The organism is Xanthomonas sp. WHRI 8393 (genome assembly GCF_040203315.1).
GTDB classification, from domain to species: Bacteria; Pseudomonadota; Gammaproteobacteria; order Xanthomonadales; family Xanthomonadaceae; genus Xanthomonas; species Xanthomonas arboricola.
Genome location: NZ_JBEGGL010000002.1, coordinates 910,361 through 1,025,703 on the forward strand (window position 1 = coordinate 910,361; position 115,343 = coordinate 1,025,703).

Below are 115,343 nucleotides of genomic sequence, written 5' to 3' on the forward strand. Positions count from 1 at the left end.
TCAGCATCACCGCAGGCAACCTGCTCAACCAGGGCCAGATCCAGGGCCGCGACGTTGCACTGGTGGCCGGCAACAATCTGGTCAGCGAAGCGACCAAGGCCATCAACGGCGTTGGCATCCTGTCCGGTATCACCGCCAGGAACACCCTGCAACTATTCTCCGGCAATGACATGACGCTGAACGGTACCCGCGCGCAGGCCGATGGCAGCGCAGCGTTGATTGCGGGCAAAAACCTCCAAGGACCGAACGCTGACCAAGGACTTCGTCCCACATGTGACGACTGCGGATCTTGGCCACAAACTGGCGTATGCGATGGCGGGTGATTGCAGCAACCAAGCGCTGGTTTCGGTAGCATGGAACGGTAGCATCCCGCTATCAGTTGCAACCGCTGATTCTGCGCTGCGCGGCGCTGGGCATGGGAGCAGGTACGGTCGGTGCTACCGGCCGGGTCTGGGAAATGGTTGCCGGTATGGCAGAGCTGGCCAAAGGTATGAGTCCTGCAGGCCAGGTCGGACAAACGATTGATCAACTAGCCTATCTGTGGGGGAATGGTTACGCAGCTACTGCCGAGAAGAACTTTAACGACGCAAAGGGCGCGTTAAATGCAATAAAAGCTGGTATTAGCGGCTATGCAGAGGATCTTGCATTTGCGGCCTACACGAACACGCACGGCTCTTGGGATATCTATGACATAGCCAAGGCGGGTGCAATTGGTGGCAAGGTCAGCGTTGACGTATTGTCACTCGTTGCTCCAGAACTCTATGTGGGGAAGGGTGGTGTCGCTGCAAGGGCAGCCACAAGCGTGGGCGACGCGTTTAAGGCTGATGACATTGTTACCTACCTAAATTCGAGTAGGCCAGTCGATGTAGTTCCTGGTTCGCTGAATTTTATGGGGAAATCTGATCAATTTTTCTTGAATGCTTCTAAGTGGAGAGATGTTGATTCTGATTGTTTTTTTGAAGTTATCGCTCACGGAAATAAGAATGAGGTCGAAGTCTTCATGCCAAATGGTCCAGTAGCAGCCGATCAGAGGGTGCTGGCCAAGCTTATAAAAGGCGATCCAAGTTATAGCGGTCAACCTATTCGCTTGCTCTCTCGCGAAACTGGATCTTGTGATCTAGGCTTTGCGCAAAACCTGGCTAGCAAAATGGGTGTTCCGGTTAAAGCGCCCACTGATCTTGTCTGGGCTTATGGCGATGGTAAAATTGTTGTTGCTCCTCGGCGCTCACTGGACAGAAATTCTCCGCTGTTTAATCAGCCTGATTTGTCGCGGCAAGGTGAGTTCAAGATATTTCAACCAAAGGTCAAATAATGAATGATATTTTGGGGGCGAGGTTTGTGGGGGGCATTTAGATATTTGCATGGATGGCAGAACTCAGGGTCTTATTTGTAAAAATTGTGGATGGTCGCTTGTAACTACAGTTATTCCTGAGATAGATAGTGACAATAACGAATACAGTATTAGGTGTAGTGGTGACTTTAGTAACTCTGAGCATGTGCGAATGGTTGCATCTGTAGTTGGTTCGAATTTCATTGAGGCCAGAAAATTTCTCAAGCAGGGTTCATTTGTTATTTTTACTGGAAAAGCTCCGGAGGTTTATGATGTTATAAAGAATTTGGAGGTAGCAGGGTTGGAGTTTCAAGTTGATCCTCAATTCAAGTGGATATGACTACGACGTCCCTCCTCTCCCAATTTTGAGTAGCGCCTCAGTTTGGAGTCCAATTCCCTACCCAGAGGAGATTGGACATGAAGACGCGCTTCACCTAGGAACAGATCATCGAATAACGAGGTCAGGTTAACTTATCAGTCGACGGTGTTCGGTTCGCGTGGCCGATGATCGCGCATGACGCCCGCGAAAGGGGGGGCGGAGTGCCTGCGCTGGCTAGGTTAGCTAAGCATCTGGCCCAGCGATACTCTGCCGGGTTGTCGGTCAGGCGACCACGCACAGAATTGAGTGCAATGTGGCGATAGCAGCGAAGGACGTAGTCCGCACTCTCCACAAGAGATGCTTTGTGCTGCTCTTCCCATAGCGTACCAGTGGGCCAACGGCGGCCATTGCACAATGCTACGTAGTTTTCCCCAAGTCGTTGCATCAGTTGCCCAATTGGTCCCGCTGCAGAGCGTGACTAGCGAGTGCACATGGTTGTCCATCAATACGTAAGCATCCAGCTGGCAGCCTGTGGCGTGCAGGGCTCCTCATGCATCAGGTGCAGATAGCGTAGTCGATCGCCATCATCAAGAAAGCATGGCAAGCGTTGTTCCCGGGCTGCACGATGTGCTGCGGGACACAGGCAAGTTCAATGCGTGCAAAGCCGGCCGTCGCACAAGACTTGCAACCAGACATCGGTGCTAATGTGCAGGGAGCCTCGCAAGAGCTGACGCCGTAGACTGCTATTTGCGGAGGAAGTGAATCTGACCCCCGTTAGCGGACATCGGTGCCGGCAAGAACGTTACGCTTGCGGCCAAGGACATCGCCCTGCTGGCGCGCCAGGACACGGTCGATCACCAGGCCAGCCAGCGAGCAAGTCGAGCGGCTTCTCGATGTGCGTGACCTACGACCCGGGTGCGTCGTACCTCAGCGCACGCGGTTCGACCACCAAGAAGATGGTCGATACCGGCTCAACCATGAGCAAGATCAGCCGCGATGCCCACGGCGCAGCGGCTGGCACCATGGCGGCCATTACCCCGGTGGTGATCCAGGTCAGCAGTCATCGCTCCAACGCTTCTTAGAACGAAAGCACCAGCGACGCGCGCGTCTCAGTTTAAAGGAATTGACAGTTATTGACCCTGATGGTGCTTTATTGATTAGGTCTTAATATGAAATTTTATCTTGACAATCGAGTTGGATCTCATATGTGGACGATGAGTTGTATGGTTTGGATCAAAGTGGTGTGGTTAATTTGCTTGGGAAATTGAATGGCGAACGGCATACGTTGCTTTGTGTGAAGAGAGAGGATGGTTGGGGAAGAAGGTAGAGCAGTTCAAGAACTGGCTGGGCGAAGACAATGCAGAGACTGCTGCGCTGGTCTTGATGGCGGCGGCAGGTGGCCCGGTGAAGACGTTGGGCAGTACACTGTGGGCGGCAACGCCGATAGCGGGGTATTTTTCGGAAAAGAAAGAGGAGTATCTAGTCAATCCGTTGACACCGTTCATCGGCACCAACGCATTTGGTGCTTTGACCGATCGCGATCAGCAAGCGGTGCAGCCTGCGAGTCATGCGACTAGCTCGATGCTTGTGGATACATTGCTGTCGTCACTTGGTGTGGTGGGCACCAAAGCTGGTGCGATCGGCATTATCAAAAATAGCGGCGGATTTTTGGCGAAAGTTGAAGGTGCAGATAATGCATTTACCTTCTCTGGAGGAAAACCAGCAGTAGCTGGTGACAGCTACCATCCTTCATCTGTAGTGGAACGTTCTAAATCTAATAGAGATTACTATGGTGAAGCAAATGCCTCTAATGAATTTCCAGCGGGAACAGTAAATTATGAAAGCCACTCGACAGCCAGGCTTGAGCAATCTAAAGTTCCGCGGGATCTGAATGAACAAGTGCTCTGGAATAGAGTAAAAGATGATCCGTCGAAGGGTGAACCCTTAAAGCTTAATAATGACCCAAATTTCCCCCGCGAGGACGGCTGGCAAAAAATGCAAGTAACGCATTGGCTTCCAAACGGAAATAATATAACTATTAATCGTCAATATAATGAGCGCACTGGAAAGGCATATGACATGAAAGTTCTTACGCCTCAGTATGATTTAAATCCTTCGGGAGATAAATAGTCACATGCATATAAAGTTGAATGATAGCGAAAATTCAATAGAAGTTCTTGGAATTTATTGGGTTAATGGAAAAAAATACTATTGGATTACACCGCATGAGGGGTATCAAGGATTTTTGGCCGTAAGTGAAGATAATTGCGTAGTAACCGATTCATTTCTTTCTAGTGATATGATTATTTGTAAGGGTGATGATGGTACGGACGAAATCATACATTGGGCAGCACATGATCTGTTAGAAGATTTGGTTGAACATGATGCCCGAGCAATGATGGAATTTATCAAGAGAAGGAAATAGTGAAAGTACTGCCTGGTTGGCAACAACGGCGCCAGCGTCAACACGCTTGGGAAGAAGGTAGAGCAGTTCAAGAACTGGCTGGGCGAAGACAATGCAGAGACTGCCGCGCTGGTCTTGATGGCTGCGGTAGGTGGCCCGGTGAAGACTTTGGGCATTAAACTGTGGGCGGCGACGCCGATAGCGGGGTTTTTTCGGAAAAGAAAGAGCAGTATCTGGTCAATCCGTTGACACCGTTCATCGGCACCAACGTATTTGGTGCTTTGACCGATCGCGATCAGCAAGCAATGCAGCCTGCGAGCCATGCGACTAGCTTGATGCTTGTGGATACATCGCTGTCGTCGCTTGGTGTAATGGGTACCAAAGCCGGTGCGATCGGTATTATCAAAAGCAGCGATGGATTATCGGGGGAAGTAAAAAGCGCGCCGAGAATGCCTTGCAAGATCTGACCCGCTTTATTAATGGTACTAAAGTCGTTGAGAAAAACAGGTCAGTTGTTCGAAGGAACGGTTGACTTGGCTCCGGCTTTGAGCCGTATAAAATCACGAATGACGGGGTCCACGAATAAGGGGGTCAGGTTGAGCTACCCCCGATTTCTCGGACAGATTAATTAGGGGGCAATAACCATCTTTTCGAACTCGGCCGGCAGCGGTAGCCCAGCGCACTGTGCAACCGCTGCCGGTTGTAGAACACTTCGATGTACTCGAACACCTTCCCGCGCGCTTCGTCGAGACTGGCGAAGCGCTCGTGGTGCGTCAGTTCCTGCTTGAGCGAGTTGAAGAAGCTTTCCATCAATGCATTGTCTTAAGGCATGCCCTTGCAACTCATGCTCGCGACTAGCCCAGCTTCCTGCAATTGCCGCTGATACGCACCGCTGGTGTATTGCGTGCCCTGGTCGCTATGGTGGATTGCGCCCTTCACTGGCCGTCGGCGTTGGAATGCCATTGTCGAATCCCCGTAATTCAATTCCAGCGAAAATTAGAGGTCTGTGGTTGATGTTAATCGCCAAACTCGGCGGGAGTTAGCCCGCCCACGCTGTCGCGCGGTATCTGTTGGTTGTAGTCGGCCAGCCACTGCTCGGTCTGCTCACGGACCTCGCTCAGCGTGCGGAAGAGATGCATGCCCAGCACGCCGCGCCTTTAGCTGCCGTTGAGGCGTTCGATGAAACCGGTTTGCATCGGCCTTCCCGACTCAACGAAATCCAATACGATGCCAACGCGCTCGCGACATCCCCCCGATTTTGAGTGGCGCATTGCTTTGGAGTCCAATTACCTATCCCGAGGAGATTGGACATGACGGCACGAATCCGTACGGCGTTAGCTGAGCGCGGACTCGCTTATGCGCGTAGTCACGGCTTGCACAGAAGCTCTGCCACGCTGACGAGCGCGGATCACAGGCCAAAGCAGTCATGACCCAAGGACGTTCAAAAAAATCGCAATGGTTCGGCCTTCTGGGTTGGCCGGTGCTTTGCTATGCCGTCGCTGGGCTTGGTGCGATGGCATCCATCCAGGCGGCCGGCTTCTATGCAGAACTTGCGCGGCCGGAGTGGGCGCCGCCGGGCTGGTTGTTCGGACCGGTGTGGACAGTGTTGTACGGAATGATGGCGGTGTCGGTCTGGTTGGTGTGGCGGCGCGGCAGCCGGGCGGGGACGCGTCCGGCGCTGGGCCTGTTCGTGCTGCAGTTGACGCTCAATGGTTTGTGGAGCTGGCTGTTCTTTGCGTGGCAGTTGGGAGCCTGGGCGTTTGCCGACATCGTGGCGCTGTGGCTGGTGTTGGCCGGAACGATCGCCGTGTTCGCGAAGCGGCAGGCACTGGCGGCGTGGTTATTGGTGCCGTATCTGGCGTGGGTGAGCTTCGCGGCTGGGCTCAACTTTTCGGTCTGGCAGCTCAATCCTCAGGTGCTTGGCTGATCTTTCTGCTGCGCTTGCTGACTTGCACCGTGCGTCGCGGCGATGGCGATCATCTACCGTTGATCCGAAGTGATATGTTGCTTGGCGTAGTGACACCGGCAGCGATGTGATGCACTCGCGCACAAGCGATCCTTCAGCCGCATCGCATTAGCCAAGTCGCACGACTGCACCAATCCATGCTCGAAACCTGCGCAGCGCCACCCACTGAGGTGGCTTCAAAAGTTTCCATAGCAATCAATTGCTTGCGAGGGCGCCGCTTAAATCCCTGAACAGCAAGGTTTTCTGTTCTGTCTGCCGAGCGCGTGCGGCCGCCCCGTCACGCAACGCTTGACAGGCCTCGGCCCGGTGATGTCTTTTGCGTACATGCATAACGCCTGCGCCACCGCTTCGCTTACCTGTCAGCCGCAGCTGCGGCCGGGTGCGGGCGCGGCCGGCATTAGCACCACCATTACCACCGTCACCATTCGCCCGGTGCGGCCCGTCGTCTTCGCGTAACTTCCGAAAACAACGGCCCCGCACCCGGATCAGGATGCGGGGGCTTTCCTCCCTCATCTGATGCGGACGGGGCCTCCCTAACGAGGTCTGTCGATGTCATCGCCTGTTGTTTTGCTCGAACCCGCCGCTGTTGCCGCATCTTCCGCACGCACCGTCGTGCACAAATTCGGCGGCACGTCGGTGGCCGATGCCGAGCGCTACCGGCATGTGGCGCAGCTGTTGCTGGCACGCGACGAGTCGGTGCAGGTCACCGTGGTGTCGGCGATGAAGGGGGTGACCGATGCCTTGATCGCGCTGGCCGAACTGGCCGCGCAGAACCGCCCCGAATGGCGCGAGCGCTGGCATGAGACGCGGGCGCGCCATCGCGGTGCGGCGGTGGCCCTGCTGGGCGAGCATTCCGGGCCGACCGTCGAATGGCTGGACGAGCGCTTCGAGCATCTGTCGCAGATTCTCGGCGCCTTGGCGGTGATCGGCGAGCTGCCGCGCGAGGTGCTCGACCGCGTGCAAGGTCTGGGCGAGGTGTATTCGGCGCAATTGCTGGGCGACCATTTCCGTGCGCTTGGCGAGGATTGCGCGGTGCTGGATGCGCGCGATGTGCTGGTGGTCAACCGTGGCGAACTGGGTGTCGATGTGGACTGGGACACCAGCGCGCAGCGCCTTGCCACCTGGCGCCAGGCGCATCCGCAGACGCGCGTGGTGGTCACCGGGTTTGTGGCGCGCGACCGCGCCGACCGCATCACCACGTTGGGGCGCAACGGCAGCGATTATTCCGGTGCAATTTTCGCGGCCTTGTTCGATGCCGATGAGCTGCATATCTGGACCGACGTGGACGGCGTACTGTCGGCCGACCCGCGCGTGGTGCCCGAAGCGGTGCAACTGGAAACGCTGAGCTACGACGAGGCCTGCGAGCTGGCCTATTTCGGCGCCAAGGTGGTGCACCCGCAGACCATGTCGCCGGCCATCGAGCGCGGCTTGCCGATCATCATCCGCAACACGTTCCAGCCCGAACATCCGGGTACGCGCATCACCGCCAGCAGCGCGGTGAGCGGGCCGATCAAGGGGCTGACGCTCAGCCCCGACCTGGCCGTGCTGAATCTGGAAGGCACTGGATTGATCGGCGTGCCCGGCACCGCCGAGCGCGTGTTCGCGGCGCTGCGCACGGCGCAGGTGTCGGTGGTGATGATCTCGCAGGGCTCGTCCGAGCATTCGATCTGTTGCGTGGTCAAGCAGCACGAGTCCGAGCGCGCGCGCAATGCCTTGCTGCAGGCGTTTGCGCATGAACTCACGGTCGGTCAGGTGCAGCGTGTGCAGCTGACCACCGGCATCAGTGTGCTCGCCGCAGTGGGCGATGGCATGGCCGGACAGCCGGGCGTGGCGGCGCGGCTGTTCGAGTCACTGGGGCGTGCGCAGGTCAATATCCTGGCGATCGCACAGGGTTCGTCGGAGCGCAACATCTCGGTGGCCATCGACGCAGCGCATGCGACCAAGGCCTTGCGCGCTGCGCATGCCGGCTTCTGGCTGTCGCCGCAGACGTTCTCGGTGGGCGTGATTGGCCCGGGTAACGTGGGCGCGGCGTTGCTGGACCAGTTGCGCATTGCGCAGCCGCAGTTGCTGGGCAAGGCCAACCTGGATCTGCGCCTGCGCGCGGTGGTATCGCGTGGCCGCATGCTGCTGGACGAGCGCGGCCTGGTCGGCAACTGGCGCGATGCCTTCGCCTCCGCAGCCACCGCGACCGATCTGGAGCGTTTCACCACGCACCTGTTGTCCGCGCATCTGCCGCATACGGTGATCATCGATTGCAGCGGCAGCGCGGAAGTGGCCGATCGCTATGCGGAGTGGTTGGCTGCCGGCATCCATGTGGTGACGCCGAACAAGCAGGCCGGCTCCGGTCCGTTGCAGCGGTATCAGGCGATCCGTGCGGCGGCCGATGCCAGCGGCGCGCGCTTCCGTTACGAAGCCACCGTGGGCGCCGGCTTGCCGGTGATCACCACGCTGCGCGATCTGGTGGACACCGGCGATGCGGTGACCTCGATCGAAGGCATCTTCTCCGGCACGTTGGCCTGGCTGTTCAACAAGTACGACGGCAGCGTGCCGTTCGCCGAACTGGTGACGCAGGCGCGCGGCATGGGCTATACCGAACCGGATCCGCGCGACGATCTGTCGGGTGTGGATGTGGCGCGCAAGCTGGTGATCCTGGCGCGCGAAGCCGGGCGCGAGATCAGCCTGGAAGATGTGCAGGTCGAGAGCCTGGTGCCCGAAGCACTGCGTCAGGCCAGCGTGGACGATTTCATGGCGCGCCTGCATGAGGTGGATGCGACGTTCGCGCAGCGCCTGGCCGACGCACGTGCACGCGGCAATGTGCTGCGCTATGTCGCGCAGCTGCCGCCGGATCGCGCACCTAGCGTCGGCCTGGTCGAACTGCCGGCCGATCACGCGTTCGCCAACTTGCGCCTGACCGACAACGTGGTGCAGTTCACCACGCGTCGCTACTGCGAAAACCCGTTGGTGGTGCAAGGCCCGGGCGCTGGCCCGGAAGTCACCGCGGCCGGCGTGTTTGCCGATCTGCTGCGGGTGGCGGCGGGCGAGGGGGCACGCTTGTGAATCAGGCGGTTGCAGACCAGTCCGCGGAGATGCAACAGGTGGCGATTGCAGCGCGCGAGCTTGGCCAGGCACGCGCCTTCGCACCGGCCTCGGTGGCGAATGTGGCGGTGGGATTCGATCTGCTCGGCTATCCCATCGACGGCGTCGGCGACACCGTCACGGTGCGGCGCATCGATGCGCCCGTGGTGCGAATCGCCGCCATCCGCGGCACCACCGTGGCCCTGCCGCTGGATGCCGAACGCAACACGGCGGGTGCGGCCTTGATGTCGTTGCGCGCGGCGTTGTCGCTGCCGTTCGGCTTTGAAATCGAAATCGACAAAGGCATCGCCTTGAGTTCGGGCATGGGCGGCTCGGCAGCGTCATGCGTGGCGGCGTTGGTTGCCGCCAACGCGCTGCTGGACGCGCCGCTGCGCAACGAGCAGCTCTACCAGCACGCACTCGATGGCGAGGCGGTGGCCAGTGGTAGCCGCCATGGCGACAACCTGGGGCCGCTGTTTCTAGGCGGCTTGGTGTTGTGCACGTTGGAGCGGCTGGTGCCGATCAACGTGCCGGCTGCATGGCATAGCCTGCTGGTGCATCCGGATGCGGTGCTGGAAACGCGCCGCGCGCGCGAAGCCCTGGCCGGCGACTATCAGCTGCGCGAGTTCGTCGCGCAGAGCACCAATCTGGCCTTGGTGCTGGCCGGCTGCCATGCCGGCGATGCGGGGTTGGTGCGTGCGGGCCTGCGCGATGTGCTGGTCGAACCACGCCGTGCGCCCTTGATCGCCGGCTTTGCCGCTGCCAAGCAGGCCGCGCTGGATCACGACGCCTTGGGCGCCAGCATCTCCGGCGCCGGCCCCAGTGTGTTCGCCTGGTTCGCATCGCGCGCGGCCGCCGACGCGGCCGCCGCATCGGTCAAGGCCGCCTTCGCAGGTGTTGGCCTGGACAGCCAGCACTGGGTGTCCCCGATCGCCAGCCCGGCCGCGCGGTTGCTCGCATGAGCCATCGCGCGGATGTCGTCGTCGATCGATCGCCCGCGCACGGCAGGCAGGCCGTGCAGCGCGCAAGGCACGCTTTAACCGACCACCACCTCGCTGATCTGCATCACTGGCGCAAGATCGGTGTAGTTGGCGATATCGGCGAGAATCTCCTCGGCGTGCGGCCCGAAGCTGGCGCCGAAGGCCTCCACCGACTCGCAGAAGATATGGCACATGCCGATGAAGGCCGGGGGGCTGCCCGGCTCGCCGCCGCTGATGCCCTTGTCCACCGTATAGCGCAGGCAGGCCGCGCCCATCCGCGCGCTCACCAGCGGCATGTGCGCGTCGCGATAGTAGGCGTGGTCGAAGCGGGCGCCTTCGCGGTACGGGTACATCACGCTGACCTTGATCATCTGCCGGCTCCACTGGAAGGTGCGCGCAGCATAGCGCTGCGCCGCCCTTGCCGGGCGCCGCCGCAACGCGGCGCTGCCATGCCGCAGTGTCCGGCCTTCTCATTCACGGGCCACGCCCCGTCTTCGTCTTGTCTGGAGTCGTCACCATGAACTTCCTCTCCACCCGTGGCGGCGCGCCCGCCGCAAGCCTGAGCCAGGCGATTGCCGCCGGCCTGGCGCCCGATGGCGGCCTGTACGTGCCGCAGACCCTGCCACCGGCACGCACGCTGACGGCCGGCACCACCTTGGCCGACACCGCCGCCACGTTGCTGCAGCCGTTCTTCGACGGCGATGCGCTGGCGGCCGAGCTGCCGGCCATCTGTGCCGAAGCCTTCGACTTCCCGGCGCCGCTGGTGGCCCTGGGCACGCCCGGCGACTACGCGCTGGAGCTGTTCCATGGCCCGACCGCCGCGTTCAAGGATTTCGGCGCGCGCTTTCTTGCCGCCTGCCTGACCCGCCTGCGCCGTGCCGAAGACCGCCCGCTCACCATCCTGGTCGCCACCTCCGGCGACACCGGCGCTGCGGTGGCCGCGGCATTCCACCGCCAGCCGGGTCTGCGCGTGGTGGTGCTGTATCCGGATGGGCGCGTGTCGCCGCGCCAGGCGCATCAGCTGGGCTGCTTCGGCGACAACATCCACGCCCTGCGCGTGGCCGGCTCGTTCGACGATTGCCAGGCGATGGTCAAGCAGGCCTTGAACGATGCCGCGCTGCAGGCGCAGCTGCCGCTGAGTTCGGCCAACAGCATCAGCTTGGGCCGCTTGCTGCCGCAGATGAGCTATTACGCGCACGCCGCCCTGCAGCACCATGCCGGCGCGGGGGCGGCGCTGAATCTGGTGGTGCCCACCGGCAACCTGGGCAACGGGCTGGCGGCGATCCTGGCGCGCGCGCTCGGTGTGCCGCTGGGCCGTATCGCGTTGGCGTCCAATGCCAATCATGTGTTGCCGGATTATTTTGCCGGCGACGATTACGCGCCGCAGCCCAGCATCGCCACGCTGGCCAATGCGATGGATGTGGGTGCGCCGAGCAACTTCGAACGGCTGCGCTGGCTCTACCAGGGCGACGATGCGGCGCTGCGCGAGGCCTTCCGTGCGCTCTCGGTGGACGATGCTGCGATCCGCCACACCGTGCAGCAGCGCTTTGCGCACTACGGCGAAGTGCATTGCCCGCATACCGCCACCGCCGTGCATGTGCTGGAGCAGCTGCGCGCAGAAGGGGCCGAGGGGGGCACCGGCGACTGGGCGGTGGCGGCCACCGCACATCCGGCCAAGTTCGAAGGCGTGGTCGAGCCGCTGATCGGGCGTGAGGTGGAGGCGCCGCCGGCACTGGCCGCGCTGCTGCAGCGTCCTGCATATGCCGAAACCCTGGCGCCGGACTATGCGGCGTTCCGGCAGCGCCTGCTTGCGGATGCCGCCTGACCGAACGCGTTCAGCCTGCCGGGGTTGGAAAGTGCCGCACATGCGGCTATTTGTAGGGGGTGCGGTTCCGCCATGGCGCCGCGTCCGATGTGGGTCGTTGCATGTCTTATCGAGTGATCGCCGTTGCCGCCGCGTTGTGCGGGTGGGCAGCGGCTGGAATGGCCAGTGCGGCCGATGCCATCTCCGCCGCGCCGTTGCCGGGACTGGGCGCACCGCGTATCGGTCTGGTCGATGCATTGGCGCGGCAGGCGCCGTCGCTGGATCGCCAGGTGCTGGCCCTGGCGGCCGAGGCGCTGCAATGCGCGCGGCAGCGCCAGCAGGTGGGCGCCGAACGCGTGCTCAGCGTCATCGACTACAGCCGGCCGTCGACCGAGCGCCGGCTGTGGGTGTTCGATCTGGAGCGGCAGCGGCTGCTGTTCCAGGAATGGGTGGCGCATGGGCGCAATACCGGCAACAACCTAGCGGCCAAGTTTTCCAACGACGACGGCAGTTTCCAGTCCAGCCTGGGCGCGTTCACCGCGCAGGAGTCATATACCGGCCACAACGGTTATTCGTTACGGCTGAAGGGCCTGGAGCCCGGCTTCAACGACCATGCGCGCGACCGCGCGATCGTGATCCACGGCGCGCCCTATGTCAGCGAGGCGGTGATCCGCACGCAGGGCCGGCTTGGCCGCAGCCTGGGCTGCCCGGCGGTGCGTCCGGCGGTGGCCAGACAGTTGATCGATACCTTGCGTGAAGGCGCCTTCGTATTCGCCTACTACCCGGACCGGGCCTGGCTGCGGCAATCGCGGCTACTGGGTGGCGGCTGCGGTGCGGCGGTGGCGAGTGCGACTGTGGGCGGTCGCTGAGTCGTTGTAGGCGGCGCGGGCTGTGAAGATCGCCCGATCAGCCTGAAGTGCTGGCATCGCGTTCGAATCTGCGGGTCAGTCATGCGGCGACGCTTGCTGTCTGCGCGACGCGCAAAGCGCGGCCGGTGGTCTGGTGCAGACTGGCGCGCAAGGAATCCCGCGTTTGGTGATGCCAACGGTCGCACCGCTTGCGCCTATGGATGCGTGCGCTCGCTGGTCGCATCGGTCCTGCTGGCCGTCGCGTCTCAGACGGTATCGCCCGCCAGGCTGCGCAGCGCCGCGTAATCCAGGATCTGCACCAGATGCAGCTGCGGCAGCGCGATCAGTTGCTGTTGCCGCAGCTTGGTGAAGGTGCGGCTCACCGTTTCCACGGTCAGCCCCAGGTGGTCGGCGATATCGCTGCGGCTCATCGGCAGGGCGACGGTGTCGCCGCTGGCGCCGGGCTGGGTGGAGCGGGCGGCCAGTCGCAGCAGGAAGTGCGCCAGCCGTTCGCCCGGTTGCAGGCGCGCCAGCAGCAGGCCGGTGTCCTGCGCGGCGGCCAGCTCCATGCTGGCACGCTGCAGCAGCTTGCGTTCCAGCTGCGGGTAGCGCTCGCGCAACTGGCGCATCTGCGCCAGCGGCGTGCGGCAGACCCGGCTGTCGATGATGGCTTCGATATCGTGGCGGTGCTGCGGGGTTTCGGTCAGCCCCACGTAATCGCCCGGCAGCACGAAGCCGGTGACCTGGCGGCGGCCGTCGGCCAGCGTGCGCACCATGCGCAGCGCACCGGAGGTCAGCGTATAGACGTGGTGGCGGGTGTCGCCGGCGCGCACCAGGGTGCTGCCGGGCGCGTAGGACTGGGCGCTGGTGGCCTGGTCGAGTGCGTCCATTTCCTGCGGCGACAGCGCCGCGCAGATGGCCCGGCCGCGGACCGCACACTGTGCGCAGTCGGAGCCGCGCGCATCGGTGCGCGTGGCCGCGCCGGGCGCCGGGCAGGTCGTGCTGGGGTCTGGAAGCTGCCGGTACATGAGTCACGCACTGCTGGAATGCGTGTGAATGATACGCCATGCGGTCAGCGCGGCCGGCAGCCGGTAGAATTGCGCGTTCGCCACATTGCCCTGCAGGAGTTTCGCTCGTGATCAAGCCCCGTACGCCGCCCGGCATCATGGAATTGCTGCCGCGCGAGCAGATCGCGTTCCAGCGCATGCTGGACGTCATCCGCCGCAACTACGAGCGGTTCGGGTTCCTGCCGGTCGAAACCCCGGTGTTCGAGCTGTCCGATGTGTTGCTGACCAAGTCCGGCGGCGAGACCGAGCGCCAGGTCTACTTCGTGCAGTCCACCGGCGCGCTGGCCAATGCCGCCGCGGCGGCAGACGAGGGCGGCGAGGGCGGCCTGCCGGAGCTGGCGCTGCGTTTCGACCTGACCGTGCCGCTGGCCCGCTACGTGGCCGAGCACGAGCACGACTTGAGCTTCCCGTTCCGCCGCTACCAGATGCAGCGCGTGTATCGCGGCGAGCGTGCCCAGCGCGGGCGGTTCCGCGAGTTCTACCAGTGCGACATCGACGTGATCGGCAAGGATGCGTTGAGCATCCGCTACGACGCCGAAGTGCTGGCGGTGATCCACGCGGTGTTCGCCGAGCTGGGCATCGGCGCGTTCAAGGTGCAGTTGAACAACCGCAAGCTGCTGCGCGGCTTCTTCGAAAGCCTGGGCGTGGCCGAGGGCGAGCTGCAGCTGGCGGTGTTGCGCGAGGTCGACAAGATCGACAAGCGCGGCGCCGATTACGTGCGCGACACGCTGGTGGGCGAAGGCTTCGGCATCGCCGCCGCGCAGGTCGACAAGATCCTGGCCTTCGTGGCGGTGCGCTCGAACGGGCATGCCGATGCGCTGGCGCAGCTGCAGGCGCTGGAGGCCTCGGTCGCTGCGAGCGCGACGCTGGGCGAGGGCATCGCCGAGTTGCGCGAGGTGCTGGAACTGGTCAAGGCACTGGGTGTGCCCGAGAGCGCGTACTGCCTGAATTTCTCGATCGCGCGCGGGCTGGACTACTACACCGGCACGGTCTACGAGACCACGCTGACCGACCACCCGCAGATCGGCTCGATCTGCTCGGGCGGCCGTTACGAAAGCCTGGCCAGCCACTACACCAAGTCCAAGTTGCCCGGCGTTGGCATTTCGATCGGCCTGACCCGGCTGTTCTGGCAGCTGCGCGAGGCCGGCCTGATCCAGGGCATCGCCGAGAGCAGCGTGCACGCAATGGTGGCGCTGATGGACGAGTCGCGCCTGGACGATGCGCTGGATATCGCGCGCCGGCTGCGCATCGGCGGCATCAATACCGAAGTGCAGATGGAGCCGAAGAAGATCGGCAAGCAGTTCCAGTACGCCGCACGCGCGGGCATCCGCTTCGTGGTGCTGGCCGGCGACGACGAGCTGGCGCGCGGGGTGGTGGCGGTCAAGGACCTGGTGCGCGAGCAGCAGTTCGATGTGGCCCGCGACGAGCTGGCCAGCACCTTGCTGGTGGAGCTGGAGCAGGCCAGGGCGATGCTGGTGGCCGGTAACGTCAACGGCGATTGACGCCTCCGGAAGCAGCGCGATGGCGCCGCCAGGGTGGTAAAGACGGGTAGCGGCGCTCACGCCTGCCAAAGCGTGCACAGGCCCACTGGCACCTTGGTGTCGGTGGGTCTGTCGTTTCTGGTCCGCCGCCACGGTCCGGGACTTCTCTGAACGCTTCGCCCATCGGGCTTGTCTCAGGGACTGCCTCTGCGTTAATGTGCTAACACGCTATTACATTAACGCAATGAAACAACGACCTGCCCCCCGTGAAAGTGCCGATGCCGCCGCCTCCCTCAAGATGCTGGCCGATGCGCTGGCGTGCCTGAAGGAACCCGGCGCGGTCGAGGCCTTTCTGCGCGACCTGTGCACGCCCGCCGAGCTGGAGGCCATGTCCGACCGCTGGCGGGTGGTGCCCTTGTTGATCAAGGGCGTGCCGTATCGCGAAATCCACGAGCTGACCCAGGTCAGCGTGACCACCATCGGGCGCGTTGCGCGCACCCTGGAACATGGCGCCGGCGGCTATGCCGAGGCCCTGCGCGAGCAATCGTCGCGCCCTGTCGAATCCCACTGAGAGAACAAGATGAGTGCTTCCACGGCAGCGCCGGCACGTGACCGGTTGCGTATCGCCATCCAGAAGAGCGGCCGTCTGGCCGAACCGGCGCGCAGCCTGCTGGCGGCCTGCGGGCTGAGCTGGCGGCAGAGCCGCGACAAGCTGTTCTGCTACGGCGAATCGCTGCCGGTGGACCTGCTGCTGGTGCGCGACGACGACATCCCCGGCCTGATCGCCGATGGCGTCTGCGATCTGGGCATCGTTGGCCAGAACGAACTCGAAGAGCAGGCATCCGAGCGCCGCCGCAACGGCCTGCCGGCCGCGTATCACGCGGTGCGCGGAGTCGGTTTCGGCCAGTGCCGGTTGATGCTCGCGGTGCCGGAAGAGTGGGATTGGCAGGGCGTGGCGCAACTGGCCGGCAAGCGCATCGCCACCAGCTATCCTGCGATCCTGGCCGACTGGCTGGAGCGCCAGGGCATCGACGCGGCGGTGGTGGAGCTGTCCGGCTCGGTGGAGATCGCCCCGCGCCTGGGCACCGCCGATCTGATCTGCGATCTGGTTTCCAGCGGCGCCACCCTGGCCGCCAACCAGCTCAAGCCGGTCGAGCTGGTGATGGAGAGCGAAGCAGTGCTGGCCGGTGCGGTGCGCGAGCCGGCCGACGCACGCGCCGCGCTGCTGGCGATGCTGCTGCGGCGCATGGACGGCGTGCTCAAGCTGCGCGACAGCAAGCTGCTGATGTTCCGCGCTGAACACGGCAACGTGGATGCGCTGCGCCGTCTGCTGCCCGATGCAGAGCCGCTGGTGCAACTGCCCGACGATGGCAACGGCGCGTTGCGCCTGCAGACCATGTGTCATGGCGCGGTGACCTGGCAACGCTTGGAAGAACTCGAACGCGCAGGTGCGCAAGGTCTGATGGTGTTGACGGTGGAGCGCTCGCTGGCATGAATATTCTCGATTGGTCGCAACTGGATGCCGCTGCGCGGACGCAGGCATTGACCCGCCCGGTGCAGACCGTGGCCACGCAGACGCGCGACGCGGTGGCTGCATTGATTGCCGATGTGCGCGCGCGCGGCGATGCCGCCTTGCGCGAGATCACCGCGCGTTTCGATGGCGTGGCGCTGGACAGCTTTGCCGTGAGCGAGGCCGAATTCGCCGCCGCCGAAGCGGCCGTGGCGCCGGAACTGCGTCAGGCCATGCAGGATGCGGTGGCGCGCATCGACACCTTCCACCGCGCCGGCATGAGCGAGGGGTATGCGGTGGAGACCGCGCCGGGCGTGGTGTGCGAAAAGATCGTGCGGCCGATCGGCCGGGTCGGCCTGTACGTGCCGGCCGGCAGTGCGCCGTTGCCGTCGACTGCGTTGATGCTGGGCGTGCCGGCACGTCTGGCCGGGTGCCGCGAGGTGGTGTTGTGCACGCCGCCGCGCAAGGACGGCAGCGTGGATCCGGCAGTGCTGGTCGCCGCGCAGCTGACCGGCGTGCGCCGGGTGTTCAAGCTCGGCGGTGCGCAGGCGATTGCGGCAATGGCGTATGGCAGCGAATCGGTTCCGAGTTGCGACAAGCTGTTCGGCCCGGGCAACAGCTTCGTCACCGAGGCCAAGCAGCAGGTAGCGCAGTCCGGCGCGGCGGCCATCGACATGCCGGCCGGCCCGTCCGAAGTGCTGGTGATCGCCGATGCCGGTGCGCAGCCGGCCTTCGTTGCCGCCGATCTGCTGTCGCAGGCCGAACACGGCCCGGACTCGCAGGTGCTGCTGCTGTCCGACAGCGATGCGCTGATCGCGGCGGTGCAGGTGGAACTGGACACCCAGTTGGCGCAACTGTCGCGCGCCGGGATCGCAGGCCAGGCGCTGGCGCAATCGCGCCTGATCAAGGTGCAGACACTGGACGAGGCATTTGCGATCAGCAACCGCTATGCACCTGAGCATTTGATTCTCGCGCTGCGCGAGCCGCGTGCGTGGCTGAGCCAGGTCGAAGCGGCTGGCTCGGTGTTTCTCGGCGATTACACGCCCGAAGCATTGGGCGATTACTGCAGCGGCACCAACCATGTGTTGCCGACCAGCGGCGCGGCGCGCGCCTATAGCGGCGTAAGCGTGGCCAGCTTCCAGAACATGGTCAGCGTGCAGGCCGCCAGCAAGGCCGGCATCGACGGCATCGGCGCATGCGCGCTGATTCTGGCGCGCGCCGAAGGCCTGGATGCGCACGCCAATGCAGTGGCATTGCGCATGGGAGTGGCAGCATGAGCACGTCATCGATTCTGGACCTGGTGCGCGAGGACCTGCGTGCGTTCGCCGGCTATTCGTCGGCACGCACCAGCGCTTTGCAGGGCGATGTGTGGCTCAACGCCAACGAGTCGGCTTGGGGCAATCCGGCCGACCCGGGCGCGAGCACGCGGCGGTATCCGGATCCGCAACCCAAGGGCTTGCGCAGCGCACTGGCGACGCTGTACGGCTGCGCGCCCGAGCAGCTGTTGATCGGCCGCGGCAGCGACGAGGCGATCGATCTGCTGGTGCGCGGCCTGTGCGCCCCCGGGCGCGATGCGGTGGTGGTGACGCCGCCGGTGTTCGGCATGTACGCGGTGTGCGCACGCCTGCAGAACGCACCCCTGGTCGAGGTGCCGCTGGTGGACGGGCCTGCGGGTTTTCACGCGGATATCCCGGCGATCGTCGCGGCAGCGCTGGCCTCGCAGGCCAAGCTGGTGTTCCTGTGTTCGCCGTCCAACCCGGCCGGCTCGGCGATTGCCCTGGACGAGATCGAAACCGCCGTGCAGGCCCTGCAGGGCAAGGCGCTGGTGGTGGTCGACGAGGCCTACGGCGAATTCTCCGATGTGCCATCGGCTGTGAGCCTGCTTGCGCGCTACGACAATCTGGCGATGTTGCGCACGCTGTCCAAGGCGCATGCGCTGGCAGCGGCGCGCATCGGCAGCCTGATCGCCAACGCCGAGCTGATCGCCCTGCTGCGGCGCTGCCAGGCGCCGTACCCGGTGCCGACGCCGTGCGCGGCAATGGCCGAGCAGGCCTTGTCGGCGCCTGCGCTGGAGGTCACGCGTCGGCGCATCGCCGAGGTGCGCAGCGAGCGCACGCGCGTGCACCAGGCGCTCGAGCAACTGGCCGGGGTGCGTCAGGTGTATCCCTCGCAGGGCAACTTCTTGCTGGTGCGCTTCGACGATGCCGAGGCGGCATTCCAGGCATTGCTGGAGGCCGGTGTGGTGGTACGCGACCAACGCGCGGTTGCGCAGCTGTCCGACGCGCTGCGCATCACCCTGGGCACGCCCGAACAGAACGAGCGCGTGCTGAGCGCGCTGCAACGCAAGCAGGAGGCCGCCGCATGACCCCGATTCTTTTCGTCGACCGCGACGGCACGCTGATCACCGAGCCGGCCGATTACCAGATCGACGCCTACGAAAAACTGCGCCTGGTCGACAACGTGATTCCGGCGATGCTCAAGTTGCGCGATGCCGGCTATCAGTTCGTCATCGTCAGCAACCAGGACGGGCTGGGCAGCGACAGCTATCCGCGCGCGTCCTTCGATGGCCCCAACAACCTGATGCTGCAGATCTTCGCCAGCCAGGGCATCGTGTTCCGCGAGGTGTTGATTGATTGCAGCTGGCCGGCCGACAACGCGCCCACGCGCAAACCCGGTGTCGGCCTGATGGTGCCTTACCTGCAGGACCGCACGATCGACTGGGCACGCTCGGCAATGGTGGGCGACCGCATCACCGACATCCAGTTCGCGCAGAACCTCAATATCCGTGGCTTCCAGTTGCGCACCGACGAGTTCGGTGGCGAGTGGGACTGGCCCGGCATCGCGCACGAGCTGGCCGATGCGCCAAGGCGTGCGGTGGTTCAACGCAACACCAAGGAAACCAAGATCCGCGTCGAACTGGATCTGGACCGCGTGGCCGAGCCGAAGACCGCCACCGGCCTGCCGTTTTTCGATCACATGCTGGAACAGATCGGCAAGCACGGCGGTTTTGCGCTGGACATCCGCGCTGAAGGCGACCTGCACATCGACGAGCACCACACCATCGAAGACACCGGTCTGGCGCTGGGCCAAGCCTTGCGCGAAGCGCTGGGCGACAAGCGCGGCATCGGCCGTTACGGCTTCGATCCCGATGACAGCCCGTGGCGCGTGGCCGGCGCCACCGCGCAGCATGGCTTCACGCTGCCGATGGACGAAACCATCGCCAGTGCCGCGCTGGATTTCAGTGGCCGGCCGTACTTCGTGTTCGAAGGCGAGTTCAAACGCGAGCGCGTGGGCGACATGCCGACCGAACTGGTGCCGCATTTCTTCCGCTCGATCTGCGACGCCTCCGGTTTGAACCTGCACCTTAGCGTGCGCGGTGAGAACGATCACCACAAGGTCGAAGCCTGCTTCAAGGCCCTGGCGCGTGCGTTGCGCCAGGCGATCCGTCGCGAAGGCACCGCGTTGCCCACCACCAAGGGTGCGCTATGACCGATGTCGCGTTGATCGATGCCGGCGGCGCCAATCTGGGCTCGGTGCGCTACGCGTTGGAGCGGCTGGGCGTGGAAGCGCGCCTGGTACGTGATGCAGCCGGGTTGCAGGGCGCGCAGCGGGTGATCCTGCCTGGCGTCGGCGCTGCGCCCGAAGCGATGTCGCGCCTGCGCGCACAGGGCCTGGTCGAGCCGTTGCGACAACTGCAGGTGCCGCTGATCGGCATCTGCTTAGGGATGCAGTTGCTGTTCGAGCATTCCGAAGAAGGCGATGTCGACTGCCTGGGTCTGCTGCCGGGCATCGTGCGTCACATGACGCCGGCGCTCGGCATTCGCGTACCGCATATGGGTTGGAATCAGCTGGTGCCGATGCGCGCGTCCGCGCTGCTGGACGGACTGCCAGAGCGTGCCAGTGCGTATTTCGTGCATGGTTATGCCGCGCCGGTGACGGCCGACACCGTGGCCGCCTGCGATCACGGTGGCCTGTTCACAGCGGTGGTGCAGCAAGGCCTGCGCTGCGGCGCGCAGTTCCACCCCGAGCGTTCGGCCGAAACCGGTGCACGCATCCTGCGCAATTTTCTTGAGATGAGCTTCCCATGAGTTTCACCGTTTACCCGGCCCTGGATATCCGCAACGGCCGCGTGGTGCGCCTGCTGCAAGGCGATTACGCACGCGAGACGCAGTACGGCGACGATGTGCTGCCGCGCGCGCAGGCGTTTGCCGATGCCGGCGCGCAGTGGATGCATCTGGTCGATCTGGATGCGGCAAAGGCCGGTGGTTACACGCTGGCCACCACACTGGGCGAGATCGCACGTGCCACCGGCTTGCGGGTGCAGACGGGTGGTGGCGTGCGCTCACGCGAGGACGTGGCGCGTATCCTCGATGCCGGCGCCGCACGCGTGGTGATCGGCTCGTTGGCGGTGCGCCAGCCCGACAGCGTTATCGAATGGCTGCAGGAATTTGGCGCCGATCGGTTGACCATCGCGCTGGACACGCGCCAGGACGCCGACGGCATATGGCAGTTGCCGGTGCACGGCTGGACCGAGCCCGCCGAGGCCACGCTGGATCAGTTGGCCGTACGTTACGCGCAGGCCGGCCTGCAGCATCTGCTGTGCACCGACATCGCGCGCGACGGCATGCTGTCCGGCCCGAACATGGATTTGTACGCGCACCTGCGCACGCTGGCGCCGCAGTTGCAGGTGCAGGTGTCCGGTGGTGCGCGCAACCTGGCCGATGTCGCGGCCGCCAAGGCTGCCGGCTGCGCCGGCATCGTGCTCGGCAAGGCCTTGCTGGAAGGGCATCTGGCGTTGAAGGAGGCACTGGCATGCTGAGCCGCCGTATCATTCCGTGCCTGGACGTGCGCGACGGGCGCGTGGTCAAGGGCGTCAAGTTCCGCGACCACATCGACATGGGCGACATCGTCGAACTGGCGCTGCGCTACCGCGAGCAGGGCGCAGACGAACTGGTGTTCTACGACATCGGTGCCAGCCCGGAAGGGCGCTCGGTCGACTACACCTGGGTCGAGCGGGTGGCGCGGCTGATCGATATCCCGTTCTGCGTGGCCGGTGGCATCGGTAATGTCGAAACCGCGCGCGCGGTGCTGCATGCCGGTGCCGACAAGATTTCGATCAACTCGCCGGCGCTTGGCAGGCCGCAGTTGATCTCCGAGCTGGCCGACGCCTTCGGCGTGCAATGCGTGGTGGTCGGTGTCGACTCGATTCGTGAGGACGATGGGCAGTGGAGGGTGCGTCGCTATACTGGCGACCCGAGCAAGACCCAGGCCTTGCCGATGCGCACGCTGGACTGGGTGGCCGAAGCGCAGCGCCTGGGTGCGGGCGAGATCGTGCTCAACTGCATGGACAACGACGGCGTGCGGCGCGGCTACGACATCGCGCAGCTGCGTCAGGTGCGCGCGCTCTGCCACGTGCCGTTGATCGCCTCCGGCGGTGCTGGCGAGATGCAGCATTTTGCCGACGTGTTCGACCAGGCCGATGTCGATGGCGCGCTGGCGGCAAGCGTGTTTCACAGCGGCGCGATTCCGATCCCGGCACTCAAGCAATTTTTGCGCGCGCAACAGATCGAGGTACGTGATGGGCAGTAACGAGACGGCAGCGGGCGACGCACTCGCCGCGCTGGACTGGAGCAAGGGCGAGGGCCTGTTGCCGGTGGTCGTGCAGGACGCCGACAACCTGCGCGTGCTGATGCTGGGTTACATGAACGCCGAAGCGCTGGCGGTGACGCAGCAGCGTGGCGAAGTGACCTTCTTCAGCCGCAGCAAGCAGCGCCTGTGGACCAAGGGCGAGAGCTCGGGCAACGTGTTGCGGGTGGTGTCGATCGAGACCGATTGCGACGCCGACACGCTGCTGGTGCAGGCGCGCCCGCACGGGCCGACCTGCCATCTGGGCCGCACTAGCTGCTTCCCGGGCGCGCCCGGCCAGTTCCTCGGCAGCCTGGATGCCTTGATCGCCACGCGCGAGCAGGAGCGCCCGCACGGCAGCTACACCACCAAGCTGTTCGAGCAGGGCATCCGCCGCATTGCGCAGAAGGTGGGCGAGGAGGGCGTGGAAACCGCCTTGGCCGGCGTGGTGCAGGGCGATGCCGAGTTGCTCGGCGAGTCTGCCGATCTGCTGTATCACCTGATCGTGCTGCTGCGTGCGCGAGGCCTGGGCCTGGGCGATGCGGTGGCGCTATTGGAGTCGCGGCACAAGTAACGTAGTCATGTAGGAGCGCACCCGGGCGCGACGCGTTAGGGGTAAGGCCCGTCGCGCCCGGGTGCGCTCCTACGGGGCACGTGTCGGCGTGTCTTTCGCGCCGTGCGCCTGGCGAGGGCGGGTACAATTTCCGCTGATCTTCGCGCGGGAAAACGCATGCAGCTTCGCTTCGCTCTGTTGGCCCTGGGTGTGCTCGCGGGAAGCGCCTACGCGCGCGATGCCGTGGTCGATGGCACCATCTACGAAGAACGCGACGGGCGTGCCGGGCGCAGCGCCGATGAGCCGGGCATTGCCGATGTAGCGGTCTCCAACGGCGAGCAACTGGTGCGTACCGACGCGCAAGGCCGCTATCGCCTGCCGGTGCGTGACGGGCAGACGGTGTTCGTGATCAAACCGGGCGAGCGCAGCTTCGTGCCAGCGGCCGACGGACTGCCGGGTTTCTGGCGTCACTACGCGCCCAAGGGCTCGGCCAAGCGCAAATACCCGGGCATCGCCGCAACCGGGCGCAATACGCAGCACTGGGATTTTGCGCTGACCCCGCGCGCCAGTGCCGGCAAGGAAGGCTTCCAGATGCTGGTGTTTGCCGACAGCCAGACCGCCAGCCTGACCGACGTGGGCTACTACCAGCGCGATATCGTGGCACCGATCGTCGGCAAGACCTCGGCCAGGCTGGGCACCACGCTGGGCGATATCGTCAGCGACGATCTGAGCCTGTACCCGGCCTTGAACAAGGTCACCACCCAATTGGGGGTGCCGTGGTTCCATGTGCCGGGCAATCACGATCTCAACGTCGACGCCGGCGACGATGCGCATTCGCTCGACAGCTGGCGTGCCGTCTACGGCCCGGACACCTATGCAGTGGAAGAGGCCAACGCCAGCTTCGTGTTCCTGGACGATGTGATCTATACGCCAGGCGGCAAACCGGCTTATGTGGGCGGCCTGCGCGAGGATCAGTTCACGTTCCTGCAGGCCTATCTGGCGCAGCTGCCGCGCGAGCGGCTGCTGGTGCTGGGCATGCATATTCCGTTGTTCGACGCGGCGCCGGGGCAGGAGACCTTTCGGCATGCCGATCGTCGCCGCCTGTTCGCCTTGTTGAAGGATTTTCCGCATGTGCTGGTGCTCAGCGCACACAGCCATACCCAGCGACAGGTCGATCACGGCGCCGACGAAGGTTGGCAGGGCGCCCGCCCGCTGCACGAATACAACGTCGGCGCGGCCTGCGGGGCGTTCTGGTCCGGTGCCAAGGATGCCGACGGCATTCCCGACGCGACGATGAGCGACGGCACGCCGAACGGGTACGCGGTGCTGCAGGTCGCGCCCGGCGGCGACTATACGCTGGCCTATCACGTCGCGCGCTCGGTCGATGATGCGCAACTGCTGCTGCACGCGCCCAAGGTGCTGCGCCAGGGTGCGTATGCGGCCTGGGGGATCTACGCCAATGTCTTCATGGGCCAAGACGACACCCTCGTCGAGATGCGCATCGACAATGGCGCATGGCAGCCGATGAAGCGGGTGGAGCGCGCCGATCCGCGCCTGCTGGCCGAGAACGTGCGCGACGATGCGGCCGAGCAATTGCGCGGCTACGACCGCTCGCCCGAGGCCACGCCGTCCACGCATCTATGGCGTGGTGCGTTGCCGACCACGCTGGAGGTGGGCGAGCACGCGGTGGACGTGCGCGCATCGCTGCCGACCGGGCAGTACAGCGCACGCACGGTGTATCGCTTGCAGCGCGCCGATCCCTGATAGGGATGCGTGCGTGGTGCGGGGGTTCTTGGGTGAAGCCCGTCGCGCATCAATGCGCTCCTACGGTGTTTGGTTGTTGGTTCGTTGATGCTTGAACCCTATCGCCGGAAACACAAACGCCTCCACGAGGGAGGCGTTTCGGGATCCGGGCTGGCAGGCGATGGCGCGCTGGCGGGGATCGGTGCTGGCTGGCGTGAGCTGGCTGGCCGGGCGAGTGTAGCGAGGCTGCGCCAGCGCTGACGAAATGAGAATTAGTCTCAGCGCGTGGCAATCTTCATGGCGTTGCGGGTGCCGGCACGGGCGACGGTTTGCGCGGGCTGGCCGGTGCGGCCGGCACCTTGACCTTGGTCGGATCGTCCAGCGACCTGCTATCGGGATCGGATTCCGGATCCTGGTCCTGCCCGGCATCCGGAGCGGTCTCCAGCGGCGGATACGGGTAGGCCACGGCCGGGCCTACCTGTAGTCCCGCACGCCAGCGTGCCAGCACCGGCGCGATGCGCTTGCCGAGTGATTGCTGCGGCAACGACGGCAGTTCGCCTTCCTGCTTCTCGCGCGCGGTGATCGCTGTCCTGGCCATATCGAATGCGGCCAGCGGGTCGTCGCTGCGGTTCATCGCATCGATCAGCCAAGCCTGGCCGAAGTAGGTTGCATTGGAGGTGTTGCCGCAGCCGAACGAGGGCCGGTCAGCACGCGCGGCGGTGAGGATCAGCGTGTCCGGCGAACGCAGCGCCGGAATGAAGCCGCCCGAGTAGCACGCCGACAGCACGATGATGCGATTGCCGATGCCGGCATCGTCCAATGCCTGCCGCAGATCCTGCGGGCTGATGAAGTCTTCCTCGTCCTGGTCCAGCTGCACGTACAGCGTGTGGTCTTCGGTGCCATGGGTGGTGACGAACAGCAGCAGCGCGTCTTCCTTGCGATCCATGCGCTTGCCGATTGCGGCGAGCGTGTCGTACAGGTTGTCATAGGTTGCCAGCGGTGCGTACGGCTGCTCGCCCAGATTGTCGGGGTTGTTGACCAGCGTCACCACGCGGCCGCGCGCAGCGAAGCGTTGTTCGAACAGCTGCCTGAGGTAGAGCGTCTCGTTGCGAAACACATCGTCGCTGGCATCGCCGGCGAAGCCGACCACATACAGGTCGGTCACCCCAGGACGCTGTGGCTGCAGCGCGTTCAATGCCTGCGCAAGCGCCGCCTGGTCGACCGGGTCGACCTCATCCTTGCCTGCCGCCGCCTGGTTCGGCAGTGCGGCACCGGCATCGGGATGACAGCCGGCCATCAAGGCCACGATGACGATCAACAAGGAGAGTCGCCGCAGCAAGGCGCTCGGTCCGAAAGGGGAATGCAGCGACATGACAAACGCCGAGGTCTGGGAGGACGGGTGGAGCGCGGGGGCGCAGTGATCGCAACGCAGGCCATGACGTTGCACAACGTCCATCGATCCGCTTCAAGCACATCTTGCAGAACACGTTGCCTGCAGCAGGCCTGCCAAGTCTCGCCACTGCGCATCGGCAAGGTCGGCTGAGCCACGCCTGCAACAGCGCCGCGGGCCTGCCGTCAGGCGGGTGCGCACGGCGCGCTTGAACCGCAATGCATCAGGAGCGCATGCAAGGTCGAGTAACAACTGCGCTCACCCGAGGATGAGCGCAGCGGGCTTGCCGATCGCGCTTACAGCGCCAGCTCGGTGAAACTTTCCACGCGCTGGTGGCTGCCGATCTCGTCGGCCGAGCGTGGGGTCGGGTAATCCTCGCGACGGTCCAGCAACGCGGTACGCAAGCCGGCACGCTTGGCGGCGTCCAGCTCTTCGATCACGTCCGACAGGAACAGGATTTCGCCCGGCGGCACGCCGATGCGTTCGGCGATGCGACGGTAGCTGGCGCTCTCGCGCTTGGGACCGACTTCGGTATCGAACCAGTCGGTGACCAGCGCGCTCAGGTCGCCGGCATCGCTATGGGCAAAGAACAGCTTCTGCGCCGGCACCGAGCCGGACGAATACACGTACAGCGGAATGCCGGCCGCATGCCAGGCCTGCAGCTGGATCGCCGCATCGGCATAGATGTGCGCGGTGAAGTCGGCGGTCTTGTAGCCGTCGCTCCAGATCATTCCCTGCAGCGCCTTGAGTGCGGTGTGCTTGCGATCCTCGTCGATCCAGGTCTGCAGGGTGCTGACCAGGACTTCGTCCGGCACGTCCTCGCCGATCTCGTCGGCCACCTGGTTGAGCCAGTGCCGCACCTGCGGGTGACCGCCGTGCTCCTGCACGTAGGCCGGCATGGCGCGGCGCGCATACGGAAACAACACGTCCTTGACGAACGAGATGCTGCTGGTGGTGCCTTCGATATCGGTGAGGATCGCTTGCGGTCGTGTCATCGTCAGCTGGCCTTTGGAGGTTTCTCGGGGGCGTAGCGGGGGAATTGTTGGGCGATTTCGGTGCCGGTGAAGTGGCCGACCCAGCCATCGGGCTCGGTGAAGAAGCGGATCGCCACGAAGTGCGGCTCCGGCCCCATGTCGAACCAGTGCAGGGTGCTGTCGGGCACGGCGATCAGGTCGTCCTTCACGCATTCGATCTCGTAGACCTTGTTGTCCACGTGCAGCGTGAACTGGCCCGAGCCGGCGACGAAGAAGCGCACCTCGTCTTCCTTGTGGAAGTGCTCGTCCAGGAACTTGGCGCGCATTTCCTCGCGCTTGGGATTGTCCGGCGCGATGCTGACCACATCGACGGTCTTCAGCCCACGCTCGGCGCTGAGCCGCTCGATATCCTCGCGGTAGGCTGCCATCACCTGCTCGGGTGATGCGCCCGGCTCGATCGGCTGATTGGCCTTCCAGCGCTCGAAGGTCACGCCGATCTTGCTCAGCTCGGCGGCAATCTGCTCGCCGTCGCGGCTATCGAGCTGCGGCAGGTTGGGATCGGAATCGTTGTAGATGCGAAGTCGGCTCATGGCGATCTGGCTCACAAGGAAAGGGGGAGGTGGCGAGGACTCAGCGCGGGCCGCGCAGCTTCAGCAGTTCGAGTTCGCAATGCAGCAGGAATTCGAAGGCCTCCAGGTGACGGCGCGCCTCGGCCATGTTGCGGCCCCAGGCATACAGACCGTGTCCTTCGATGAGATACCCCCACAGGCTCTGTTTGTCCAGCAGGGCCTCGACCTGCGCGGCCAGCACCTGCATGTCCTGCGTATTGGCGAACACCGGCACGTCCACTGCCGTTTCATGTGTGGTGTTGCCTTCGAAGGCTTTCAACAGCTCATAGCCCTCCAGCCGGATCATGCCGCTGCCGGCGTACAGCCGCGAGGCAATGGTCTGCACCGGCGAATGCGTGTGCAGCACGCAGCCGATCTCGGGGAAGCGGCGATACAGTTGGGTGTGCAGCAGTGTTTCCGCAGACGGGCGTAACGGGCGGCCAACCGCCAGGCCATCGAAGTCCACCACCATGATGTCTTCTTCGACCAGGCGGCCCTTGTCGCGGCCGGACACGGTGATCGCCGCGTGCTGTTCGTCCAGGCGATGGGAGAAATTGCTGCTGGTGGCCGGCGTCCAGCCGGCCTGGGCCAGTTCGCGGATATTGCCGATCAGCAGGTGCGCCAGCTCGTGCAGACGCGCGGCGCTATAGGGCAGGGGGGCAGTGGTCGCATTCATGGACCTATTCTACTGCCCCGCCGGATTACGGTCAGGTGCAGCGCAGCAGGGTTTTGTTCCCGCCACGCCCGTACCCAGAGCGGCCTACTAAACGTGAGGAGCGCGCGCCTGGTAGTGAGCGCGGTGGGTTTGTCAGTCGTCTGTTGTTGGATGCAGTCAGAAGGCCAGTTCAAATGCCTGGTCGGTCGAGCGCGCGGTGCCCTCACCGCCCGCGGGACACGCCGCAAGTACGTCCATGTAGGCTCGGTGGCGGCATCCATGCCGCCACACGGTCCCGCAATCGGCAAGGCCACCGCACCAGAGAGTGAATCGGTGGTCTTGTGAAAGCTGCTTGTTGCTCGGGTTGAATCAGGAACCGGATCGGAAGCGATGCTATCCGAGCAACACACTGCATGCTCTGCTCGCAACCCTGCGTACGACTATCTCGACAGGTCCTTGCCCGCCCACCATCGCGGGACCTTACGCGGCATGGATGCCGCGTAAGAGCCTACAGGGACGTACTTGCGGCGTGTCCCGCGAGGGTGGGCGGGCAAGGGCCCTGCAGCCAGGCCGCAGATCAGCGCCCACCAACCAAGCTAAAGATCAGCCCGCCCAGATCAGCCGCTCTGCGATAGACCGGCGCGCGGGCGTCCTATCAGTCCCTCTCAGCCCACGCGTGTGCTCAGCGACCGTCGCGCAGACGGCTGTGGCGATAGCCGTAGCCGAAATAGACCACCAGCCCGACCAGCGTCCACACCCCCATCAGCATCCAGTTGTGCAGGGTCATCGCCGACAGCAGGGCCAGGCAGCTCAACACGCCGGCGCTGCAGATCAGCCAGGCCACCGGCATGCGGAACGGACGCGGCAGTTCCGGGTGGGTACGGCGCAGGATCAGCACGCCGGCGCACACCGCGGCGAACGCGATCAGCGTGCCCATCGAGGTCAGCTCGCCCAGCACATCCAGCGGGAACACCGCTGCCAGCAGGGCGATGCCCACGCCGGTGATCACGGTATTGACGTGCGGGGTGCGGTACTTGGGATGGATGCGAGTGAAGATCGACGGCAGCAGCCCGTCGCGCGCGATGATCATGAAGATGCGCGGCTGGCCGATGATCATCACCAGCACCACCGACGACAGCCCGATCAGCGCGCCGACTTCCACCACCACGCGCAACCAGGCCAGCTGCGGATGCGCCGCCACCGCGGTCACCACCGGCTCGTCGGTGCCGAGCAGGGTGTAGGGCACCAGGCCGGTCATCACCGCCGCCATGGCGATGTAGAGCACGGTGCAGATGACCAGCGACAGGATCATGCCGATTGGCAGGTCGCGTTGCGGGCGGTGCGATTCCTGTGCCGCCACCGACACTGCCTCGAAGCCGATATAGGCGAAGAACACCATCGCCGCGCCGCGCAGCACGCCTTCCATGCCATATTTGCCCGGACCTTCGTTGGCCGGAATGAACGGGTGCCAGTTGGCGGTATCCACGTACTTCCAGCCCACCGCGATCACCAGCAGGATCAGCCCGGTCTTGAGGATCACCATCGCCATGTTCATCGCCGACGACTTGCGGATGCCCACGTAGCACAGCCAGGTCAGCAGCAGCACGATACCGGCGGCAGGCAGGTTGGCGATCGCGCCGGTGCGCTGCAGCTTGCCGTCCAGCGGCGCGCTGACCAGGGCGGGCGGCAGGTGAATGTTGAAATGTTCCAGCAGGCTGAGGAAATAGCCGGTCCAGCTGACCGCCACCGCCGAGGCGGACACGCCGTACTCCAGCACCAGCATCCAGCCGATGAACCAGGCCGCCAGTTCGCCGAAGGTGGCATAGGTATAGGTGTAGGCGCTGCCGGACACCGGCACCATCGCCGCGAACTCGGCGTAGGCCATTGCGCAGAACGCGCAGCACACCGCGGCCAGCACGAACGACAGCATGATCGCCGGGCCGGCATGGTCGGCCGCGGCTTGGCCGGTGATGACGAAGATGCCGCCGCCGATCACCGCCCCGATGCCCAGGGCGGTCAGCCCCCACGGCCCGAGTGCGCGTTGCAGGCCCAGCCCGTCGGCCGCCTCGTGGCTGGCGTGCGGGTGCTTGGTGGCCCAGAGTTGCTTGAACATGCAGCGGTTCCTGTTGAATCCCTGCACGTAGCGGTGCGGGCGTGTGCGAGATGTGCGGGCTGTTGCGAGGGACTCGTGTCGTCAAATCCCCGCACACGGATGTGCGGGCTCTTGCGAGGGACTCGCAATCAAGCCTTGCGGGCCAGCCGGCTATGGCGAATGCCATAACCGAAATAGATGACCAGGCCGATCATGGTCCAGCCCACGAACACCTTCCAGTGTTCCTGGAAGGCCTGGAAGAACAGGAACAGGCAGGCCAGCGCGCCCAGCGGGCAGATCAGCATCGCCAGCGGCACCCGGAACGGGCGCGGCAGATCCGGCTTGGTGAAACGCAGCACCATCACCCCGGCGCACACGGTGGCAAAGGCGAGCAGGGTGCCCATCGACACCAGTTCGCCCAGCACGCTGAGCGGGATCAACCCTGCCAGCAACGCCGCGACCACGCCGACGAAGATCGTGCCGACATAGGGGGTATGGAACTTCGGATGCACCTTGCCGAACAGTCGGGGCATCAACCCGTCCTTGGCCATGGTGTAGAAGATGCGCGGCTGCGCCATCAGCATCACCAGCACCACCGAGGACAGGCCGGCGATCGCGCCGATCTCCACCGCGGTCTTGAGCCAGGTCAGTTGCGGGTGCGCTTCCAGCGCGGTGGCTACCGGCTTGGCGGTGCCGAGCTGGGTATAGGGCAGCAGGCCGGTCAGCACCGCGCAGACGATGATGTAGATGACGGTGCAGACCGCCAGCGATACCAGAATGCCGATCGGCATGTTCTTCTGCGGATCCTTGGTCTCGCCGGCGGAGGTGGAGACCGCGTCAAAGCCGATATACGAGAAGAACACGATGGACGCGGCGCGGAACACGCCGTCCCAGCCGAACTGGCCCGGCCCGGTGTTCTCCGGGATGAAGGGATGCCAGTTGGCCGGGTCGATGTAGGCGATACCGAAGCCGACGAACAGGCAGATCACCACGACCTTGATCGCCACCACGATGGCGTTGGCGAACGCCGACTGGGTGACGCCCACGTAGCACAGCATGCTCACCGCAGCCACGATCAGCACGGCCGGAAGGTTGATGAGGTTGCCGGAGCTGACAAAGTTGTGGCCGTCCCAGGCCAGTGGTGCCCCGGCCAGCTCGGCCGGGAACGGCAATCCAAGCGTGCCGGTCAGGAAACTGATCAGGTAGGCGGACCAGCCGACCGCAACGCTGGAGCCGGCGAACAGGTATTCCAGCACCAGGCACCAGCCGATGAACCAGGCGATGCCCTCGCCGAGGGTGGCATATGAATACGAGTAGGCGCTGCCGGAGACCGGCATCATCGCCGCGAACTCCGCGTAGCACAGGCCGGCGAACGCACAGGCGATGCCGGCGAAGACGAAGGACAGCATCACCGCCGGGCCGGCATGGTTGGCAGCGGCCTGGCCGGTCAACACGAAGATGCCGGCGCCGATCACCGCACCGATTCCCAACATGATCAGGTGCTTGGCGGTCAGGGTGCGTTGCAGGGTGGCTTCGCCTTGCAGGCTGCCTTCGACCGGTTCGCCCCCGTCGACATGTCCAGCGGGCTCGATCGGTTTGACCCTCAACAGAGACTTCAGCATTCGGTACATCCCTAAGTGGCAACTAAGGCGCGCGCGCCTGGGCGAAGGTGGTGCGCCGCGTCCCGGTGGGACAGGCAAGCGGCCTACCTTGCCAAAGCTACACGCTCACGACAAGCACGTACGCAGCATGAATGGCGATAATGGCCGCCTGGCCCGCGATGGGCGACCGGGAACGACAGATGGTGGATGCAACCCTGCAACAGCGATTGGCCGACTACCGCGCACGCTGGCCGGACGAAGCGGAACTGGCCGAGCAGTTCGCTCAGCTGCTGGACGATGCCACCAACCCGTTCCTGCGCGAGCGTGTCGAAGGTCATTTCACCGGCTCGGCGTGGGTGGTCAGCGCCGATGGCACGCGCACGTTGCTGACCCATCACCGCAAGCTGCAACGCTGGCTGCAGCTGGGCGGGCACGCCGACGGCGACCGCGACCTGGCGCAGGTGGCCTTGCGCGAGGCGCAGGAGGAGTCCGGATTGACCGGCTTGCGCCTGGCTGACGCGGCCATCTTCGACCTGGACCGGCACTGGATTCCCGCGCGCGGCGAGGTGGCCGGGCACTGGCATTACGATGCGCGCTATGTGGTGGTGGCGGGAGCGGACGAGGCATTCGAAGTCAGCGAGGAATCGCTGGCCCTGGCATGGCGCCCGGTCGCCGAGCTGCTTGCCGATCCGCAGCTGGATCCGTCGATGCGGCGCATGGCGGAGAAGTGGGTGGCGCGCGTGCGTTGAGCAGCTTGTCAAAGCCCCTTTTGTCGGGGCGATAAGGCACTGCTTGCGCGCCACTGGCTCGGGTGCCGCAAGCGCGGGCACGCCTGTTACTTGCCGGCTTCGGTGGGCGGCAGCAGCGCGGCCGGCGATCGGCTGCTCGGCTCGGTCAGACATCCTGTCTGACTCGCCGCCGCGGCACATCCGTGTGCCGCTCTCCGCCAATCCCCGGCCACGCTGCTGCCTCGGCCATTCGCTGTCATGGCCTTGGAAGCAGTGGGTGAGTGATGAGACGCCTTTTCGTGCTCAGGTCTGCGAAAGCCCCTCTCCCGTCGAGACGAGCAGGCACAGCTTGCGCGCCACAAGCGCGGCCTGGCCTGTCGCTTAGCGGCTTGGGTGGGTGGCAGCAGCGCGGCCAGCGATCGGCTGCCCGGCTCGGTCAGACATCCTGTCTGACTCGCCGCCGCGGCGCATCCGTGCGCCGCTTTCGGCAATCCCCGGCCACGCTGCCTCGGCCATTCGCTGTCATGACCTTGGAAACATTGAGTGAGTGATGAGACGTTGCCGAACGCTTACGTCTGCGAATCAAAGCCCCTCTCCCGTGGGGGCGAGCAGGCACTGCTTGCGCGCCACAAGCGCGGCCTGGCCTGTCGCTTAGCGGCTTCGGTGGGTGGCAGCAGCGCGGCCGGCGATCGGCTGCCCGGCTCGGTCAGACATCCTGTCTGACTCGCCGCCGCGGCACATCCCTGTGCCGCTTTCCGCCAATCCCCGGCCACGCTGCTGCCTCGGCTATTCGCTGTCATGGCCTTGGAAGCAGTGGGTGAGTGATGAGACGCTTTTTCGTGCTCAGGTCTGCGAAAGCCCCTCTCCCGTCGAGACAAGCAGGCACAGCTTGCACGCCATGGGCGCGCGTGCCTGGGAGCGCCCGCGCGGCAAACGCGGGCCGGGGCGCGGAGCGGGGGTTGGGGGAGAGTACGGCCAGGCACCGGCTGCCAGTCTACGAGTCACCCTTACTGGCGCGTGGCGACGCGTTTGCCATGGCAGACGCGCCGAAGTTGGCCGCAGCGCCCCTCATCCGGCCCTTCGGGACACCTTCTCCCGTTGGCAGAAGGGATCACCTCGGTACGAAGTCCGCTCAGTACAAAATGCGCGTCCGCAAGGTCCCTTCGATCAAGGCCAGGCCTTCCTTCAATGCGGTGGCCTGCGCCTCGCTGGCGCTGACGTCGATCACCACGTAGCCCACCTTGGGATCGGTGCGCAGGAACTGGCCGTCGATGTTGACGTTGTGGCGCGAGAACAGTTCGTTGATCTTGGACAGCACGCCCGGCACATTGCGGTGGATATGCAGCAGACGCAGGCTGTCGGGGTGCTCGGGCAGGGTGACTTCGGGGAAGTTCACCGCCGACAGGGTGCTGCCGTTGTCGCTGTAGCGCACCAGCTTGGCGGCCACTTCGACGCCGATATTGTCCTGCGCTTCCAGCGTGCTGCCACCCACGTGCGGGGTCAGGATCACGTTGTCGTGTGCGGTCAACTTTGATTCGAACGCATCGCCATTGCCCTTGGGCTCGATCGGGAACACGTCCACCGCCGCGCCGCCGATCTGGCCCGAGCTCAGCGCTGCGTCCAGTGCGTCGATGTCGATCACGGTGCCGCGCGAGGCATTGATCAGATGCGCGCCGTGCTTCATGCGCGCGATTTCCGCCGCGCCGATCATGTCCTTGGTCGACGGCGTCTCCGGCACATGCAGGGTCACCACGTCCGCGCGTGCCAGCAGGTCGTCCAGATCGATCGCCGCGCGCGCGTTGCCCAGCGACAGCTTGGTTTCGATGTCGTGGAAGATCACCTGCATGCCAAGCGACTCGGCCAGCACGCCGACCTGGGTGCCGATATGCCCGTAACCGACGATGCCCAGCACCTTGCCGCGCGTTTCGTGGCTGCCGGCGGCCGACTTGGACCACCCGCCGCGATGGCACTCGGCGTTCTTCTGCGGGATGCCGCGCAACAGCAGGATCGCCTCGGCGATGACCAGCTCGGCCACGCTGCGGGTATTGGAGTAGGGCGCGTTGAACACCGGGATGCCGGCCAGCTCGGCCGCGTCCAGATCGACCTGGTTGGTGCCGATGCAGAAGCAGCCCACTGCGATCAGCCGCTTGGCATGCGCCAGCACCTCGGCGCTCAACTGCGTGCGCGAGCGGATGCCGACGATATGCGCCTCGGCGATGCGCGCGATGAGCTCGTCTTCCGGCAACGACTTGGCGTGCAGTTCGATCTGCGAATAACCGGCGGCGCGGAACACATCCACGGCCGTCTGGCTGATGCCTTCCAGCAACAGGACGCGGATGTCCTGCTTGGGAAACGAGGTTCTCTTCGGCGACATGGGGGAGCGCATTGCAGCAATCGGGTCGGCAACTATGCCAGATGGGCCGCGTGATGGGGCGCCCGCAACGCAGTGTTTGCGCAGGCAAAGTCCTTGCGGTGCAACGGTTTCAGCTGAATCCAACGCGGTGGCGGCGCCACGCCGTGCAACTGGACGCGCCTGGCGCGCACTGGCACGCTGTGCGGTTCCTACCGCAGCGCCGTGTGCCATGACCGATCCCCGCATCCTTTCGTTGCAACAGGCCGTGCCCGCGTTGCGTTTGAAGACCGAGCCGGCCGACCTGGAACACTACGGCCGCGACTGGACGCGGCGCTGGACGCCCAACCCGCTGGCGATCGCCTTGCCCGGTGCGGTGGACGAGGTGCAGGCGGTGCTGCGCTGGGCCAATGCGAACGCGGTTGCAGTAGTGCCCTCGGGTGGGCGCACCGGCTTGTCCGGCGGTGCGGTGGCTGCCAACGGCGAGCTGGTGCTGAGCCTGGAGCGCCTGAACAAGCCGCTGGAGTTCAATGCGGTGGATCGCACGCTCACCGTCCAGGCCGGCATGCCGCTGGAAGCGGTGCACAATGCCGCGCGCGAGCATGGGCTGGTGTATCCGGTGGATTTCGCCGCGCGCGGCTCATGTTCGATCGGCGGCAATATCGCCACCAATGCCGGCGGCATCCGCGTGATCCGCTACGGCAATACCCGCGATTGGGTCGCCGGCCTGAAGGTGGTCACCGGTGCCGGCGAACTGCTGGAGCTCAACAACGCGCTGGTGAAGAATTCCAGCGGCTACGATTTCCGCCATCTGATGATCGGCTCCGAAGGCACGCTCGGCGTGGTGGTCGAAGCGACATTGCGACTGACCGAGCCGCCGCCGCCCAGCAACGTGATGCTGCTGGCGCTGCCTTCATTCGAGGTGTTGATGCAGGTGTTTGCCGCGTTCCGCGCGCAGCTGCGGCTGGAGGCGTTCGAGTTCTTCACCGACCGCGCGCTCGAACACGTGCTGGCGCACGGCGCGCAGGCGCCATTTGCGCAGGTGCATCCGTATTACGTGGTCACTGAATTCGCTGCTGGCGACGAGGCGCAGGAAGCCGCAGCGATGGCGGCATTCGAGACCTGCATGGAGCAGGGCTGGGTCAGCGACGGGGTGATCAGCCAGAGCGATGCGCAGGCCGCGCAACTGTGGCGGCTGCGCGAAGGTATCACCGAAGCGCTGGCGCGCTACACGCCGTACAAGAACGACGTGTCGGTGCGCATCTCGGCGATGCCGGCGTTCCTGGCCGAAACCCAGGCGTTGCTGCACGATGCGTATCCGCATTTCGATGTGGTGTGGTTCGGCCATATCGGCGACGGCAACCTGCATATCAACGTGCTCAAGCCCGATGGCACCAGCCAGGCCGATTTCGTGGCGGCCTGCGATCAGGTGACCAAGTTGCTGGCGCAGGCCTTGCAGCGTTTTGGCGGCAGCATCTCTGCCGAACATGGCATCGGCCTGGTCAAGAAGGCCTATCTGTGGAGTACGCGCTCGGCCGAGGAGATCGCTTTGATGCGCGGGATCAAACATGTGCTCGATCCTCATCTTTTGCTGAATCCCGGCAAGCTGTTCGAGATGGACGACGCGCCTGCCGCCACGCGTGCCGGTTAGTCTTTCACCACCTTCACATGGAATCGATACGCCAATGATGCGCTCCCTCGTGTTTTGCGCTTTGACGCTGCTGCCGCTGGCGGCCTTCGCATCCAGCCTGGCCGGAACCTCGGCGGGTGCATCGTCGGCCGGGTCGTCCAATTCCTCCGGCAGCAGTTCCGGCGACGACAAGGTGGTGGCCGACGCACGCGAAGATGCCGCCGGCTTCGTCGCCAGCGATGGCGCGATCCGCGGCGCGCGGCTGGAAGCGGCGCTGCTGCAGTTGCGTAGCCGTAGCGATGCGGCGCGGCTGTCCAGCGATCTGGAGCTGGCGCAGTCCATCCTGGCCCAGTGAGTTCTCCTCGCCGGTGCTGGTGGCTGTGGCTGGCCGCAGCGATAGCACCGGCGGCGCAGGCCGAATTACGCATCGATGTCGATCCGCAGGGCCTGTCTGCGGCGCAGATCGACGCCGCGCACGCGTTGGTGGAACAGGTGGCGCAGCGTCTGCCGCCGGCCTGGATGCAGCGCATCGACGCACCGATCCAACTGCAGTGGCGCACGGATTTGCCGGCCCACGTGCATGGCCGCGCGATCGGCCGGCGCATCCTGCTCGATCGCGACCTGCTGGATGCCTGGAGCGTGCAGGCGACAGCCACGCAGACCGACCCCGAGGCACCGGCCACGCGCGCGGCAATGGCCGCCGTGGTGCATGAACTGGCGCATGTGCTGGACCGCGGTGCGCACGGCGGCCTGTCGCGCGACCCGCGACTGCGCGATCTGGCCGGCTGGCAGGTGCGTCCCTGGCGGATCGGGCGTGGCGCAAACCGGTTCAGCGATCGCAGCCCCGACGATTACGAGCGGCGCAGCCCAGCCGAATTCGTCGCGGTGAATCTCGAACACTACGTGCTCGATGCCGATTATCACTGCCGGCGTCCGGCGCTGGCGGCCTGGTTCGCCGAGCAGGTCGGTGGCATGCCCGGTGCAACCCATTGCGAGACGACGCTACCGTACCTGCAGGCCGATAACGATGCCGGCGCGATGTCGCTGCTGGCACTGGATCCAGCGCGTGTGTACGCGGTGGACTACCTGCTGGCCGAGGGCAATGCGCAGCCGATGAGCCGCTGGGGCCACAGCATGCTGCGTCTGGTGATCTGTGCCCCTGGCCGCGTGCCCGGTCCCGATTGCCGTCTGGATCTGCAGTATCACCGCGTGCTGTCGTTCCGCGCCTTCGTCGGCGATGTGCAGATTTCCAGCTGGCGCGGTCTGACCGGTTCGTATCCCTCGCGGCTGTTCGTATTGCCGTTGAATCAGGTCGTGGACGAATACACCAAGGTGGAGCTACGCGCGCTGTCGTCGGTGCCGCTGACACTGGCGCCCGGGGAGATCGCCGCGCTGCTCGCACGCGCAGCGCAGGTGCATTGGAGTTACGACGGGCGCTACTACTTCATCGGCAACAACTGCGCGGTGGAGACCTTCAAGCTCCTGCACGACGGCGTGCCGCGGCTGGCCGCGGCCCGGCTATCGTCGATCACCCCGCGCGGCGTGAGGCAGCGCTTGCAGCGCGCCGGAATCGCCGACATGCAGGTGCTGGACGACCCTGCGCAGGCGATTCGCCAGGGCTATTACTTCGAGTCGGCGGCGGCGCATTACCAGACCATGTTCGAGGTGATCCGCCGCGGCCTGCCGGTGCCGCAGACCAGCGTGGAGCAATGGCTGGACGCGCGCGCGGACGCGCGTGCGCAGTGGTTCGACCGCGGCGGTCTGCGCGAGACCGCTGCAGCGTTGTTGCTGGAACAGGCAGCGTTGCGCCGCCAGGAATTGCTGGCACGCGATGCGCTCAAGCGCCTGCTGACACCCGGCGCGGCCGCGCGTGACTCGGTGCAGGGTCAGCTGCAGTCGCTGTTCGCGCGGCAGGCCCGGCTCAGTCATCCGGCCACGCTGTTGGGCAGCGCCGGCTACGGACTGCCGCAAGCAGACGAGCGGCAGGACATGAGCGCGCGCGTGGCGCAGGAAACCGGCGTACTGGTCGACGGCTGGAAACAACTGCAGGCGCTGGGGCGGCAGCAACTGCCGGCCGACGTCCGCACTGGATTGGAGCAGGGCGAGGCGAATGTGCAGCGCCTGCGCGCACGCCTGCGCGAGCTAGCGCGCGGTGATGCGGCTGCCGACAAACGCCTGCAGCGGTAAGTCCCGGTTCCCGGTGCTCCGGCCAGGGACGACGCATTGCACCAGCTGGCACCTGTCACACCAGCCGGCGCACCTCAGCCAGCCGGTTGCAGATCCGCCTGCACCGAATACTTGCGCAGCCAGTCGCTGACCTGCGCGTTGTTGCGGTACTGCTGCATCAGCTTTGCAAGCCGTGCCGGTGCGGGCGTGCAGAATTGCGCGATCGCCACTTCGATCTCGTGGCGACGATCGGCGTCGTACGGGTCCTCGCCCGCGAAGTGCTCGCAGGTGTCGTAATCCTCCACCAGCGTGCGTACGTCCTCCGGCATGCCGCACAGGCCGGGCGGATGTTGCAGCCACTCCTCGTCCACCTTGGCATCGGTGCAGGCCACCGGCGCAGGTGCGGGCGTGGCTGTCGGCGCCGGGGCTGGTTGCGCCGTGCAGGCGCCCAGCAGCCCCAGCGTCACCACAACGACCAGCTTGCGCATCAGTCGGCGCGGCCCGCGAATTCGCCGGTGGTGGTGTTGACCAGCACGCGCTCACCGTTGGTGATGTACTCGGGCACCATGATTTCCAGGCCGGTGTTGAGCTTGGCCGGCTTGGGCCGCTTGGTGGCGGTGCCGCCCTTGAGTTCGGGCGGGGTTTCGACCACTTCCAGCGTCACCGTCTGCGGCAGTTGCACGGCCACCGGCTGATCGTCGATCACCTGCACGTAGATGCCGGTCAGCCCGTCGATGATGTAGCCGGCATCGGTGCCGATCACGTCCGCATCCAGCGTGTAGGGAGTGAAGTCCTCGTCGTCCATGAACACGAACGCCTCGCCATCCTTGTACGAAAATGTCGACAGGCGACGCAGCAACTCCACTTCCGGCAGGTTGTCGTCGGCGTCGAAGCTGGCGTCCAGCTTGGCGCCACCGGGCACGCTGTACATGATGAAGCGGAAGCGCACGTTGCCACCGCGGCCCTGCGGCGAGCTGCGCTCGATGTCGCGGATCTGGTAGATGCCGCCGTTGTATTCGACGACGTTGCCTTTCTTGATGTCGTTAGCTTTCATGGAATGAGTCAGGGATTGGTGATTTGGGATGAGGGATTGGCAAAGCAGGGCTGGAGCGGGCGGGCAGGGCAGTAGTGCTGTTACGAATCCCCAATCCCGACGCACCAATCCCCGCTACTTGGGCGCCAACCGCACGCCGCCGTCCAGGCGAATCACGTCGCCGTTGAGGTAGCGATTGCGCAGGATGAAGGCGACGGTGTCGGCGTATTCGTCGGGTTGGCCCAGGCGCGAGGGGAACGGGATCGCCGCGGCCAGCGATTGCTGCACCGCCTCGGGCATGCCGTCCACCATCGGGGTCCAGAACACGCCCGGTGCGATCGTCATCACGCGGATGCCGAAGCGGGCCAGCTCGCGCGCCATCGGCAAGGTCATGCCGACCACGCCCCCCTTGCTGGCGGCATAGGCGGCCTGGCCGATCTGGCCTTCGTAGGCGGCCACCGACGCGGTGTTGATGATCACGCCGCGCTCGCCATCGTCGCCGGCGCTGTTGTGCTGCATCACATCGGCTGCGGCCTTGGCGACATTGAAGCTGCCAACCAGGTTCACCAGCACCGTGGTGCGGAAGGTTGCCAGCGGCATCGGCGCTTCCTTGCCGAGCACGCGGCCCGAGCCCAGGATGCCGGCGCAGTTCACCGCCAGGTTGAGCCCGCCCAGCGCCTGCGCGGCCTGCGCCACGTTGGCGGCGACCTGCGCCTCGTCGGTGACGTCGGTGGCGAAATACTGCGCGTTGCCGTCACCGAGCAGCGCCAGCGCCGCCTCGGCCTTGTCGGCGTTGACGTCGAACAGGGCGACCTTGCTGCCGTCGGCCACGATGCGCTGCGCCACGGCCAGGCCCAGGCCGGACACGCCGCCGGTGACGATGGCAAGAACAGAAGAAGGCTGCATGCGGTGGTTCCTTGGAAATCCTGGAAGCCGGTGGATGCCGGCAGGCGAACGGGTGACGACGCAGCCGGCGATTCTAGCCGAAGCGTCCGTGCGCCCGCCCTGGAAGATGCACGGGCGTGGCGGCGTGCGGGACCGAAATCTCAGCCGGCGGCCGCCAAGGCCTTGCCGACCTTGCTGCCGGTCTCGCGGCCCAGCAACTGCGCCAGCCAGCGGCCGGTGCGGGCGAGGGCAGGCAGGTCGATGCCGGTCGACATGCCTAGCCCATGCAGCAGATACACCACATCTTCGCTGGCGACATTGCCGCTGGCGCCCTTGGCGTAGGGGCAGCCGCCGGCACCGGACACCGCCGCATCGACCACGCGCACGCCTTGCTCCAGGCAGGCGGCGATGTTGGCCAGCGCCTGGCCGTAGGTGTCGTGGAAGTGCACGGCCAATGCCGGCATCGGGACCGCTTGCGCCACCGCGGCCAGCATCTGGCGTGCCTTGGCCGGGGTGCCGACGCCGATGGTGTCGCCCAGCGAAATCTCGTAGCAGCCCAGTGCGTACAACCGTTGCGCGACATCCACCACATCCGCCACCGGCACCGCGCCCTGATACGGGCAGCCCAGCACGGTGGAGACGTAACCGCGCACGCGCACGCCGTCGAGCGCGGCCTGTTCCAGGATCGGCCGAAAGCGTGCGATCGATTCGTCGATGCCGGCGTTGGTATTGGTGCGATTGAAGGCCTCCGACGCCGCGGTGAACACCGCCACCTCCTGCACACCGGCGGCGCGTGCGCGCGCATAGCCCTGCAGGTTCGGCACCAGCACCGGATAGGCGATGCCCGGCGCCTGGGTGATGCCGGCGAACACCTCGGCCGCATCGGCCAACTGCGGCACCCAGCGCGGGCTGACGAAGCTGGTCGCCTCGATGCTGCGCAGCCCGGTCGCGGAGAGTTGATCGATCAAGGCGATCTTGTCGGCGGTGGCGATCGGTGCCGCTTCGTTCTGCAGGCCATCGCGCGGGCCGACCTCGACAATGCGGACGAAGTCGCTCACGCCGCGCCCTCCGGCACCCAGGCCGGGCTGCGCTTGTCGAGGAAGGCGCCCAGGCCTTCCTGGCCTTCCGGGGAAACGCGCAGGCGCGCGATCCACGCGGCATTGGCAGCGTCGATGGCGTCGCGGTCGATCGGTGGCAGCACCGCGCGCACCAGCGCCTTGGCGCTGGCCGCGGCCAATGGCGCGGCCGCCAGCAACAGGCGGACCTGGCGCTCCACCGCGATATCCAGTTGGTCGGCGGCAACCAGTTGATGCAACAGGCCCAGCAGCTGCGCGGTGGCGGCGTCGAAGATCTCGGCAGTGGCGAACCAGCGCCGTGCCTGGCGCGCGCCGATCGCTGCAATTACATACGGCGAAATCACCGCCGGCAGCAGGCCGAGCTTGCTCTCGGTCAGCCCGAAGCGCGCCTCGGTGCAGCCGATGGCGATATCGCAGCACGCCACCAGGCCCACGCCGCCGCCGAACGCTGCGCCGTTGACGCGCGCGATGGTCGGCTTGGGCAACTCGTCCAGCGTGCGCATCAGGCGTGCCAGGGCGAGCGCATCGGCCGCGTTGTCGGCCTCGCTGGCGCCGGCCATGCCGCGCATCCAGTTCAGGTCCGCTCCTGCAGAGAACGCAGCGCCGGCACCGGTGATCACGACGACGCGGATCTGCGCTGCCCGGCCGGCCTGCTGCAAGGCGTCGGTGAGCGCGCCGATCAAGGTCGCATCGAAGGCGTTGTGCACCGCCGGGCGGTGCAGTCGCAACGTGCGGACCGCTCCCTGGTCCTCCACGATCAAGCCGGTGTCCTGCATTGCGTCAACGTCCATGAATGGGATGCGAACCATGATAGCGGCACGGGTCGGCTGAGCCATGACGCGGTGCGTCGATGCTAGAATTGAGAACCATTCCTAACAATCAGGCCGTCTTTGTGACGCTGTCCGACATGCCCTTGCATCGCGCCGCCATCGTGGATTCCGTGGAGGATCGCCTCCCCAACGACACGATCGCCCGGCGTCTGCGCGAACTGGGTTTTGTCGCCGGCGAAGAAGTCACAGTGCTGGCGACCGGGCCGGTCGGGCGCGAACCGCTGCTGGTACAGGTCGGTTACACCCGGTTCGCCCTGCGCCGCAGTGAGGCCGCACGCGTGCAGGTACGCGTCGATGGAGCACAGGCATGAGCGTGGCGAGCGTTCCGTTGCGGCTGGCACTGGTGGGCAATCCCAACAGCGGCAAGACCGCACTGTTCAATCAGCTGACCGGCAGCCGGCAGAAGGTCGCCAACTACACCGGCGTCACCGTCGAACGCAAGGAAGGGCAGTTCCGTGCGCCATCCGGGCGCGACTTCGCGGTGCTGGATCTGCCCGGCGCCTATAGCCTGCAGCCGGCCAGCCTGGACGAGGCGATCACCCGCGACCTGTGCCGTGGCTTCTATCCCGGCGAACCAGCACCGGACGTGCTGGTCTGCGTGATGGATGCGACCAACCTGCGCCTGCACCTGCGCTTTGCGCTGGAGCTGCGCGAGCTGGGCCGGCCGATGATCGTGGCCTTGAACATGGTCGACGCCGCGCAACGACGCGGCATCGTCATCGACCTGCCGGCGCTGGAACAGGCGCTCGGGGTGCCGGTGGTGGAAACCGTGGCGGTACGCCGCGGCGGCGCCAAGGCGCTGGTCGAGCGCATCGACGCGCAGGCCGCGCGCCTGGCGGCACCGAGCGCCACGCCGCCGGCCGATGGCAACTATCACGCCCAGGTGCGGCAGATTCTGAGTGCGGCCGTCAGCATGCCGACCCGCACCTCGCGGGTGGACGATGCGCTGGACCGCTGGCTACTGCACCCGCTCTGGGGCCTGGTCACGCTGGCGGTGGTGATGTTCCTGATCTTCCAGGCGGTGTATGCCTGGGCCACGCCGGTGATGGACCTGATCGACGGCGGCACCTCGGCACTGGGCGAGTGGGTCGGCGCCACCTTGCCGGAAGGACCGCTCAACAGCCTGCTCAAGGACGGCATCATCGCCGGCCTGGGCGGGGTGGTGATCTTCCTGCCGCAGATCCTGATCCTGTTCGCCTTCATCCTGGCGCTGGAGGAGTCCGGCTACCTGCCGCGCGCGGCCTTCCTGCTCGACCGCATGATGTCTGCCGCCGGCTTGTCCGGGCGCTCGTTCATTCCGTTGCTGTCGAGCTTTGCCTGCGCGGTGCCGGGCATCATGTCCACACGCAGCATCCAGGACCCGCGCGACCGGCTCGCCACCATCATGGTCGCGCCATTGATGACGTGTTCGGCGCGCCTGCCGGTGTATGCTTTGCTGATCGGCGCCTTCATCCCGCAGAAGACCGTGTGGGGCATCTTCAACCAGCAGGGCCTGATCCTGTTCGGGTTGTATGCCGCGGCCATCGTCAGTGCGCTGCTGGTGTCGTGGACAATGAAGAAGTGGCGCCGCGACAAGAGCGAGCATCCGCTGATGCTGGAGCTGCCTTCCTATCGCCTGCCGCATCTGCCCGACCTGGCGCTGGGGCTGTGGGAGCGTGCGCTGATCTTCCTCAAGCGCGTCGGCGGCATCATTCTGGCCCTGACCATCCTGCTGTGGTTCCTGCTGTCGTTCCCGGCAGCGCCGGCCGACGCCACCTTGCCGGCGATCGATTACAGCTTCGCCGGGCGCATCGGCCATGCGATGGCGATCTTCTTCGCGCCGCTGGGCTTCAACTGGCAGATCTGCATCGCGCTGATCCCCGGCCTGGCCGCGCGCGAAGTGGCGGTGGCCTCGCTGGCAACCGTCTACGCGCTGTCGGCTGCCGACGACGATGCCGCGGCGCAGGCCTTGTCGCCGCTGATCAGTGATGGCTGGTCGCTGGCCACCGCGCTGTCGCTGCTGGTCTGGTACATCTACGCGCCGATGTGCATCTCCACGCTGGCCACGATCAAGCGCGAAACCAACTCGTGGAAGCAGATGACGGTCAGCGCGGTGTACCTGTTCGCGCTGGCCTACCTGGCCTCGCTGGTGACCTACCAGCTGGCCGTGCTGCTGGGAGCCGGCTGAAGTGGATCTGTCGCTCACGCTGCAGTACCTGGTCATCGCGCTGGCGGTGTTGCTCAGCCTGTGGGTGGTGATGAAGAAGCAATTTCCCGGCACGCTGCGGCGTCTGCGTGGCGCAGTGGCGATCGGCCTGCTGCGCGATGGGCGGCCTGCGTGGATGCGGGCGCTGGGCCGCCGCGTGGCGCCGCCGGCCGCGCAGAACGCCGCAGCCTGCGGTAGCTGCGACAGCTGCGGTCCGACCCCGCCACGTCGTCACTGACACACCGCAGTTCTTCGGTAGCGCCACCGCAACCCAGGCGTGTGTCGTGACGCGTGGCGATGGTCGGCGCAGCGGCGATACCTTCACTGGCCGGGTTGCGTCGTCGACGCTGCAGTGCACAGCGCGTCGGCCATGGGCCTTCGTTATGCTTGCGCGATGACGACCTCCTTTCAGATCTCCCGACGTGCGCAGGCGCTGACCAGTTCGGCGATTCGCGAAATCCTCAAGGTGACCGAGCGACCGGAGGTGATTTCCTTCGCCGGCGGGCTGCCGTCGCCGGCTACCTTTCCGGTGGAGCGCATGCGTGCGGCCAGCGATCAGGTGCTGCGCGATGCGCCGCAGGCCGCGCTGCAATACGGCCCCACCGAAGGCTATGCGCCACTGCGCGAATGGGTGGCCGCACGCCTGAGCCGCGACGGCGCCAGCATCCGACCCAGCCAGGTGTTGATCACCACCGGCTCGCAGCAGGGCCTGGACCTGCTCGGCAAGGTCTTCATCGACGAAGGCAGCAAGGTGCTGGTGGAAACGCCGAGCTACCTGGGCGCGCTGCAGGCGTTCTCGCTGTTCCAGCCGAGTTTCGTCGGCATGCCCTCGGACGAGGACGGAGTGGTGGTGGACGCGCTGGATCCAGCAATGCTGGCCGATGCGCGCTTTCTGTATTGCCTGCCGAATTTCCAGAACCCCACCGGTCGCCGGCTGCCGCTGGCGCGCCGTCAGGCTCTGGTGGCTCGGGCGGCGGAGGCGGGTGTGCCGATCGTCGAAGACGATCCGTATGGCGAGCTGTATTACAGCGGCCAGCCGCTACCGAGCCTGTTGTCGCTCAACCCGGAGGGCGTGATCTACATGGGCTCGTTCTCCAAGGTGCTCGCACCCGGGTTGCGGCTGGGCTATGTGGTCGCGCCCGAAGCGGTGCTGGGCAAGCTGATCCAGGCCAAGCAGGCGGCCGATCTGCATACGCCCTCGTTCACCCAGCGCGTGGTCCACCAGACGTTGCAGGACGATTTCCTGGACACGCATATCCCTCAGATCCGCGCGCTGTATGCACGTCAATGCAGCCTGATGCTGGAGGCACTGGATCGGCATTTCCCGCCCCAGGTGCAATGGAATCGCCCCGAAGGCGGCATGTTCCTGTGGGTGACCCTGCCGCCCGGGCTGGACGGCACCGCGCTGCTGGCGCGTGCGATCGCGCGCAATGTGGCATTCGTGCCGGGCGCGCCGTTCTACGCCACCTTGCCGCAGGTCAATACCTTGCGGCTGTCGTTTGTCACCGTGCCCGGCGACAGGATCGACGCCGGCATCCAGGTCCTGGGCGAGGTGCTGCGCGAGGCGCTGGCCGAATTGCCCGGGCAGGGCGCGTGAGCACGCAGACCGCTGGCGTGCAGGCGCCTGCGCTTGCGATCACCATCGACAGCGTTGCGATCGGCATCGCACGCGACTTCACCCGGCCCGGTAGCCGCAGCGCGATCGACAAGCGGGCGGTGGACGGCAGGGTGCACGTCGGTCCCGACGGTCTGCACGGCGACGAGCAGGGCGACCGGCGTGTGCATGGCGGGCCGGACAAGGCGATCCACCATTATCCACGCGATCACTACGCCGCCTGGCGGACCGAGCTCGGTGCACATGCGTTGCTGGAGACGGCCGGCGCATTCGGCGAGAACCTGAGCAGCCTCGGCCTTACCGAAGCCGAGGTCTGCCTGGGCGATCGCTTTGCATTGGGTACGGCGGTGGTGGAGGTCTCGCAGCTGCGTCAGCCATGCTGGAAGCTGTCCGACCGTTTCGGCCTGCGCGACATGGCGCGCCGCGTGCAGGACACCGGCCGCACCGGTTGGTATTACCGCGTGCTGCAGCCCGGCGACGTTGCGGCCGGCGACATGCTGACACTGCAGCAGCGACCGCATCCGCAATGGACGCTGTCGCGCCTGCAACAGCTGCTGTATGCGCGCGATGTCGACGTCGCCGCCATCACCGAGGTGCTGCAACTGCCGCTGGTGCCGTCATGGCAGGCGCTGTTCGAACGCCGCCTGCAACGCCGCGAAATAGAGAGCTGGAGCAAGCGCCTGCAAGGCGCAGGCGACTGAGAGCCGCCAACAGCATCGCGCCATCAAAGGCCGCAGCCGCGCCAGCTGCAGCGTGTGCCATGCGTATACCGACGTCGAACACGCATGGCGCCAACCCACACCTGCCGGCCAAGCCGTGTCGCCCCCAACTCAGCAATCAACCACCACGCACACCTCGCGGATATCACCAAGCCAAAGCGCCACCGCACGTAAAACGTGCACACCCGCACCCGCTCTAACGATTCCCCAGTCCCCATTCCCGATTCCCGCCCCCAACCAATCCCCAATCCCAACTCCCCAATCCCGGCTATCTTGTACAACCCCATCGCCCAGCTAGGCCTGCCGCCATGACACCGTCTCCTGTGAAAGTTCTGATCCACGGCGCCTCCGGGCGGATGGGCAAGGCGTTGCTGCGCCTGGCTGCCGAAGACGAAGCGCTGCACGTCGTCGGTGCGGTAGTGGGGCGCTCGCCGTCGCAACGCGTGGTGGACGGCGTGCCGTACTTTGCCGCCAGCGAACTCGGCGGTGCGCCGGCCTTCGATGTGGCAATCGACTTCAGCCTGCCGCAGGGCTTCGCACCGATCCTGGCGCTGTGCGCGCAGCGCGGCAAACCGCTGGTGTCCGGCACCACCGGTCTGGATGAGGCGCAGCGCGCCGCGTTGCTGGAGGCCGCGCAACAGATCCCGTTGGTGTGGGCGTCCAACTTCAGCCTGGGCGTTGCGGTGCTGACCGAACTGGTGGAGCGTGCCGCCGGCAGCCTGCCGGGCTGGGATTGCGACATCGTCGAGGCGCATCACGTGCACAAGCAGGACGCACCCTCCGGAACCGCACTGACGCTGGGGGAGGCGGCCACCGGCAGCGGCGCGCAGCCGCGCTTTGCCAGCCTGCGCGCCGGCGACATCGTCGGCGAGCACATGGTGCAGTTCACCGGGCTGGGCGAGCGGGTGGAGCTGGTGCACCGCGCCACCAACCGCGACATCTTTGCGCGCGGTGCCCTGCATGCGGCCAAGCGGCTGCTCGGCAAGCCGGCCGGCAGCTATCGCGTGCGCGATCTGGTGCTGTAAGCCGGCGCATCGCCGCGCATGAATGGCAAGTGATCGCGGTGGCGCATTCATCCCGCCATTGCGGTGGCACTGCGGCGACCGGTGTTCTCCAGGCTGGCATGCCGGGGCACTTGCCTTTACAATTCTCGCTTGCCCGAACCAGCGTCGGACCGGTCCTCAGCACCGCGTCCGCGCTTTGCTGCAACCGGAATTTGGCCGGAAGCGCATCGGAGTCCCAGGCAGCCAGAGCGAGACCCCCACGTGACCCAACCCGCAATCCTTGTCCTCGAAGACGGCACCGTGTTCGAGGGCGAATCCGTAGGCGCCAACGGGCTTTCCGTCGGCGAAGTGGTGTTCAACACCGCCATGACCGGTTACCAGGAAGTCCTGACCGATCCCTCCTACGCCCGCCAGATGGTCACGCTGACCTATCCGCATATCGGCAACACCGGCTTTACCGATCAGGATGACGAGGCCAGCAAGATCTGGGCCGCCGGCCTGATCGTGCGCGACGTGCCGCGTCGCCCCAGCAGCTGGCGCAGCGAAGTCGCACTGCCGGAGTGGCTGCAGGCCCGCGGTGTGGTGGCCATTTCCGGCATCGACACCCGCAAGCTGACCCGCCTGTTACGGCAGAAGGGCGCCCAGAACGGCGCACTGATGGCCGGCGAGATCGATGTCGCCAAGGCGCTGGAAGCCGCGCGCAGCTTCCCCGGCCTGAAGGGCATGGACCTGGCCAAGGTGGTTTCCACCGAGACCAGTTACAGCTGGCAGGAAGGCTCGCTGGATCTGAATTCCGACACCTTCGTGCGCGCCGAGCTGAAGCACAAGGTTGTTGCTTACGATTACGGCGTCAAGCTCAACATCCTGCGCATGCTGGCCGACCGTGGGTGCGACGTCACCGTGGTGCCGGCGCGCACGCCAGTGGCCGAGGTGCTGGCAATGCAGCCCGACGGTGTGTTCCTGTCCAACGGCCCGGGCGACCCGGAGCCCTGCGATTACGCCATCAGCGCCATCCAGGAACTGATCGCCAGGCAGGTGCCCACCTTCGGCATCTGTCTGGGCCATCAGCTGCTGGCGCTGGCCGCCGGCGCCAGCACGGTCAAGATGACCACCGGCCATCACGGCGCCAACCATCCGGTGCAGGATCTGGACGGCGGGCGGGTGATGATCACCTCGCAGAACCATGGCTTTGCGGTCGACGAAAGCACGCTGCCGGCCAATGTCCGGGTGACCCATCGGTCGCTGTTCGATGGCACCAATCAGGGCATCGCGCTGACCGACGCACCGGCGTTCTCGTTCCAGGGCCATCCGGAAGCCTCGCCGGGGCCGCGCGATGTGGGGCCGTTGTTCGACCGGTTCGTGGAGTTGATGGCCAAGGATGCCAAGCGCGCATGAGCGCTCGTTTGATGGGTGTGCTGATCGTGCTGATGGGCGTTGCGCTGACGTATTGGGGCGTGTGGATGCCGCTGGAGCAGGCACGCGCTGGCGCACAGTCGATCACGCTGCACGGCGGCATGAAGCTGGCCTTGCTGGTGCCGATGTGCTTCGTTTTCGGTGTCGGCTATGTGGTTGGAGGGGGATCTTTTCACCACCGCATGCAGAACACCGACCCGGACAAGGTACGCCGTTGGGGCAAGACCTCCGGGATCGGCTGGCTGCTGATCCTGGGCAGCTTTGCCGCGTCCTTCGGGCTGTATCAATGGCTTCAGCACACCCTGCGCGCCCTCGGCTATGGATCTGCCGGATGAACCCGGCATTCGGCTCTGCCGAGCCGATGCACTATCACGCCGCGTCGCGATGCGATCGCCGCGGCCACTCTTCCGCACCTGCGGCTTGCCGCATGTTCCTAATCGAGTAAAGAAATGCCAAAGCGCACCGACCTAAAAACCATTCTGATCATCGGCGCCGGCCCGATCGTCATCGGCCAGGCCTGCGAGTTCGATTACTCCGGCGCGCAGGCGTGCAAGGCGCTGCGCGACGAGGGCTATCGCGTGGTGCTGGTCAACAGCAATCCGGCCACGATCATGACCGACCCGGACATGGCCGATGCGGTGTACATCGAGCCGATCAACTGGCAGACGGTCGAGAAGATCATCGCCAAGGAAAAGCCCGATGCCCTGCTGCCGACCATGGGCGGGCAGACCGCGCTGAACTGCGCGCTGGATCTGGCCGACCACGGCGTGCTGGAGAAGTACAACGTCGAGCTGATCGGTGCCAAGCGCGAAGCCATCCGCATGGCCGAAGACCGCGAGCTGTTCCGCGTGGCGATGGGCGAGATCGGCCTGGATTGCCCCCGCGCCGAAGTGGCGCACACGCTGGAAGAGGCGCTGGATATCCAGACCCGGGTCGGCTACCCGACCATCATCCGTCCCAGCTTCACCCTGGGCGGCAGCGGCGGCGGCATCGCCTACAACCGCGAAGAGCTGATCGAGATCGTCGGCCGTGGCCTGGAACTGTCGCCGACCACCGAAGTGCTGGTGGAAGAATCGGTGCTGGGCTGGAAGGAATTCGAGATGGAAGTGGTCCGCGACACCGCGGACAACTGCATCATCGTCTGCGCGATCGAAAACCTCGATCCGATGGGCGTGCATACCGGCGACTCGATCACCGTGGCGCCGGCGCAGACGCTGACCGACAAGGAGTACCAGCGCCTGCGCGATGCCTCGATCGCAGTGCTGCGCAAGATCGGTGTGGATACCGGCGGCTCCAACGTGCAGTTCGGCATCAGCCCGACCACCGGCCGCGTGGTGGTGATCGAGATGAACCCGCGCGTGTCGCGCTCCTCGGCGCTGGCGTCCAAGGCCACCGGTTTCCCGATCGCCAAGGTCGCCGCCAAGCTGGCGGTGGGCTACACGCTGGACGAATTGAAGAACGAGATCACCGGTGGCCTGACCCCGGCCTCGTTCGAGCCGTCGATCGACTACGTGGTCACCAAGATCCCGCGCTTTGCGTTCGAGAAATTCCCGCAGGCCGATGCGCGCCTGACCACCCAGATGAAGTCGGTGGGCGAGGTGATGGCGATGGGCCGCACCTTCCAGGAATCGCTGCAGAAGGCGCTGCGTGGCCTGGAAACCGGCAAGATCGGGCTGGACCCGACCGGCCTGGATCTGAGCAGCGAAGACGATATCGCCGCGCTCAAGCGCGAGCTCAAGGCACCGGGCCCGGAGCGGCTGTTCTATGTCGCCGATGCGTTCCGCGCCGGCATGAGCGTGGCCGATGTCTACGCGCTGTCGTTCATCGACCCGTGGTTCCTGGATCAGATCGAAGAACTGATCAGCCACGAACAGCAACTGGCCGATGACGGCATGCCGGCACTGGATGCGGCGCGTCTGCGCACGCTCAAGCGCGCCGGTTTCTCCGACGCGCGCCTGGCCGAGCTGACCGGCACCAACGAGGAATCGGTGCGCACGCTGCGTCGCGCGCTCAAGGTGCGCCCGGTCTACAAGCGCGTGGATTCCTGCGCCGCCGAATTCGCCACCAGCACCGCGTATCTGTATTCGACCTACGAGGACGAGTGCGAGGCGCTGCCGACCGACCGCGACAAGATCATGATCCTGGGCGGTGGCCCCAACCGCATCGGCCAGGGCATCGAGTTCGACTACTGCTGCGTGCATGCGGCGCTGGCGCTGCGCGATGACGGCTACGAGACCATCATGGTCAACTGCAACCCGGAGACCGTATCCACCGACTACGACACTTCCGACCGTCTGTACTTCGAGCCGCTGACGCTGGAAGACGTGCTGGAAATCGTCGAGCTGGAAAAACCCAAGGGCGTGATCGTGCAGTACGGCGGCCAGACCCCGCTGAAGCTGGCGCGCGCGCTGGAAGCCAACGGCGTGCCGGTGATCGGCACCTCGCCCGATTCGATCGATCTGGCCGAAGACCGCGAGCGGTTCCAGCAATTGGTCGACAAGCTGGGCCTGAAGCAGCCGCCGAACCGCATTGCCCGCAATGCCGAGGAAGCCCTGGTGCTGGCGCGCGAAATCGGCTATCCGCTGGTGGTGCGCCCGAGCTACGTGCTGGGCGGCCGCGCGATGGAAATCGTCTACGGCGAATCCGACTTGGCGCGCTATGTGCGCGACGCGGTCAAGGTCTCCAACGATTCGCCGGTGCTGCTGGACCGCTTCCTCGACAACGCGGTGGAAGTGGACGTGGACATCATTGCCGACAAGGACGGCAACGTGCTGATCGGCGGGCTGATGGAACACATCGAAGAGGCCGGCGTGCATTCGGGCGATTCGTCTTGCTCGCTGCCCCCGTACTCGCTCTCGCCCAAGACCCAGGCCGAGCTGCGCCGTCAGGTGGTGATGCTGGCCGAAGGCCTGAACGTGGTCGGCCTGATGAATACCCAGTTCGCGGTGCAGGTGAACGAGGCCGGCGACGATGTGGTGTTCCTGCTGGAAGTGAATCCGCGTGCCTCGCGCACCGTGCCGTTCGTGTCCAAGGCGATCGGCATGCCGCTGGCCAAGATCGCCGCGCGCTGCATGGCCGGCAAGACGCTGGCCGAGCAGGGCGCCACCAAGGAAATCGTGCCGGGCTATTACTCGGTGAAGGAGGCGATCTTCCCGTTCGCCAAGTTCCAGGGCGTGGACCCGATCCTCGGGCCGGAGATGCGCTCCACCGGTGAGGTGATGGGCGTGGGCCGCAGCTTCAGCGCCGCGTTTGCACGCGCGCAGGAGGCCGGCGGCATCAAGGCCCCGCCGGTGGGCAAGGCGTTCGTGTCGGTGCGCGATCCGGACAAGCAGCGCGTGTTGCCGGTGGCGCAGGCGCTGGTGGAGCGTGGCTATACGCTGGTCGCCACGCGCGGTACCGGTGCCTGGCTGCAGCAGAACGGGCTGAGCTGCGAGATCGTCAACAAGGTCGCCGAAGGGCGCCCGCATATCGTCGATTCGATCAAGAACGGCGAGATCGTGTATATCGTCAACACCACTGAAGGTCGCGCCGCCATCTCCGACTCGTTCTCGATCCGGCGTGAAGCGTTGCAGCATCGCGTGACCTATTCGACCACTGTTGCCGGCGCCAAGGCGCTGGTGCATTCGCTGGAATTCCGCGGCACCGGCCCTGTCTGGTCGCTGCAGGAACTGCACAAGGAGCTGGAAGCATGAGAGCACCCATGACGGCAAAGGGCGCGCAGCGTCTGCGCGAAGAGCTGGACCAGCTGAAGTCGGTCAAGCGTCCGGCGGTGATCAACGCGATCGCCGAAGCGCGCGCGCACGGCGATCTGAAGGAAAACGCCGAATACCACGCCGCGCGCGAGCAGCAGAGCTTCATCGAAGGCCGCATCAAGCAGCTGGAAGGCGAGCTCTCGCATGCCGAGATCATCGACATCACCAAGCTGTCGGCCGGCACCAAGATCGTGTTCGGTGCCACGGTGACGCTGGCCGACACCGAGACCGACGAAGAAAAGCGCTACCAGATCGTTGGCGATCTGGAAGCGGACATCAAGCTGGGCATGATCGCGATCTCCTCGCCGCTGGCGCGTGCGTTGATCGGCAAGCTGGAAGGCGACTCGGTCACCATCGATGCGCCGGCCGGCCAGCGCGAGTACGAAGTGGTCAGCGTTGCCTATCTGGACTGACGGGCCGGGATTGAACGCCGTCACCGCCCGATGACCACCGCCACGCTGCTGCTGCCGGAAAAACGCCGCCTGCCCGGTGAACTGGGCGACACGCCGGTGGCACGCGCACTGGCGCGTGCCGACCAGCACGGTGCCGAGCCCGGCGAAGTGGCGCAGCTGCAGCGCCACTTCACGCTGACGCCTGCGCACTGGCCGGTGGCCGCGTTGACCCGCCAGCTCGATGCCGGCGATGCGGCGGGTGCGACCTGGGTGCGTGCCGATCCGGCCTATGTGGTGCCGGATATGCAGGGCGCGCGCTTGATGGGCTACGGCGAGGCACTCGGCCCCACGGCCGAGGACCTGGCGGTGTTGCTGCCCATCCTCAAGCCGATGTTCGGCGATGCCGGCTTCCTGCTGGATGCGCCCACGCCTGCGCGCTGGTACCTGCGGCTGTCGCCGGATGCCAAATTGCCGGAATTTGCGCCACCGGATCTGGCGATCGGCGACGACCTGTTTGAGCATCTGCCGGCCGGCGAGATCGGCCGGCGCTGGCGTGCCTTGCTGACCGAGGCGCAGGTGGTGCTGCATCAGCATCCCTGGAACGAGGGCCGCGTGGCCAGCGGCAAGCCGGCGATCAATTCGCTGTGGTTCTGGGGCGGCGGCGTGCTGCCGCATGCGGTGAGCTCGCCGCACCGTCAGGTGCGCAGCCGCGAATCGCTGCTGCGTGCGCTGGCGCTGGCGGCCGGTGCCGATGCGCAGGGCGAACAACGCGTGGATGCGTTGGTGGACCTGCGCCATCTGCGCTCGCTGCAGCAGTTCAGCGACGATGCGGTGGCGCCCTTGCTGGCGGCGATGGCACGTGGCGAACTGGATCGGCTGGTGCTGGATTTCCAGGACGGCGAAACCGTGTCGCTGACGCCTGCGCAACGCTGGCGTTTCTGGCGCAAGCCGCGCGTACAGCTGGCGCAATGACCTCCACCCCGCGGATCGTTCGGCGCCCGCCCGGGCAGGCCGGCAGCTGGCCCGATGCCATGTTGCCGCTGCTGCGCCGCATCTATGCCGCGCGCGGCGTCACCGATACCCACGGCGCGCACCCGCGCCTGGGTCAGTTGCTGTCGCCGCAGTTGCTGCACAACAGTGACGTGGCCGCCGAGTTGCTGGCCGATGCGATCGCCCGGCAACGGCGCATCCTGGTGGTGGGCGATTTCGACTGCGATGGCGCCACCGCCTGTGCGGTCGGCGTGCGTGGCTTGCGCATGCTCGGTGCGCTGGATGTGCATCACGCGGTACCCAATCGCATGGTGCATGGCTACGGCCTGTCGCCGGCCCTGGTGGAGGACCTGGCCGCATTGCAGCCGGATCTGCTGGTCACGGTCGATCACGGCATCGCCTGCCACGCCGGCGTGTCTGCGGCCAAGGCGCGTGGCTGGACGGTGCTGGTCACCGACCATCACCTGCCTGGCGAGGTATTGCCGCCGGCCGATGCGATCGTCGATCCGAATCTGGCCAACGATCGCTTCCCGAGCAAATCCCTGGCCGGGGTCGGGGTGATCTTCTATGTGCTGATGGCCTTGCGCGGCGTGCTGCGCGCGCGCGGTGCCTTCGCCGAACGCGCCGAGCCGGATCTGTCGGTATTGCTGGACCTGGTGGCAGTCGGCACCGTTGCCGATCTGGTGCCGCTGGACACCAACAACCGCGCGCTGGTGTCGGCCGGCCTGCGCCGCCTGCGCGAGGGCAAGGGTTGCATCGGCCTGCGCGCCTTGATCGATGCCAGCGGCCGCGATGTGGCGCGTCTGAGCGCCAGCGACATCGGATTTGCGTTGGGCCCGCGTCTCAACGCAGCCGGCCGGCTGGAAGACATGGCGCTGGGCATCGAGCTGCTGCTCAGCGAGGACTGGAACCGGGCACGCGAGATCGCCGGCACCCTGGAAGAGATCAACGCCGAGCGCCGCGCGGTGCAGCAGTTGATGACCGACGATGCCGAGCAGGCCGTCACCAAGGTGGTGCTCGATGCCGATGGCGCGTTGCCGATCGCCGCGTGCCTGTTCGATGCCGACTGGCACCCGGGCGTGATCGGCCTGGTCGCCTCCAAGCTCAAGGACCGCCTGCATCGCCCGGTGATTGCATTGGCGCCGGCCGAGCCGGGCAGCAGTCAGCTGCGTGGTTCGGCGCGCTCGATCCCCGGCCTGCATATCCGCGATGTGCTGGCGGCAGTGGATGCGCGCCACCCGGGCCTGATCCAGAAGTTCGGCGGGCATGCGATGGCCGCGGGGCTGAGTCTGGAGCATGCCGCGCTGGCGACCTTCGAACAGGCATTCCAGCGCCAGGTGCAGGCGATGGTCGACGCCTCGCTGCTGCATGCCGAGTTGCATAGCGATGGCGAACTGGCCGCGCACGAACTCGATCACCTGCATGCCGAGGCGCTGCGCGTGGCCGGGCCGTGGGGGCAGGGCTTTCCCGAGCCGCTGTTCGATGGTCAGTTCGAAGTGCTGCAATGGCGCCTGCTCAAGGAACGCCATCTCAAGCTCACCCTGCGCCGCGCCGGCCGCGCCGAACCGCTCAACGCCATCCACTTCAACGGCTGGCGCGGCAGCGAGCCGGCACGCATGGTGCGGCTGGCGTACCGCCTGGTCAGCGACGACTATCGCGGCGGCACCGCAGTGCAGTTGATCGTCGAGCATTGCGAGCCGGCGACAGTCACTGGCTGAGCGCGCGGCTGTCAATCGCGGGCTTCGGCAGGGGCGACAGCGCGGCCCTGCAGCCAGGCTTCACATCAACCGCTCTGTACGGGACGGCGAACCCACAGCCGGCATGTACGTGGTGGTACATGCCGCAAGTAGCGCCTGCCTGATGATGGCGGCAAAGTAGTTTCGTTCGTCGCTCAAGGTGTCTTGCAAGACAGTGCAAGCGCACGCTCGCACCGTCCTCGCCCCGGTCAGGGCGCCTTCTTGACTTCGGTCACCAAGGTCGGCAATTCCCACGCCCCGCCAGCGGCCACCAGCCGGCACAGGCCGGAGGTGGATTTGGAGGTCGGCACAAAACGGCGGCCGTCCCAGGTCCAGCTGGCCTCGCTGTAGCAGTCGCCCAGGCCGCGGCCCTTCTGCGATTCAAGGATAGTGGAACCGTCGATATCGCTGGCGTGCGTGGTCACCAACGTCGGCGCGAACGGCGCGCGTGCATTGATGACCCAGAAACCGGTGCCGACGTTGTAGGCGCCCATCCAGCAGTCAGTCGAGACCAGCAGTTTGTCGCTGCTGAGCCGGGTAACCGTCAGCGGCTCGGCTGCATCGCCGGCCTGCAGCCCCTTGCATTCCTCATCGGCCGGCAAGCTGGCGCGCAGTGCTTGGTAGAGCGCCGGCAGCGTGCCCAGGCGCGCATCGGCCGCTGGCGTTACTGCGAGTTTGACCGCACGCACCTGGGGTGCCGGCACGGCCGGCAGCACCGCAGCGTCGTCGCGATCGCCCTTGCGCACCAGTGCGCCGCGCGTGCCCAGCCGACCCTGGAACTCGTCCATCTTCAGCAGCACCGCCGCGGCACCGCGATCCGACAGCTGCCAGCGGCGACCATCGTTGCCGACCGCCACGATCTTGCTGCTGCGGGTCAGTGCGGCCAACAGCGCGGTCACCTGCGCGCTGGTCAGCGGTGCGGTGCCGCTGTCGCGATTCAATGCCAGCTTGCCCAGGTCGCGCTGGTCGATGCGCAAGGTGAGCGATGCCGGCATCTTGAGCTCGTCGTACTGGCCCAGCACCAACTCGGCGGTGACCTGCTGCCCCGCACCGGCCTTGCGGGTCAGCAAGACCGATACCGGCGTGCTGCCGTCGTCATCCGGCTGATAACCGGCAGCGCGGCAGGTGCGGGTGTTGTCGCAGGCGATGGTCCAGTCCTGGTGATCGAAGGCGATGCCGACCGGCGCATCGGCAAGGGCGGCGACGGGTGCGAGCAACAAGGTGGCGGCGAGCAGGGTAGGGCGCATGGTGTCTTCGAAAGAGCGTGTCCGGCGCGCATCTTGCGTTGCTGCCGACGGGCCGTCCAGTGCGTCGCATGCCGAAGCGGCACACGCCTGCGCAACATTTTCATGACGGCACCGGCGCGCTGTCGGTCTTGCTCGCCGGTCGCGGCCTGCGTGCACGCAATCCGAACAAGGGGCGCAACCAGCGCACCCGGCGGATCGCAAACTCATGCAACGCCAGGCAGCCGGTCACGGTGGCGGCGATCACCAGCGCCGGCTCCAGCCAGGCATTCAGATGCAGCGGCATCAGCCAGTACAGCGTCACGATGATCAGGCTCTGGTGCAGGATGTACCACGGGAACACCGCCTCCGTGCAGTACGGCAGCCAGGGGAACGGGCGATTCAATCGAAGCCTGGCCCAGCCAAGAATCGTCAGCAGCGCCAGCCAGGTGTAGGCAGCCCGTGCGCTGTGTTCGATCGCCTCCCACGGCAGCGCGGCCAGCGGTGCACCCAGTTGCGCAGTCTGCCCCTGGATGCTGGCATAGCGAATGCCCAGTTCGGTGCCGATCGCCACCAGCGCGGCGACCGAGGTGAGCCAGCGCAGTTGTACGGCCAGCTGCCAGAAGCGTTCGCGGCGTGCCAGCAGATACCCCAGGACGAACAGCGGAAACGATTCGGCGTGCACGAACCAGTCGCCAAACAGCGCGTGGGTGGGCGGATGCCGCGGCATCACCCACAGCACGCAGAACGCTTCCCACAGGATCGGCAACAGCAGCAGTGCCGGCACCGCCAGCGCGGCGGGTAAGCGCGGCCACGCGGCCAACCGCAGCGGTCGGGTCAGCGATACCAGCGCCATCAAGGCGATGGTGTAGGGCAGCAGATAGGCCAGATACCACAGATGGTTCCAGGTGATGCCGTGCTGCCAGCCATCGAAACTGCCGGCCGGCCATGGCCGCACCTGCCAGTAGCGCAACAGGAAGCTGCCGAAGCCCGGGCTGACCTTGCCGTTGCTCACGCCCTGGCAATAAGCCTGCACCGCGACCACCACGAACATGCCGAACAACAGCGGCGGCAGCAATCGCCCGCAGCGTTGCAGGGCGAAATGCCAGGGCCTGGCCTGCGGCCGCGCCAGCCCGATCGCGATGCCGGAGATCATGAACAACAGCGGCATCCGCCAGCGGTTGAGCACGATCATCGGCCATTGCAGCCATTGCGCGGTGTGCACGCTCTTGAGGTGGAAATCCCAGTCGGCCACATAGGCCATGCCCACGTGGTAGAGGATCAGCAGTGCGAAGGCGAAGACGCGCAAGGCATCGATATCGTGACGGCGTTCGGTCATGGTGGTGTCGGCAGGAGGCATGCCCGCATCCTCGGCAACGCAGGCCCCAAGCAGCTGCGCCAAGGGCGGCAATGCCGTCCCCGAGTGACCAGTTGCGGTCCCACAGGGACGAACCGGGGACGGCAAGCGGGCGGTTTTGTCGAAGATGCGCGGCTGCATTCCCGAGTCAGAAGCCAGGTCTGACATTGCTAGACCTCAGTTTCACCCTTTATTGGAATTGCGGCGCGCGGCGCCGGTAACGTCGGCAGGCCAAATAGCGGCCGCAGCCAGCGCTGCTTGCGAATGACCTCATAGCTGGCCAAGCACAGTACAGCGGTTGCGACGATCAGCGTCGCACTCTCGGCTAGCTGCGGCAGCGCCAATGGCTTCAGGGAATGCGCCAGTACCACGATGATCGTCTGGTGCAGGACATATACCGGAAACACTGCAGCAGTGAGATAGCGCAGCACGGCACCATCGGCATGACGGAAACGATAGGCGAAGCCCAGGATGGCGGCGATCGCGCACCATTGTTCTACCGCCCACACGGCACGCAAGAGCAGGCGCAGGGCGGTGGGTGCCGGGTGCGCATCGTCATAGATGGAGAAGTACCAGGTGTGGATCATCAGCGCATAGCTGCAAGAGGCCAGCAGCAGTGCTACCCAGCGCAGGCGCTGTAACGATTCCCAGATGCTGGCTATTGGCGCGATCAGCACCCCGATTAGGAAGACCAGCAGGTACTGCGCGTGGTTGTACCAGTCATCGAACAGCCAGTTGGTTTGCTGGAAGCGAGCCACCAGCACCAGCCGTGCGACCGCCAGTAGCGTCAGCGGTACCAGTAACGCACCCCAGCCCTGGAGCGGACGCGCAGCCCATGCGCACAGACGCACCTTCGCTGCCGCAGGAAGCAGGCGCCAGAGCAGCCACACCACCAGGGTGTACGCCCACAGGTAGGGCAAAAACCACAGGTGATTCCAGGTGGGCAGGCGCAGGCAGTCGCCATCGGCTCCACAAAACCCTTGGTAGGCGCTCAGATACTTGGCATAAAACGCCAGATAGCCCTGGCGGTAGCCGCCGGGCAATTGTTCGACGACTTGAAAGTAGGACTGTGGTGGCACGATCACGGCCATACCGAACAGCAGCGGCAGTAGCAGCTGACGCGAACGTCGGTACAGCAAGCCCTCGGGCTTGTTGTTCAGCATGAAGGCGGTGGCGACACCGGAAATCAGGAACAGCAGCGACATCCGCCACGGGCTGCTGAGCAGCATGACCGGCTCCAGCATCAGGTGGGTCGAGGAACTTTTGACGTGCCAGTCCCAGGTCACGTAATACATGCCGACGTGATAAAGCACCAATAGGCCGAAGGCGATGACGCGCAGCCAGTCCAGATCGTGACGCCTTTGCATTGGCCGCCCTGCACCAAGGATGATATGCCCCAACTACGCGAGATGACGCAGCGGGCGACCAGCGGGAAGGGACGAAACAGGGATCTTCAGGGACGAATGGGTTCCGCCGTGGGGTGACGATCGGCGCCGCCAGCCTAGAATATGGGGATGAGTACCGACCCGGCACGCACGATCCTGGAGCGCTTTCTGCCTTGGCAGCGCAGCGCAGGCATGTTGTTTTGGCTGATGGTGGTGGTGGTCAACGCCAGTGGCAACGCCGTTACCGAGTTGATGGATCGCCGGCGCGCCGGGCTGCCGATCCAGAGCTGGGAACCCTGGGTGTGGGAGATGTCCAGCGGCTTGGTCTGGCTGCTGATGCTCGTCCCCGTCATCGCCTGGTTCACGCGGAAGCTGCCGTTACATCTGGATACCTGGCGGCGCCGGCTACCCTGGTATCTGTTGGTCAGCGTGGCGGTCTCGGTGGTGCATGTCGTCACGATGGTCGGCCTGCGCATGCTGACCTATCGGCTGCTGGGCGAACATTATGATTTTGGAGCGTGGCCGCAGGAATTGTTTTACGAGTACCTCAAGGACGTGCGTACTTTCGCGATCATCGTTGCGTGCATGCATGGCTACCGGTTTTTGCTGCGCCGCCTGCAGGGCGAGGTGCGGCTGCTGGCCGCGCCAGACGAAGGCCCGCCGGTCGAGCCGCTGGACCGTCCGGAACGCTTTCTGGTGCGCAAGCTGGGGCGCGACTTCCTGGTCGCCACTGCCGACATCGAATGGGTCCAGGCGTCGGGCAACTACGTCAACCTGCATGTACGCGGCCATGATTACCCACTGCGCAGCACGATGGCCGCGATCGAGGCCAGACTCGATCCGGCCGTGTTTGTGCGAATCCATCGCAGCTACATCGTCAACCTGGGCTGCGTGGTGTCGATCGAACCGCTGGACGCAGGCGAGGCGCGCGTGCATCTGTCCGGCAATGGCCAGCTGCCCTGCAGCCGTCGTTACCTGGCGCCGCTGCGGCGCGCCGCCGGACATGCCGAGGCGCCAGCGGTCCCGGCTATGCCGGGCTGAACAGCATGCCTACCGCGTTCCGCCACCGTCGCCCGCTTGCTAAACTAGCCAGCTTGTTTGCCGGAAGTCCGTCATGATCGAAACCAATCCGATCCGCCAGCGCATCACCGATCTCAACGATCGCGTGCTCTCGCTCAGGGGGTATCTTTGACTACGACGTCAAGAAAGAGCGTCTAGAAGAAGTCAGCCGGGAGCTTGAGAGCCCCGATGTGTGGAACGACGCCGAGCGCGCGCAGGCCCTGGGCCGCGAACGCTCGCTGCTGGAAAAGACCGTCATCGGCATCGCCGATGTGCTGGCCGGCCTGAGCGATGCGGCCGATCTGCTGGAACTGGCCGAAAGCGAGCAGGACGAGGACACCGCGGTGGCGGTGATCGCCGATCTGGACAAGTACCAGACCCATGTCGAGAAGCTGGAATTCCAGCGCATGTTCTCCGGCCAGATGGACGGCGCCAACGCGTTCGTCGACATCCAGGCCGGCGCTGGCGGCACCGAGGCGCAGGACTGGGCCGAAATCCTGTTGCGCATGTACCTGCGCTGGGCCGAGTCGCGCGGCTGGAAGACCGAGCTGATGGAAGTGTCCGGCGGCGAAGTCGCGGGCATCAAGTCGGCCACGATCCGCATCGAGGGCGAGTACGCCTATGGCTGGCTGAAGACCGAGATCGGCGTGCACCGGCTGGTGCGCAAGTCGCCGTTCGATTCGGACAACCGCCGGCATACCAGCTTCACCTCGGTGTTCGTGTCGCCGGAAGTGGACGACAACATCGAGATCGACATCAACCCGGCCGATCTGCGGACCGACGTGTATCGCTCATCGGGCGCCGGTGGTCAGCACGTCAACAAGACCGAATCGGCGGTGCGCATCACGCACATCCCGACCAATACCGTGGTCGCCTGCCAGACCGGCCGCAGCCAGCACCAGAACCGCGACAACGCGATGAAGATGCTGGCCGCCAAGTTGTACGAGCTGGAAGTGCAGAAGCGCAACGTCGAGCGCGACGCGCTGGAAGCCACCAAGTCCGACATTGGCTGGGGCAGCCAGATCCGCAACTACGTGCTCGACCAGAGCCGCATCAAGGATCTGCGCACCGGCATCGAACGCAGCGACACCCAAAAAGTGCTGGACGGCGACCTGGACGAATTCGTCGAGGCCAGCCTCAAGGCCGGTCTGGCGGCAGGCTCCAAGCGCCTGGATGCCTGACCGCAGCAAGACCTCGCCGCGCCCGCCGCGCAGCGACGTCTTTTTTCGCGGACGCTGCGACATGTGCAGCGCCACGCAGCCTGTACATCGCCACGCAGTCCCGTTGCGCCGTGCAGTTGTCACCGATACACCGTAAAACGCAGGAACCGGCCAGCCCGGTTCCGCATTCTCCACCGGGCACGCGCCCGACCTATCGCAGACCGATTCCCGCCATGACCGAGCAGACCCCCGCGCCGCAGATCCCCGCCGACGAGAACAGCCTCATCGCCGAGCGTCGCGCGAAACTGGGCGCGTTGCGCGGCCAGGGCATCGCCTATCCCAACGATTTCGTGCGCGAACACTTCGCCGGCGATCTGCAGGCCGAATTTGCCGATGCCGACACCTGGACATCCGAAGCGCTGGAAGCGAGCGGGCGCACGGTCAGGATGGCCGGCCGCCTGATGGCCAAGCGGGTGATGGGCAAGGCCAGCTTTGCGCAGATCCAGGACGAGTCCGGGCGCGTGCAGCTGTTCCTGCAGGGCAATGTGCTGGGCGATGCCTATGCCGCGTTCAAGGGCTGGGATGTCGGCGACATCGTGGCGGTGGAGGGCGGGCTGACCCGCACCAAGACCGGCGAGCTGTCGGTCAAGGCGAGTGCGTTGCGCCTGCTGACCAAGTCGCTGCGTCCGTTGCCGGACAAGTGGCACGGCCTGTCGGACGTAGAGCAGCGCTATCGCCAGCGCTACGTCGATCTGATTGTCACGCCGGAGGCGCGCGAGGTCTTCATCAAGCGCTCCAGGATCATCCGCGCGATCCGCGCCTGGCTGGATACGCGCCGCTTCCTGGAAGTGGAAACGCCGATGATGCATTACATCCCCGGTGGCGCCACCGCCAAGCCGTTCACCACCCACCACAACGCGCTGGATCTGGACCTGTACCTGCGCGTGGCGCCGGAGCTGTACCTCAAGCGGCTGGTGGTCGGTGGGCTGGAGCGGGTCTACGAGATCAACCGCAATTTCCGCAACGAGGGCGTGTCGACCCGGCACAACCCCGAGTTCACCATGCTCGAGCTCTACGAGGCCTATGCCACGTACCACGAGATCATGGACCTGACCGAGCAGGTGATCCGCGACACTGCGCAGTCGGTACTGGGCACCGCCCAGGTGAACTGGGACGGCGCCGCCATCGATCTGGCGCCGGCTTTCCGGCGCTGGCGCATGGATGAGGCCGTTCGTCACCACAATCCGGAGATCAGCGCGGCCGATTGCACCGATCGCGATGCGCTGCTGCGCCATTGCGAGCGGCTTAAGATCAAGGTCAAGCCGTCCTACGGCTGGGGCAAGTTGCTGCTGGAAATCTTCGAGGCCACCGTGGAACACACCCTGGTGCAGCCGACCTTCATCACCGACCACCCGGTCGAGGTGTCGCCGCTGGCGCGTTCTAGCGACACCGAGCCGGGGTACACCGACCGCTTCGAGCTGTTCATCAACGGCAAGGAGCTCGCCAATGGCTTCTCCGAGCTCAACGACCCGGAAGACCAGGCCGCGCGCTTCCAGGCGCAGGTGCAGGCCAAGGACGGTGGAGACGACGAAGCGATGCATTACGACGCCGATTACATCCGTGCGTTGGAGTACGGCATGGCGCCGACCGGCGGTCTGGGCATCGGCATCGACCGGCTGGTGATGCTGCTGACCGGCAGCACCTCGATCCGCGATGTGCTGCTGTTCCCGTACATGCGTCCGGAAGCCTGATCTTTTTTGTGCCGTCGGCGTGCCGACGGCACAGATACTGCATATGCTAGAGCGGAGCCCCGAATGGCGTATCGTCGGGGGAGTCGGCACAGCGGCCGGCGTCATCGCTTTTCCGTTCTCGGGATAGAGGAGCAACGGCTATGCAGGATGTTTTGGGTAATCTTGCCGGCGTATCGTCGGCGGATCCATCGGGAAGCTGGTCGGAAAAGGCGGATCTGGGATTGAACATCGTCATTGTCGATGACCAGATGTCTGCGCGGACGATGCTGCGCCACGTCATCGAGGACATCGCACCGGAGTTGAAAGTCCACGATTTCGGTGACCCGCTCGACGCGCTGGCGTGGTGCGAGGCCGGACGGGTGGACCTGTTGCTGCTCGACTACCGCATGCCCGGCATGGATGGCCTGGAGTTCGCCCGGCGTCTGCGCCGGCTGCCCAGCCATCGCGATATTCCGATCATCCTGATCACCATCGTCGGCGACGAGCCGATCCGCCAGGCGGCGCTGGAAGCGGGCGTGATCGATTTCCTGGTCAAGCCGATTCGCCCGCGCGAACTGCGTGCGCGCTGCGCCAATTTGCTGCAGCTGCGTCAGCAGAGCGAAAGCGTCAAGCAACGCGCACTGTCGCTGGAGCAGCGTCTGCTGGCCAGCATGAACGAGGTCGAGGAGCGCGAACGCGAGACGCTGTCACGGCTGGCGCGTGCCATCGAGTACCGCGATTCGGGCACCAGCGCCTTCCTGGAGCGCATGTCGCACGTGGCCGGCCTGATCGCCGAGCAGCTCGGCTTGTCGGAAGAAGAAGTGCGCATCATCGAGATGGCCGCACCGCTGCACGACATGGGCAAGATCGCCATTCCCGATGCGGTGCTGCTCAAGCCGGGCAAGCTCACCGACGACGAGATGAGCATCATGAAGCGGCATCCGCGGATCGGCTACGAGCTGCTCAGCGGCAGCCAGAACCGCTTCATCCAGGTCGGCGCCCTGATCGCGCTGCGTCACCACGAGCGCTACGACGGCACCGGCTATCCGGATGGACTGGTGGGCGAGGCGATTCCGCTGGAAGCGCGCATCGTGGCGGTGGCCGACGTCTTCGACGCGCTGTTGTCGCCGCGCCCGTACAAGGAGGCCTGGACCATGGACGCCGCGCTGGCTTATCTCTACGCACAACGCGGTCGCCTGTTCGACCCACGCTGTGTGGATGCGCTGCTGCGCGGCCGCGCGCAGCTGGACCAGATCTGCGGCGAATTCTCGACCGCATCGGCACGACCCGGGGTGTAAGGCTATGAATCCGTTCGGAAGGATCCGGCAGCGGTTGATGAATCGACCTGACAGCGAACATGGCCAGGCGATCGTCCGCATCGTTCTGATCAGCCTGATCCTGTCGTATGTCCTCGTGCCGAGTGTCCGGCACAGTTTGCCGCTGCACCAGCACACCGGTGTCTTGGTCATCGTGCTGACAGGTCTCGGGCTTGGCCTGGCGTTGTTTGGATGGCTGCTGTGGCGACCCGACCGCTCGGATGCGCGTCGCATCCTGGGCATGCTGGCCGATTACGGGTTGATGGCGGCCGGCATGATCCAGATGGGCGAGCCGCTGGCCTGGGTCTATGTCGTGGTGATGTGGGTCACCGTCGGTAACGGCCTGCGCTACGGCAACCGCTATCTGTATCTTGCGGTGGCAATGGCGGTGGTGAGCTTTTCCACGACGCTGTCGATGACCGAATATTGGCAACGCAACCAGCGCCTTGGGGTCGGGCTTGCGGTTGGTCTGGCCGCCGTTCCGCTGTATTTCTCCAGTCTGCTGCGGCAGTTGACCCGTGCAACCGCCGAGGCGCGCCGCGCCAGCGAGGCCAAGAGCCGCTTTCTGGCCAACATGAGTCACGAGTTTCGGACACCGCTGAACGGTCTGTCCGGAATGACCGAGGTATTGGCAACGACGCGTCTGGACGATGAGCAGCGCGAATGCCTGAAAACCATTCAAGCCTCCACACGCAGTCTGCTGGCGCTGGTGGAGGAGGTGCTGGACATCTCGGCCATCGAAGCCGGCAAGCTCCGCATCAATGCGTCCGATTTCGCATTGCGCGATACGCTGCAGGCCATTGCGCTGATCCTGGAACCGCAGGCGAAGACCAAGGGCCTGGACTACCGGGCGAACGTGGCAGAGGACGTGCCGACGCTCTTGCATGGGGATGCGATCCACCTGCAGCAAATCCTGCTCAATCTGGTCGGCAATGCGGTCAAGTTCACCGATCATGGCCGCGTGCAGCTGACCGTGGCGGTCAGCAATGCCCAGGCGGCGACCGCAGTGCATGCCCGCGCCGGACTGCGGCTGCGGTTCGAGATTCTGGATACCGGTATCGGCGTGCCGGTCGACATGCGCCCGCGCCTGTTCGAGGCCTTCGAACAGGCCGATACCGGACTGGCCCGGCGGTTCGAAGGCAGCGGGCTGGGAACGACCATCGCGCGGGGACTGGTCCAGTCGATGGGCGGCGCAATCGGTTTCGATGAAAATCCAGAAGGCGGTAGCCTGTTCTGGTTCGAGCTCCCGTTCGGTCCGGCGACCGCCAAGCCGGCCACCTCGACACCGCCCGTGTTGCAGGACGCCGATGCCACAACGATCCCGGGCAACGTGATCGCGTTTGCCGATCCATTCCTGCGCCACCGTGCCCGCGTACGCAGCATGATGATCCTGGTGGCAGACGATCACCTGGCCAACCGCCTGGTCCTGCAGCGGCTGTTGCAGAAAGCGGGACATCGCGTGACCTGCGTGGATGGGGGTGAGGCCGTGCTGGACGCGTTGGCCGAAACCGACTACGACGCCGCCATCGTCGACCTGCACATGCCCGGCGTCAGCGGCCTGGACATGCTCAAGCAACTGCGGGTCATGCAGGCGGGTGGCAAACCGGGCACCCCGGTGGTGGTGCTGAGTGCCGACGTGACACCCGAGTCGATTCGCAGTTGCGAGCAAGCGGGTGCATATGCATTTCTGGCAAAGCCCGTTGCGGCGGTCAAGTTGCTGGACACCCTGGCCGACATTGCCGTCAACCAGAAGTTGCGTCAGGCCGATCCGGTCATCGTCCAGCGTGGCCCGGCGTTGAGCGGTGTGGTGCTCGATCCTGCGGTCCTGGACGAACTGGCCGAACTGGGCATGGGGAAGGAATTCGAACGCGAGTTCATCCAACAGTGCCTCAGCGATGCGGCTGCCTGTGTGGTGCAGCTTGGCAAGGCCGCCGCCGACCAGGACTGGGAGCGGTTGCGCGAGCATGCGCATGCCGTCAAGGGGGTGTCCAGCAATCTCGGGCTGGTCGGACTGGCCGAGCAGGGCGGTGAGTTGATGCGGCTTTCCGAAGCCCAGTTACGCGCCGAATGGCGGCAGCGGCTGGAGCAGCTCAATCACGGGTTGATGCAAGGACGCGAAGCGCTTGCCCTGCGGGCCCAGAAAGCATCCGATGGCGACGTCACGGGCAACGGCGATTCGGGCTGAGCAAAGCCCGGCCATCGGCCGGGCCTGATTCCCCCAGTATTGGATCGACCAAAAATCAGGCAACGCTTGCGCCGGCTCGGCGATTTTGTGCCTTGACCAGGCGGTCCATCGTACGCAGCGATTTGTCGCTCAGTGCCAGCGCCGTGTCGACCCAGACTTCGGTAATGCGCAGCAATTCGTCGTAAGGCACTGCCTGTGCCAGATTGCGCGCCGCGTTCATTGCCAGATAGGAATTGGAGATGCGCTTCTGCTGGCGGATGAGGGTCTGGGTAGCCGCGACGCCCTGTCCCTTGGGCACCAGCACGTCCACGATCCCCATCGCATGCATCTCTTCGCTGCTGTAGATGCGTCCATCGAGAATGATCTTCTCTGCCAGTTGGGGCGAAACGCGACGGCACAGGAAGGAATACGCGCCCATGCCCGGAAACAGGCCGAACAGGACCTCGGGCAGCCCCATGCCGATGCCTTCCTCGGCCACGATGGTGTGGCAGGCCAGGGCCATCTCCAGCCCGCCTCCCAATGCATCGCCTTGCAGCAGCGCAATGCTGCGTACGTCCCCACCGAAGCCGACATGCAGGTGATGGACGCCTTCCACGCAGCGAATCGCATAACGCATGAGCTGCTCGCGATTCTGTTCGCGGATCAAGCGTGCGAACAGGTCCAGATCGCCGCCGAGATTGAATGCGTTCGCGTCGGAGGCCAGTACGAAATGGCGGAGCTCGCCGGTGCGACGCTCATGCGGAGCGCGGGTAATGGTGCTCATGATCTCCCACATGTCTTCCAGCAAGTCGGTCCGGCAGCACGGCCGTACTCCGGCATCCGCGTCCGCATGCATAAACAACCAGTGGGTGCCGTCGGCGACCGATGAGTCAACACGAATGGTTGAGTGAGGACGGCCGAGGTAGCGCTTTTCAATCGTGTTCATGGGCATGATCCTGGGAGGGCCCGCGATGGGAGAGTGGATGCCGGCGGGCGCGCACGATCCACTCCAAATCGATGCTACACCGGCACTATCTCCATGAACGCAGAGGGCTTTCCCATCGCCGGGAAAGCCCTCTGGTGTGCATCTTCGGCAGGATCTTCACTTCCTGCCGGGACATGTCTGCGATTACCTGGGTGGCGTATCCCGCAATTCGCGGCGCAGGATCTTGCCGACGTTGGTTTTCGGCAGTTCCTTGCGGAATTCGATCACTCGCGGCTGCTTGTAGCCGGTCAGGTTGGCGCGGCAGTGCGCCTTGACGGCGTCGGCGGTCAGGGCAGGGTCCTTCTTCACGATGACGGCCTTGACGATCTCGCCGGACTTTTCGTCCGGTACGCCGACGGCGGCCACTTCCAGCACGCCGGGCATCTCGGCAATCACGTCCTCGATCTCGTTCGGATACACGTTGAAGCCGGACACCAGGATCATGTCCTTCTTGCGGTCGACGATGTAGACGAAGCCCTGTTCGTCCATCCGCGCGATATCGCCGGTATGCAGCCAGCCGTCGGCATCCATGACCTTGGCGGTTTCTTCGGGCTTCTTCCAGTAGCCCTTCATCACCTGCGGGCCCTTGATGCATAGCTCGCCGATCTCGCCCAATGGCAGCGCCACACCGGCGTCGTCCTTGATGCAGGCATCGGTGGACGGAATCGGCAGGCCGATCGAGCCGTTGTAGTCCTTCAGGTCCATCGGGTTGATGCAGGCGGCCGGCGAGGTTTCGGTCAGGCCGTAGGCCTCGACCAGGGTCAGGCCGGTGACTTTTTTCCAGCGTTCGGCGACCGAACGTTGCACCGCCATGCCGCCGCCGAGGGTCATCTTGAGCGAGGAGAAATCCACCTGATCGAAGCCGGGGGTATTGAGCAGGCCGTTGAACAGCGTGTTGACCCCGGTGAAGGCGGTGAAGCGGGTCTTCTTCAGTTCCTTGACGAAGCCGGGCATGTCGCGCGGATTGCTGATCAGGTGATTGCAGCCGCCGATCTTCATGAAGACCAGGCCGTTGGCCGTCAATGCGAAGATGTGGTACAGCGGCAGCGCGGTGATCACCACCTCGGCGCCTTCTTCCAGCTTGCCGGTGCCGGCAAGCCACTGATGGGCCTGCTGCATGTTGGCCACCAGATTGCGGTGGGTGAGCATCGCGCCCTTGGCCACGCCGGTGGTGCCGCCGGTGTACTGCAGGAAGGCGATGTCGTCGGGCTCGATCTGCAAGGTCGGCACGCTGTGCTTGCGGCCCAGCGCCAGTGCGTCGCGGAAACGGATCGCGCCATTGATGCGGTAATCGGGCACCAGCTTCTTGACGTACTTGACGACGAAATTGACCAGCGCCGCTTTCGGGAAGCCGAGCATGTCGCCCAGCCCGGTGGTGATCACCTGCTTGACCGGGGTGTCGGCGATGACCTGCTGCACGGTGGTGCCGAAGTTGTCGATCACCACCAGCACGCTGGCGCCGGAGTCGATCAGCTGATGCTTCAGCTCGCGCGGGGTGTACAGCGGATTGACGTTGACCACGGTCAGGCCGGCACGCAGGATGCCGAAGGTGGCGACCGGATACTGCAGGCAGTTGGGCATCATCAGGGCGACGCGGTCGCCTTTCTTCAACTGCAGTTCGCCAAGCAGATAGGCGGCGAACTGCTCGACCAGTTGATCAGCTTCGCGATAGGTGATGGTCTTGCCGAAGCTGTGATACGCGGGGCGGTCGGCAAACCGCTTGACCGAGGTGGCGAACACCTCGGCCACGGTACGGAACTGCTCCAGATCGATCTCGGCGGCAACGCCGGCCGGATAACTTTGCAACCAAGGACGTGCCTGATTCATCTGCCCCCCTCCAGGGTATTCGGTACGTGACGCGGTGTGTTCCACGGCACTACAACAGCGGGCAGCATACCGTCATGGATGGAAAAGGCGAAGCGTGATGCAGAGCAGCATTCAAGCGTGGTGGCGGGTCGGGCTGGTCGCGATTTTGGTCGTGGCCTTGAGCGGTTGCACGCGTGCCGCACCGGAGCAACGGCTACGCGCAACACTGGAAGCGATGCATCAGGCGATCGAGGCGCGGCAGATTGGCGCGGCGATGGCGCCGGTGGCCGAGGACTTTGTCGGCGAACAAGGGCTGGACGCAGCCGGGCTGCGGCGACTGATGCAACTGCAGATGCTGGGCAACCGCCGCATCGGCGTGACCCTGGGGCCGGTGGAGGTGCAGCTGCGCGACGACACCGCGCGCGTGCGCTTCACCGCGCTGCTGACCGGTGGCAGCGGACGCTGGCTGCCCGAGCAGGCACAGACCTATCAGGTGACCACCGGCTGGCGCCTGCAGGACGGCGACTGGCAGCTGACGCACGCGCAATGGGAGCCCGCGGGGCGCTGAGCACGGCGACTCCGGTGTGCGCATCGTCAGGCGAGCGCGGCCAGTGTCTGGTGGCAAGGTATCTCCCCCGTTGCGCTGCGTCGCGTGCAGCGTCTTGCTGCCTCCGACGACGGTTCACCGTCCCGGCGTTGGCGAGTTCTGGCCACCCAAAACGACACTCCCGCCAGGCGGCGGGAGTGTCGTCGAGCTGATGGCGCAGCGCGCCTTGCGATCAGGCTGCCTTGCGTGCGGCCAGTTGGCGCAGCACGTACTGCAGCAGGCCGCCGTGCTTGAAGTACTCCACTTCCTTGGGCGTCAGCAGCAGCACCTTGACCTGGAACTGCTTGACGCTGCCGTCGGACTTTCTGGCATCCACGGTGGCACGGCGGCTGGCGCCGTCCTGCAGGCCGGTAATGTCGAGCACTTCGGAACCATCCAGGCCCAGCGTCTGCGCGTTTTCGTTCTCCAGGAACTGCAGCGGCAGCACGCCCATGCCGACCAGGTTGGAGCGATGGATACGCTCGAAGCTCTCGGCGATCACCGCCTTGACGCCGAGCAGGTTGGTGCCCTTGGCCGCCCAGTCGCGCGAGGAGCCGGTACCGTATTCCTTGCCGGCCAGCACCACCAGCGGCACGCCGTCGGCCTTGTACTTCACTGCCGCATCGTAGATCGCCAGTTTTTCCGGCGCCGCGCCGTCCTTTCCGTAGTACAGCGTGTTGCCGCCTTCTTCGCCGCCGAACATCAGGTTCTTGATGCGGATGTTGGCGAAGGTACCGCGCACCATCACGTCGTCATTGCCGCGGCGGCTGCCGTAGCTGTTGAAGTCGGCCGGTTGCACGCCGCGCTCCTGCAGGAAACGGCCCGCCGGCGAATCCTTCTTGATGTTGCCGGCCGGCGAGATGTGGTCGGTGGTGATCGAGTCGCCGAACAGGCCCATGATGCGCGCACCGTGCACGTCCTCGACATGGCCGACCTGCATGGTCATGCCGTCGAAGTAGGGCGGGTTCTTGATGTAGGTCGAGGCCGCGTCCCATTCGTACAGCGCACCATCCGGGGAGGCGATGGTGTTCCAGCGGCTGTCGCCCTTGAACACGTCGGCGTAGTTCTGCTTGAACATTTCCGGGCCGACGGTGGCGGCGATGGTGTCGCCGATTTCCTTGTTGCTCGGCCAGATGTCGCGCAGATACACCGGCTGCCCGTCGCTACCGGTGCCGAGCGGATCCGTGGTGAGGTTGATGTCGGTGGTACCGGCGATCGCGTACGCCACCACCAGCGGCGGCGAGGCGAGGTAGTTCATCTTCACTTCGGGATGCACGCGGCCTTCGAAGTTGCGGTTGCCCGACAACACCGAAGACACCACCAGGTCGTCCTTGGCGATCGCCGCAGACACATCGTCCGGCAGCGGGCCGGAGTTGCCGATGCAGGTGGTGCAGCCGTAGCCGACCACGTAGAAACCGAGCGTTTCCAGATCGGCGAGCACACCGGCCTTGCTCAGGTAATCGGTGACCACGCGTGAGCCCGGCCCGAGCGAGGTCTTCACCCATGGCTGCGCCTTCAGCCCCTTGGCCGCCGCGTTACGCGCGAGCAGGCCGGCGCCCAGCATCACTGCCGGGTTGGAGGTGTTGGTGCACGAGGTGATCGCGGCGATCACCACCGAGCCGTCGCGCAGCTGCCAGCCGGCACCGCTGTCGGTGGAACTCTCGGCCTGCGCTGCCTTGGCGCCGACCGCAGTGCCGCCGCCGCCTTCGTTCTTCAGCCGGTCTTCCTGCTTGATGTCGGTCAGGCGCTTGCTGCGCGCATCCACGAACGGCTTGAGGCTCTCGCGGAAGTTGGACTGCATGTCTTCCAGCAGCACGCGGTCCTGCGGGCGCTTGGGGCCGGCCAGCGACGGCTTGACCTCGCCCATGTCCAGCTCCAGCGTGGCGCTGTACTGCGCCGGCGGGGTGTTGGCGTCGTGCCACAGGCCCTGCGCCTTGGCATAGGCTTCGACCAGCGCGATCTGCTCCTCGCTGCGGCCGGACAGGCGCAGATAGGTCAGCGATTCGTCGTCGACCGGGAAGATGCCGCAAGTGGCGCCGTATTCCGGTGCCATGTTGCCGATGGTGGCGCGGTCGGCCAGCGGCAGATGCTGCAGGCCTTCGCCGTAGAACTCGACGAACTTGCCGACCACGCCGGCCTTGCGCAGCATCTGGGTGACGGTGAGCACCAGATCGGTGGCGGTGGCGCCTTCGGGCAGCTTGCCGCTGAGCTTGAAGCCGACCACCTGCGGAATCAGCATCGACGAGGGCTGCCCCAGCATCGCGGCCTCGGCCTCGATCCCGCCCACGCCCCAGCCCAGCACGCCGATGCCGTTGATCATGGTGGTATGGCTGTCGGTGCCGAACACGGTGTCCGGGTAGGCGATCTGTGTCCCGTCCTTGTCCGCGCTCATCACCACGCGCGCCAGATTCTCCAGATTCACCTGGTGGACGATGCCGGTGTTGGGCGGCACCACCTTGAAGTTTTCGAACGCCTTCTGGCCCCAGCGCAGGAAGCCGTAGCGTTCCTGGTTGCGCTGGAATTCGATCTTGCCGTTGAGGTCGAGCGCATCGGCCGAGCCGAACACGTCCACCTGCACCGAGTGGTCGATGACCAGTTCGGAGGGGATCTGCGGGTTGATCTGGTCGGCGTTGCCGCCGAGCTTGACCACGGCATCGCGCATCGCGGCCAGGTCGACCACGCATGGCACGCCGGTGAAGTCCTGCAGCACCACGCGGGCGGGCATGAAGGCGATTTCGATATCGGGCTCGGCCTTGGGGTCCCACCTGGCGACCGCTTCGATGTGGTCCTTGCCGACGGTGACACCGCCGTCCTCGTGCCGGAGCAGGTTCTCCAGCAGGATCTTCATCGAATAGGGCAGGTGGCCGATATCGAAGCGCTCGCCCAGCTTCGGCAGGCTGTAGTACTCGTAGCGCTTGCCGTGGACCTCAAGCGAGGTGCGGGTGGAAAAGGAATCGCTCATGCATCACTCCTATGGCTGCAGGCTGTAGGTCTGTTTGGAACAGTGTGACCAATTCAGTGTGTACGTTCGGTTGCAGGACAGGGTATGTGGCCTTGAGTACGACAAGTCAAGTATGTAAAATCGGCGCATACTTTTTGCCGGGGTCACCTCCATGGAAGCCACAGTTGCCGAACGCGGACAGATCACGCTGCCCAAGGCCGTGCGCGATGCCCTGGGACTGACCAAGGGCACCACACTCAAGATCGAGCTCGACGGCGGGCGCATCATCCTGCGCAAGGACGTCAGCGAGGCGCTGCGCAAGGTGCGCGGCAAGTTCAAGCTGGTCGACGGGCTGACCAGCACCGACGAGGCGATGCGCGCCATCCGCGGCCGCGCCCCCGGGGATCCGTTCGACCCATGATCGCCCTGGATTCATCGGTGCTGCTGGACATCCTGGTCGGCGATGCGGTCTACGGCGAGGTGTCGGAGATCTGCATCGGCGATGCGCTGGCGCGCGACGAGGTGGTGGTCTGCGATGCAGTGGTGGCCGAGGTGCTGGCCATGCTCGATACCCAGGTCGACCTGATGGAAACCCTGGCCTCGATCGGGGTGCGTTACGAAGCCACCCAGGAAGCGGCGGCGGTGCGCGCCGGCCATATGAACAAGCGCTTCCGCGCGCGCGGCGGCAAACGCGAGCGGGTGGTGGCCGATTTCCTGATCGGCGCCCACGCGCTGCTCCAGTGCGACGGGTTGATCACCCGCGACGAGGGCTTTTTCCGCGACTACTTCAAGGGTTTGAAGATCGTTGTTCCCAAACCCGCAAGCTGATCCACGTTTCGCGTCTACACATTCACTGTTGTCTTTCGGAGAATCCGCATGTTGGAAGCCTACCGCCACCACGTTGCAGAGCGCGCCGCGCTCGGTATCCCGCCGCTGCCGCTGACCGCGCAGCAGACCGCCGAGGTCATCGAGCTGCTGAAGGCTCCGCCGGCGGGCGAAGAAGAATTCCTGGTCGAGCTGCTCAGCCAGCGCGTGCCGGCTGGCGTGGATGATGCCGCCAAGGTCAAGGCTTCGTACCTGGCTGCGGTGGCCTTCGGCACCGAGAAAACCGCGCTGATCAGCCCGACGCGTGCAACCGAGCTGCTCGGCACCATGCTGGGTGGCTACAACATCCAGCCGCTGATCGACCTGCTCGACAACACCGAGCTGGGCGCCACCGCCGCCGAAGCGCTCAAGCACACCTTGCTGGTGTTCGACGCCTTCCACGACGTGCAGGAAAAGGCCGAAGCCGGTAATGCGCATGCCAAGGCCGTGCTGCAGAGCTGGGCCGATGCCGAGTGGTTCACCAGCAAGCCGGAAGTGCCGCAGAGCATGACCGTCACCGTGTTCAAGGTGCCGGGCGAGACCAACACCGACGACCTGTCGCCGGCTCCGGATGCGACCACGCGCCCGGACATCCCGCTGCACGCGCTGGCGATGCTGAAGAACAAGCGCGACGGCGCGGCCTTCGAGCCGGAAGAAGACGGCAAGCGCGGCCCGATCCAGGCCATCGCCGATCTCAAGGACAAGGGCCATCTGGTCGCCTACGTGGGCGATGTGGTTGGTACCGGTTCCTCGCGCAAGTCGGCGACCAACTCGGTGCTGTGGTGGACCGGCGAGGACATTCCGTTCATTCCGAACAAGCGCTTCGGCGGCGTGTGCCTGGGCAGCAAGATCGCCCCGATCTTCTACAACACGATGGAAGACGCCGGCGCGTTGCCGATCGAGCTGGACGTGTCGCAGATGGAGCACGGCGATGTGGTCGAGCTGCGTCCGTACGACGGCAAGGCGCTGAAGAACGGGCAGGTGATCGCCGAGTTCGCGATGAAGTCGGATGTGCTGTTCGACGAAGTGCGCGCCGGTGGCCGCATTCCGCTGATCGTTGGCCGCGGCCTGACCGCCAAGGCGCGCGAGTTCCTGGGCCTGCCGGCCTCGGACCTGTTCCGCCTGCCGATGGACCCGCCGGACACCGGCAAGGGCTTCTCGCTCGCGCAGAAGATGGTCGGCCGCGCCTGCGGCTTGCCGGAAGGCCAGGGCATGCGCCCGGGTACCTATTGCGAGCCGAAGATGACCTCGGTGGGATCGCAGGACACCACCGGCCCGATGACCCGCGACGAGCTCAAGGACCTGGCTTGCCTGGGCTTCTCGGCCGACCTGGTGATGCAGTCGTTCTGCCACACCGCCGCTTATCCGAAGCCGGTCGACGTCAAGACCCACCACACCTTGCCGGAGTTCATCTCCACCCGAGGCGGCGTGTCGCTGCGTCCGGGCGATGGCGTGATCCACAGCTGGCTCAATCGCATGCTGCTGCCCGACACCGTCGGTACCGGTGGCGACTCGCACACGCGTTTCCCGATCGGCATTTCGTTCCCGGCCGGCTCCGGCCTGGTGGCCTTCGCGGCCGCCACCGGCGTGATGCCGCTGGACATGCCCGAGAGCGTGCTGGTGCGCTTCAAGGGTGAGATGCAGCCGGGCGTGACCTTGCGTGACCTGGTCAACGCGATCCCGCTGTACGCGATCAAGGACGGTCTGCTGACCGTGGCCAAGCAGGGCAAGAAGAACATCTTCTCCGGCCGCATCCTGGAAATCGAAGGCCTGCCGAACCTGAAGGTGGAACAGGCGTTCGAGCTGTCCGATGCCTCGGCCGAGCGTTCGGCGGCCGGTTGCACCGTGCACCTGGACAAGGCGCCGATCATCGAATACCTGACCAGCAACATCACCCTGCTGCGCTGGATGATTGCCGAAGGCTATGCCGATGCACGCACGCTGGGCCGCCGCATCAAGAAGATGGAAGAGTGGCTGGCCGATCCGCAGCTGCTGCAGCCCGATGCCGACGCCGAGTACGCCGCCGTCATCGAGATCGACCTGGCCGACATCCACGAGCCGATCGTGGCGTGCCCGAACGACCCGGACGACGTCAAGACGCTGTCCGACGTGGCCGGTGCGGCGATCGACGAGGTGTTCATCGGTTCGTGCATGACCAACATCGGTCACTTCCGTGCCGCTGCCAAGTTGCTGGAAGGCAAGCGCGATATCCCGACCCGTCTGTGGGTTGCACCGCCGACCAAGATGGACGCCTCCGAGCTGACCAAGGAAGGCCATTACGGCACCTTCGGCGCGGCCGGTGCACGCATGGAAATGCCGGGCTGCTCGCTGTGCATGGGCAACCAGGCGCAGGCACGCGAGGGCGCCACGGTGTTCTCCACCTCAACGCGTAACTTCCCGAATCGTCTGGGCCGCAATACCAACGTGTACCTGGGTTCGGCGGAACTGGCGGCGATCTGCTCGCGTCTGGGCCGCATCCCGACCAAGGACGAGTACATGGCCGATGTGGGCGTGATCAAGACCAGTGGCGATCAGATCTACCGCTACATGAACTTCGATCAGATCCAGGAATATCAGGACGTGGCCGACACCGTCGCTGCCTGATCCAGCTGGTTGCTCAGCTGTTCGAAAACGCCCGGCAATGCCGGGCGTTTTTCGTTATTCGGGCGATGACTTCGTTTTAGCTGCGTAATGTCGGGAGTTAAGGCAATCGCAGTTAACTCGGCTATCGCATTGCAACAAAAATCTGAAGTCCGGAGGTCTAGAGTGGCGCCGCTCCCATCGCTCTGATTGATCTCCAATGCCCACTTGCACGATCGCTGGTCAAACGCTGCATTACGCACAATACGGTCAAGGGTTTCCGGTGTTGCTTGGCCACAGTTATCTCTGGGACGCGGCCATGTGGGAACCGCAGATCCAGGCGCTCTCGCCGCACTATCGGGTCATCGTTCCCGAGTTGTGGGGGCACGGGCAATCGGCGGCACTGCCAGCGGGCACGCAGACGGTGGGCGACCTTGCCAGGCAGATGCTGCTGTTGCTGGATGCGCTGGAGCTACCGCAATGCGCAGTGGTCGGCCTGTCGGTCGGTGGCATGTGGGGCGCCGAGCTGGCGCTGCTGGCACCGCAGCGTGTGCGCAGCCTGGTGCTGATGGATACCTTCCTGGGTGCCGAGCCGCAGGCCACGCAAACGCGTTATTTCGCTCTGCTCGATGCGATCGAAGCGGCCGGGCAGGTGACGCCCGCGTTGATCGAGGCGATCGTGCCGATCTTTTTCCGCCCCGGCATCGATCTGAATTCCGCGCTGCCGGCTGCGTTTGCGCAGCGTCTGGCGGCGCTGTCGGCCGAGCAGTTGCGCACCTCCATCGTGCCGCTGGGCCGGCTGATCTTCGGGCGCGCGGATCGCCTGGAGGCGATGTCCGCGCTGAATCCGGCCAGCACCTTCCTGCTCGGCGGCGCAGACGATATTCCGCGCCCGCCCGAAGAGCTGTGGCTGATGGCCGAGGTGATCGGGTGCGACTATGAGCTGATCCCCGATGCCGGGCACATCGCATCGCTGGAGAATCCGGCCTTCGTCACTGCGCAATTGCTGGGTTGGTTGAAGCGCACCGTGGCATCGGATTCGACGCGGATGCAAAGGCGCGCGCTTGAAGACAACAGTCAGGCACAGGCATCGCTCTCATGATGTGCTGCTGATCTGGCGATCAGAACGACACCATGCGTTGCTTGCAAGCATGAGCACCGGCCACCTCAGTTGGCGCTGCTTGCAACGATGAGCACCGACCACCTCACTTGGTCCTAGCCTGCGCACCGTCGCCGGACCTTGCGCGGCATGGATGCCGCGTAAGCGCCTACAGGGATGTACTTGCGGCGTGTCCTGCGAGGGTGGGCGGGCAAGGACCCTGCACAGAGGCACCAGATCAGATGCCTTGCCTTCTGGCAGTTTGCTTCGATCTGTTGATGCGGGCGTAAAACGCTATGAGAACAGCCTGATAAACCACGACATAGTTGTCGTGAGCCGCACTAAGGCTGCGTACCCAACCAGGCTTCCAGTGCCGCCGCCGGCAATGGCCGCGAAAACAGATAGCCCTGCAGCACTTCGCAACCGAGGTCGGCGAGGAACAGGCGTTGGGCTTCGTTTTCCACGCCTTCGGCAACCACGTGCTTGCGCAGATGCTCGCCGATGCGCAGCACCGAGGTGGTGAGGGCGCGGGCGTCTTCGCTGTGTTCGATGTCGCGCACGAAGCTCATGTCCAGCTTGAGCTCGTCGATCGGCAGGCGATGCAGGTGGCTCAGGCTGGAATAGCCGGTGCCGAAGTCGTCCAGCGACAACGAGATGCCGGCTTCGCGGATGGCGTGCAGGTTTTCCAGGACGCCGGGTTGCCCGGAGAGCATCACGCTCTCGGTCATTTCCAGGGTGAGGTCGGAGGGCTGCGCGCCCATGTCGGCGATCAGGCGCAGCAGGTCGCTGAGCATGCGCGGGCTTTCGAAGCTGCTCGCCGACAGGTTCACCGACACGCGCGACACCGGCACGCCGCGCTTGCGCCAATCGGCGATCTGCCGGCAGGCGCTGCGCAGCACCCAGTCGTTGAGCTGCGGCATCATGCCTTGCTCTTCGGCCACGGGCAGGAACCGCGCCGGCGAAATGGCGCCCATCTGCGGATGATTCCAGCGCAACAGCGCTTCCACGCCGTATAGCGCGTGCGGTGCGGCGCTGTGCAACTGCGGTTGGTAGTGCAACTGCAGTTGATCGCGGTCGATCGCCTGGCGCAGCTCCGCTTCCAGCGCAACGCGTTCCTGCGCCATGCGGTTCATGTCGGAACTGAAGAAACGGAACCGTCCACCGCCTTCCTGCTTGGCGCGGTTCATGGCCAGATCGGCATGCCGCAGCAGGATGTTGATGTCGCGCCCATCTTCGGGAAACATCGCCACGCCGATACTGGCCGACGGATGCACGGTCATGTGCCCGACCGGCAACGGCCTGGCGATGGTGCCCAGCACGCGTTCTGCGGCGGCACTGGCTTGCTCGGCACTGCATTGCGGCAGCGCGAGCGCGAATTCGTCGCCGGCCAGGCGCGCCAGCATGGCGGTGGCGGTCAGCTGTTCGCCGATGCGCAAGGCGATGTCGCGCAACAGGCCATCGCCGGCGGCATGGCCCTGGCTGTCGTTGATCAACTTGAAGCGGTCGATGTTGATGAACATCAACGTGGCCGGTTCGCCGGCGTATTCGGCCTGTGTCAGGGCTTGCTCGGCGCGTGCGCTGAACATGATGCGGTTGGGCAGGCCGGTCAGCGCATCGTAGAACGCCAGTTGATGCACGCGCTGGCGGATCTGTTCGCGTTCCAGCGCCAGCGTGCACAGCTGCTGGCACAGATCGGTGAGGCGTACGTGCCAGGCATCGGCACGCTGCGCCTTGCGGTAGTACAGCGCGAAGGTACCCAGCACGCGTGCGCTGTTGGAGCGGATCGGTGTGCTCCAGCACGCGCGCAGACCCATCGGCAGCAGCAGTTCGCGGAATTGCGCAAACAGCGGGTCGGTGGCGATGTCTTCCACCATCACCGGGCGGCCGCGCCAGGCGGCCGTACCGCAGGCGCCTGCACCCGGCGCGATCTTCAGTCCGTTGACCGCATCGGCATATTCCGGCGGCAGGCTGGGGGCGGCCAGCGAATGCAGGCAGCCCTGGTTGTCCGCGCTCATGACCGTGGCCAGCACGTCCGGTGCGATGCGCTCGACCTCGGTGCAGATCAGCGTCATCACATCGATCAGCGGCCGTTCCTGCACCAGCGCCTCGAGCACGCGGTGCTGCAGCACCTCATGCATCTTGGTGTCGGTGATGTCGGTCAGCACCGCCACGTAATGCGACGGCAGATGCCTGGCGTCGTAGATCGGATTGAAGTTGAGCGAAATCCACAGCGGCGTGCCGTCCTTGCGGTACACCAGCAGGTCGGCCTGGGTCTGCTGCAACGCATCGGCGCGGTCGCGGATGCGCGCCACCTCGTCCTGGTCGCTTTGCGCGCGGGTCAGCACGTCCGAGGGACGCTTGCCGACCAGTTCGGCCTCGGTATAGCCGAACATGCGCTGGAAGCCGTCGTTGGCGTAGAGCAAGCGCGATTGGAGATCGCAGATCAGGATCGCACTGCTGCTGCCGTCCAGCGCTTCGGCCAGCAGGCGCGAGCGCGTGGCATCGGGATGTTCGTCCGGCCTGCTCACGCCAGCGGTGATCGGCCCGACCTTGAACGTCCTGGGCAGGGGCGCGTGATCTGCCGGTGTCTCCGCCGTCGCCAGCGATGCGGTTACCGCGACGCCGGGAACCGCCGCCTGTTCAGCCGGATGCGGGGGACGAACGGTCATGCCGGATCAACGCGCCTGTGCCGACAGCGCGATCAGGCGCTCGGCAACGCGGCTCAGCGGCACCACTTCCTGCGCGGCACCGAGCTTGTAGGCGGCGCCGGGCATGCCCCACACCACGCTGCTGGCTTCGTCCTGCACCAGCGTGGGCGCACCGGCCTGCAACATTTCCAGCAGGCCGCGTGCACCGTCGTCGCCCATGCCGGTGAGGATGGCGCCGACCGCGTTCGGGCCGGCGTTGGCGGCGACGGAGCGGAACAGCACGTCCACCGCCGGCTTGTGGCGATTGACCGGCGGGCCGTCGTCGATGCGGCAGCGCCAGCGCGCACCGTCGCGGATGATGCGCAGGTGCTGGCCGCCCGGCGGCAGGTAGGCGTGGCCCGGCAGGATCGCCTCGCCATCGCTTGCCTCGCGCACCGACATCGCCGAGTGGCGATTGAGGCGTTCGGCGAAGGCGGTGCTGAAGCTGGCCGGCAGATGCTGGGTCATCACCACCGCCGGGGCATCGGCGGGCATGTGTTCGAGCACCACGCGCAGGGCTTCGGTGCCGCCGGCCGAGGCGCCGATGGCGATCAGGCGGTCGGTGGTGCGGAAGCGCAGCGCGCTGCCGGGAACCGGTGCGGACTGCATGTCCAGGGTAACCTTGGGCGCGCTGGGACGATTGAGCGCGCTGACCTTGGCCTTGGAGGCCATCTTGACCTTGCTGACGATTTCTTCCGCGTAGCCTTCCAGCCCGCGTGCGACGTCGATCTTGGGCTTGGAGACGAAATCCACCGCGCCTAGCGACAGGGCCTGCAAGGTGGTGTCGGCGCCGCGCTCGGTCAGCGACGAAATCATCACCACCGGGGTGGGGCGCAGGCGCATCAGGTTTTCCAGAAACACCAGGCCGTCCATGCGCGGCATTTCCACATCCAGCGTGATCACGTCCGGATTGAGGCGTTTGATCTTTTCGCGCGCCAGGATCGGGTCGGCGGCCGAGCCGATCACCTCGATGCCGGCATCGCGCGAGAGGATTTCGGTCAGCATCTGGCGTACGACCGCCGAGTCGTCGACGATCAATACACGCACAGGGGTTTCCAGCGTCATTCGAACAACTCCACTCCACCGGTAACCGGTGCTTTGGACAGACGGGCGCGCACGGCCGATTCGGTGGCGGCGACTTCGGCTTCGTGTGCATGCGGCAAGCGCTGCACGACCACGCGTCCGGTCGTCGGGAAGAACCACACCTTGCGCGGATGGATGCCGCACAGATCTTCGGCAATGATGGGAATGTGTTCGGCCTGCAGGTACTGGCGCACGAACTCGGCGTTGCGGGTGCCGACCGGGTTGCTGGTGAAGCCCTTGAGCACGTTGGCGCCGCCGAAGACCTTGGCTTCGATGCGTTTGCGATGCGCGCCGCGCTTGAGCATGTCGTTGATCAGCAACTCCATCGCATAACTGCCGTAACGCGCGGGTGCGCCATCGCCGACCTGTCCTTCCGGCAACAGGAAGTGATTCATGCCGCCGATCTTCAGGACCGGGTCGCGCAGGCAGGCGGCAACGCACGATCCCAAGGTGGTCGTCAACGCGGTGTCGTCGTCGACCACCAGGTATTGGGTGGGCAACAGCTTGGCGGTGATGGTCTGGAACCGCGAATCGCGGTAGCGCATGACATCGTCGACCTGCACGGCGGTACTCATGCAGACGCTCCCGCGCGCGGGCTGCGCCGATACAGCGTGCGCCCGCACGGCTGGATCAGATCGGCCGCGTGCAGGTAGTTCTCCGAATGCCCGGTGTAGAGCAGACCGTCGTCGCCCATGTGGCTGACCAGCCGCGACAGGATGCCGCGCTGGGTCGGTTTGTCGAAGTAGATCATCACGTTGCGGCAGAACAACGCCGCATACGGGCCGCCCACGTCGTAACGCGGTGCCAGCAGGTTCAACTGGCGGTATTCGATGAGCTGGCGCAATGCCGGGATGACCCGGCACTTGCCTTCGTTGGGGCCGCTGCCGCGCTGGAAGTACTTGCGCTTGATCGATGCGTCCAGCGAGGCGACGCGGTCGATGGCGTAGACGCCGCGCGAGGCGGTCTCCAGCACCTGGGTGTCGACGTCGGTAGCGACGATGCTGACCGGCGGGGTCAAGGTGCCGAAGGCTTCGCAGGCGGTGATGGCGATGGAGTAGGGCTCCTCACCGGTCGAAGCCGCGCACGACCAGATCTTCAACGGCGCCTGCGAGGCGCGCTTTTGCAGTTCTTCGCGCAGCTTGTCGAAGTGGTGCGGCTCGCGGAAGAACGAGGTCAGGTTGGTGGTCAGCGCGTTGGTGAACGCCTGCCATTCCTCCTCGTCGTTGCCTGCTTCCAGCTGGTCCAGGTAGTCGCGGAAGGAGCGCAGGCCGAGCACGCGAAGGCGACGCGACAACCGGCCATACACCATGTCGCGCTTGGCCGGAGCCAGGGCGATGCCGACACGCTGATAGATCAGGTCGCAGACGCGCTTGAAATCGCGGTCGCCAAAATCAAATTCGCGTGTGTCTGAAGCGGGAGTCGAGGTGGTCGTCATATCCATACGCGTCGTTAGCTATGACTGGATATCGGCCATGTGGTCATGCAACTGAAGCACCAATCGTGCATTGCAGACAGCCGGGTCCGCTGGCGGTGCACGGCGCTGCGCGGGCGGTGCGATCGCAGCCGGCGGCAGGGCAGTGCGCGCTGCGCCGGGGGCAGATACACAAAGCCCCGGCAGTGCCGGGGCTTTGTGGGGAGACAGCAGCGGCTTAGAACTCCTGCCAGTTACCGTCGGCCAGCGCGGCCTGCGGCTTGGCCGGGCGCGATGGGGTGGCTTCACGCGTCGCCGCCTTGGCTGCGGACTTCACCGCGACCGGGCGCGAGGCGACCGGGCGTACGCGCGCGGCCGGGGCGGCCGGCTCGTCCAGCTTGAACACCGACACCGCTTCGGCCAGGTGGCCGGCCTGTTCTTCCATCGAGCGTGCGGCCGCAGTGGCTTCTTCCACCAGGGCGGCGTTCTGCTGGGTGGTCTCGTCCATCTGGGTGATGGTCTGGTTGACCTGCTCGATGCCGGTCGACTGTTCCTGCGAGGCCGCAGAGATCTCGCCCATGATGTCGGTCACGCGCTGCACGCTGGCCACGATCTCGGCCATGGTTGCACCGGCCTTGCGTACCAGGGCCGAGCCCTCGGCCACCTTGTGCACGGAGTCGTCGATCAGGCCCTTGATCTCCTTGGCGGCACCGGCCGAGCGCTGTGCCAGCGTACGCACTTCCGAGGCGACCACGGCAAAGCCGCGACCCTGTTCGCCGGCACGAGCGGCTTCCACCGCCGCGTTCAGGGCCAGGATGTTAGTCTGGAACGCGATGCCGTCGATCACCGAGATGATGTCGGCGATCTTCTTGGACGAGGCTTCGATGCCCGACATGGTGGTGACCACCTGCGAGACCACCTCGCCGCCCTGCGAGGCCACGCCGGTGGCGCCGATGGCCAGCTGGTTGGCCTGACGGGCGCTTTCGGCGTTCTGCCGGACGGTGGAGGTGAGCTCCTCCATCGAGGCGGCGGTTTCTTCCAGATTGGCGGCCTGCTGCTCGGTACGATGCGACAGATCGCTGTTGCCGGAGGCGATCTCGCCGGCCGCCGAGTTGATCGCCGTGGACGAGAACTTGATGCGCCCGACGATGTCGGCCAGCTGCTCGGCGGTGGCATTGGCATCGTCGCGCATCTGTGCGAACACGCCGCTGAATTCGCCATGCATGCGCACGGTCAGGTCACCGCGCGACAGCGCCGACAGCAATGCCGAGATCTGCTCCAGGCTGCCGGCATTGGCATCCAGCAGGCCGTTGAGCTGCTGGGCCAGCTGCAGGAAGAAGCCCTGCTTGCCGTCGGTTTCCACCCGGCCGCTCATGTCGCCGCTGGCGGCGGCACGCACGATGCGGGCGACTTCTTCTTCGACCTGGACTTCGATGGTGCGGTCGCGCCACTCGCAGACCTCGCCGGTGCTTTCGCCGTGCTCGTTCTTGATCGAGGTGACGGTCTGGGTCACCACGAACTCGCCATAGCGCTCTTCGAAGCTGGTGATGCCGTCGCGTTCCAGTGCTGCGATGGCCTTGCGCACGGTCGATTCGGGCATGCCGAGATAGCTGATGTGCTGGCCGATGATCTTGGTCGCATCGAAGTCGGACGATGCCAGGCGGATGCTGCCTTCGTAATGCGTCACAATCTTCATGAACGCCTCGTTGGCGTAGATGATGGTGCGATCGGCATTGGTGATGAAGGTGCCGGTGGACGATTCGTCCAGCGCGGTACGGATACGCAGGTTTTCGTCGGCGATCTTCTGATCGCGTTCGATGCGTTCCTTCAGGTCGCGCTGCATGCGGTGCATGGAGCGCATCAGTTCGCCCACTTCGTCCTGGCCCTGCACATTGATCTGGCCATCGAGCTTGCCGCTGGCGATTTCGGTGGCGGTGGACACGGCGCCGCGCATGCTCTTGACGATGGAGCGTGCGAACAGGAATGCCAGGCCCAGGCCACCGGCGATGCCGATCAACAGCACCATCACGGTCAGCGACACCGAGGTGGCATGGACCTTTTCGGCCTTGCTCTTGGCAGCCTGCGCCAACTTGTTGTCTTCGACGATCAATGCGGCCAGCGAATCCTTGGCCTTGTTGTGCAGGGTGCGGGTCTCGCCGACGAAGGTGTCGACGGCATCGTCGGGCAGATTGAGCTCGATCATTTCGTCGACGCTGGCGTAGGACGCGGCTGCCTTCTTCCAGTCGGCCACGAACACGTCGAACAGCTTCTTCTGCTGCGGGCTCTCGATCAGGCGGGGATAGCCCTTGATCGTGGCATCGATTTCGCCATGGAGCCGCTTGGCGCGGACCTTGGCTTCCTGCTTGACCGAGTCGCTGGCGCGCACCAGATTCTGATAGGCCGCATTTCGATATTCGCCGAGCATGCCGCGCAGGTCGCCTGCTTCGCGCACGCTGGACATGGTGTTGCCGGCCAGGTCGCGGGTGACGTTATTGAGCGACGCCAGGCCCGCATAGGCGATGATGCCCTGCACCAGCATGATCAGCAGCACGATGCCGAACGCCAGCATCAGCTTGGGCATCAGTTTGAGATTGTTGATCCATTGCATTGACACGATTCCCCGATAGAAGTCAGTGCGCATAACCGCAAACGGCAGATCGCCACGCGCGAAAGCGTGGCGATCTGCGGGGCGATTACTTGATGGTGGCCAGCTTCAGGCTGGCCGGCGAGCTGACTTCGATTTCGGCACGCGAGCTGTCGCGCTGGATCTTGCCGAGCACACAGACGTCCTTGCCTTCCAGGCTTTCCGGGGCAAAGCTGAACTTGCCGCGGTTGGCGCCGTCGATGCGGGCCGAGAAGGTGTGACGCGGGAACATGCCACCCATGTACAGGAAGGTGGGTTCACCTTCCGAGCTCTGGGCGTACTTGGCCTTTTCGACCTTGCCGCACACCATGCCGTCCTTGCCGACGAAACGGGTCGCCATTTCCGGCGGAATCATTTCCTGCGACTGAGCCGACAGCGTGGGAGCAACAATCACGAGAGCAGCGACGGGGAGGAGCGAGAGCAGGAACTTCATAGGGATTCTCCAGAATCAAAAGTCGAACGGTGACCCGTTTGTGTACGCGGGCTTCTATTCAGCTATCGGCTAGCCGCCGTTCAACTTGAATCCGAAAAACGTGATTTCTATCTCACTTCAACTTCGTTGTGCGTCTCGTGTCGGGAAGCTCCCGACACCAGATGGTCTGAATCAGGCCGCTTCTTCGGCCAGCTGCTGCTGTCCGAGCTCGGTGCTGTCCAGCAGGGTCTCGATATCCAGCAGGATCAGCATGCGATCGTCCTGGGTGCCGATGCCCGAGATGAAGCGGGTGTCGACCGAGGCGCCGAATTCAGGGGTGGGGCGGATCTGATCGTCGTTGAGCGGAATCACGTCCGAGACGCTGTCCACCACGATGCCGACGACGCGGTCTTCGACGTTGAGCACGATCATCACGGTGAAGGCGTCGTAGCGCGCTTCTTTCAGACGCAGCTTCAGGCGCAGGTCGATCACCGGCACGATGGTGCCGCGCAGGTTGATCACACCCTTGATGTAGTCCGGTGCGTCGGGCAGGCGGGTGACCGAATCGTAGCCGCGGATTTCCTGCACCTTCAGGATGTCCACGCCGTAGTGTTCTTCGCCCAGGGCGAAGCTGAGGAATTCACCACCGGTGCCGGTGGTCGTGCTTTTGTCGTTCATGGAAACTCCGGGCGTTGCGGCTGAGTGTCGGATTGCAGCTATAGGAAAAGCATGCGGATGAGGATTGCCCTAGCAACATCGGCGCAGCGCAGGGCAACTTTAGCCGCGCGCCGTGGCTGGTGCGGGTGGGTTCAGAACACGCCGCTCTTGCGCGCATTGCGCTGGCGGTCGACCCGGAAGATGTAGCGCTGGATGGTCTCGTCGGCGCCGCGTGGCAGGTCGCTGAACTGCATGCCGACGCGGAAACCTTCGCTGCCGTTGGGCAGGGTTTGCTTGTACTGGCTGCACACCGTCAGCGGCAGGGTGATCGGCGCGGTGTCGGGCAGTTGCAGCGTGCAATTGCGGTAGGTGTGCTGCGGTTCGAGCAGAGGCATGCCATCGGTGAGCGAGACCGCCAGGCCGCCGCTGCTGATATCGATCACGCGCAGCTGCAGGTTGAGATTGCCACCCTGTGCCTCGTCCTGGCGAATGATGCAGACGGGCGAGTCGGTGATCGGCGTTTCCAGCCGGTACGACTCGCGACGCTGCAGGTGATACATCGCCTCGGGCAGCTCGGCGCGGAAGGCGACGTGGATGTCGCGCTCCAGCCGCTCGGGCGTTTCCAGGCGGAAGCGGATATTGACCCGTTCCAGTTGTGCGTAGCACAGCAGGTACTTGGCGTCCTGGATGGCGCGGTTGGAGGCCTCGTTATGGCTGCCGTCCAGAATCACGCAGTCGTCGTCTTCGTCCACCTCGAGCACGGCGGTGGGCACGGCCATGTCGCGCCCGGCCACATGCATGGTCACGATGGCGCGCTGGTCGAGCAACTGGCGTAGCAGGCCACGGATCTGCCGTTTGTTGCGCAGCAGATAGCGCTCGTCACCTTCGGCAAGGTGGTCTGCGTCGTGGTCCAACTCTGAGGTATCGCCTTGGGACATGGGCACAGGTACTGTGGATGCGGGAAGACGCCGGAACGGTTGTCCCGGCGTCGCCTTGATATCGGCGGCAAAGCGAAATCTTTAAGAGCGGCTGACGAAAAACTGCTGCGTGAAGCCTTGTTGCTTTGGGCGTTGTGTTCCCAGCGGCTAATAGTGCACATGGATCAAGTGTAGAGCGCGTGGTGCTGCCGCTTGGCTGCAGGGCCCTTGTCCGCCCGCCATCGCAGAACACGCTGCAAGTCCATCCATTTAGGCGGTGGCGCGGCATCCATGCCGCGAAAGGTCCCGCGACGGTGGGCGGACAGGGACCAGTGGAAATGGTCTGTGTGCAGGGTTCCAGGCCTCTTTTTTAGTTGCCGTGTTTCGATGGACTTGGGTAGTGCAGATATATAAGTCGCAGAGCGGGTGATCTGCGGGCTGGCTGCAGGGCCCTTGCCCGCCCACCATCGCAGGACACGCCGCAAGTACGTCCCTGTAGGCTCTTACGCGGCATCCATGCCGCGTAAGGTCCCGCGACGGTGAGCGGGCAAGGACCAGTTGAGATGGTCGGTATGCATAGGGGAAGCGATGCATGACATGTGCTGGTCGGATCACTAAGCGTTCGATCAACCTCTGACCATTTTCCATTCGCAAGCCGAACAATACGCTTTCAAGAAAGCAGCCGACTAGCTGTCTGGCGCGGTGTCCTCGCCGGTTGCGGGACCCTTGGCGGCATGGATGCCGCCAAGGAGCCTCCATGGACGGATGCACGGCGTGTCCCGCGAGCGGTGAGGGCACCGCGCACTCGACTCACTGAGCTTTTGATTCAATCAGCGGATCGCGCCTCAACGACGAGGCGCAGTCTCCACTGACGGATTGATGGCCTGTCCCGCAAGCGGCGAGGGCATCGCGCCCTCGACTTACATATTCGACGGGCGCGCCGTCGTCGTCTGTCGCATCAGGTGTAGGCGTGGCGTGCGTTGGCCAGCAAGGTGTTCAGCTGGTCCTGCTGTTCCAGGCGGAACACGGCCACTGCATCCACCAGTTGCGCGGCCTGGTCTTCCATCGCGCGTGCAGCCGCGGTGGCTTCTTCCACCAGCGCGGCGTTCTGCTGGGTGGTTTCGTCCATCTGGGTGACGGTCTGGTTGACCTGGGTGATGCCGGCGGCCTGCTCGCGCGAGGCGCTGGTGATCTCGTTCATGATGTCGGTGACGCGCTGCACCGAGCTGACCACCTGCTGCATGGTGTTGCCGGCTTCGGACGCCAGTGCGGCGCCGTTGCCGATGCGGGTGACCGAGTCCTGGATCAGGTGCTTGATCTCCTTGGCTGCGCCGGCCGAACGCTGTGCAAGCGTACGTACTTCCGAGGCGACCACGGCGAAGCCGCGGCCCTGTTCGCCGGCGCGTGCGGCTTCCACTGCCGCGTTCAAGGCCAGGATATTGGTCTGGAAGGCGATGCCGTCGATGACGCCGATGATCTCGGCGATCTTCTTGGACGAGGTGTCGATGTCGGCCATGGTGGTGACCACGCGGCCGACCACATCGCCGCCCTGGGCCGCCACGCCGGCGGCGTCCAGCACCAGCCGATTGGCCTGGTCGGCGTTGTCGGCATTTTGCTTGACGGTGGCGGTGAGCTCCTCCATCGAGGCGGCGGTTTCTTCCAGGGCCGCGGCCTGCTGTTCGGTGCGACGCGACAGGTCGCCATTGCCGGTGGCGATCTCGGTGGCGGCCGAGTTGATCGCCAGCGAGGAGTCCTTGATCCGGCGCACGATGCCGGCCAGCTGGTCGGCAGTGGCATTGGCATCGTCGCGGATGGTGGCGAACACGCCTTGCAGGTCGCCATCCATGCGCGCGGTCAGATCGCCCTGCGACAACGCAGAGAGCAGGGCGGACACGCGCGACAGCCCGTCCGCGTTGTTGTCCAGCAGCGCGTTGAGTTGCTGGGCGAGCAGCAGCAGGAAGCCCTGCTTGCCTTCCAGGCCGACGCGCTCGCTCAGGTCGCCGGCGGCGGCGGCCTGCACGATACGTGCGACCTCCTGTTCCACCTGGACTTCCTGGGTGCGGTCGGCCCACTCGACCACAAAGCCCATGCGCTCGCCGGCCGCGCCCAGCACCGGGTTGACCACCAGCCGCATGGTGCGGCCACCCACATGGATCTGCGCGGTGTGCGTGCCGGTGAGCTGGTCGAGCATGCGTGCCTGGTGCTCGGGCTTGCGATGGAACTGGTCGATGCTGGCATCGATCAGCGCATCGGCATCGAAGTTGGGCAGGTCGCGGCGCAGTTCGTCCTGCACGCTCTTGAGCATGCGTTGCAGCGGGCGGTTGACGTAGATGATGCGGCGATCGGCATCGGCGATCATCACGTTGGTGCTGACATCGTCCAGCGCGGTGCGCACGCGCAGCGCTTCGCTGGCGATCAGCTGATCGCGTTGCAGCCGCGCGCGCAGGTCGTCGCGCATGGCGCGCGCGTTGAGCAGCAGGCGACCGAGTTCGTCGTGGCGGTCGATCTCGATCGGGTTGTCCAGGCGCCCGGCAGCCACATCGCCGAGCACGCGTTCCACCGCCAGCAGCGGGCGGGTGACCATCTTGCGCGCGGCGATGAAGACCACTGCGATGCACAGGCCCAGCACCACCAGCGAGAACAGCAGCATGCTGCCCATCAGCTCGTCCAGCGGGCCGTCGATGGCACTGCGCGGCTGGGTGCCGATCACCGCCCACTGCCACGGCGCGTAGCGCTGGGCGGTGACTTCGAAGGCCTGGGCGTTGCCCTGGGCATCGCGCAACTGCAGGCTGGCGCTGGGCTGCTTGCCGTCCAGCACCGACTGCAGCAGCGATTGCTGCTCGGCCGGCACCAGCGCCGCCAGCGTGGCCGGTGTGCCCGGCGGTGCGGCGATGACCTGGCCCTGGTGCTCGCCCGGCGCCATGTCGACGATGAGGAAATAACCGTCCTGGCCCAGCTTGGTGGTGCTGACCTGCGCCTTCAGCGCGGCCAGGCCCTGGGTGTAGTTGCGCCCGACGAACAGTGCGCCGATCACCTCGCCGGCGGCGTTGCGCAGCGGCTGGTAATGGGTCATGTACTGCTCGCCGAACAGCTGCGCCTGGCCGGTGAAGGCCTTGCCTTGCGACAGTGCGGCGTAGGCCTTGCCCTTGCGGTCGAGCAGGGTGCCGATCACGCGCTCGTTCTGCTTGTTGCGCAGCGAGGTGGTGATGCGCACGAAGTCGTCACCGGTGCGCGCAAAGATCGTGGCGACCCCGCCGGCGGTCTGCGCGAAGCGATCCACGGCGTCGAAGTTGAGATTCAGTGCATGCTTGCCGGCACGCAGCGACGGCGTCTGCTGCGCGCCGATGGCGACGGTGCTGGCGGTGTCGAGAGTGCGCTCGCCGCTGGGGAGCATGGTCTCAAATACGCTGCCCAGGCGCTGGGTGCCCTCGGTCAGGGTGACGTCGTACATCGCCACCGACTGCTGCATCAACCGGGTGCTGGAGCGCAGCTCGGCCTTGACCTGGGATTCGATGTCGTCGGCGGACTGGCGGTAGATGGTCAGGGCCAGCAGGCCGAGGGAGAGCGCGATCACCACGGTCAGCAGCGCGGACAGCCGGGTGCCGACGGACAGGCGGTTGAAGGAGTGCATGAGGAATCGACCTTGCCCGGGGGAGGGCGTTACGGATGCGTGAAGTCGATAGCGGCCGTTTATGCAATTAATTGATGGTTTGTGTCGAAATCCGCACAATTGTCCAGTTCGCTTTCCCGATTGGGCCGCTGCGGCGATGTAGTAATTGTTAATTCTTGATGAAGTATGACGCGTCGCCTGACGCCCGCCGGCGGATGTCGACAGATTCTCGGAACAAAAAAAGGGCCGCTTCCCTCGCCAGGAAGCGACCCTCAAGATTCGTCACCGAATCAAACTGCGCTCGAATGGTATTTCTGGAGACTGCGGGTGTGACGCGTTGCGGTGGGGCTCAGAACTCCTGCCAGTCGCTCGGATCGGCGGTGGCTGCCACCGTCGTCTTGCCGGTGTTGCTGCGGCGCGGGGCCGCGTTGCTGCCGGCACGGGCAGCCGGGCGGGCGGCAAAGCGTGCATTGACCGGCGCAGCGACCATCGACGCGGGCTGACGTGCGGCCGGGCCCTGCTCGACGATCTTGAACACGGCCACCGCCTCGGTGAGCTGCTGGGCCTGTTCTTCCATCGCGCGGGCGGCGGCGGTGGCTTCTTCCACCAGCGCGGCGTTTTGCTGGGTGGCTTCGTCCATGTGGGTGACGGTCTGGTTGACCTGCTCGATGCCGGCCGACTGTTCCTGCGAGGCGGCGGAGATCTCGCCCATGATGTTGGTGACACGCTGCACGCTGGCCACGATCTCGGCCATGGTCTTGCCGGCCTGGTCCACCAGCTGCGAACCGTCGGCCACCCGCTGCACGGAGTCGTCGATCAGGCTCTTGATCTCCTTGGCCGCCGCCGACGAACGCTGTGCCAGGGTGCGCACCTCGGAGGCGACCACCGCAAAGCCGCGGCCCTGGTCGCCGGCACGCGCTGCTTCCACTGCTGCATTCAGGGCCAGGATGTTGGTCTGGAACGAGATGCCGTCGATGACGCTGATGATGTCGGCGATGCGCTTGGACGAGGCCTCGATGCCGCTCATGGTGTCGACCACCCTGCTGACCACCTCGCCGCCCTGCGAGGCCACGCTGGCGGCGCCGATGGCGAGTTGATTGGCCTGGCGTGCGCTTTCGGCGTTCTGGCGCACGGTGGAGGTGAGCTCCTCCATCGAGGCGGCGGTTTCCTCCAGGTTGGCGGCCTGCTGTTCGGTGCGCTGCGACAGATCCTGGTTGCCGGCGGCGATCTCGCTGGCGGCGGCGTTGATCGAGGTGGCCGAGTGCTGGATGTGCCCGACGATGCCGGACAACTGGGTCGCGGTGGCGTTGGCGTCGTCGCGCATCTGTGCAAACACGCCCTTGAACTCGCCGTCCATGCGTGCGGTCAGGTCGCCCGCCGCAATCGCGCGCAGGATGCCCGACAACGACTGCAGGCTGCCGTCGGCGGTGGCCATCAACTGGTTGAGGCTCTCGACCATGACGCGGAAATCGAACTGGAACTGCGCCGCATCGCCGCGTGCACCGAAGTTGCCGTCGGCAGCCGACTGGGCCAGCTGCTTGATCTGCTGATTCATCGCCGCCAGGTTGGTTTTCACCTGCGCCATGGTGTCGGTCAGCCTGGCCTTTTCGCCGGGCAGCGCGTCCATGTCCTCGCTGAGGTCGCCGATGGCGTAGCGGCCCATGATCTGCGCCAGACGCAGCGTGACCTGGACGTGGCTGTCGACCAGGGCGTTGGTATCGCCGGCCATGCGGCCGTAGTCGCCCGGGAACGCGTCGGCATCCATGCGGAAGCTGATCTGGCCGTTGTCGTGGCGCTTGGCCATGTCAAGCTGCGCGGTGATCAGGTTGCGCACCTGCGACTGCATCTTGTCCATTGCCTGCAGCAGACGACCGGTTTCATCGCTGGCCTCGCTGTGCACTTGGTTATCGAGCCGGCCGTCGGCGATCGCCTCGGCGGCGCGGGTGGCGCGGTTCAACGGGCCGGTGAGGCTGCGGGTGATCGTCCAGGCCAGCAGGGCGCTCAGCAGCACCACGGCCAGGCCGCCGCCGATCAGCATGGCGCGGCCACGCGCCATCGAGGCATTGGCCTGGTCGTAGGCCAGCTGGCTGCTCTTGCGCTGCGCGTCCGAGTAGGTGCGGATCGCATCCTGCCAGCGCTGGGTGGCCGGTGCGGCGCGTTCGAGCAGGATCGGCATGGCCTGGTCGACCTTACCGGCCGTGCCCAGTTCGCGCACCTGCTGGTTATGCGCCAGCGCCTGCTCGCGGGTCAGATCCAGCGCGTTGCGCAATTGCTGGTCGTGCGCGTCGGCGGGGAACGCGTAGAGCTTCTCGCGCAGTTCCTTGTAGCGGATGCGCTGGGCGTCGATCACTTCGCCGAACTGGCGATTCTGCTCGGCAGTGGTCGGCAGCACGATGTTGCGCAGGTTCAACGAGATGGTGGCATTGGCGTCCAGCATGTCGGTGGCGTACTGGATCATCGCCATGTTGCGGTTGACGATGGTATCCAGGCGCTCACGCGCCTGGCTGAGCGTGTACAGGCCGGCGGCCACCAGCGCGCAGGACAGAAGGATCAGCACGCCGAAGGCCAGGGAGAGGCGCTTGCCGACGTTGAAGCGGTGCAGAAAGGAATTCATTGGGTGACCTGAGCGAATGTGCCGTTAGGTGGACTGGCATGCGATGCAGTGCTGGAGCAGTGCGTCGCACGTCATGCCTTGTGTGATGCGTCGGTCAGATAACGGCGTTAGAACTGCTGTATTGAGGCAAGCCGGGCTGGCCGGTAAAGCCGGGTCTCAGGCACGTGACTGCCATGTGTACAAGGGGTAGGGAATTGGTGGGGGTGTGTCAGGAATTCCCCTAGAAAACACCCGTTGAACGCGGTTTTGGAGGCAACGCGAGAGAGTCCGGGGTGCGCGATGTGAAGTGCGTTTTCACGCCGGACGCGGTGTATGCGGGCTTGCGGACAGTTGGCATGGCGCGCACAACGCAAAACGGCACCGCGTGTGCGGTGCCGTTGTGACCTTGCTGCGGATGCGGAACTGCAAGGCCGCGTGCTCGAGCGTGGTGTCGAGCATATGTATCCCGCGCATCGTGCACGCCGGTTGCAACAACTGGCGTGCACTGCTGTCGATGTGCTGACAGCACCTGTTGGCGGTTTAGAACTCCTGCCAGTCGCCCACGTCGTTTGCCGTTGCCGATGCACCCGCGGTGCTGCGGCGCACGGGCGCGGCCGTGCTGGCGCGGGCGATCGGGCGCGGTGTGCTGCGGGCATTGGCGGGCGCATTGGCAATGGCCGACAACTGGCGCGCCACCGGTGCGTGTTCGGCAACCTTGAACACGGCGACCGCTTCGGTGAGCTGCTGGGCCTGTTCTTCCATCGCCCGTGCGGCGGCGGTGGCTTCTTCCACCAGCGCGGCATTCTGCTGGGTGGTCTCGTCCATCTGGGTCACGGTCTGGTTGACCTGCTCGATGCCGGAGTACTGCTCCTGCGACGCAGAGGAAATCTCGCCCATGATGTTGGTGACGCGCTGCACGCTGGCAACGATTTCGGCCATGGTGGTACCGGCCTGGTCGACCAGGGTGGCACCCTGGGTGACCTTGTCGACCGAGTCGTCGATCAGGTGCTTGATCTCCTTGGCCGCACCGGCCGAGCGCTGCGCCAGGGTGCGTACTTCGCTGGCGACCACTGCAAAGCCGCGCCCCTGTTCGCCGGCACGCGCCGCTTCCACCGCGGCATTCAAGGCCAGGATATTGGTCTGGAACGCGATGCCGTCGATCACGCTGATGATCTCGGCGATCTTCTTCGACGAGCTCTGGATGTCGGACATGGTGGTGACCACCTTGGCCACCACATCGCCGCCCTGCGACGCCACTGCCGCCGCGCCGATGGCGAGCTGGTTGGCCTGGCTGGCGTGTTCGGCATTCTGCTTGACGGTGGAGGTGAGCTCTTCCATCGAGGCGGCGGTTTCTTCCAGGTTGGCGGCCTGCTGCTCGGTGCGCTGCGACAGATCCTGGTTGCCGGAAGCGATTTCGCCTGATGCCAGGCCGATCGCGTCGGCAGCGCTCTGGATGCGGCCCACGATGCCGGCCAGCTGTTCGGCGGTGGCGTTGGCGTCGTCGCGCATCTGTGCAAACACGCCCTGGTACTGGCCACTCATGCGTGCGGTGAGATCGCCGGCGGCGATCGACTGCAGCAGGCCGGACAGCGACTGCAGGTTGCCGTCGGCGGTGGCCATCAAGGTGTTGAGGCTTTCCACCATGATGCGGAAGTCGAACTGGAACTGCTCGGCATTGCCACGCGCGGTGAAGTCGCCGTTGGCGGCGGCCTGTGCCAGCTGCTTGATCTCGGCGTTCATCGTCGACAGGTTCAATTTGACCTGATTCATTGCCGTGGTGATGGCGGCTTTTTCGCCCGGCAGCTGCGGCATGTCTTCGCTCAGGTCACCGATCGCATAGCGCTCCACCAGGTGGATGGTCTGCATCTTGACCTTGATGTGCGCGGCGACCAGCTCGTTGGTGTCCTTGGCCATGCGGCCGAAGTCGCCCGGGAAGGCGCCGGCATCCATGCGGAAGCTGATCTGACCATCATCGTGGCGCTTGGCCATGTCCAGCTGCGCGGTGATGAGGTTGCGCACCTGGCCCTGCATGCGATCCATGGCCTGCAACAGGCGGCCGGTTTCGTCGTTGGACTGCGTGCGTACGTCGTTGTCGAGATTGCCGTTGGCGATCGCTTCGGCGGCGCGGGTGGCCTGGGTCAACGGGCGCACCAGGCTGCGGGTGATCAGGAAGCCGAGCAGGGTACTGAACAGCACCACCGCCACGCCGCCGCCGATCAACAGCGCACGGCCGCGGGCCATTTCTGCCGTCGTGGCCACATAGGCTTCCTGGGTGCGCTGACGCTGCAGATCCGAATACTCCGTCAACGCATCCTGCCATTGCTGCGTGCCCGGTGCGGCCTTTTCCAGCAACAGCTTGAGTGCCTCATCAGCCTTGCCGGTCAGGCCCAGCTGCACGACGGTGTCCCTGGTCTCGCGGGCCTGCTCACTGGCAAGGTCGATCCGCTCGCGGATCTGGGTGGCCTGGGGCGAGGCCGAAAACGCATACAGCTTGCGGCGCGTGTCTTCGTAGCTCTTCAGCTGGTTCTTGATGATGGCGTAGAAGCGCAGATTGTCTTCTTGCGAGGTCGGCAACACGATGTTGCGCAACTGCACGGCGATGACCGAGGTGGCGTTGGTCATGTCCTGAGCGTACTGCATGATCGTGATGTTGCGGTTGACCACCGTGTCCATGCGATCGCGGGCCTGCGCCAATGTATGCAGGCCGGCGGCGACAAGTGCGCACGACAACAGGATCAGCGTGCCGAAGGCGAAGCTCAGGCGCTTGCCGACGTTGTACCGTTGAAGAAGAGCGATCATTTGGGGGTCTCAAGGCAGTGGGACAAGAAGGAACAAGACGCGTCGGGTTGACGCGTGGGCGATGCGCAGTGACGGCGCAGCAGGCAGGCATCCAGCCGATCCATCGCCCGGGCCGTAGCGCGGCCCGGGCGATTGCAAGGCAGGTAGGCGTGCCGTTGTAGGTAACGGCCAGCGGCTATGGCACTGAACTGGTCAGCCCCGCTGCGTATGGGTGGCCGTCACCGAAGTGACGCGCATGTGCACAAACGGCCGAAAAATGCTGATGGGAGCGCTATCAACGCGCCTGCCCGCATCGGCGGATTCACATCTATCTCACCCCATCGGGCGCGATGCGAGACGCCAGGCGCGAGCATGGCCGGGTGCAAGACACCGGCGGATGTAGCAATCCACCCGGCGATGCGACCTTGTCGCAACCGCGCGTAGAAGCAGGGCTTTGCCTGCGCCAGGCATCGAACGTGCCCTGCGCCGTGTTGACGCGGCAGCGGTGATCTCATGCCGCTGCATTGGTTTGGATCAGATGCAGCGCTTTCTCACGGAACAGGGGCTGTCACGTTGCACGAGAGCCCCGTACGCCGGCCCGCAGGTGTGCGACAGACCGCGCGGCGCGCACACGCACATCCGCATGCGACCGCGTCACGCGGCGCGCACGAGCCTGGCTGGCCTGGCGAGGCCGTGCAGTTGGAACACCGACACCGCATCGCGCAGCTGCTGCGCCTGTGCTTCCATCGCACGCGCGGCGGCAGTGGCTTCTTCCACCAGCGCGGCGTTCTGCTGGGTGGATTGGTCCATCTGCGCGATGGTCTGGCCGACCTGTTCGATACCCTGCGACTGCTGCTGCGAGGCTTCGCTGATCTCGTGCATGATCTCGGTGACGCCGCGCACCGAATCGACGATGTCCTGCATGGTGCGGCCGGCCTGGCTGACCAGCACGTTGCCTTGCTCGACCCGGTTCACCGAATCGTCGATCAGCTGCTTGATCTCCTTGGCCGCGCCGGCCGAGCGCTGCGCCAGGGTACGTACCTCGGAGGCGACCACCGCAAAGCCGCGCCCCTGTTCGCCGGCGCGTGCAGCTTCCACCGCCGCATTCAAGGCCAGGATATTGGTCTGGAACGCGATGCCGTCGATGACCGAGATGATGTCGGCGATCTTGCGCGAGGCGGCCTGGATGCCGGCCATGGTGCCGACCACTTCGCCGACCACCGTGCCACCTTGCGCGGCCACCGCGGCGGCACCGACCACCAGCTGGTTGGCGCGCCGCGCATGCTCGGCGTTGTTGCGCACGGTGGAGGTGAGTTCCTCCATCGAGGCGGCGGTTTCTTCCAGGTTGGCGGCCTGCTGCTCGGTGCGCTGCGACAGGTCCTGGTTGCCGGCGGCAATCTCGCTGGCGGCATCGTTGATCGTGTCGGTGGACTGCTGGATGCGTCCGACGATATCGGCCAGTTGCACCACGGTGGCATTGGCATCGTCGCGCATCTGCGCGAATACGCCGTGGAAGTCACCATGCATGCGGGTGGTGAGGTCGCCGGCGGCGATGGCCCGCAGCACGCTGGATAGCGCGCCCAGATTGCCATCGGCGGTGGCCATCAGCTGGTTGAGGCTTTCCACCATGGCCAGGAAGTCGTGCTGGAAGCGCTGGGTATCGCCACGCACGCTGAAATCGCCGGTGGCTGCAGCCTGCGCCAGCAGCTTGATCTCGCTGTTCATCGCAGACAGGTTGCGCTTGACCGCGTCCATGGTGTCGCTGAACACGGCTTTTTCGCCGGGCAGGCGGTCCATGTCCTGGCTCAGGTCGCCGATGGCATAACGCGACATGATCTGGGCGAGTTTCATCTTCACCGCGATATGCGAGCCGACCAGCGCGTTGGTGTCGCGCACCATGGTGGCGTACGCGCCCGGGAAGGTCTCGGCGTCCATGCGATAACTGATCTGGCCGGCGTCGTGGCGCTGGGCCATCTCGCTCTGCGCGGCCAGCACCCGCTGCAGCTGCTCCTGCATCCGGCGCATGTTGTCGAGCAGCTGGCCGGTTTCATCGCGGCTGGGCGCGGCGATGCGCTCGCCGAGCTGGCCTTGCGCGATATTGGCGGCCACCACAGCGGCGCGGCGCACATTGCGGGTCAGCCGCGACAAGGTGTACCAGCCCAGCGCTGCGATCAGCACCGCCAGCAGCGTCAACCCGGCAATGGCCTGCCACATCGCGTTGCGGGCATCGGCCAGGTGGCGTTCGGACTGGCGCTGCAAGGCCTGCAGCGAGACGCTGCTGAGCGCCTGCATGGCTTGGCCGAGATCGTCGAGCGCAGCGTTCCATTGGGTGTCGGCGTTGGCGTCGCTGCCGTCCAGCGCGGTGCCGAGTGCGGCCAGCGCCGCGGTTGCACGCGCGGTTTCGGTCCTGGCGGCATCGGCCAGGGCGGGGTCGGGTTGTTCCAGCAGGCCCATCGCCTTGTCCAGCTCATGCCGGAAGCGCGCATGGCTGCGAGCCAACTGGCCGAGCTGTTCGCGCAGCATGGCGCGGCTGTCGGCCGCCTGCGACGGATCGCTGGCCGCATCCAGGCGGGTCAGCGATTCGGTGGCATCGGGGCTGTAGATCAGGGTGGCCACCACCAGGTGGTAGCTCTCGATATAAGGGGTATAGACCAGCTGGCTGTCGTCGCGCAAGGCGTCGAGCGCAGCAAACGCCTGCTCGCTGACCGCGGCGTAGCCGTCTGCAGCGGCACTGGCAACGTGACGCTGCTGCAGGCCCAGCAAGGCCTTCTGGCTGCGTTCGAAGCCCGGCATCGTGGCGGTGGTGGCCAGCAGTTGTTGCAGATCGCGATCGGCGCGCGCGGCCGCGGCTGCAGCGGCGTCACCGCTGTCGACGTGGGCGGCGTGCAGGTCGGTGATCAGGCCCAGCATCTGCCCAAGCGGCGCATAGCTACGCAACTCGTTGCTGCTGATGGCCACACTTTCGTTGAGCTTGCCGCTGTACAGCAGTACCGGAATGACCAGGCCGGCCAAGGCCAGGATGCCGATCATGCCGAGTTTCTTGGCGATCGCCAGATCATCCCAGCGGCCGCTCCAGCGCTGGTGAGAGGGTGGGGCGGTCTGCGGCGACAGCGCGGGCGAAGTGGTCATGGAGGATTCTCGTAGGCGTACGCAGCCTATCGGCCCATAACAGTTATGCCTTGAGCCGGTCGGCATCGATGCCGACCGGCTCCATTCAGACTGTTGTGCTCGCTTGGCTCAGAACTCCTGCCAGCTGGCGTCGTTGCTTGGTGCGGTGACCACGGCGCGCGGCTTGGACGCGGCGGTGCGTCCGGCCGCGACCACCTTGGCCTTCAGCGCGGGAGTCACCACCGGCCGCGGCGCGGCGGTGCGCACCGGCGCCAGGGCATGGGCGGCATCGGTCTTGAACACCGCCACCGCGTCGGTGAGCTGGGTGGCCTGGTCTTCCAGCGCACGTGCGGCGGCGGTAGCTTCTTCCACTAGCGCGGCGTTCTGCTGGGTGGCCTCGTCCATCTGGGTGACGGTCTGGTTGACCTGCTCGATGCCGGAGGACTGCTCCTGCGAGGCAGCGGAGATCTCGCCCATGATGTCGGTGACCCGCTGCACGCTGGACACGATCTCGCCCATGGTCTTGCCGGCGCTGTGCACCAGCACCGACCCCTCGGAGACACGCTGCACCGAGTCGTCGATCAGCCCCTTGATCTCCCTGGCCGCCGCGGACGAGCGCTGCGCCAGCGTGCGCACTTCCGAGGCGACCACGGCAAAGCCGCGGCCCTGCTCGCCGGCGCGGGCGGCTTCCACCGCAGCGTTCAAGGCCAGGATGTTGGTCTGGAACGAGATGCCGTCGATGACCGAGATGATGTCGGCGATCTTCTTGGACGAGGCTTCGATGCCGCTCATCGTCTCGACCACCTTGCTGACGATCTCGCCGCCCTGCGAGGCCACGCCGGCCGCGCCGATGGCGAGCTGGTTGGCCTGGCGTGCGCTTTCGGCGTTCTGCTTGACGGTGGAGGTGAGCTCTTCCATCGAGGCGGCGGTTTCTTCCAGATTGGCAGCCTGCTGCTCGGTGCGCTGCGACAGATCCTGGTTGCCGGCCGCGATCTCGCTGGCGGCGCCCTTGATCGACACCGCCGAGGCCTTGATGCCGCTGACGATCTCGGCCAGCTGCGTGGCCGTGGCATTGGCGTCGTCACGCATCTGCGCGAACACCCCGCGGAAGTCGCCGCTCATGCGCGCGGTGAGGTCGCCGGCGGCGATGGACTGCAGCAGGGTGGAGAGCGACTGCAGGTTGCCGTCGGCGGTGGACATCAGGTTGTTGAGGCTTTCCACCATCAGGCGGAAGTCGTACTGGAAGCGCTCGGCATCGCCGCGGGCGCTGAAGTCGCCGTTGGCCGCCGACACGGCCAGGTGCTTGATCTCGGTATTCATCGCACCGAGATTGACCTTGACCTGCGCCATGGTCTCGCTGAGCACGGCCTTTTCGCCGGGCAGTTTCTCCATGTCTTCGGACAGGTCGCCGATCGCGTAGCGGCCCATGATCTGCGCCAGGCGCATCTTCACCGCGATATGCGAGCCCACCAACGTGTTGGTGTCGTGCGCCATGCGGCCGTACTCGCCGGGGAAGGCGGTGGCATCGATGCGGAAGCTGATCTGGCCGTCGTCGTGGCGCTTGGCCATGTCGGTCTGCGCGGCGAGCAGGTTGCGCAACTGCAGCTGCATCTTGCTCATCGCCTTGAGCAGACGGCCGCTTTCGTCGTTGAATTGGGTGTCGACGTCGTTATCCAGTTTGCCGCCGGCAATCGATTCGGCTGCGCGGGTGGCCCGGCTCAGCGGATGGGTGAGGCTGCGGGTGATCAGCAGGCCCAGCACGCCGCTCAGCAGCACCACCAGCAGCGAGCCGCCGACCAGCAGCTTGCGCGAGTCGTCCATGGATTGCAGTGCGACCGCAGAGGCCTCACCAGCCAGCTTGTCCTGCAGGGCGATGTTCTCGGCGATCTTGTCCTGCCATTGCTGCATCGCCGGTGCGGCCTGGGTCAGCAGCAAGGGCAGCGCCTCGTCGCTGTGGCCGGTCATGACCAGATCCATGACCTTGTCGTTCAGTGCCTTGACCACGGCGCGCCGGCGATCGATTTCTGCGCGGATCTCACGTCCCTGGTCAGACGGTGGAATCGCATACAGCACTTCGCGTGCCTTGGAGTAGTCGGCGCGCGCCGCCTGGATGAGCTCGATAAACTTGACATTATCTTCATTGCTGGTGGGCAGCACCACGTTACGGATCTGCATCGCAATGACGGAATTGGCATTCATCATGGCGTGGGAGAGGCGGATCTTCTCCATGTTCTGATGCACCAGCTGGTCCACCAGCGCGCGCGCGGAAGTCAGGCCGCGGTAACCGATAAAGGCAATGAGGCCGGATAAAACGATCAGGACAGCAAAAGCCGCCGCCAGCCGAGGTCCGACGTTGTAGCGTTGGAGAAGTGCAGTCATGACAGATCCTGGAAGGCGTTATGCGATGGATGGGAGCGACCGGATAATGCCAGCCCGTATTTTGCGTGACATGTCGCTATGCGCAGTAACGGCGCACGACCGTAGTGCTGAATACCTCGATATCAAAAAAATATATAACCCGGTCAGGCTTGTGAAGAATATAAGTCGCCAGAGATGGAGTTAATCGGTTTTTGTAATCGCTACCAGTGGAAATAATGCCGAACTCGACAGTTTGAATATTGCTACATAAGTAAAAGGTTATTTTAAAGTTGTTTTATTTCCTGTCGGGTTGATGTGTCTTTTCAAAAAGCGATGCGGCAATAAAAAAGCCGCGCTCCCAGGAGCGCGGCTTGTGTCTTTTACAGCGGCCAGTGCGCGGCCGCTGCGGCGTTTCCTAGAACTCGGCCCAATCCGACTCGTTGGACGGTGCCAGCGCCACTGCGGCGCGTGCAGCGGGCCTGGCGACCGGCGGCTTGGTCGCCGCTGCGCTGGCGGCAGCGGGCCGCTTGGCAGCGATCTGGCGCAGCACCGGTGTGGCACGCGTCACCGCTTCCAGTTCGGCCGACAGGCGGAACAGGGCCACCGCTTCGGTGAGCTGCTGCGCCTGTTCTTCCATCGAACGCGCGGCGGCGGTGGCTTCTTCCACCAGCGCGGCGTTTTGCTGGGTGGCTTCGTCCATGTGGGTGACGGTCTGGTTGACCTGCTCGATGCCGGCCGACTGTTCCTGCGAGGCGGCGGAGATTTCGCTCATGATGTCGGTCACGCGCTGCACCGAGGAGACGATCTCGCTCATGGTGGTGCCGGCCTGGTTCACCAGCGCCGAGCCTTCGGCCACCTTGCTGACCGAGTCGTCGATCAGGCTCTTGATTTCCTTGGCGGCGCCGGCCGAACGCTGCGCCAGCGTGCGCACTTCGCTGGCGACCACCGCAAAGCCGCGGCCCTGTTCACCGGCACGCGCCGCTTCCACCGCCGCATTCAAGGCCAGGATGTTGGTCTGGAAGGCGATGCCGTCGATCACGCTGATGATCTCGGCGATCTTCTTGGACGAGGTCTGGATACCGGACATGGTGGTGACCACCTGGCCGACCACGCTGCCGCCGTGCGAGGCCACATCGGCCGCGCCGATCGCCAGCTGGTTGGCCTGGCGTGCGTGCTCGGCATTCTGCTTGACGGTGGAGGTGAGCTCTTCCATCGAGGCAGCGGTTTCTTCCAAGTTGGCGGCCTGCTGTTCGGTGCGCTGCGACAGGTCCTGGTTGCCGGCGGCGATTTCGCCAGCGGCGGTGTTGATGGCCAGGGTGGAGTGCTTGATGCGCCCGACGATGTCGGTCAGGCGCTGGGTGGTGGCATTGGCATCGTCGCGCAGGCGCGCGAACACGCCGTGGAATTCGCCGTCCATGCGTGCGGTCAGGTCGCCTTCGGCGACGGCGCCGAGCAGCTGCGACAGCTTGCCCAGATTGCGGTCGCTGACCTCCATCATCGAGTTCAGGTCCGCCACCATCACCGCGAAGTCGTACTTGAAGCGCGTCGCGTCGCCGCGTGCGCTGAAATCGCCGGCCGCTGCGGCTTGCGCCAGCTGCTTGATCTCGGTGTTGATCGACAACAGGCTGGCCTTGGCCGCATCCATCGCCTCATGAAGGATGGCGCGGCTGGCCGGCAGACGACGTGCGTCCTGGGTCAAATCGCCCTGTGCGTACTGGTTGAGGATGCGCACCGCGTCGGTGATGGCATCCAGATGCTCGAAGATCATCGTGTTGATGCCGCCGGCCAGGGTGCCGTACACGCCGGGGAAATCCTCCGGCATGCGGTGGGTGATGTCTTCGGCCGCATGCAGGTGCGACATGCGCGCGGTTTCGTCGCTGAAGCGGCGCAGCATCTGCGTCATGCTGCCGGTGGCGTCGAGCATTTGGCCGATTTCGTCCTTGCTGGTCTTGCTGACCTGCACGCTCAGATCGCCACGCGAGACCGCCTTGATGGCGCCCAGCGCCTTGGACAGCGGATTGGTGATGCCGCGCGCGATCAGCCAGCCGAAGGTCACCGACAGCGCGGCCATCAGCAGCGTGCCGATCAGCAGCACCGCGCTGGTCAGCTTGAACGAGGCGTCGCTGGCCGCGACCATGTCGCTCAGGGCCTTGGATTGCTGTGCATACAGCTTGTCGACCGAGGCGAACAGTTCCTTGCGGATCTCGCCGGACTGCTTGCGCGAAAATTCCATCGCCGCAGCGCGGTCGGGTTCTGCATAGAGCTTGCGCAGCTGCTGGTTGGCGGCAAAGTAACGCGTGCTGGCATCGCTCAGCTTCGCGTATTCGGCCTGCAGCGGCGAGCCGGCGCCGATCTTGGCGTCCAGCAGCTTTTGCGTTTCGACGTACTTGGCCTGGATCTCGTCCATGCGCTTGAAGAACATCGCATAGCGTTCCGGATCGTCCAGATTGACGAACTGGCCCACTTCATAGACGCGGAATTCGCCGGCAAAGCCACGTAGCTCGGATAGACGGCTCAACACCGGCACCACGTCCTGGTTGATCAGGGTGGTCTGCCGCTGCATCTGCTGCATGCGCGAAAAACCGAGCCCGCCAAGCAGGGCGGTCAACACGGCACTCAGGCAAAAGGCAAACATCAATTTGCGGCGGATCGGCCAATCGTTGAACTTGTTCATCAGTAACTCCGGGGCATTGCGCAGGAACGCTCTCCAGCACGCTAGCGGCTGCCCGGCATGATTCTTTATCTTTGAAGGATGAACGGTGCCGTGGCCAGCCCGCGGATGCCGCAATCAGGCCGCCGGCAACGCAGCCGCGGCGGGCAGGGCGGGCACGCCGGTGGCGCGGCAGCTACGCGGGTGCGGCCCAGGCTTGGGCCGCCTGCACGCGTGGCTCAGAAGTCCTGCCACTGCCCGTCGTTGCCGCTGGCAAGCACCGGCGTGGTTGCCGGTTTGCGTGCAGCCGCTGCGCCGGGGCTGCGCTTGGGCGCAGCCACTGCCGCCGTGGCCGCCGGCGCTGCCGCCATCGGTGCCGGCGCATCGGCAAGGGTGAAGCGCGACACCGCCTGGGCCAGCTGGCCGGCCTGGTCTTCCATGGTGCGCGCGGCGGCGGTGGCTTCTTCCACCAGCGCAGCGTTCTGCTGGGTGGCCTCGTCCATCTGGGTGATGGTGAGGTTGACCTGCTCGATGCCGGCCGACTGCTCCTGCGAGGCGGCGGCGATCTCGCCCATGATGTCGGTGACACGCTGCACGCTGGCCACGATGTCGGCCATGGTGGTGCCGGCCTGCTGCACCAGCACCGAGCCTTCGGCGACCTTGCTCACCGAGTCGTCGATCAGGTGCTTGATCTCCTTGGCCGCGCCGGCCGAGCGCTGCGCCAGCGTGCGTACTTCCGAGGCGACCACCGCAAAGCCGCGCCCCTGTTCGCCGGCACGCGCCGCCTCCACTGCTGCATTCAGGGCCAGGATATTGGTCTGGAAGGCGATGCCGTCGATGACGCTGATGATCTCGGCGATCTTCTTCGACGAGACCTCGATGCCGGACATGGTGGTGACCACCTTGGCCACCACCGCACCGCCTTGGGAGGCGACGCCGGCCGCGCCGATCACCAGCTGGTTGGCCTGGCGCGCGCTTTCGGCATTCTGCTTGACGGTGGAGGTCAGCTCCTCCATCGAGGCGGCGGTTTCTTCCAGATTGGCGGCCTGTTGTTCGGTGCGCTGCGACAGGTCGTTGTTGCCGGCGGCGATCTCGCTGGAAGCGGTGTGGATGCTGCCGGCGGCTTGCTGGATGCGTCCGATCACCAGTGCCAGCTGCTCGGCGGTGGTGTTGGCGTCGTCGCGCATGCGGGCAAACACGCCGTGGAAATCACCCTGCATGCGCGCGCTCAGGTCGCCATCGGCCAGTGCGCTGAGCAGGCGCGAGACCTCGGCGATGCTGACCGCGTTGGCATCGAGCAGTGCGTTGAGCTGTTGCGCCAGCTGCAGGAAGAAGCCTTGCTTGCCGGCGCTGTCGATACGCCTGGACAGGTCGCCGGCCGCGGCGCTGCGCACCACATCGGCCACGTCGATTTCCACGCGTGCCTCGGCGGTGCGGTCGCGCCATTCGCAGACAAAGCCCAGATGCGCACCGGCCGAGTCGCGGATCGCCGAGACATCCTGGGTGATGCATGCCGCGCGGTACTGCACCTGGCGTTGCGCCGAATCCTGGCGATCCAGACGTTGATAGATCTCCGCATCCTGCGCATTGCCCACTTCCAGCATGGACACCGATTGGCCGATCAGGTTGCTGGAGCGGTCGAACGCCGGCGCGCAGGCATGGATGTCGTCGGCATAGATCTGCAGCAAGGTCCGCAGCGCGGTGTTGGCGTAGATGATGGTCAGGTCCGGGTCGGCGATGTACATGCCGGTGGAGGCGTTGTCGAGCGCGGTGCGGATGCGCAGGTTTTCCGCAGCGACGCTGCGCTCGCGCTCCAGGCGTTCGCGCAGGTCGCGCTGCATGCGCGCCAGTGCGGCCATCAGGCTGCGCGTGTGATGTGCGGCCACCGGAATGGGCTGGTCCAGGCGACCTTCGGCGATGTGCTGCGCAGCGCTCATGGCCAGCTGCGGCTCGCCGCCGAGCAGGCCGAACACCGAGCGCAGGATCCAGCCGGCGGCCAGTGCCAGGCAGACGAAAGCGAGCACCACCGCGCCGCCTTGCTGCCACATCACCCGGTGGCTGTCCTGTTCGGCCTTGAGCCGATTGGCCTTGTTCAAGGCCAGGATGCGCTCGCTGATCGCGCCCATGCGGGTTTCCAGCTCGGCGAACTTGGCGGTGAAGTCGGCGTAGGCCGCGCCGCTGTCGGCCTGCGTCTCGGCCAGGGTCATGACCTGGTCGGCCGCGCCGATATAGGCCTGCAATGCCGGTGCCGCCGCGTCCAGATCGCTGCGCAGTGCCGGGTCCAGCGGCAGTTTGCGGTTGGCCTGCAGCGCCTGACGAAATTCCGTGGCGTGTTCGCCCAGTGCGCTGCGTGCTTCTGCGATCGCGGCGGCGTCCTGGCGCGAGGCGGCCAGCAGGGCGGCTGTGACGTCGCCGCGCAGGGCGTCGTGCATCATGTCGGCCTGCATGTGGTTGCGCAGCGCATCGGAGGAGATGACCTGTGCGGCGATCGCGTCGAGCAGGCCGCGCTGGCCGTTGTAGCCGACGCCGCCCAGCGCGAGCAGCGCCAACGCTGCCACCAGCACCAGGATCCCCAGCATATGCATGATTTTCATTGTGCGGCCTGTTTCAGAAGCGGAAAGACAGACCCACGCCGAGCGCGTGATCCGGTGAGCGATCGTTGAGGCCGCGGCTGTACACCGCATCCAGTTGCACGTCGTTGCTCAGCAGCCAGGCCGAGCCGACGTCGAGCAGTGCCACGGTGCCGCCGTCCTCGCTGTTGGCGACCTGCGGCAATGCCACTTCCACGAAGGAGCGCACGCGCTCGTTCCAGGCCTTGCCCAGCACCGCACCGAAGATGCCGGCGGTGTAGCGGTTGCCTTGCCCATCGTCGTCCCACACCACGCCGGGCATCACCCCGGCCGAGAGGCTGTCGCTGAGCTCCCATTCGGCCACCAGCCGCAACGATGGCCGTGCACCGTGCCCACGCAGGGCGCGGGCGCCGCTGGGCAGGTCCACATGCAGCAGCCAGGCCAGCGAGGCCTTGCCGTCGTCGGACCCGGCAAGATGGTGCTTGACCCCGAGCGCCACATCGGACATGCCGCTCACCTTGGCCTCGCCGGGTGCGTCGATGCGCTGCCAACCGTCGGTTTCCAGCCGCAGTTCCCAGCTCTGGCCGAGGCCGTAGCGAAACAGCGTGGGCGTGGAATATCCGTCGACCGAGGCATCGCGCTCCCAGGCGACGCTGGTTTCCACCTGCAACCGGCGGTCGCCGACGGTGAGGCTGGACTCGACGAAATCAGGACGGTCGGTGGCGATCGGATCTTCGGCGCGGGCATGGCCGACGACGCAAAACAGCACAATACAGCTGGCAACAAGGCATGGCTTCATGGCAACCCCTGGAACGCGCGAATCTCCGGGCGCATGCGCGGGTCTGGCGACCGGGCACATGCGCTGCTGGACCGGCTGCTACGGTGGGGGCGCAGGCAGTCGATGTCTTCCTCGCTAACGGCAACGGCGGCTGAATCTTTAAGCGTGGCCGATGGCCGGAGCCGGGCAGGGGAACGCGGTCGAGTGTCAGGTCCGCGATAGGACGATGTGGATGTGCTTCATCCTGTGTCGGCAACTGCGCGCGTGCGCAGCTGCCGACACCGCACTCAGAAATCCTGCCACTGGCTGTCGTTGCCGGCGACACTGCCGGGCGACTTGCGGGTGGGGGGACGCGGCGTTACCGCCGCACGTTTCTTGTCGGTCGGCGCCCGTGTGGATGGCGCAACCGCGCTGACCACCGGTCTGGCGGCAGGGGCAATCGCCGCCGGCCTGCCGGCATGGCTGAGCTTGAACACCGCCACCGCCTCGGTCAGCTGGCCGGCCTGTTCTTCCATCGCGCGTGCAGCGGCAGTGGCTTCTTCCACCAATGCCGCGTTTTGCTGGGTGGCCTCGTCCATCTGGGTCACGGTCAGGTTGACCTGCTCGATGCCGCTGGATTGCTCCTGCGAGGCGGCGGAGATCTCGCCCATGATGTCGGTGACGCGCTGCACGCTAGCGACGATCTCGGCCATGGTGGTGCCGGCCTGCTGCACCAGCGACGAGCCTTGCGCCACCTTGCCGACCGAATCGTCGATCAGGTGCTTGATCTCCTTGGCCGCGCCGGCCGAGCGCTGCGCCAGTGTCCGCACTTCGCTGGCGACCACGGCGAAACCGCGGCCCTGTTCGCCGGCGCGCGCCGCTTCCACTGCCGCGTTCAAGGCCAGGATATTGGTCTGGAACGCGATGCCGTCGATGACCGAGATGATCTCGGCGATCTTCTTCGACGAGACCTCGATGCCGGACATGGTGGTGACCACCTGCGCCACCACCGCGCCGCCATGCGAGGCGACATCGGCCGCGCCGATCGCCAGCTGGTTGGCCTGGCGTGCGTGCTCGGCGTTCTGCTTGACGGTGGAGGTCAGCTCCTCCATCGAGGCGGCGGTTTCTTCCAGGTTGGCGGCCTGTTGTTCGGTGCGTTGCGACAGGTCGCTGTTGCCTGCGGCGATCTCGCTGGCGGCCGCGTTGATCTGCGTGGCCGAGGTCTGGATGCCCGAGACGATGCCGGTGAGTTGCGCCACGGTGGCATTGGCATCGTCGCGCATGCGTGCGAACACGCCCTGGAACTGCCCGTCCATGCGCACGGTGAGGTTGCCCTCGGCCAGCGCGCTGAGCAGGCGGGAAATACGCTCGAGGCCTTGCGAGGTGGTTTCCAGCAAGCCGTTGAGCTGACGGCCGAACTCCAGATAGAAGCCGCGCTTGTCGTCCAGCGCAAGACGCTGGCCGAAGTCGCCCATCAGCGCCGACTGCACCAGCGCGGCGACCTCTGCCTGCGTGCTGACTTCGGCACTGACATTGCGCCACAGCAGCATGCTGCCGCTGCGATGGCCGTCGGCGGCGTAGAGCGGGGTCATGGTCAGATCCAGCGTCACCGGGCCGAAGGTGTAGCGCTCCAGCGTGGTGGACTGCAGTTGCTGCAGGCGCTGCAACCGCGCCTTGCCCTCGGCATCGGTGCCGAACACGTAGTCCAGCGGTTTGCCGACCACCGCATCGGCGCTGAAGCCCTGCTGGCCCTTGGCATGAAATGCCGCTTCGCCGCATTTGAACGAGGTGTGCAGCGCCTCGGTGATGAACACGGCAGTGTGTTGCTCGTCGGCCAGCAGCACTTCCATTTCCGAATGTTCCAGCGCGGTGCGGATGCGCAGGTTTTCGTTGGCGATCTGTGCGTCGCGTTCAATGCGCTGGCGCAGGTCGGTCTGCATGCGCTGCATGGCGCCCATCAGGCGGCCCACTTCGTCCTGGCGCTGCGCGGCAATCTGGTTGTCCAGCTTGCCGGAGGCAATCGCACCGGCCACCTTGGCCGCGGCGTCCAGCGGACCCACCACCTGACGCCGCAACAGTACGAACAGCGCCAGGCTGAGCACCAGCGCCGAGCCCAGGCCGACCGCCAGAATGGTCCACAACAGGCGATGTGCCTGCTGCATGATCGCCGCATACGGCACCACCACGCCCAGCGCAAAACGCTCCTGCGCCTGGCCGATCTGCAACGGCACATAGGCGCTGACCATGCCGGCGGCATCCGGTGTGAAGTCCAGATAGTCCTTGCCGGCCCTGGTGGCCGCCAGCATCGCGCGATAGTCCGCGCCGTCGGCCGGCTTGCCGATCCGCGCGGCGTCGCGCGAGGCCAGAATCACCCCGGCGGGCGAGATCAGCTCGACATAGCCATCGTCCATCGGACGCAAGGCGCTCAGGCGCTTCTGCAACGCGGCCAGGGCGAAATCCACCGATACCACGCCCACATACTTGCCCTGATCCAGGATGGGCGTGGACAAGGTGGTCATCAGCACCGGCTTGCCGCCGATCTGGTAATCGTAGGGGCCGGCCACGATCTGCCGGCCCAGCTCGCGCGGTTTAAGGTTCCAGTCGCCGTCGCCGGGTTTTTCGTAACCGACCAGGGGTTCGCGGATCAGCGATTGCCCGTTGTAGGCCCAGTAGGTCATGAAACGGCCGGTGTTGTCGTGACCCTCGGCATCGACATAGTCGCTGTCTTTGCCGTCGAAGGCCTGCGGCTCCCACAACGTGCCCATGCCCACCCATTCGGGATGGTTCTGCAACTGGTCGTGCACAATCGCCGACGCCGCCTCGCGGCTCACCCCGCCGTGCGCACGCTGCGCCAGCAAGGCGCTGGCGACCGACTGGCCGGTGGTGAACGCCTGCCCCAGCTCGCTGCCGATCTGCTCGGCCTGATAGCGTGCCGCGTTCTGCATCGTGGTCTGTGCCGAGGCGATCAGTGCGCGGCTGCTTTGCCAGTAGCTGATCGCCGCAGTGAGGCCGAAGCACAGCAACGCAGCGACGGCGGTGCCGAGCATCAGGCGATACGCAAGACTGCCGCCGGAGCGGGGTTGCGTGGGGGACGAGGGCATGGGCGTGGCTTCGAAGTGAGGGAGGGAGTGCGGGAACGATCTGGCAGTCATCAGCTGGCGACGCGCAAGGCCTCCGCGCGCGCGGCAGCGCGGCCGCTGCCGCGCTGCGCCGACGAGGCAGCGCTCACGCGGAAGCTGGACACCGCCTCGTCAAGCTGCTGCGCCTGCTGCTGCATGGCGTTGGCGGCGGCGGTGGCTTCTTCCACCAGCGCGGCGTTCTGCTGGGTGCTCTCGTCCATCTGGGTGACGGTGAGGTTGACCTGCTCGATGCCGGCCGATTGTTCCTGTGAGGCGGCGGAGATCTCGCTCATGATGTCGGTCACGCGCTGCACCGAGGACACGATGTCGGCCATGGTCTTGCCGGCCTGATCCACCAGCGCCGACCCCTGCGCCACCTTGCCGACCGAATCGTCGATCAGGTGCTTGATCTCCTTGGCCGCGCCGGCCGAACGCTGTGCCAGCGTGCGCACTTCGCTGGCGACCACCGCAAAGCCGCGGCCCTGTTCGCCGGCACGCGCCGCTTCCACCGCTGCGTTCAAGGCCAGGATGTTGGTCTGGAAGGCGATGCCGTCGATGACCGAGATGATCTCGGCGATCTTCCTGGACGAGGTCTGGATGCCGGACATGGTGTCCACCACCTGGCTCACCACCTGGCCGCCCTGCGAGGCCACCGAGGCGGCACCGATCGCCAGCTGGTTGGCCTGGCGCGCGTGCTCGGCGTTCTGCTTGACGGTGGCGGTGAGCTCCTCCATCGAGGCGGCGGTTTCTTCCAGGTTGGCGGCCTGCTGCTCGGTACGCTGCGACAGGTCGTTGTTGCCGGCGGCGATCTCGCTGGCCGACCCGGTGATGGCACCGGCGGCCTGCTGGATGCGCCCGACGATGCCGGCCAGCTGCGTGGCCGTGGTGTTGGCGTCATCGCGCATGCGTGCGAACACGCCGTGGAACTGACCATCCATGCGCGCGGTGAGGTCGCCTTCGGCCAGCGCGGCCAGCAGCTCGGACAGCTTGCCCAGGTTGCGGTCGCTGACTTCCATCATCGCGTTGAGGTCGTTGATCATGCGCGCCGAGTCGTGCTTGAAGCGCGTGGCATCGCCGCGCTGGCTGAAGTCGCCATTGGCTGCGGCCTGGGCCAGGCGCTTGATCTCGGTGTTGATCGCCAGCAGGCTGGCCTTGGCCGCATCCATCGCTTCGTGCAGCACCGCACGCGTGCCGGGCAGGCGCGCGGCGTCGCGCGACAGGTCGCCTTGCGCGTACTCGTTGAGGATGCCGATCGCATCGATGATGGCGTCCAGGTGTTCGAAGATCATCGTATTGATGCCGCCGGCCAGTTCGCCGTAGACACCGGGGAAATCGGTGGGCATGCGGTGGCCGACGTCTTCGCCGGCGTGCATGTGCACCATCACCTTGGTCTGCGCGGAGAAGCGCTCCAGCGTGTGCACCATGTCGTCGGTGGCCTTGAGCATCTGGCCGATTTCATCGCTGCCGTGCTGTGCGGTGCGCACGCTCAGGTCGCCACGCGCCACGCCCTTGATGGCGGCGAGCGCACGCGAGACCGGCTCCAGGATCGAATTGCCGATCAGCCAGCCCACCAGCAGGTTGAGCAGCACCAGCACGCCGCCGGCCAGGGTGACGACGCCGGTGAAGGCCAGCGCCTGCGACTGGGTGTCGTCCAGATACACGCCGGTGCCGATCACCCAGCCCCACGGCTTGTACAGCGCGGCGTACGAGGTCTTCTGCACCGGCTCTTTTTCACCCGGCTTGGCCCAGGCGTAATCGACGTAGCCGCCGCCGGCCTGCGCCGCAGCGACGAAGGCCGGGAAAATCCGCTTGCCGTCCGGGCTCAGCACATCGTTGAGCGGCTTGCCGTTGAGATCCGGGCGGATGGGGTGCATCAGCATCACCGGCGTCTGGTCGGTGACGTAGATGTAATCCACGCCGCCACGTGCGCGCATGGTGGACAAGGTATGCAGCGCGGCTTTCTTGGCACTGTCCACGTCCATCTCGCCCTTCTCGGCGCGCTCGGCGTAGCCATTGACCACCGCAATCGCCATCTCGATCTGACTCTTGAGCCCGTCGCGGCGCGTATCGGTGAGATCCACGTATTGCATGCGGGCGGCGATCACTGCCAGCGCGATGATGCCCAGCGCCACCAGTGCGGTCTGCGCCAGAAACTTGCGCTTCAGCGGAACGTTGGCCAGCGTGTTTGCAATCGTGGTCTTGAAGGTCATGGTAGGTATCCAGCAAAGGAATGTGACCGGGATAAGTCGAATAGCGACCTGATCCCCAAAAGGTTGAGTGCCGCGCGATAGCCGGTCTGATGGCGGTTTTTCAGCGTGTTTGCGGCTGTGGCCGCATGCCCAGCGCGCCTGAGCCGGTTGCCGGCGCTGCGCGGCGGCGGCGCGCACCCGCGCGGGCAGGGCATGCGGCATTGGGATCAGTCGGGGCAGGGCGCACGCTTACCTGCACGGCAGGCCGCGTGGTTTGGCGCGGCGCCTGCCTGGCTAACCGGGAATGCTGCAACGCCGCTGCGACCGCTGGGGTCGCAGTGCGGACAATGCTCAGTTGCGTTGCGTGGTGCGCACGCTGGCGACCGATTGCTGCAGGGCCTGCAGTTCGGTCCACAGCACATGGCGCGTGTCGCCGGCATGGCCCAGCGACAGGGCCTGCGCGTATTGCAGGTCGCCCTCGTGCAGGGCGCGGTTGGCCTGCCGATGCTGCGCCAGGTAGTGGCCCAACTGCTGCTGCACCAGCGCAAACTGGCGCGCCTGCTCGCCCTGCGGCGCGCTGGCCTGGAAGTAGCCCGCATGTCGTGCAATGCGTTGACGCAGCTGACCCAGGCGCTCGTCGTAGGCCTCGATGCGGGCGGGATCGTGCGCGGCGGCAAGCTGCGCCCGCTGGTCGTCGCGCAACTGCACCAGGTCGATGGCGAGCGACTGCAACGCGCTCATCGGGATGTTGTCCAGCAGGACCGAAACCGGCGCGGCCGGCGCTGCGAAGGAGGGCGGTAACCAGACGCTGGCAGCCAGCAGCGCGACGGCGAACACCGAGCCCAGCATGTGGCGGGCAGAGCGGGGTGAGTTGACGGTAGGCATGCGGACTTCCTTGGACGTGGCGCGGGCCAGGCAGCCCTCATTGCTCCTGGTATCGGCCGTCGAAGCTTGTGCTTGATCATCTTTCGACCAACGGCAGCATTGCCAGGCGATCGCAGGGATGCTGTGGTGCG

Annotated in this window: 87 protein-coding genes and 4 pseudogenes (1 of these 91 cut by a window edge); 50 read left to right on the plus strand and 41 right to left on the minus strand. The window is 65.4% G+C overall.

Translation table 11 applies throughout. The features are described 5' to 3' along the window. The 7 genes from ABQ137_RS09990 to ABQ137_RS10020 all read left to right on the plus strand — a co-directional run. Nucleotides 1-323: the end of a hypothetical protein gene (locus ABQ137_RS09990; protein WP_503021211.1), read on the plus strand. Its footprint begins 436 nt before the window's first position; the window shows 323 of its 759 coding nt (coding positions 437-759); its start codon lies off the left edge, out of view; it ends in the stop codon at nucleotides 321-323. Nucleotides 324-379: 56 nt separating this feature from the next. Further along, complete coding sequence (locus ABQ137_RS09995; RefSeq protein WP_349782236.1) at nucleotides 380-1,312, plus strand: DUF8616 domain-containing protein; 933 nt, start codon at nucleotides 380-382, stop codon at nucleotides 1,310-1,312. Between the two features lie 49 nt (nucleotides 1,313-1,361). Beyond that, on the plus strand, nucleotides 1,362-1,670 hold the full coding sequence (locus tag ABQ137_RS10000; protein ID WP_349782238.1) for a hypothetical protein: 309 nt from the start codon (nucleotides 1,362-1,364) through the stop codon (nucleotides 1,668-1,670). Nucleotides 1,671-2,548: 878 nt separating this feature from the next. After that, nucleotides 2,549-2,731, plus strand: a complete 183-nt coding sequence (locus ABQ137_RS10005; protein ID WP_154831913.1) for a hypothetical protein — start codon at nucleotides 2,549-2,551, stop codon at nucleotides 2,729-2,731. 229 nt (nucleotides 2,732-2,960) lie between these two features. Beyond that, nucleotides 2,961-3,779, plus strand: a complete 819-nt coding sequence (locus ABQ137_RS10010) for a hypothetical protein (protein ID WP_349782241.1) — start codon at nucleotides 2,961-2,963, stop codon at nucleotides 3,777-3,779. A 4-nt stretch (nucleotides 3,780-3,783) separates the two neighbouring features. Then, the gene (locus ABQ137_RS10015; RefSeq protein WP_349782242.1) at nucleotides 3,784-4,074 is read left to right on the plus strand and encodes a hypothetical protein; all 291 of its coding nucleotides are present in this window, start codon (nucleotides 3,784-3,786) and stop codon (nucleotides 4,072-4,074) included. A 161-nt stretch (nucleotides 4,075-4,235) separates the two neighbouring features. Continuing rightward, complete coding sequence (locus ABQ137_RS10020) at nucleotides 4,236-4,520, plus strand: hypothetical protein (RefSeq protein WP_349782243.1); 285 nt, start codon at nucleotides 4,236-4,238, stop codon at nucleotides 4,518-4,520. A gap of 161 nt (nucleotides 4,521-4,681) precedes the next feature. Here the strand turns inward: ABQ137_RS10020 and ABQ137_RS10025 are convergent. Continuing rightward, nucleotides 4,682-5,013 (minus strand): annotated as a pseudogene (locus ABQ137_RS10025) (transposase); the annotation flags it as partial. 56 nt (nucleotides 5,014-5,069) lie between these two features. After that, nucleotides 5,070-5,294 (minus strand): annotated as a pseudogene (locus tag ABQ137_RS10030) (integrase core domain-containing protein); the annotation flags it as partial. 185 nt (nucleotides 5,295-5,479) lie between these two features. Here ABQ137_RS10030 and ABQ137_RS10035 point away from each other — a divergent pair. The 3 genes from ABQ137_RS10035 (at nucleotide 5,480) to ABQ137_RS10045 (ending at nucleotide 10,056) form a co-directional block, all read left to right on the plus strand. Next, on the plus strand, nucleotides 5,480-5,980 hold the full coding sequence (locus tag ABQ137_RS10035) for a TspO/MBR family protein (RefSeq protein ID WP_349782244.1): 501 nt from the start codon (nucleotides 5,480-5,482) through the stop codon (nucleotides 5,978-5,980). 588 nt (nucleotides 5,981-6,568) lie between these two features. After that, on the plus strand, nucleotides 6,569-9,076 hold the full coding sequence (gene thrA, locus ABQ137_RS10040) for a bifunctional aspartate kinase/homoserine dehydrogenase I (protein WP_065050059.1): 2,508 nt from the start codon (nucleotides 6,569-6,571) through the stop codon (nucleotides 9,074-9,076). Between the two features lie 29 nt (nucleotides 9,077-9,105). Continuing rightward, on the plus strand, nucleotides 9,106-10,056 hold the full coding sequence (locus ABQ137_RS10045) for a homoserine kinase (RefSeq protein WP_102581199.1): 951 nt from the start codon (nucleotides 9,106-9,108) through the stop codon (nucleotides 10,054-10,056). A 74-nt stretch (nucleotides 10,057-10,130) separates the two neighbouring features. On the opposite strand, the gene ABQ137_RS10050 is transcribed toward ABQ137_RS10045, so the two are convergent. Continuing rightward, nucleotides 10,131-10,445, minus strand: coding sequence for an EthD family reductase (locus ABQ137_RS10050; RefSeq protein ID WP_047125476.1), 315 nt, complete (start codon nucleotides 10,443-10,445; stop codon nucleotides 10,131-10,133). Nucleotides 10,446-10,591: 146 nt separating this feature from the next. Here ABQ137_RS10050 and thrC point away from each other — a divergent pair, with 146 nt between their 5' ends. Both thrC and ABQ137_RS10060 read left to right on the plus strand, forming a co-directional pair. Beyond that, the gene (gene thrC, locus ABQ137_RS10055) at nucleotides 10,592-11,899 is read left to right on the plus strand and encodes a threonine synthase (protein ID WP_349782245.1); all 1,308 of its coding nucleotides are present in this window, start codon (nucleotides 10,592-10,594) and stop codon (nucleotides 11,897-11,899) included. A 101-nt stretch (nucleotides 11,900-12,000) separates the two neighbouring features. Then, on the plus strand, nucleotides 12,001-12,747 hold the full coding sequence (locus ABQ137_RS10060; protein ID WP_104595542.1) for a murein L,D-transpeptidase catalytic domain family protein: 747 nt from the start codon (nucleotides 12,001-12,003) through the stop codon (nucleotides 12,745-12,747). Between the two features lie 245 nt (nucleotides 12,748-12,992). Here ABQ137_RS10060 and ABQ137_RS10065 read toward each other — a convergent pair whose 3' ends face one another. Next, on the minus strand, nucleotides 12,993-13,616 hold the full coding sequence (locus ABQ137_RS10065) for a Crp/Fnr family transcriptional regulator (RefSeq protein ID WP_054592468.1): 624 nt from the start codon (nucleotides 13,614-13,616) through the stop codon (nucleotides 12,993-12,995). A 245-nt stretch (nucleotides 13,617-13,861) separates the two neighbouring features. Between ABQ137_RS10065 and hisS the strand changes: the two genes are divergently transcribed. The 11 genes from hisS (at nucleotide 13,862) to ABQ137_RS10120 (ending at nucleotide 24,726) form a co-directional block, all read left to right on the plus strand. Then, nucleotides 13,862-15,295 carry a histidine--tRNA ligase gene (gene hisS, locus ABQ137_RS10070; protein WP_104595543.1) on the plus strand — a complete coding sequence of 478 codons (1,434 nt, stop codon included), beginning with the start codon at nucleotides 13,862-13,864 and terminating at the stop codon, nucleotides 15,293-15,295. Nucleotides 15,296-15,518: 223 nt separating this feature from the next. Continuing rightward, a complete protein-coding gene (locus ABQ137_RS10075) occupies nucleotides 15,519-15,845 on the plus strand; it encodes a YerC/YecD family TrpR-related protein (RefSeq protein WP_039521339.1) in 327 nt (108 codons plus the stop codon). 9 nt (nucleotides 15,846-15,854) lie between these two features. Next, complete coding sequence (hisG, locus tag ABQ137_RS10080) at nucleotides 15,855-16,769, plus strand: ATP phosphoribosyltransferase (protein ID WP_026064776.1); 915 nt, start codon at nucleotides 15,855-15,857, stop codon at nucleotides 16,767-16,769. Continuing rightward, complete coding sequence (hisD, locus tag ABQ137_RS10085; RefSeq protein ID WP_349782246.1) at nucleotides 16,766-18,061, plus strand: histidinol dehydrogenase; 1,296 nt, start codon at nucleotides 16,766-16,768, stop codon at nucleotides 18,059-18,061. Before hisG ends, hisD begins: the two co-directional genes overlap by 4 nt. Further along, a complete protein-coding gene (hisC, locus tag ABQ137_RS10090; protein ID WP_349782247.1) occupies nucleotides 18,058-19,149 on the plus strand; it encodes a histidinol-phosphate transaminase in 1,092 nt (363 codons plus the stop codon). The genes hisD and hisC overlap by 4 nt, the downstream gene beginning before the upstream one ends. Continuing rightward, nucleotides 19,146-20,273: a bifunctional histidinol-phosphatase/imidazoleglycerol-phosphate dehydratase HisB gene (hisB, locus tag ABQ137_RS10095; protein ID WP_046342437.1), complete on the plus strand. Its 1,128-nt coding sequence runs from the start codon at nucleotides 19,146-19,148 to the stop codon at nucleotides 20,271-20,273. Before hisC ends, hisB begins: the two co-directional genes overlap by 4 nt. After that, complete coding sequence (gene hisH, locus ABQ137_RS10100; RefSeq protein ID WP_039521347.1) at nucleotides 20,270-20,872, plus strand: imidazole glycerol phosphate synthase subunit HisH; 603 nt, start codon at nucleotides 20,270-20,272, stop codon at nucleotides 20,870-20,872. The genes hisB and hisH overlap by 4 nt, the downstream gene beginning before the upstream one ends. Then, nucleotides 20,869-21,603, plus strand: a complete 735-nt coding sequence (gene hisA, locus ABQ137_RS10105) for a 1-(5-phosphoribosyl)-5-[(5-phosphoribosylamino)methylideneamino]imidazole-4-carboxamide isomerase (RefSeq protein WP_349782248.1) — start codon at nucleotides 20,869-20,871, stop codon at nucleotides 21,601-21,603. The genes hisH and hisA overlap by 4 nt, the downstream gene beginning before the upstream one ends. Then, nucleotides 21,597-22,373 (plus strand): imidazole glycerol phosphate synthase subunit HisF, encoded by a 777-nt coding sequence (gene hisF, locus ABQ137_RS10110; protein WP_226427772.1) that lies wholly within the window; start codon nucleotides 21,597-21,599, stop codon nucleotides 22,371-22,373. Before hisA ends, hisF begins: the two co-directional genes overlap by 7 nt. Next, nucleotides 22,363-22,983: a bifunctional phosphoribosyl-AMP cyclohydrolase/phosphoribosyl-ATP diphosphatase HisIE gene (gene hisIE, locus ABQ137_RS10115; RefSeq protein WP_104608513.1), complete on the plus strand. Its 621-nt coding sequence runs from the start codon at nucleotides 22,363-22,365 to the stop codon at nucleotides 22,981-22,983. The genes hisF and hisIE overlap by 11 nt, the downstream gene beginning before the upstream one ends. Before the next feature lie 156 nt (nucleotides 22,984-23,139). Beyond that, entirely contained in the window at nucleotides 23,140-24,726 is a 1,587-nt protein-coding gene (locus ABQ137_RS10120; RefSeq protein ID WP_349782249.1) for a calcineurin-like phosphoesterase C-terminal domain-containing protein, read from the plus strand. Nucleotides 24,727-25,000: 274 nt separating this feature from the next. Here the strand turns inward: ABQ137_RS10120 and ABQ137_RS10125 are convergent, their stop codons facing one another. The 6 genes from ABQ137_RS10125 to ABQ137_RS10150 form a co-directional block, all read right to left on the minus strand. Beyond that, on the minus strand, nucleotides 25,001-26,077 hold the full coding sequence (locus ABQ137_RS10125; protein WP_349782251.1) for a C13 family peptidase: 1,077 nt from the start codon (nucleotides 26,075-26,077) through the stop codon (nucleotides 25,001-25,003). A gap of 314 nt (nucleotides 26,078-26,391) precedes the next feature. Continuing rightward, the gene (mtnC, locus tag ABQ137_RS10130) at nucleotides 26,392-27,090 is read right to left on the minus strand and encodes an acireductone synthase (RefSeq protein WP_349782253.1); all 699 of its coding nucleotides are present in this window, start codon (nucleotides 27,088-27,090) and stop codon (nucleotides 26,392-26,394) included. A gap of 2 nt (nucleotides 27,091-27,092) precedes the next feature. Further along, the gene (locus tag ABQ137_RS10135) at nucleotides 27,093-27,659 is read right to left on the minus strand and encodes a 1,2-dihydroxy-3-keto-5-methylthiopentene dioxygenase (protein ID WP_024937737.1); all 567 of its coding nucleotides are present in this window, start codon (nucleotides 27,657-27,659) and stop codon (nucleotides 27,093-27,095) included. 40 nt (nucleotides 27,660-27,699) lie between these two features. Further along, complete coding sequence (locus tag ABQ137_RS10140) at nucleotides 27,700-28,353, minus strand: methylthioribulose 1-phosphate dehydratase (protein ID WP_016904399.1); 654 nt, start codon at nucleotides 28,351-28,353, stop codon at nucleotides 27,700-27,702. A 661-nt stretch (nucleotides 28,354-29,014) separates the two neighbouring features. Next, nucleotides 29,015-30,445, minus strand: a complete 1,431-nt coding sequence (locus ABQ137_RS10145; protein ID WP_349782255.1) for an amino acid permease — start codon at nucleotides 30,443-30,445, stop codon at nucleotides 29,015-29,017. A gap of 128 nt (nucleotides 30,446-30,573) precedes the next feature. Next, nucleotides 30,574-32,046, minus strand: a complete 1,473-nt coding sequence (locus ABQ137_RS10150) for an amino acid permease (RefSeq protein WP_026064795.1) — start codon at nucleotides 32,044-32,046, stop codon at nucleotides 30,574-30,576. A gap of 140 nt (nucleotides 32,047-32,186) precedes the next feature. Here ABQ137_RS10150 and ABQ137_RS10155 point away from each other — a divergent pair, with 140 nt between their 5' ends. After that, entirely contained in the window at nucleotides 32,187-32,774 is a 588-nt protein-coding gene (locus tag ABQ137_RS10155) for an NUDIX hydrolase (protein WP_349782257.1), read from the plus strand. 1,111 nt (nucleotides 32,775-33,885) lie between these two features. Here ABQ137_RS10155 and serA read toward each other — a convergent pair. Continuing rightward, on the minus strand, nucleotides 33,886-35,127 hold the full coding sequence (gene serA / locus ABQ137_RS10160; protein ID WP_046342447.1) for a phosphoglycerate dehydrogenase: 1,242 nt from the start codon (nucleotides 35,125-35,127) through the stop codon (nucleotides 33,886-33,888). A 208-nt stretch (nucleotides 35,128-35,335) separates the two neighbouring features. On the opposite strand from serA, the gene ABQ137_RS10165 reads away from it, so the two are divergent. From ABQ137_RS10165 to ABQ137_RS10175, 3 genes are read left to right on the plus strand one after another with little or no spacing between them, the layout of a single operon-like run. After that, the gene (locus ABQ137_RS10165; protein WP_349782260.1) at nucleotides 35,336-36,754 is read left to right on the plus strand and encodes a D-2-hydroxyglutarate dehydrogenase; all 1,419 of its coding nucleotides are present in this window, start codon (nucleotides 35,336-35,338) and stop codon (nucleotides 36,752-36,754) included. A 34-nt stretch (nucleotides 36,755-36,788) separates the two neighbouring features. After that, the gene (locus ABQ137_RS10170; RefSeq protein ID WP_024937732.1) at nucleotides 36,789-37,088 is read left to right on the plus strand and encodes a DUF2388 domain-containing protein; all 300 of its coding nucleotides are present in this window, start codon (nucleotides 36,789-36,791) and stop codon (nucleotides 37,086-37,088) included. Further along, a complete protein-coding gene (locus ABQ137_RS10175) occupies nucleotides 37,085-38,920 on the plus strand; it encodes a DUF7844 domain-containing protein (RefSeq protein ID WP_349782262.1) in 1,836 nt (611 codons plus the stop codon). The genes ABQ137_RS10170 and ABQ137_RS10175 overlap by 4 nt, the downstream gene beginning before the upstream one ends. 74 nt (nucleotides 38,921-38,994) lie before the next feature. Here ABQ137_RS10175 and ABQ137_RS10180 read toward each other — a convergent pair whose 3' ends face one another. The 5 genes from ABQ137_RS10180 to ABQ137_RS10200 form a co-directional block, all read right to left on the minus strand. Next, nucleotides 38,995-39,387, minus strand: coding sequence for a hypothetical protein (locus tag ABQ137_RS10180; RefSeq protein ID WP_024937731.1), 393 nt, complete (start codon nucleotides 39,385-39,387; stop codon nucleotides 38,995-38,997). Beyond that, nucleotides 39,387-39,953, minus strand: coding sequence for an elongation factor P-like protein YeiP (yeiP, locus tag ABQ137_RS10185; protein WP_016904354.1), 567 nt, complete (start codon nucleotides 39,951-39,953; stop codon nucleotides 39,387-39,389). Before yeiP ends, ABQ137_RS10180 begins: the two co-directional genes overlap by 1 nt. Nucleotides 39,954-40,067: 114 nt before the next feature. Continuing rightward, on the minus strand, nucleotides 40,068-40,838 hold the full coding sequence (locus ABQ137_RS10190) for an SDR family oxidoreductase (RefSeq protein WP_349782264.1): 771 nt from the start codon (nucleotides 40,836-40,838) through the stop codon (nucleotides 40,068-40,070). Between the two features lie 140 nt (nucleotides 40,839-40,978). Beyond that, nucleotides 40,979-41,875, minus strand: a complete 897-nt coding sequence (locus ABQ137_RS10195) for a hydroxymethylglutaryl-CoA lyase (protein ID WP_126966344.1) — start codon at nucleotides 41,873-41,875, stop codon at nucleotides 40,979-40,981. Beyond that, nucleotides 41,872-42,669: an enoyl-CoA hydratase-related protein gene (locus tag ABQ137_RS10200; protein WP_016904357.1), complete on the minus strand. Its 798-nt coding sequence runs from the start codon at nucleotides 42,667-42,669 to the stop codon at nucleotides 41,872-41,874. The genes ABQ137_RS10195 and ABQ137_RS10200 overlap by 4 nt, the downstream gene beginning before the upstream one ends. 116 nt (nucleotides 42,670-42,785) lie before the next feature. On the opposite strand from ABQ137_RS10200, the gene ABQ137_RS10205 reads away from it, so the two are divergent. The 12 genes from ABQ137_RS10205 (at nucleotide 42,786) to recJ (ending at nucleotide 56,511) form a co-directional block, all read left to right on the plus strand. Continuing rightward, nucleotides 42,786-43,034 (plus strand): FeoA family protein, encoded by a 249-nt coding sequence (locus tag ABQ137_RS10205; protein WP_016904358.1) that lies wholly within the window; start codon nucleotides 42,786-42,788, stop codon nucleotides 43,032-43,034. Beyond that, complete coding sequence (gene feoB / locus ABQ137_RS10210) at nucleotides 43,031-44,890, plus strand: ferrous iron transporter B (RefSeq protein WP_349782267.1); 1,860 nt, start codon at nucleotides 43,031-43,033, stop codon at nucleotides 44,888-44,890. Before ABQ137_RS10205 ends, feoB begins: the two co-directional genes overlap by 4 nt. Before the next feature lies 1 nt (nucleotide 44,891). Then, nucleotides 44,892-45,146 (plus strand): DUF6587 family protein, encoded by a 255-nt coding sequence (locus ABQ137_RS10215; protein WP_349782269.1) that lies wholly within the window; start codon nucleotides 44,892-44,894, stop codon nucleotides 45,144-45,146. Nucleotides 45,147-45,278: 132 nt separating this feature from the next. Next, entirely contained in the window at nucleotides 45,279-46,505 is a 1,227-nt protein-coding gene (locus tag ABQ137_RS10220) for an aminotransferase-like domain-containing protein (RefSeq protein ID WP_349782271.1), read from the plus strand. After that, a complete protein-coding gene (locus ABQ137_RS10225) occupies nucleotides 46,502-47,224 on the plus strand; it encodes an MOSC domain-containing protein (RefSeq protein ID WP_349782273.1) in 723 nt (240 codons plus the stop codon). The genes ABQ137_RS10220 and ABQ137_RS10225 overlap by 4 nt, the downstream gene beginning before the upstream one ends. Before the next feature lie 326 nt (nucleotides 47,225-47,550). After that, the gene (dapB, locus tag ABQ137_RS10230; RefSeq protein WP_349782275.1) at nucleotides 47,551-48,267 is read left to right on the plus strand and encodes a 4-hydroxy-tetrahydrodipicolinate reductase; all 717 of its coding nucleotides are present in this window, start codon (nucleotides 47,551-47,553) and stop codon (nucleotides 48,265-48,267) included. Between the two features lie 240 nt (nucleotides 48,268-48,507). Then, on the plus strand, nucleotides 48,508-49,641 hold the full coding sequence (gene carA / locus ABQ137_RS10235) for a glutamine-hydrolyzing carbamoyl-phosphate synthase small subunit (RefSeq protein ID WP_039515060.1): 1,134 nt from the start codon (nucleotides 48,508-48,510) through the stop codon (nucleotides 49,639-49,641). Then, nucleotides 49,638-49,994, plus strand: a complete 357-nt coding sequence (locus tag ABQ137_RS10240; protein WP_024937722.1) for a hypothetical protein — start codon at nucleotides 49,638-49,640, stop codon at nucleotides 49,992-49,994. The genes carA and ABQ137_RS10240 overlap by 4 nt, the downstream gene beginning before the upstream one ends. 114 nt (nucleotides 49,995-50,108) lie before the next feature. Next, complete coding sequence (carB, locus tag ABQ137_RS10245) at nucleotides 50,109-53,351, plus strand: carbamoyl-phosphate synthase large subunit (protein ID WP_024937721.1); 3,243 nt, start codon at nucleotides 50,109-50,111, stop codon at nucleotides 53,349-53,351. 8 nt (nucleotides 53,352-53,359) lie between these two features. Next, a complete protein-coding gene (greA, locus tag ABQ137_RS10250; protein WP_024937720.1) occupies nucleotides 53,360-53,824 on the plus strand; it encodes a transcription elongation factor GreA in 465 nt (154 codons plus the stop codon). Nucleotides 53,825-53,854: 30 nt separating this feature from the next. Further along, nucleotides 53,855-54,775, plus strand: coding sequence for a phosphoglycerate mutase (locus ABQ137_RS10255; RefSeq protein ID WP_349782278.1), 921 nt, complete (start codon nucleotides 53,855-53,857; stop codon nucleotides 54,773-54,775). Further along, a complete protein-coding gene (gene recJ / locus ABQ137_RS10260) occupies nucleotides 54,772-56,511 on the plus strand; it encodes a single-stranded-DNA-specific exonuclease RecJ (protein WP_349782280.1) in 1,740 nt (579 codons plus the stop codon). The genes ABQ137_RS10255 and recJ overlap by 4 nt, the downstream gene beginning before the upstream one ends. 227 nt (nucleotides 56,512-56,738) lie before the next feature. On the opposite strand, the gene ABQ137_RS10265 is transcribed toward recJ, so the two are convergent. The 3 genes from ABQ137_RS10265 to ABQ137_RS10275 all read right to left on the minus strand — a co-directional run bounded on the left by ABQ137_RS10265 (nucleotide 56,739) and on the right by ABQ137_RS10275 (nucleotide 60,476). Continuing rightward, nucleotides 56,739-57,776, minus strand: coding sequence for a DUF1176 domain-containing protein (locus tag ABQ137_RS10265; RefSeq protein WP_349782282.1), 1,038 nt, complete (start codon nucleotides 57,774-57,776; stop codon nucleotides 56,739-56,741). Nucleotides 57,777-57,876: 100 nt separating this feature from the next. Next, nucleotides 57,877-59,091 carry an acyltransferase family protein gene (locus ABQ137_RS10270; protein ID WP_349782361.1) on the minus strand — a complete coding sequence of 405 codons (1,215 nt, stop codon included), beginning with the start codon at nucleotides 59,089-59,091 and terminating at the stop codon, nucleotides 57,877-57,879. A gap of 188 nt (nucleotides 59,092-59,279) precedes the next feature. Beyond that, nucleotides 59,280-60,476, minus strand: coding sequence for an acyltransferase family protein (locus tag ABQ137_RS10275; RefSeq protein WP_349782284.1), 1,197 nt, complete (start codon nucleotides 60,474-60,476; stop codon nucleotides 59,280-59,282). Nucleotides 60,477-60,686: 210 nt separating this feature from the next. Between ABQ137_RS10275 and ABQ137_RS10280 the strand changes: the two genes are divergently transcribed. The 5 genes from ABQ137_RS10280 to ABQ137_RS10300 all read left to right on the plus strand — a co-directional run bounded on the left by ABQ137_RS10280 (nucleotide 60,687) and on the right by ABQ137_RS10300 (nucleotide 67,944). Then, the gene (locus ABQ137_RS10280) at nucleotides 60,687-61,535 is read left to right on the plus strand and encodes a LytTR family DNA-binding domain-containing protein (protein WP_243849373.1); all 849 of its coding nucleotides are present in this window, start codon (nucleotides 60,687-60,689) and stop codon (nucleotides 61,533-61,535) included. A gap of 73 nt (nucleotides 61,536-61,608) precedes the next feature. Beyond that, nucleotides 61,609-62,734 (plus strand): peptide chain release factor 2 gene (prfB, locus tag ABQ137_RS10285; protein WP_102252050.1). Its coding sequence is split into 2 segments (ribosomal slippage): nucleotides 61,609-61,683 and nucleotides 61,685-62,734, totalling 1,125 coding nucleotides; the frame shifts between segments, so codons are not numbered across the junction. A gap of 212 nt (nucleotides 62,735-62,946) precedes the next feature. Further along, a complete protein-coding gene (lysS, locus tag ABQ137_RS10290) occupies nucleotides 62,947-64,464 on the plus strand; it encodes a lysine--tRNA ligase (RefSeq protein ID WP_046342469.1) in 1,518 nt (505 codons plus the stop codon). A gap of 140 nt (nucleotides 64,465-64,604) precedes the next feature. Continuing rightward, nucleotides 64,605-65,741 (plus strand): cyclic di-GMP phosphodiesterase response regulator RpfG, encoded by a 1,137-nt coding sequence (gene rpfG / locus ABQ137_RS10295; protein ID WP_024937712.1) that lies wholly within the window; start codon nucleotides 64,605-64,607, stop codon nucleotides 65,739-65,741. 4 nt (nucleotides 65,742-65,745) lie between these two features. Then, entirely contained in the window at nucleotides 65,746-67,944 is a 2,199-nt protein-coding gene (locus ABQ137_RS10300) for an ATP-binding protein (RefSeq protein WP_181097770.1), read from the plus strand. Nucleotides 67,945-67,999: 55 nt separating this feature from the next. Here ABQ137_RS10300 and ABQ137_RS10305 read toward each other — a convergent pair whose 3' ends face one another. Both ABQ137_RS10305 and rpfB read right to left on the minus strand, forming a co-directional pair. Next, nucleotides 68,000-68,869 carry a crotonase/enoyl-CoA hydratase family protein gene (locus ABQ137_RS10305; RefSeq protein ID WP_104568489.1) on the minus strand — a complete coding sequence of 290 codons (870 nt, stop codon included), beginning with the start codon at nucleotides 68,867-68,869 and terminating at the stop codon, nucleotides 68,000-68,002. A gap of 183 nt (nucleotides 68,870-69,052) precedes the next feature. Beyond that, on the minus strand, nucleotides 69,053-70,735 hold the full coding sequence (gene rpfB, locus ABQ137_RS10310) for a fatty acyl-CoA ligase RpfB (RefSeq protein WP_104568488.1): 1,683 nt from the start codon (nucleotides 70,733-70,735) through the stop codon (nucleotides 69,053-69,055). A gap of 97 nt (nucleotides 70,736-70,832) precedes the next feature. On the opposite strand from rpfB, the gene ABQ137_RS10315 reads away from it, so the two are divergent. Beyond that, complete coding sequence (locus ABQ137_RS10315) at nucleotides 70,833-71,282, plus strand: Cif family virulence factor (protein ID WP_024937708.1); 450 nt, start codon at nucleotides 70,833-70,835, stop codon at nucleotides 71,280-71,282. Nucleotides 71,283-71,493: 211 nt separating this feature from the next. Here the strand turns inward: ABQ137_RS10315 and acnA are convergent, their stop codons facing one another. Further along, nucleotides 71,494-74,262, minus strand: coding sequence for an aconitate hydratase AcnA (gene acnA, locus ABQ137_RS10320; protein ID WP_349782288.1), 2,769 nt, complete (start codon nucleotides 74,260-74,262; stop codon nucleotides 71,494-71,496). A 151-nt stretch (nucleotides 74,263-74,413) separates the two neighbouring features. Between acnA and ABQ137_RS10325 the strand changes: the two genes are divergently transcribed. From ABQ137_RS10325 to ABQ137_RS10340, 4 genes are all read left to right on the plus strand, one after another. Next, nucleotides 74,414-74,662 (plus strand): AbrB/MazE/SpoVT family DNA-binding domain-containing protein, encoded by a 249-nt coding sequence (locus ABQ137_RS10325; RefSeq protein ID WP_016903180.1) that lies wholly within the window; start codon nucleotides 74,414-74,416, stop codon nucleotides 74,660-74,662. Then, nucleotides 74,659-75,069 (plus strand): type II toxin-antitoxin system VapC family toxin, encoded by a 411-nt coding sequence (locus ABQ137_RS10330; protein ID WP_024937706.1) that lies wholly within the window; start codon nucleotides 74,659-74,661, stop codon nucleotides 75,067-75,069. The genes ABQ137_RS10325 and ABQ137_RS10330 overlap by 4 nt, the downstream gene beginning before the upstream one ends. A gap of 48 nt (nucleotides 75,070-75,117) precedes the next feature. After that, nucleotides 75,118-77,709 (plus strand): bifunctional aconitate hydratase 2/2-methylisocitrate dehydratase, encoded by a 2,592-nt coding sequence (gene acnB / locus ABQ137_RS10335; RefSeq protein ID WP_104576818.1) that lies wholly within the window; start codon nucleotides 75,118-75,120, stop codon nucleotides 77,707-77,709. 196 nt (nucleotides 77,710-77,905) lie between these two features. Next, nucleotides 77,906-78,787, plus strand: a complete 882-nt coding sequence (locus ABQ137_RS10340; RefSeq protein WP_024937704.1) for an alpha/beta fold hydrolase — start codon at nucleotides 77,906-77,908, stop codon at nucleotides 78,785-78,787. Nucleotides 78,788-79,125: 338 nt separating this feature from the next. Here ABQ137_RS10340 and ABQ137_RS10345 read toward each other — a convergent pair. From ABQ137_RS10345 to ABQ137_RS10380, 8 genes and pseudogenes are all read right to left on the minus strand, one after another. Then, a pseudogene (locus ABQ137_RS10345) lies at nucleotides 79,126-81,330 on the minus strand (sensor domain-containing protein); the annotation flags it as partial. Between the two features lie 129 nt (nucleotides 81,331-81,459). Further along, complete coding sequence (locus ABQ137_RS10350; RefSeq protein ID WP_104541965.1) at nucleotides 81,460-82,536, minus strand: protein-glutamate methylesterase/protein-glutamine glutaminase; 1,077 nt, start codon at nucleotides 82,534-82,536, stop codon at nucleotides 81,460-81,462. Next, the gene (gene cheD / locus ABQ137_RS10355; RefSeq protein WP_005993860.1) at nucleotides 82,533-83,129 is read right to left on the minus strand and encodes a chemoreceptor glutamine deamidase CheD; all 597 of its coding nucleotides are present in this window, start codon (nucleotides 83,127-83,129) and stop codon (nucleotides 82,533-82,535) included. The genes ABQ137_RS10350 and cheD overlap by 4 nt, the downstream gene beginning before the upstream one ends. Next, nucleotides 83,126-83,995 (minus strand): CheR family methyltransferase, encoded by an 870-nt coding sequence (locus tag ABQ137_RS10360; RefSeq protein WP_046342487.1) that lies wholly within the window; start codon nucleotides 83,993-83,995, stop codon nucleotides 83,126-83,128. Before ABQ137_RS10360 ends, cheD begins: the two co-directional genes overlap by 4 nt. A 208-nt stretch (nucleotides 83,996-84,203) precedes the next feature. After that, entirely contained in the window at nucleotides 84,204-86,573 is a 2,370-nt protein-coding gene (locus ABQ137_RS10365; RefSeq protein ID WP_349782291.1) for a methyl-accepting chemotaxis protein, read from the minus strand. Nucleotides 86,574-86,658: 85 nt separating this feature from the next. Next, nucleotides 86,659-87,042 (minus strand): hypothetical protein, encoded by a 384-nt coding sequence (locus ABQ137_RS10370; protein WP_005993867.1) that lies wholly within the window; start codon nucleotides 87,040-87,042, stop codon nucleotides 86,659-86,661. 171 nt (nucleotides 87,043-87,213) lie between these two features. Then, entirely contained in the window at nucleotides 87,214-87,699 is a 486-nt protein-coding gene (locus ABQ137_RS10375) for a chemotaxis protein CheW (RefSeq protein WP_016904902.1), read from the minus strand. Nucleotides 87,700-87,830: 131 nt separating this feature from the next. Continuing rightward, nucleotides 87,831-88,616: a flagellar brake protein gene (locus ABQ137_RS10380; protein ID WP_349782293.1), complete on the minus strand. Its 786-nt coding sequence runs from the start codon at nucleotides 88,614-88,616 to the stop codon at nucleotides 87,831-87,833. Between the two features lie 671 nt (nucleotides 88,617-89,287). On the opposite strand from ABQ137_RS10380, the pseudogene ABQ137_RS20675 reads away from it, so the two are divergent. Further along, nucleotides 89,288-89,467 (plus strand): annotated as a pseudogene (locus ABQ137_RS20675) (hypothetical protein); the annotation flags it as partial. An 86-nt stretch (nucleotides 89,468-89,553) separates the two neighbouring features. Here the strand turns inward: ABQ137_RS20675 and ABQ137_RS10385 are convergent. From ABQ137_RS10385 to ABQ137_RS10435, 11 genes are all read right to left on the minus strand, one after another. Then, nucleotides 89,554-92,226 (minus strand): methyl-accepting chemotaxis protein, encoded by a 2,673-nt coding sequence (locus ABQ137_RS10385; protein WP_349782295.1) that lies wholly within the window; start codon nucleotides 92,224-92,226, stop codon nucleotides 89,554-89,556. A 328-nt stretch (nucleotides 92,227-92,554) separates the two neighbouring features. After that, nucleotides 92,555-94,819 (minus strand): methyl-accepting chemotaxis protein, encoded by a 2,265-nt coding sequence (locus ABQ137_RS10390; protein ID WP_349782297.1) that lies wholly within the window; start codon nucleotides 94,817-94,819, stop codon nucleotides 92,555-92,557. 519 nt (nucleotides 94,820-95,338) lie between these two features. Then, nucleotides 95,339-97,597: a methyl-accepting chemotaxis protein gene (locus tag ABQ137_RS10395; RefSeq protein WP_349782299.1), complete on the minus strand. Its 2,259-nt coding sequence runs from the start codon at nucleotides 97,595-97,597 to the stop codon at nucleotides 95,339-95,341. 633 nt (nucleotides 97,598-98,230) lie between these two features. Beyond that, complete coding sequence (locus ABQ137_RS10400; protein WP_349782301.1) at nucleotides 98,231-100,705, minus strand: methyl-accepting chemotaxis protein; 2,475 nt, start codon at nucleotides 100,703-100,705, stop codon at nucleotides 98,231-98,233. 108 nt (nucleotides 100,706-100,813) lie between these two features. After that, complete coding sequence (locus tag ABQ137_RS10405) at nucleotides 100,814-103,063, minus strand: methyl-accepting chemotaxis protein (protein WP_349782303.1); 2,250 nt, start codon at nucleotides 103,061-103,063, stop codon at nucleotides 100,814-100,816. Between the two features lie 394 nt (nucleotides 103,064-103,457). Then, nucleotides 103,458-105,716: a methyl-accepting chemotaxis protein gene (locus ABQ137_RS10410; protein WP_349782305.1), complete on the minus strand. Its 2,259-nt coding sequence runs from the start codon at nucleotides 105,714-105,716 to the stop codon at nucleotides 103,458-103,460. A 215-nt stretch (nucleotides 105,717-105,931) separates the two neighbouring features. Continuing rightward, on the minus strand, nucleotides 105,932-108,286 hold the full coding sequence (locus ABQ137_RS10415; RefSeq protein ID WP_349782307.1) for a methyl-accepting chemotaxis protein: 2,355 nt from the start codon (nucleotides 108,284-108,286) through the stop codon (nucleotides 105,932-105,934). A gap of 13 nt (nucleotides 108,287-108,299) precedes the next feature. After that, nucleotides 108,300-109,061 carry a transporter gene (locus ABQ137_RS10420; protein WP_349782309.1) on the minus strand — a complete coding sequence of 254 codons (762 nt, stop codon included), beginning with the start codon at nucleotides 109,059-109,061 and terminating at the stop codon, nucleotides 108,300-108,302. Nucleotides 109,062-109,327: 266 nt separating this feature from the next. Further along, nucleotides 109,328-112,120: a methyl-accepting chemotaxis protein gene (locus tag ABQ137_RS10425; RefSeq protein ID WP_349782311.1), complete on the minus strand. Its 2,793-nt coding sequence runs from the start codon at nucleotides 112,118-112,120 to the stop codon at nucleotides 109,328-109,330. A gap of 50 nt (nucleotides 112,121-112,170) precedes the next feature. Beyond that, a complete protein-coding gene (locus tag ABQ137_RS10430; protein ID WP_349782313.1) occupies nucleotides 112,171-114,348 on the minus strand; it encodes a methyl-accepting chemotaxis protein in 2,178 nt (725 codons plus the stop codon). Between the two features lie 330 nt (nucleotides 114,349-114,678). After that, nucleotides 114,679-115,212 (minus strand): hypothetical protein, encoded by a 534-nt coding sequence (locus ABQ137_RS10435; RefSeq protein ID WP_046342506.1) that lies wholly within the window; start codon nucleotides 115,210-115,212, stop codon nucleotides 114,679-114,681. Nucleotides 115,213-115,343: the final 131 nt, after the last annotated feature.

Excerpts from the sequence above, each read along its gene's own strand:
- hisF (WP_226427772.1), top strand. The coding sequence starts at position 21,597 with ATGCTGAGCCGCCGTATCATTCCGTGCCTGGACGTGCGCGACGGGCGC.
- ABQ137_RS10035 (WP_349782244.1), top strand. The coding sequence starts at position 5,480 with ATGACCCAAGGACGTTCAAAAAAATCGCAATGGTTCGGCCTTCTGGGT.
- ABQ137_RS10135 (WP_024937737.1), bottom strand. The coding sequence starts at position 27,659 with ATGAGCCGACTTCGCATCTACAACGATTCCGATCCCAACCTGCCGCAG.
- ABQ137_RS10400 (WP_349782301.1), bottom strand. The coding sequence starts at position 100,705 with ATGACCACTTCGCCCGCGCTGTCGCCGCAGACCGCCCCACCCTCTCAC.
- lysS (WP_046342469.1), top strand. The coding sequence starts at position 62,947 with ATGACCGAGCAGACCCCCGCGCCGCAGATCCCCGCCGACGAGAACAGC.
- ABQ137_RS10350 (WP_104541965.1), bottom strand. The coding sequence starts at position 82,536 with ATGACGCTGGAAACCCCTGTGCGTGTATTGATCGTCGACGACTCGGCG.
- ABQ137_RS10275 (WP_349782284.1), bottom strand. The coding sequence starts at position 60,476 with ATGCAAAGGCGTCACGATCTGGACTGGCTGCGCGTCATCGCCTTCGGC.
- ABQ137_RS10375 (WP_016904902.1), bottom strand. The coding sequence starts at position 87,699 with ATGAACGACAAAAGCACGACCACCGGCACCGGTGGTGAATTCCTCAGC.
- ABQ137_RS10000 (WP_349782238.1), top strand. The coding sequence starts at position 1,362 with ATGGATGGCAGAACTCAGGGTCTTATTTGTAAAAATTGTGGATGGTCG.
- ABQ137_RS10325 (WP_016903180.1), top strand. The coding sequence starts at position 74,414 with ATGGAAGCCACAGTTGCCGAACGCGGACAGATCACGCTGCCCAAGGCC.
- ABQ137_RS10360 (WP_046342487.1), bottom strand. The coding sequence starts at position 83,995 with ATGGATATGACGACCACCTCGACTCCCGCTTCAGACACACGCGAATTT.
- hisB (WP_046342437.1), top strand. The coding sequence starts at position 19,146 with ATGACCCCGATTCTTTTCGTCGACCGCGACGGCACGCTGATCACCGAG.
- ABQ137_RS10365 (WP_349782291.1), bottom strand. The coding sequence starts at position 86,573 with ATGCAATGGATCAACAATCTCAAACTGATGCCCAAGCTGATGCTGGCG.
- ABQ137_RS10425 (WP_349782311.1), bottom strand. The coding sequence starts at position 112,120 with ATGCCCTCGTCCCCCACGCAACCCCGCTCCGGCGGCAGTCTTGCGTAT.
- ABQ137_RS10430 (WP_349782313.1), bottom strand. The coding sequence starts at position 114,348 with ATGACCTTCAAGACCACGATTGCAAACACGCTGGCCAACGTTCCGCTG.
- ABQ137_RS10300 (WP_181097770.1), top strand. The coding sequence starts at position 65,746 with ATGAATCCGTTCGGAAGGATCCGGCAGCGGTTGATGAATCGACCTGAC.
- cheD (WP_005993860.1), bottom strand. The coding sequence starts at position 83,129 with ATGAGTACCGCCGTGCAGGTCGACGATGTCATGCGCTACCGCGATTCG.
- ABQ137_RS10330 (WP_024937706.1), top strand. The coding sequence starts at position 74,659 with ATGATCGCCCTGGATTCATCGGTGCTGCTGGACATCCTGGTCGGCGAT.
- hisIE (WP_104608513.1), top strand. The coding sequence starts at position 22,363 with ATGGGCAGTAACGAGACGGCAGCGGGCGACGCACTCGCCGCGCTGGAC.
- ABQ137_RS10165 (WP_349782260.1), top strand. The coding sequence starts at position 35,336 with ATGACCGATCCCCGCATCCTTTCGTTGCAACAGGCCGTGCCCGCGTTG.
- ABQ137_RS10255 (WP_349782278.1), top strand. The coding sequence starts at position 53,855 with ATGACCACCGCCACGCTGCTGCTGCCGGAAAAACGCCGCCTGCCCGGT.
- thrA (WP_065050059.1), top strand. The coding sequence starts at position 6,569 with ATGTCATCGCCTGTTGTTTTGCTCGAACCCGCCGCTGTTGCCGCATCT.
- ABQ137_RS10065 (WP_054592468.1), bottom strand. The coding sequence starts at position 13,616 with ATGGACGCACTCGACCAGGCCACCAGCGCCCAGTCCTACGCGCCCGGC.
- rpfG (WP_024937712.1), top strand. The coding sequence starts at position 64,605 with ATGCAGGATGTTTTGGGTAATCTTGCCGGCGTATCGTCGGCGGATCCA.
- ABQ137_RS10155 (WP_349782257.1), top strand. The coding sequence starts at position 32,187 with ATGGCCGCCTGGCCCGCGATGGGCGACCGGGAACGACAGATGGTGGAT.
- ABQ137_RS10405 (WP_349782303.1), bottom strand. The coding sequence starts at position 103,063 with ATGACTGCACTTCTCCAACGCTACAACGTCGGACCTCGGCTGGCGGCG.
- hisH (WP_039521347.1), top strand. The coding sequence starts at position 20,270 with ATGACCGATGTCGCGTTGATCGATGCCGGCGGCGCCAATCTGGGCTCG.
- ABQ137_RS10060 (WP_104595542.1), top strand. The coding sequence starts at position 12,001 with ATGTCTTATCGAGTGATCGCCGTTGCCGCCGCGTTGTGCGGGTGGGCA.
- ABQ137_RS10125 (WP_349782251.1), bottom strand. The coding sequence starts at position 26,077 with ATGTCGCTGCATTCCCCTTTCGGACCGAGCGCCTTGCTGCGGCGACTC.
- ABQ137_RS10305 (WP_104568489.1), bottom strand. The coding sequence starts at position 68,869 with ATGAACACGATTGAAAAGCGCTACCTCGGCCGTCCTCACTCAACCATT.
- ABQ137_RS10435 (WP_046342506.1), bottom strand. The coding sequence starts at position 115,212 with ATGCCTACCGTCAACTCACCCCGCTCTGCCCGCCACATGCTGGGCTCG.
- dapB (WP_349782275.1), top strand. The coding sequence starts at position 47,551 with ATGACACCGTCTCCTGTGAAAGTTCTGATCCACGGCGCCTCCGGGCGG.
- serA (WP_046342447.1), bottom strand. The coding sequence starts at position 35,127 with ATGTCGCCGAAGAGAACCTCGTTTCCCAAGCAGGACATCCGCGTCCTG.
- ABQ137_RS10370 (WP_005993867.1), bottom strand. The coding sequence starts at position 87,042 with ATGAAGTTCCTGCTCTCGCTCCTCCCCGTCGCTGCTCTCGTGATTGTT.
- ABQ137_RS10140 (WP_016904399.1), bottom strand. The coding sequence starts at position 28,353 with ATGAATGCGACCACTGCCCCCCTGCCCTATAGCGCCGCGCGTCTGCAC.
- ABQ137_RS10045 (WP_102581199.1), top strand. The coding sequence starts at position 9,106 with ATGCAACAGGTGGCGATTGCAGCGCGCGAGCTTGGCCAGGCACGCGCC.
- ABQ137_RS10315 (WP_024937708.1), top strand. The coding sequence starts at position 70,833 with ATGCAGAGCAGCATTCAAGCGTGGTGGCGGGTCGGGCTGGTCGCGATT.
- ABQ137_RS10120 (WP_349782249.1), top strand. The coding sequence starts at position 23,140 with ATGCAGCTTCGCTTCGCTCTGTTGGCCCTGGGTGTGCTCGCGGGAAGC.
- ABQ137_RS10200 (WP_016904357.1), bottom strand. The coding sequence starts at position 42,669 with ATGCAGGACACCGGCTTGATCGTGGAGGACCAGGGAGCGGTCCGCACG.
- feoB (WP_349782267.1), top strand. The coding sequence starts at position 43,031 with ATGAGCGTGGCGAGCGTTCCGTTGCGGCTGGCACTGGTGGGCAATCCC.
- mtnC (WP_349782253.1), bottom strand. The coding sequence starts at position 27,090 with ATGACACGACCGCAAGCGATCCTCACCGATATCGAAGGCACCACCAGC.
- ABQ137_RS10050 (WP_047125476.1), bottom strand. The coding sequence starts at position 10,445 with ATGATCAAGGTCAGCGTGATGTACCCGTACCGCGAAGGCGCCCGCTTC.
- rpfB (WP_104568488.1), bottom strand. The coding sequence starts at position 70,735 with ATGAATCAGGCACGTCCTTGGTTGCAAAGTTATCCGGCCGGCGTTGCC.
- ABQ137_RS10150 (WP_026064795.1), bottom strand. The coding sequence starts at position 32,046 with ATGCTGAAGTCTCTGTTGAGGGTCAAACCGATCGAGCCCGCTGGACAT.
- ABQ137_RS10380 (WP_349782293.1), bottom strand. The coding sequence starts at position 88,616 with ATGTCCCAAGGCGATACCTCAGAGTTGGACCACGACGCAGACCACCTT.
- acnB (WP_104576818.1), top strand. The coding sequence starts at position 75,118 with ATGTTGGAAGCCTACCGCCACCACGTTGCAGAGCGCGCCGCGCTCGGT.
- ABQ137_RS10340 (WP_024937704.1), top strand. The coding sequence starts at position 77,906 with ATGCCCACTTGCACGATCGCTGGTCAAACGCTGCATTACGCACAATAC.
- yeiP (WP_016904354.1), bottom strand. The coding sequence starts at position 39,953 with ATGAAAGCTAACGACATCAAGAAAGGCAACGTCGTCGAATACAACGGC.
- ABQ137_RS10395 (WP_349782299.1), bottom strand. The coding sequence starts at position 97,597 with ATGATCGCTCTTCTTCAACGGTACAACGTCGGCAAGCGCCTGAGCTTC.
- ABQ137_RS10390 (WP_349782297.1), bottom strand. The coding sequence starts at position 94,819 with ATGAATTCCTTTCTGCACCGCTTCAACGTCGGCAAGCGCCTCTCCCTG.
- ABQ137_RS10075 (WP_039521339.1), top strand. The coding sequence starts at position 15,519 with ATGAAACAACGACCTGCCCCCCGTGAAAGTGCCGATGCCGCCGCCTCC.
- ABQ137_RS10410 (WP_349782305.1), bottom strand. The coding sequence starts at position 105,716 with ATGAACAAGTTCAACGATTGGCCGATCCGCCGCAAATTGATGTTTGCC.
- ABQ137_RS10270 (WP_349782361.1), bottom strand. The coding sequence starts at position 59,091 with ATGACCGAACGCCGTCACGATATCGATGCCTTGCGCGTCTTCGCCTTC.
- ABQ137_RS10240 (WP_024937722.1), top strand. The coding sequence starts at position 49,638 with ATGAGCGCTCGTTTGATGGGTGTGCTGATCGTGCTGATGGGCGTTGCG.
- hisG (WP_026064776.1), top strand. The coding sequence starts at position 15,855 with ATGAGTGCTTCCACGGCAGCGCCGGCACGTGACCGGTTGCGTATCGCC.
- ABQ137_RS10170 (WP_024937732.1), top strand. The coding sequence starts at position 36,789 with ATGATGCGCTCCCTCGTGTTTTGCGCTTTGACGCTGCTGCCGCTGGCG.
- greA (WP_024937720.1), top strand. The coding sequence starts at position 53,360 with ATGACGGCAAAGGGCGCGCAGCGTCTGCGCGAAGAGCTGGACCAGCTG.
- ABQ137_RS10265 (WP_349782282.1), bottom strand. The coding sequence starts at position 57,776 with ATGCGCCCTACCCTGCTCGCCGCCACCTTGTTGCTCGCACCCGTCGCC.
- ABQ137_RS10145 (WP_349782255.1), bottom strand. The coding sequence starts at position 30,445 with ATGTTCAAGCAACTCTGGGCCACCAAGCACCCGCACGCCAGCCACGAG.
- hisC (WP_349782247.1), top strand. The coding sequence starts at position 18,058 with ATGAGCACGTCATCGATTCTGGACCTGGTGCGCGAGGACCTGCGTGCG.
- ABQ137_RS10220 (WP_349782271.1), top strand. The coding sequence starts at position 45,279 with ATGGGCCTTCGTTATGCTTGCGCGATGACGACCTCCTTTCAGATCTCC.
- hisD (WP_349782246.1), top strand. The coding sequence starts at position 16,766 with ATGAATATTCTCGATTGGTCGCAACTGGATGCCGCTGCGCGGACGCAG.
- hisA (WP_349782248.1), top strand. The coding sequence starts at position 20,869 with ATGAGTTTCACCGTTTACCCGGCCCTGGATATCCGCAACGGCCGCGTG.
- ABQ137_RS10190 (WP_349782264.1), bottom strand. The coding sequence starts at position 40,838 with ATGCAGCCTTCTTCTGTTCTTGCCATCGTCACCGGCGGCGTGTCCGGC.
- ABQ137_RS10280 (WP_243849373.1), top strand. The coding sequence starts at position 60,687 with ATGTTGTTTTGGCTGATGGTGGTGGTGGTCAACGCCAGTGGCAACGCC.
- thrC (WP_349782245.1), top strand. The coding sequence starts at position 10,592 with ATGAACTTCCTCTCCACCCGTGGCGGCGCGCCCGCCGCAAGCCTGAGC.
- ABQ137_RS10420 (WP_349782309.1), bottom strand. The coding sequence starts at position 109,061 with ATGAAGCCATGCCTTGTTGCCAGCTGTATTGTGCTGTTTTGCGTCGTC.
- ABQ137_RS10015 (WP_349782242.1), top strand. The coding sequence starts at position 3,784 with ATGCATATAAAGTTGAATGATAGCGAAAATTCAATAGAAGTTCTTGGA.
- recJ (WP_349782280.1), top strand. The coding sequence starts at position 54,772 with ATGACCTCCACCCCGCGGATCGTTCGGCGCCCGCCCGGGCAGGCCGGC.
- ABQ137_RS10180 (WP_024937731.1), bottom strand. The coding sequence starts at position 39,387 with ATGCGCAAGCTGGTCGTTGTGGTGACGCTGGGGCTGCTGGGCGCCTGC.
- ABQ137_RS10415 (WP_349782307.1), bottom strand. The coding sequence starts at position 108,286 with ATGAAAATCATGCATATGCTGGGGATCCTGGTGCTGGTGGCAGCGTTG.
- ABQ137_RS10385 (WP_349782295.1), bottom strand. The coding sequence starts at position 92,226 with ATGCACTCCTTCAACCGCCTGTCCGTCGGCACCCGGCTGTCCGCGCTG.
- acnA (WP_349782288.1), bottom strand. The coding sequence starts at position 74,262 with ATGAGCGATTCCTTTTCCACCCGCACCTCGCTTGAGGTCCACGGCAAG.
- carB (WP_024937721.1), top strand. The coding sequence starts at position 50,109 with ATGCCAAAGCGCACCGACCTAAAAACCATTCTGATCATCGGCGCCGGC.